Annotated in this window: 83 protein-coding genes, 1 pseudogene and 1 riboswitch (1 of these 85 running past the window's edge); of the genes and pseudogenes, 28 read left to right on the forward strand and 56 right to left on the reverse strand. The window is 72.7% G+C overall.

Annotation, left to right across the window (positions count from 1 at the left end):
• A protein-coding gene (locus ACLQ22_RS20000; protein WP_425693633.1) for a GNAT family N-acetyltransferase crosses the window boundary here: on the forward strand, nucleotides 1-147 show its 3' portion. 354 nt of this gene lie to the left of the window's left edge; only the last 147 of its 501 coding nucleotides appear in the window; the start codon falls outside the window, past its left edge; it ends in the stop codon at nucleotides 145-147.
• On the forward strand, nucleotides 144-1,073 hold the full coding sequence (gene rarD / locus ACLQ22_RS20005; protein WP_425693634.1) for an EamA family transporter RarD: 930 nt from the start codon (nucleotides 144-146) through the stop codon (nucleotides 1,071-1,073). The genes ACLQ22_RS20000 and rarD overlap by 4 nt, the downstream gene beginning before the upstream one ends.
• A gap of 10 nt (nucleotides 1,074-1,083) precedes the next feature.
• Here rarD and ACLQ22_RS20010 read toward each other — a convergent pair whose 3' ends face one another.
• Both ACLQ22_RS20010 and ACLQ22_RS20015 read right to left on the reverse strand, forming a co-directional pair.
• A complete protein-coding gene (locus ACLQ22_RS20010) occupies nucleotides 1,084-1,776 on the reverse strand; it encodes an anti-sigma factor family protein (protein ID WP_425693635.1) in 693 nt (230 codons plus the stop codon).
• Complete coding sequence (locus tag ACLQ22_RS20015; protein ID WP_425693768.1) at nucleotides 1,773-2,267, reverse strand: sigma-70 family RNA polymerase sigma factor; 495 nt, start codon at nucleotides 2,265-2,267, stop codon at nucleotides 1,773-1,775. Before ACLQ22_RS20015 ends, ACLQ22_RS20010 begins: the two co-directional genes overlap by 4 nt.
• A gap of 226 nt (nucleotides 2,268-2,493) precedes the next feature.
• On the opposite strand from ACLQ22_RS20015, the pseudogene ACLQ22_RS20020 reads away from it, so the two are divergent.
• Nucleotides 2,494-2,709: pseudogene (locus ACLQ22_RS20020) on the forward strand (phosphatase); the annotation flags it as partial.
• On the opposite strand, the gene ACLQ22_RS20025 reads toward ACLQ22_RS20020, so the two are convergent.
• Nucleotides 2,685-3,968: a DUF418 domain-containing protein gene (locus ACLQ22_RS20025; RefSeq protein ID WP_425693636.1), complete on the reverse strand. Its 1,284-nt coding sequence runs from the start codon at nucleotides 3,966-3,968 to the stop codon at nucleotides 2,685-2,687. The pseudogene ACLQ22_RS20020 and the gene ACLQ22_RS20025 overlap by 25 nt on opposite strands.
• A gap of 109 nt (nucleotides 3,969-4,077) precedes the next feature.
• Between ACLQ22_RS20025 and ACLQ22_RS20030 the strand changes: the two genes are divergently transcribed.
• Together ACLQ22_RS20030 and ACLQ22_RS20035 are read left to right on the forward strand one after the other, a co-directional pair.
• Complete coding sequence (locus ACLQ22_RS20030; protein WP_425693637.1) at nucleotides 4,078-4,845, forward strand: TetR/AcrR family transcriptional regulator; 768 nt, start codon at nucleotides 4,078-4,080, stop codon at nucleotides 4,843-4,845.
• A 234-nt stretch (nucleotides 4,846-5,079) separates the two neighbouring features.
• Nucleotides 5,080-7,191: a PhoX family protein gene (locus ACLQ22_RS20035; RefSeq protein ID WP_425693638.1), complete on the forward strand. Its 2,112-nt coding sequence runs from the start codon at nucleotides 5,080-5,082 to the stop codon at nucleotides 7,189-7,191.
• 176 nt (nucleotides 7,192-7,367) lie between these two features.
• Here the strand turns inward: ACLQ22_RS20035 and ACLQ22_RS20040 are convergent, their stop codons facing one another.
• On the reverse strand, nucleotides 7,368-8,150 hold the full coding sequence (locus tag ACLQ22_RS20040) for an IclR family transcriptional regulator (protein WP_425693639.1): 783 nt from the start codon (nucleotides 8,148-8,150) through the stop codon (nucleotides 7,368-7,370).
• Nucleotides 8,151-8,304: 154 nt separating this feature from the next.
• On the opposite strand from ACLQ22_RS20040, the gene ACLQ22_RS20045 reads away from it, so the two are divergent.
• Genes ACLQ22_RS20045 through ACLQ22_RS20055 form a run of 3 tightly spaced genes read left to right on the forward strand, consistent with a single transcriptional unit; the run spans nucleotide 8,305 to nucleotide 10,371 of the window.
• Nucleotides 8,305-9,486 carry an MFS transporter gene (locus ACLQ22_RS20045; protein ID WP_425693640.1) on the forward strand — a complete coding sequence of 394 codons (1,182 nt, stop codon included), beginning with the start codon at nucleotides 8,305-8,307 and terminating at the stop codon, nucleotides 9,484-9,486.
• Between the two features lie 46 nt (nucleotides 9,487-9,532).
• The gene (locus ACLQ22_RS20050; RefSeq protein WP_425693641.1) at nucleotides 9,533-9,892 is read left to right on the forward strand and encodes a DUF6915 family protein; all 360 of its coding nucleotides are present in this window, start codon (nucleotides 9,533-9,535) and stop codon (nucleotides 9,890-9,892) included.
• Nucleotides 9,889-10,371 carry a hypothetical protein gene (locus ACLQ22_RS20055; RefSeq protein WP_425693642.1) on the forward strand — a complete coding sequence of 161 codons (483 nt, stop codon included), beginning with the start codon at nucleotides 9,889-9,891 and terminating at the stop codon, nucleotides 10,369-10,371. The genes ACLQ22_RS20050 and ACLQ22_RS20055 overlap by 4 nt, the downstream gene beginning before the upstream one ends.
• 26 nt (nucleotides 10,372-10,397) lie before the next feature.
• On the opposite strand, the gene ACLQ22_RS20060 is transcribed toward ACLQ22_RS20055, so the two are convergent.
• From ACLQ22_RS20060 to ACLQ22_RS20165, 22 genes are all read right to left on the reverse strand, one after another.
• The gene (locus ACLQ22_RS20060; protein ID WP_121397077.1) at nucleotides 10,398-11,483 is read right to left on the reverse strand and encodes a polyprenyl synthetase family protein; all 1,086 of its coding nucleotides are present in this window, start codon (nucleotides 11,481-11,483) and stop codon (nucleotides 10,398-10,400) included.
• Between the two features lie 90 nt (nucleotides 11,484-11,573).
• Complete coding sequence (gene nuoN, locus ACLQ22_RS20065; RefSeq protein ID WP_121397078.1) at nucleotides 11,574-13,127, reverse strand: NADH-quinone oxidoreductase subunit NuoN; 1,554 nt, start codon at nucleotides 13,125-13,127, stop codon at nucleotides 11,574-11,576.
• A 109-nt stretch (nucleotides 13,128-13,236) separates the two neighbouring features.
• Complete coding sequence (locus ACLQ22_RS20070) at nucleotides 13,237-14,772, reverse strand: NADH-quinone oxidoreductase subunit M (RefSeq protein WP_089002423.1); 1,536 nt, start codon at nucleotides 14,770-14,772, stop codon at nucleotides 13,237-13,239.
• Nucleotides 14,773-14,836: 64 nt separating this feature from the next.
• The gene (gene nuoL / locus ACLQ22_RS20075) at nucleotides 14,837-16,795 is read right to left on the reverse strand and encodes an NADH-quinone oxidoreductase subunit L (protein WP_425693643.1); all 1,959 of its coding nucleotides are present in this window, start codon (nucleotides 16,793-16,795) and stop codon (nucleotides 14,837-14,839) included.
• 11 nt (nucleotides 16,796-16,806) lie between these two features.
• Nucleotides 16,807-17,106: an NADH-quinone oxidoreductase subunit NuoK gene (gene nuoK, locus ACLQ22_RS20080; RefSeq protein ID WP_089002424.1), complete on the reverse strand. Its 300-nt coding sequence runs from the start codon at nucleotides 17,104-17,106 to the stop codon at nucleotides 16,807-16,809.
• A 55-nt stretch (nucleotides 17,107-17,161) separates the two neighbouring features.
• Nucleotides 17,162-17,932, reverse strand: coding sequence for an NADH-quinone oxidoreductase subunit J (locus tag ACLQ22_RS20085; protein ID WP_425693644.1), 771 nt, complete (start codon nucleotides 17,930-17,932; stop codon nucleotides 17,162-17,164).
• The gene (gene nuoI, locus ACLQ22_RS20090) at nucleotides 17,929-18,570 is read right to left on the reverse strand and encodes an NADH-quinone oxidoreductase subunit NuoI (RefSeq protein ID WP_121397080.1); all 642 of its coding nucleotides are present in this window, start codon (nucleotides 18,568-18,570) and stop codon (nucleotides 17,929-17,931) included. Before nuoI ends, ACLQ22_RS20085 begins: the two co-directional genes overlap by 4 nt.
• A gap of 1 nt (nucleotide 18,571) precedes the next feature.
• Nucleotides 18,572-19,927 carry an NADH-quinone oxidoreductase subunit NuoH gene (gene nuoH / locus ACLQ22_RS20095; RefSeq protein ID WP_425693645.1) on the reverse strand — a complete coding sequence of 452 codons (1,356 nt, stop codon included), beginning with the start codon at nucleotides 19,925-19,927 and terminating at the stop codon, nucleotides 18,572-18,574.
• Nucleotides 19,924-22,443: an NADH-quinone oxidoreductase subunit G gene (locus tag ACLQ22_RS20100; protein WP_425693646.1), complete on the reverse strand. Its 2,520-nt coding sequence runs from the start codon at nucleotides 22,441-22,443 to the stop codon at nucleotides 19,924-19,926. The genes nuoH and ACLQ22_RS20100 overlap by 4 nt, the downstream gene beginning before the upstream one ends.
• A complete protein-coding gene (gene nuoF / locus ACLQ22_RS20105) occupies nucleotides 22,443-23,759 on the reverse strand; it encodes an NADH-quinone oxidoreductase subunit NuoF (RefSeq protein ID WP_121397083.1) in 1,317 nt (438 codons plus the stop codon). The genes ACLQ22_RS20100 and nuoF overlap by 1 nt, the downstream gene beginning before the upstream one ends.
• Nucleotides 23,756-24,919, reverse strand: coding sequence for an NADH-quinone oxidoreductase subunit NuoE (gene nuoE, locus ACLQ22_RS20110; RefSeq protein WP_425693647.1), 1,164 nt, complete (start codon nucleotides 24,917-24,919; stop codon nucleotides 23,756-23,758). The genes nuoF and nuoE overlap by 4 nt, the downstream gene beginning before the upstream one ends.
• Nucleotides 24,916-26,241, reverse strand: a complete 1,326-nt coding sequence (locus ACLQ22_RS20115) for an NADH-quinone oxidoreductase subunit D (protein ID WP_121397085.1) — start codon at nucleotides 26,239-26,241, stop codon at nucleotides 24,916-24,918. Before ACLQ22_RS20115 ends, nuoE begins: the two co-directional genes overlap by 4 nt.
• Nucleotides 26,238-26,975 carry an NADH-quinone oxidoreductase subunit C gene (locus ACLQ22_RS20120; RefSeq protein WP_121397086.1) on the reverse strand — a complete coding sequence of 246 codons (738 nt, stop codon included), beginning with the start codon at nucleotides 26,973-26,975 and terminating at the stop codon, nucleotides 26,238-26,240. Before ACLQ22_RS20120 ends, ACLQ22_RS20115 begins: the two co-directional genes overlap by 4 nt.
• Nucleotides 26,972-27,652 carry a NuoB/complex I 20 kDa subunit family protein gene (locus ACLQ22_RS20125; RefSeq protein WP_121397087.1) on the reverse strand — a complete coding sequence of 227 codons (681 nt, stop codon included), beginning with the start codon at nucleotides 27,650-27,652 and terminating at the stop codon, nucleotides 26,972-26,974. Before ACLQ22_RS20125 ends, ACLQ22_RS20120 begins: the two co-directional genes overlap by 4 nt.
• Nucleotides 27,653-27,666: 14 nt before the next feature.
• Nucleotides 27,667-28,032, reverse strand: a complete 366-nt coding sequence (locus tag ACLQ22_RS20130; RefSeq protein ID WP_358091022.1) for an NADH-quinone oxidoreductase subunit A — start codon at nucleotides 28,030-28,032, stop codon at nucleotides 27,667-27,669.
• A 192-nt stretch (nucleotides 28,033-28,224) separates the two neighbouring features.
• Nucleotides 28,225-29,502, reverse strand: coding sequence for a geranylgeranyl reductase family protein (locus tag ACLQ22_RS20135; RefSeq protein ID WP_425693648.1), 1,278 nt, complete (start codon nucleotides 29,500-29,502; stop codon nucleotides 28,225-28,227).
• Nucleotides 29,503-29,650: 148 nt separating this feature from the next.
• Nucleotides 29,651-29,881, reverse strand: coding sequence for a hypothetical protein (locus ACLQ22_RS20140; RefSeq protein WP_121397089.1), 231 nt, complete (start codon nucleotides 29,879-29,881; stop codon nucleotides 29,651-29,653).
• A 65-nt stretch (nucleotides 29,882-29,946) separates the two neighbouring features.
• On the reverse strand, nucleotides 29,947-30,657 hold the full coding sequence (locus ACLQ22_RS20145) for a demethylmenaquinone methyltransferase (RefSeq protein WP_366641209.1): 711 nt from the start codon (nucleotides 30,655-30,657) through the stop codon (nucleotides 29,947-29,949).
• Between the two features lie 150 nt (nucleotides 30,658-30,807).
• On the reverse strand, nucleotides 30,808-32,046 hold the full coding sequence (locus tag ACLQ22_RS20150) for a cell wall anchor protein (RefSeq protein WP_425693649.1): 1,239 nt from the start codon (nucleotides 32,044-32,046) through the stop codon (nucleotides 30,808-30,810).
• A gap of 221 nt (nucleotides 32,047-32,267) precedes the next feature.
• Nucleotides 32,268-33,470 (reverse strand): LPXTG cell wall anchor domain-containing protein, encoded by a 1,203-nt coding sequence (locus tag ACLQ22_RS20155; RefSeq protein ID WP_425693650.1) that lies wholly within the window; start codon nucleotides 33,468-33,470, stop codon nucleotides 32,268-32,270.
• Between the two features lie 353 nt (nucleotides 33,471-33,823).
• Entirely contained in the window at nucleotides 33,824-35,014 is a 1,191-nt protein-coding gene (gene mqnC / locus ACLQ22_RS20160) for a cyclic dehypoxanthinyl futalosine synthase (protein ID WP_101413760.1), read from the reverse strand.
• A 144-nt stretch (nucleotides 35,015-35,158) separates the two neighbouring features.
• A complete protein-coding gene (locus tag ACLQ22_RS20165) occupies nucleotides 35,159-37,006 on the reverse strand; it encodes an FG-GAP-like repeat-containing protein (protein WP_425693651.1) in 1,848 nt (615 codons plus the stop codon).
• Nucleotides 37,007-37,217: 211 nt separating this feature from the next.
• On the opposite strand from ACLQ22_RS20165, the gene ACLQ22_RS20170 reads away from it, so the two are divergent.
• The gene (locus ACLQ22_RS20170) at nucleotides 37,218-37,388 is read left to right on the forward strand and encodes a hypothetical protein (RefSeq protein ID WP_425693652.1); all 171 of its coding nucleotides are present in this window, start codon (nucleotides 37,218-37,220) and stop codon (nucleotides 37,386-37,388) included.
• Complete coding sequence (locus ACLQ22_RS20175; RefSeq protein ID WP_425693653.1) at nucleotides 37,388-38,152, forward strand: peptidoglycan recognition protein family protein; 765 nt, start codon at nucleotides 37,388-37,390, stop codon at nucleotides 38,150-38,152. Before ACLQ22_RS20170 ends, ACLQ22_RS20175 begins: the two co-directional genes overlap by 1 nt.
• 87 nt (nucleotides 38,153-38,239) lie before the next feature.
• On the opposite strand, the gene paaE is transcribed toward ACLQ22_RS20175, so the two are convergent.
• The 5 genes from paaE to paaA all read right to left on the reverse strand — a co-directional run bounded on the left by paaE (nucleotide 38,240) and on the right by paaA (nucleotide 42,061).
• Nucleotides 38,240-39,349 (reverse strand): 1,2-phenylacetyl-CoA epoxidase subunit PaaE, encoded by a 1,110-nt coding sequence (paaE, locus tag ACLQ22_RS20180; RefSeq protein ID WP_425693654.1) that lies wholly within the window; start codon nucleotides 39,347-39,349, stop codon nucleotides 38,240-38,242.
• Nucleotides 39,346-39,819, reverse strand: coding sequence for a 1,2-phenylacetyl-CoA epoxidase subunit PaaD (paaD, locus tag ACLQ22_RS20185; RefSeq protein ID WP_425693655.1), 474 nt, complete (start codon nucleotides 39,817-39,819; stop codon nucleotides 39,346-39,348). The genes paaE and paaD overlap by 4 nt, the downstream gene beginning before the upstream one ends.
• Before the next feature lie 55 nt (nucleotides 39,820-39,874).
• Entirely contained in the window at nucleotides 39,875-40,600 is a 726-nt protein-coding gene (paaC, locus tag ACLQ22_RS20190) for a 1,2-phenylacetyl-CoA epoxidase subunit PaaC (RefSeq protein WP_425693656.1), read from the reverse strand.
• Nucleotides 40,601-40,676: 76 nt separating this feature from the next.
• Entirely contained in the window at nucleotides 40,677-40,997 is a 321-nt protein-coding gene (gene paaB / locus ACLQ22_RS20195; RefSeq protein WP_121397098.1) for a 1,2-phenylacetyl-CoA epoxidase subunit PaaB, read from the reverse strand.
• A complete protein-coding gene (gene paaA / locus ACLQ22_RS20200; RefSeq protein ID WP_425693657.1) occupies nucleotides 40,994-42,061 on the reverse strand; it encodes a 1,2-phenylacetyl-CoA epoxidase subunit PaaA in 1,068 nt (355 codons plus the stop codon). The genes paaB and paaA overlap by 4 nt, the downstream gene beginning before the upstream one ends.
• 359 nt (nucleotides 42,062-42,420) lie before the next feature.
• Between paaA and ACLQ22_RS20205 the strand changes: the two genes are divergently transcribed.
• Together ACLQ22_RS20205 and ACLQ22_RS20210 are read left to right on the forward strand one after the other, a co-directional pair.
• A complete protein-coding gene (locus ACLQ22_RS20205) occupies nucleotides 42,421-43,377 on the forward strand; it encodes a hypothetical protein (protein ID WP_425693658.1) in 957 nt (318 codons plus the stop codon).
• On the forward strand, nucleotides 43,377-44,318 hold the full coding sequence (locus tag ACLQ22_RS20210; RefSeq protein ID WP_425693659.1) for a hypothetical protein: 942 nt from the start codon (nucleotides 43,377-43,379) through the stop codon (nucleotides 44,316-44,318). Before ACLQ22_RS20205 ends, ACLQ22_RS20210 begins: the two co-directional genes overlap by 1 nt.
• Before the next feature lie 31 nt (nucleotides 44,319-44,349).
• Here the strand turns inward: ACLQ22_RS20210 and ACLQ22_RS20215 are convergent, their stop codons facing one another.
• From ACLQ22_RS20215 to ACLQ22_RS20225, 3 genes are read right to left on the reverse strand one after another with little or no spacing between them, the layout of a single operon-like run.
• On the reverse strand, nucleotides 44,350-45,201 hold the full coding sequence (locus tag ACLQ22_RS20215; RefSeq protein WP_416608523.1) for a menaquinone biosynthetic enzyme MqnA/MqnD family protein: 852 nt from the start codon (nucleotides 45,199-45,201) through the stop codon (nucleotides 44,350-44,352).
• A 33-nt stretch (nucleotides 45,202-45,234) separates the two neighbouring features.
• The gene (locus ACLQ22_RS20220; protein ID WP_425693660.1) at nucleotides 45,235-46,515 is read right to left on the reverse strand and encodes an MFS transporter; all 1,281 of its coding nucleotides are present in this window, start codon (nucleotides 46,513-46,515) and stop codon (nucleotides 45,235-45,237) included.
• A 40-nt stretch (nucleotides 46,516-46,555) separates the two neighbouring features.
• Nucleotides 46,556-47,140 (reverse strand): ArsR/SmtB family transcription factor, encoded by a 585-nt coding sequence (locus ACLQ22_RS20225; RefSeq protein WP_425693661.1) that lies wholly within the window; start codon nucleotides 47,138-47,140, stop codon nucleotides 46,556-46,558.
• Between the two features lie 212 nt (nucleotides 47,141-47,352).
• On the opposite strand from ACLQ22_RS20225, the gene ACLQ22_RS20230 reads away from it, so the two are divergent.
• The 4 genes from ACLQ22_RS20230 (at nucleotide 47,353) to ACLQ22_RS20245 (ending at nucleotide 52,139) form a co-directional block, all read left to right on the forward strand.
• A complete protein-coding gene (locus ACLQ22_RS20230; protein WP_425693662.1) occupies nucleotides 47,353-49,548 on the forward strand; it encodes a HelD family protein in 2,196 nt (731 codons plus the stop codon).
• 60 nt (nucleotides 49,549-49,608) lie between these two features.
• On the forward strand, nucleotides 49,609-50,529 hold the full coding sequence (locus ACLQ22_RS20235) for an ABC transporter ATP-binding protein (protein WP_425693663.1): 921 nt from the start codon (nucleotides 49,609-49,611) through the stop codon (nucleotides 50,527-50,529).
• Between the two features lie 15 nt (nucleotides 50,530-50,544).
• The gene (locus tag ACLQ22_RS20240; protein ID WP_121397107.1) at nucleotides 50,545-51,282 is read left to right on the forward strand and encodes an ABC transporter permease; all 738 of its coding nucleotides are present in this window, start codon (nucleotides 50,545-50,547) and stop codon (nucleotides 51,280-51,282) included.
• 95 nt (nucleotides 51,283-51,377) lie between these two features.
• Nucleotides 51,378-52,139 (forward strand): VOC family protein, encoded by a 762-nt coding sequence (locus tag ACLQ22_RS20245; RefSeq protein ID WP_425693664.1) that lies wholly within the window; start codon nucleotides 51,378-51,380, stop codon nucleotides 52,137-52,139.
• Nucleotides 52,140-52,160: 21 nt separating this feature from the next.
• Here ACLQ22_RS20245 and ACLQ22_RS20250 read toward each other — a convergent pair whose 3' ends face one another.
• The 4 genes from ACLQ22_RS20250 to ACLQ22_RS20265 form a co-directional block, all read right to left on the reverse strand.
• A complete protein-coding gene (locus ACLQ22_RS20250) occupies nucleotides 52,161-52,961 on the reverse strand; it encodes an ABC transporter ATP-binding protein (RefSeq protein ID WP_425693769.1) in 801 nt (266 codons plus the stop codon).
• 44 nt (nucleotides 52,962-53,005) lie between these two features.
• Nucleotides 53,006-54,109 (reverse strand): FecCD family ABC transporter permease, encoded by a 1,104-nt coding sequence (locus ACLQ22_RS20255; protein ID WP_425693665.1) that lies wholly within the window; start codon nucleotides 54,107-54,109, stop codon nucleotides 53,006-53,008.
• Between the two features lie 13 nt (nucleotides 54,110-54,122).
• The gene (locus tag ACLQ22_RS20260) at nucleotides 54,123-55,061 is read right to left on the reverse strand and encodes an ABC transporter substrate-binding protein (RefSeq protein WP_425693666.1); all 939 of its coding nucleotides are present in this window, start codon (nucleotides 55,059-55,061) and stop codon (nucleotides 54,123-54,125) included.
• 111 nt (nucleotides 55,062-55,172) lie between these two features.
• A riboswitch (cobalamin riboswitch) is annotated at nucleotides 55,173-55,255 on the reverse strand.
• A gap of 165 nt (nucleotides 55,256-55,420) precedes the next feature.
• On the reverse strand, nucleotides 55,421-57,304 hold the full coding sequence (locus ACLQ22_RS20265; RefSeq protein WP_425693667.1) for a M14 family zinc carboxypeptidase: 1,884 nt from the start codon (nucleotides 57,302-57,304) through the stop codon (nucleotides 55,421-55,423).
• A gap of 213 nt (nucleotides 57,305-57,517) precedes the next feature.
• Between ACLQ22_RS20265 and ACLQ22_RS20270 the strand changes: the two genes are divergently transcribed.
• Nucleotides 57,518-58,876: a peptidase C39 family protein gene (locus ACLQ22_RS20270; RefSeq protein ID WP_425693668.1), complete on the forward strand. Its 1,359-nt coding sequence runs from the start codon at nucleotides 57,518-57,520 to the stop codon at nucleotides 58,874-58,876.
• A 156-nt stretch (nucleotides 58,877-59,032) separates the two neighbouring features.
• On the opposite strand, the gene ACLQ22_RS20275 is transcribed toward ACLQ22_RS20270, so the two are convergent.
• Genes ACLQ22_RS20275 through mqnE form a run of 3 tightly spaced genes read right to left on the reverse strand, consistent with a single transcriptional unit; the run spans nucleotide 59,033 to nucleotide 60,986 of the window.
• A complete protein-coding gene (locus ACLQ22_RS20275) occupies nucleotides 59,033-59,326 on the reverse strand; it encodes a DUF4229 domain-containing protein (RefSeq protein ID WP_425693669.1) in 294 nt (97 codons plus the stop codon).
• A gap of 44 nt (nucleotides 59,327-59,370) precedes the next feature.
• The gene (locus ACLQ22_RS20280) at nucleotides 59,371-59,793 is read right to left on the reverse strand and encodes a hypothetical protein (RefSeq protein WP_121397114.1); all 423 of its coding nucleotides are present in this window, start codon (nucleotides 59,791-59,793) and stop codon (nucleotides 59,371-59,373) included.
• A gap of 23 nt (nucleotides 59,794-59,816) precedes the next feature.
• Nucleotides 59,817-60,986, reverse strand: a complete 1,170-nt coding sequence (mqnE, locus tag ACLQ22_RS20285) for an aminofutalosine synthase MqnE (RefSeq protein ID WP_425693670.1) — start codon at nucleotides 60,984-60,986, stop codon at nucleotides 59,817-59,819.
• 241 nt (nucleotides 60,987-61,227) lie between these two features.
• Here mqnE and ACLQ22_RS20290 point away from each other — a divergent pair, with 241 nt between their 5' ends.
• From ACLQ22_RS20290 to ACLQ22_RS20305, 4 genes are all read left to right on the forward strand, one after another.
• On the forward strand, nucleotides 61,228-62,841 hold the full coding sequence (locus ACLQ22_RS20290) for an NlpC/P60 family protein (RefSeq protein ID WP_425693671.1): 1,614 nt from the start codon (nucleotides 61,228-61,230) through the stop codon (nucleotides 62,839-62,841).
• 1,104 nt (nucleotides 62,842-63,945) lie between these two features.
• Nucleotides 63,946-64,413: a hypothetical protein gene (locus ACLQ22_RS20295; protein WP_425693672.1), complete on the forward strand. Its 468-nt coding sequence runs from the start codon at nucleotides 63,946-63,948 to the stop codon at nucleotides 64,411-64,413.
• 196 nt (nucleotides 64,414-64,609) lie between these two features.
• Complete coding sequence (locus tag ACLQ22_RS20300) at nucleotides 64,610-66,430, forward strand: DEAD/DEAH box helicase (protein WP_425693673.1); 1,821 nt, start codon at nucleotides 64,610-64,612, stop codon at nucleotides 66,428-66,430.
• 109 nt (nucleotides 66,431-66,539) lie between these two features.
• Nucleotides 66,540-67,160, forward strand: a complete 621-nt coding sequence (locus tag ACLQ22_RS20305; protein ID WP_425693770.1) for a putative glycolipid-binding domain-containing protein — start codon at nucleotides 66,540-66,542, stop codon at nucleotides 67,158-67,160.
• 100 nt (nucleotides 67,161-67,260) lie between these two features.
• Here the strand turns inward: ACLQ22_RS20305 and ACLQ22_RS20310 are convergent, their stop codons facing one another.
• From ACLQ22_RS20310 to ACLQ22_RS20320, 3 genes are all read right to left on the reverse strand, one after another.
• Nucleotides 67,261-68,352, reverse strand: a complete 1,092-nt coding sequence (locus tag ACLQ22_RS20310) for a PLP-dependent cysteine synthase family protein (RefSeq protein WP_425693674.1) — start codon at nucleotides 68,350-68,352, stop codon at nucleotides 67,261-67,263.
• 22 nt (nucleotides 68,353-68,374) lie between these two features.
• Entirely contained in the window at nucleotides 68,375-69,202 is an 828-nt protein-coding gene (locus ACLQ22_RS20315; RefSeq protein ID WP_425693675.1) for an SDR family NAD(P)-dependent oxidoreductase, read from the reverse strand.
• 108 nt (nucleotides 69,203-69,310) lie between these two features.
• Nucleotides 69,311-69,769: an Lrp/AsnC family transcriptional regulator gene (locus tag ACLQ22_RS20320; protein WP_358114451.1), complete on the reverse strand. Its 459-nt coding sequence runs from the start codon at nucleotides 69,767-69,769 to the stop codon at nucleotides 69,311-69,313.
• A 268-nt stretch (nucleotides 69,770-70,037) separates the two neighbouring features.
• Here ACLQ22_RS20320 and ACLQ22_RS20325 point away from each other — a divergent pair, with 268 nt between their 5' ends.
• The gene (locus ACLQ22_RS20325) at nucleotides 70,038-70,304 is read left to right on the forward strand and encodes a BldC family transcriptional regulator (protein WP_089002465.1); all 267 of its coding nucleotides are present in this window, start codon (nucleotides 70,038-70,040) and stop codon (nucleotides 70,302-70,304) included.
• Between the two features lie 66 nt (nucleotides 70,305-70,370).
• On the opposite strand, the gene ACLQ22_RS20330 is transcribed toward ACLQ22_RS20325, so the two are convergent.
• Complete coding sequence (locus ACLQ22_RS20330; protein ID WP_425693676.1) at nucleotides 70,371-71,000, reverse strand: UbiX family flavin prenyltransferase; 630 nt, start codon at nucleotides 70,998-71,000, stop codon at nucleotides 70,371-70,373.
• 215 nt (nucleotides 71,001-71,215) lie between these two features.
• Between ACLQ22_RS20330 and ACLQ22_RS20335 the strand changes: the two genes are divergently transcribed.
• Entirely contained in the window at nucleotides 71,216-72,220 is a 1,005-nt protein-coding gene (locus ACLQ22_RS20335) for a terpene synthase family protein (RefSeq protein WP_425693677.1), read from the forward strand.
• A 119-nt stretch (nucleotides 72,221-72,339) separates the two neighbouring features.
• On the opposite strand, the gene mqnP is transcribed toward ACLQ22_RS20335, so the two are convergent.
• Both mqnP and ACLQ22_RS20345 read right to left on the reverse strand, forming a co-directional pair.
• Nucleotides 72,340-73,251 carry a menaquinone biosynthesis prenyltransferase MqnP gene (gene mqnP, locus ACLQ22_RS20340; protein ID WP_121397122.1) on the reverse strand — a complete coding sequence of 304 codons (912 nt, stop codon included), beginning with the start codon at nucleotides 73,249-73,251 and terminating at the stop codon, nucleotides 72,340-72,342.
• The gene (locus ACLQ22_RS20345) at nucleotides 73,251-74,711 is read right to left on the reverse strand and encodes a menaquinone biosynthesis decarboxylase (protein ID WP_425693678.1); all 1,461 of its coding nucleotides are present in this window, start codon (nucleotides 74,709-74,711) and stop codon (nucleotides 73,251-73,253) included. Before ACLQ22_RS20345 ends, mqnP begins: the two co-directional genes overlap by 1 nt.
• Before the next feature lie 248 nt (nucleotides 74,712-74,959).
• Between ACLQ22_RS20345 and ACLQ22_RS20350 the strand changes: the two genes are divergently transcribed.
• Nucleotides 74,960-76,309 carry a hypothetical protein gene (locus ACLQ22_RS20350; RefSeq protein ID WP_425693679.1) on the forward strand — a complete coding sequence of 450 codons (1,350 nt, stop codon included), beginning with the start codon at nucleotides 74,960-74,962 and terminating at the stop codon, nucleotides 76,307-76,309.
• Between the two features lie 130 nt (nucleotides 76,310-76,439).
• Here the strand turns inward: ACLQ22_RS20350 and ACLQ22_RS20355 are convergent, their stop codons facing one another.
• Nucleotides 76,440-76,997, reverse strand: a complete 558-nt coding sequence (locus tag ACLQ22_RS20355; RefSeq protein ID WP_425693680.1) for a carboxymuconolactone decarboxylase family protein — start codon at nucleotides 76,995-76,997, stop codon at nucleotides 76,440-76,442.
• Between the two features lie 114 nt (nucleotides 76,998-77,111).
• Here ACLQ22_RS20355 and ACLQ22_RS20360 point away from each other — a divergent pair, with 114 nt between their 5' ends.
• The 3 genes from ACLQ22_RS20360 (at nucleotide 77,112) to ACLQ22_RS20370 (ending at nucleotide 79,708) form a co-directional block, all read left to right on the forward strand.
• Nucleotides 77,112-77,588: a MarR family winged helix-turn-helix transcriptional regulator gene (locus ACLQ22_RS20360; protein ID WP_121397126.1), complete on the forward strand. Its 477-nt coding sequence runs from the start codon at nucleotides 77,112-77,114 to the stop codon at nucleotides 77,586-77,588.
• A gap of 417 nt (nucleotides 77,589-78,005) precedes the next feature.
• On the forward strand, nucleotides 78,006-78,380 hold the full coding sequence (locus tag ACLQ22_RS20365) for a hypothetical protein (RefSeq protein WP_425693681.1): 375 nt from the start codon (nucleotides 78,006-78,008) through the stop codon (nucleotides 78,378-78,380).
• Nucleotides 78,380-79,708, forward strand: a complete 1,329-nt coding sequence (locus ACLQ22_RS20370; protein ID WP_425693682.1) for a hypothetical protein — start codon at nucleotides 78,380-78,382, stop codon at nucleotides 79,706-79,708. The genes ACLQ22_RS20365 and ACLQ22_RS20370 overlap by 1 nt, the downstream gene beginning before the upstream one ends.
• Nucleotides 79,709-79,853: 145 nt before the next feature.
• Here ACLQ22_RS20370 and ccsB read toward each other — a convergent pair whose 3' ends face one another.
• The 6 genes from ccsB to hemL all read right to left on the reverse strand — a co-directional run bounded on the left by ccsB (nucleotide 79,854) and on the right by hemL (nucleotide 86,051).
• On the reverse strand, nucleotides 79,854-80,831 hold the full coding sequence (gene ccsB, locus ACLQ22_RS20375; RefSeq protein WP_425693683.1) for a c-type cytochrome biogenesis protein CcsB: 978 nt from the start codon (nucleotides 80,829-80,831) through the stop codon (nucleotides 79,854-79,856).
• Entirely contained in the window at nucleotides 80,831-82,495 is a 1,665-nt protein-coding gene (gene resB / locus ACLQ22_RS20380; RefSeq protein WP_425693684.1) for a cytochrome c biogenesis protein ResB, read from the reverse strand. The genes ccsB and resB overlap by 1 nt, the downstream gene beginning before the upstream one ends.
• Nucleotides 82,495-83,367: a cytochrome c biogenesis CcdA family protein gene (locus ACLQ22_RS20385; RefSeq protein ID WP_425693685.1), complete on the reverse strand. Its 873-nt coding sequence runs from the start codon at nucleotides 83,365-83,367 to the stop codon at nucleotides 82,495-82,497. The genes resB and ACLQ22_RS20385 overlap by 1 nt, the downstream gene beginning before the upstream one ends.
• Nucleotides 83,367-83,942, reverse strand: coding sequence for a TlpA family protein disulfide reductase (locus ACLQ22_RS20390; RefSeq protein WP_425693686.1), 576 nt, complete (start codon nucleotides 83,940-83,942; stop codon nucleotides 83,367-83,369). The genes ACLQ22_RS20385 and ACLQ22_RS20390 overlap by 1 nt, the downstream gene beginning before the upstream one ends.
• Nucleotides 83,942-84,589: a histidine phosphatase family protein gene (locus ACLQ22_RS20395; protein ID WP_416608466.1), complete on the reverse strand. Its 648-nt coding sequence runs from the start codon at nucleotides 84,587-84,589 to the stop codon at nucleotides 83,942-83,944. Before ACLQ22_RS20395 ends, ACLQ22_RS20390 begins: the two co-directional genes overlap by 1 nt.
• A gap of 124 nt (nucleotides 84,590-84,713) precedes the next feature.
• Nucleotides 84,714-86,051 carry a glutamate-1-semialdehyde 2,1-aminomutase gene (gene hemL, locus ACLQ22_RS20400; RefSeq protein ID WP_425693687.1) on the reverse strand — a complete coding sequence of 446 codons (1,338 nt, stop codon included), beginning with the start codon at nucleotides 86,049-86,051 and terminating at the stop codon, nucleotides 84,714-84,716.
• Between the two features lie 571 nt (nucleotides 86,052-86,622).
• Between hemL and ACLQ22_RS20405 the strand changes: the two genes are divergently transcribed.
• Nucleotides 86,623-86,958, forward strand: coding sequence for an STAS domain-containing protein (locus ACLQ22_RS20405; protein WP_121397135.1), 336 nt, complete (start codon nucleotides 86,623-86,625; stop codon nucleotides 86,956-86,958).
• 376 nt (nucleotides 86,959-87,334) lie between these two features.
• Here ACLQ22_RS20405 and ACLQ22_RS20410 read toward each other — a convergent pair whose 3' ends face one another.
• Both ACLQ22_RS20410 and ACLQ22_RS20415 read right to left on the reverse strand, forming a co-directional pair.
• Complete coding sequence (locus ACLQ22_RS20410; protein WP_121397136.1) at nucleotides 87,335-87,889, reverse strand: response regulator; 555 nt, start codon at nucleotides 87,887-87,889, stop codon at nucleotides 87,335-87,337.
• The coding region (locus ACLQ22_RS20415) for a HAMP domain-containing protein (RefSeq protein WP_425693688.1) at nucleotides 87,886-90,709 on the reverse strand (2,824 nt) is incomplete at its 5' end. The genes ACLQ22_RS20410 and ACLQ22_RS20415, both read right to left, overlap by 4 nt.

Below are 90,709 nucleotides of genomic sequence, written 5' to 3' on the forward strand. Positions count from 1 at the left end.
GACGCCCACGCGGTGTACGCCAAGGTCGGGTTCGCCCCGATGACCGATCCGCACCGCTGGATGCAGCTCGACCAGCGCAACCAGCCGGTGAGCCCGGTCACCGGCAAGGAACCCGGCGGCCACCCGGCCCTTACGGTGGAGGCGTGACGCCACTCCGCCTCGGCTACCTCTACGGCTTCGTCGCGTACCTGCTCTGGGGGTTCTTCCCGCTCTACCTGCGGCTGCTGCGGCCGGCCGGGTCGATCGAGATCCTGGCCCACCGCATCGTCTGGTCGGTGGTGTTCGTCGCCCTGCTGCTGGCGGCGATGCGCAACGTCGGCTTCCTGCGGGCGCTGCTGCGCCGGCCCCGGGCGCTGGCCGGCATCGGCGTCGCCGCCGCGCTGATCGCGGTGAACTGGGGCACCTACATCTACGGCGTGAACTCCGACCGGGTGGTGGAGACGGCCCTCGGCTACTTCATCAACCCGCTGGTGGTGGTGCTGCTGGGCGTCACCGTGCTGCGCGAGCGGCTGCGGCCCACGCAGTGGGTGGCGCTCGGCATCGGCGGGCTGGCGGTGGCCGTGCTGACCGTCGACTACGGCCGGCTGCCGTACCTGGCGCTGGTCCTGGGTTTCAGCTTCGCCGGGTACGGCCTGGCCAAGAAGCAGCTCGGGCTGCCCGCCGCCGAGGGGCTCTTCGTCGAGTCGGCGGTGCTGGCGCTGCCCGCGCTGGCGTACCTGGGTTGGCTCACCGCCGCCGGCGACGGCACGTTCGGGCAGGTGTCGGTCGGGCACACCCTGCTGCTGGTGTCGGCCGGGGCGGCGACCGCGATCCCGCTGCTGCTCTTCGCCGGGGCGGCGAACCGGCTTCCGCTCACCGGTCTCGGCATGATCCAGTACCTCGCCCCGATCCTCCAGCTCGGCTGCGGGGTGCTGATCTTCCACGAGCCGATGCCGCCGGTCCGGCTCGCCGGCTTCGCCCTGGTCTGGGCCGCGCTGATCGTCTTCACCGTCGACGCCGTGCGCCACTCCCGTCGGACCCGCACCGCGACCCTCGCCGCCCGCCGGGCCGAGGCCGCCGCCGCGCCCCGCTGACCGGCGCGGGTCAGCGGACGTCGTAGACGAGGACGGGGGTGCCGTCGGCGCGCAGCAGCTCCAGCCGGACCAGCTCCGCGTCGGTGAACCGGGTCGCGCCGGTGATCCGCAGGTCGTCGCCGGGCGCGGCGAGCCAGGACCCGACCTGCTCCGTCGCGCCGCCCGGGCCGTGCGCCACCAGCCGGAAGGTGTACGCCTTGGCGTAGCCGGCCTTCGCGTCGTACCCGCAGCGCATCTTCACCTCTGTGCCCCATTCGGTGCCGTTGAGGGCGATCTCGGCGTGCACCGGCACCGTCCCGGCGACCGGCTGCATGGCGACCATCCGCACCTCGACCGGGGTCGGGCCGGCCGCCTCCCGGGGCAGCAGGACGGCGGTGCCGGCGCCGACGACCAGGGCCAGCGCGGCGGCCGCGAGCGCGGTGAGGGCGTACCGGCGGCGGGTGGCCGACCGCTCCCGGCGGCGGCGCTCCCGCGCGGCGGCGAGCAGTTCGGGCACCCTGGGGTCCTCCGGCGGCGGCAGGAACTGCTCCAGCCCGGCCGGGTCGAGCCGGCCGAGCAGCCCGGGCAGGACGGCGATCTCGGCGACCGCCTGCCGGCAGGCGGCGCAGCCGGCGAGGTGCCGCTCGTAGGCCACCCGGTCGGCGGGGGCCAGCGCACCCAGCACGTACGCGCCGTCGTCGTGCGCGAACTCGCACCGGGTCATTCCGTCACCCCCATCTCGGCCAGGACCAACCGTAGTGAGCGCAGGGCGTAGTGGGTCCGGGACTTGACCGTGCCGGGCGGTACGCCCAGCCGGGAGGCCGCCTCCGCCACCGACCGTCCCTGGTAGAAGCACTCGACCAGCACCTCCCGGTGGGTGGGGCTGAGCCGGTTCAGCGCCTCGGCGACGGTCCACGCCTCCACCGCGCGTTCCGCCTCGTCCACGGCCTCGGAGGGCTCGGGCAGCTCGTCGGTGTAGACCTCGCCGACCCGGGCGGAGCGGCGCCGCCAGGCGTCGATGGCCAGGTTGCGGGCGGTGGTGAAGAGCCAGGACCGGACCGAGCCGCGCGTCGGGTCGAGCGACTCCGGGTGCCGCCAGGCCCGCAGCAGCGTCTCCTGCACCAGGTCCTCGGCCCGCTGCCGGTCGCCGTTGACCAGCCGCAGGGCGTGCGCGTACAGCGCCTCGGCGTGCTCGTCGTGCAGCGCGCGGAGCAGGTGGGCGTCGTGGTCGCTGATGGCGGGTCTCCTCGCTGTCGGCGCGAGTCCGGCGGTGGCGTTCGCCCGGGAATACGTGCCGCCGCCCCGAACGGTTCAGCCGCAGGTCACCGTGGCACCCCTGGCCGAGGTGTTCACGCCCGGTTCACACCGTCGCCGACGGTCGCTCACCGCGCCGGTGCGGCAACGCGTGCGACCACCCCGTGCCCAACACGTCCGACAACGCTTCACCAACCAGGACGCGCTGAGCGCCGAGCAGCTGCGGATCGCGATGGCCGCGCACGGCATGTCCGTGGTGAAGCTGGAGCGGGTCGACGGCACCGGGCAGTGGCGGCCGGTCACCAAGGGCCGGCGGCCGTACAACCGGCGGGTCACGGCGCTGGCCACGAAGTTCGAGCCGGCCGGCGACAGCGCGGGTCAGCCGTGCTGGCGGAGCACGGCGACGGACGGCTCGTCCGCGCCCGATCCGGCCCCAGTGCCGGCGGGACCGGCGTGCGGCGGTCCGGTCCGGCCGGCCGGCCGCTGGTCGGCGGGCGGGACGAGGAAGGCCGGCCGGCGGGCGTTCGTGAGCCACCGCAGCGCCCACTCGACCGGGCCGTAGCGGAACCGGCGCAGCCAGAGCGCGCTCACGACCAACTGGACCGCGAACACCGCCAGGGCGAAGGCGACGAGCGCCAGCGGGGAGAACGTGCCGGCGAGCCCGAAGCCGATGCCGGTGAAGGCGACCAGGCCGGCCACCGACTGGCCCAGGTAGTTGGTGAGGGCCATCCGGCCGGCCGGTGCGAGCGCGGCCCGGACCGCCGCCGTGCGCGGGTTGTGCATGATCCGCAGTAGCGTCGCCACGTACGCGGCGGCCAGCATCGGCGCCGTCGCGACGCTCGCCGCGACCCCGAGGGAGTTGTCGTTGCCGCCGCTGGCGGTGTACACGACCGAGCCGAGCAGCCCGATCGGGAAACCGACCCACTGGATCCGGCGCAGCACCGGCTCGCCGCCGGTGACCCGGGCCAGCCACTGCCGGCGCCCGGCAACCATGCCGACCAGGAACATGCCCAGCGCGGTCGGGCCCTGCATGGACGCCGCCTGGACGAGCAGCAGCGGCAGGCCGGCGAGGTGCCCCTCGATGACGGCCCCCCAGCCGCCGAGCAACGCCCGCGTCGCCTCCGCACCGTTGGCCAGCGCCTCGGCCTCCCCGGGCAGGAACGCCGAGCGGTCCACGAACAGTGCGCCGGCGACCCCGCTGAGCACCACGAGGGCGTAGAGGGCCACCGCGATCCGGATCGCCGTGCGGTCCCGCACGTCGCGCAGCAGGAGCAGCACCAGGCACGCCACCGCGTACGTGACGAGCACGTCACCGCCGTAGAGGAAGACGGTGTGCAGGGCGCCGATGACGAGGAGCCCGGCGATCCGGCGGAGCATGCGCGCCGAGAAGGCCGCGCCGGCCCGGCTTGCCGCCGCCATCTGGAGCGTGAAGCTGTACCCGAAGAGGAACGAGAAGAGCACGTAGAACTTCATGTCGACGAACACGGCGGAGAGCACGCGCACGGCGTGGTCGAGCCCCGAGTCGAAGTCGGGGTCGGTCACCAGGTTCCCCGGATAGCCGGAGGCCATGAAGGTGACGTTGACGACGAATATCCCGAACAGTGCGAATCCCCGGACCGCGTCGACGTCGAACACCCGCCGCGCCGAACCCTGTGTAGTCACAATCCACCCTCTTCGTGTTCTGCGTATAAGATACAGAGTACGTCATACAGAGTTATCGAGATCTAGAGTGAGCACAAGACCCCCGGGCGGAGGACGAGGAGATTTCGACGTGGCGCAACAGCCGCTGCCCCCCGTGGTGGCCCGCATGTGGGGCCGCGAGGCAATCCCTCGGCACGGCCCTCGACCCAGCCTCGACCTGGGCCGGATCGTCGACGCCGCGATCCGGATCGCCGACCGCGAGGGCCTGGAGGGGGTGAAGATGAGCAGCGTCGCAGGTGAAGTCAGGGTGGCGACGATGTCCCTGTACCGCTACGTCGGCAGCAAGGACGAGCTGTTGATCGTGATGGCGGACGCTGCCGCACCCGAGCCACCCGTCCTCGACGGACAGCCGTGGCGCGACTACCTGACCGACTGGACCCGGGCCCACCGGGACTTCCTGCTCGCCCGGCCCTGGCTGCTGGCGCTCGGCCAGCACACCCCGCCCGCCGGACCACGGGCGCTGCGGTGGCTCGACCGCGCGCTCGCCGCGCTCGCCGGCACCGGGCTCGGTCACGGCGAGCGGCTCAACATCGTGACCACCCTGACCGGCTACGCCACCCGGCAGGCGTCCCTGGCCCACGCTCTCAACAGCGCGGCCGGCGCCGCCGAGGACGGCTCGATCTCCGGGCTAGCCGACTACGGCCACGTCCTCGCCCAGGTCGTCGACCCGGACGGCTACCCGGAGCTGGCCGCCGCCCTGCGCGCGAACGCGTTCGGCGCCGCCGAGCAATGGATCGACGACGCCGACTTCACCTTCGGGCTCGACCTGCTCCTCGACGGCATCCAGGCGCTCGTCGCGCGGCAGGGCCCGGCCGGGGGCGCCCCGGGGATCGGGTAGGTGAGATGGCGGTCTCCTCGCTGTCGGCGCGAGTCCGGCGATGCGTTCGCACGGGAATACATGCCGCCGTCCCGATCGGTTCAGCCGCAGGTCACCGCAGGAGTCCGGCCGAGGTGTTCACGCCCGGTTCATGCCGTCGCCGACGGTCGCTCACCGCGCCCTCCTAGCGTCCGGCGGGTACGCACGCCAGCGGCTGGTCCGGCGTGCACCGACCCCCATCAGGAGGCTCCTTCCATGAGCGACCGTCCCCGGCTGCTCCCGTTGCTGGGCGCCACCCGCCACGGCAGCCGCGACGCCATGACCTGTCTCTACCGGTGCGGCAACGCGTGCGACCACCCCGTGCCCAACACGTCCGACAACGCGTACTTCGGGGACGTGGTGAACGCGGAGGTGTCCCGGCGCGGCGTGGTCCGGGCCGGCGCGGTCGGCGCGCTGGTCCTCGGCTTCGGCGGCGCGGTGGCCGGCGCCGCCCCCGCCGCGGCGGCCCCCGCCACCCCCGTGGTCCCCGGTGCCGCCGGTTTCGACCGTCCCGCTGGCGGCGTCGGCAGCGGCGCGCTGACCTTCAAGCCCGTCCCGCCGAACACCCTCGACAGCCTCGTCGTGCCCAACGGGTATGACCACGCGGTCGTCCTGCGCTGGGGCGACCCGGTCGTGCCGGGCGCCCCCGATTTCGACGTGCGCGCCCAGACCGCCGCCGCCCAGGCGGGGCAGTTCGGCTACAACAACGACTTCGTCGGGGTGCTGCCGCTGGACGGGCGGAAGCGTGCCCTGCTCGTGGTCAACCACGAGTACACCAACGAGGACCTGATGTTCCCCGGCTTCACCAGCCAGGACGCGCTGAGCGTCGAGCAGCTGCGGATCGCGATGGCCGCGCACGGCATGTCCGTGGTGGAGCTGGAGCGGGTCGACGGCACCGGGCAGTGGCGACCGGTCACCAAGGGCCGGCGGCAGTACAACCGGCGGGTCACGGCGCTGGCCACGAAGTTCGAGCTGACCGGGCCGGCCGCCGGCTCGGCGCACCTGCGGACCGCCGCCGACCCGAAGGGCCGTACGGTCGTCGGCACGCTGAACAACTGTGCCGGCGGGGTGACCCCGTGGGGCACCGTGCTCTCCGGCGAGGAGAACTTCAACCAGTACTTCGTCGGCGGCGACGCGGTCGCCGAGGAGGTGAAGCCGAAGCTGGCCCGGTACGGCATCACCACCACCACCCGTTACCCGAGCGGCAGCCGCAAGTGGGAGCGCGCCGACGAGCGGTTCGACCTGGCGAAGCACCCGAACGAGGCCAACCGGCACGGCTGGATCGTGGAGATCGACCCGTACGACCCGGAGAGCCGCCCGCGCAAGCACACCGCGCTGGGCCGGTTCAAGCACGAGGGCGCGAACGTCATCGTCGCGAAGAGCGGGCACGTGGTCGCGTACATGGGCGACGACGAGCGCTTCGACTACCTGTACAAGTTCGTCTCCGACAAGAAGTTCATGAAGGGCAACTCCTGGGTCGCCCGCCGGCACAACCTGACCCTGCTGGAGTCGGGCACCCTCTACGTCGCCGAGCTGAAGCAGAGCAGCGCCGGCGAGATCGACGGCTCCGGCCGGCTGCCCTCCGACGGCGCGTTCAACGGCCGGGGGCGCTGGATCAGGCTGGTCAGCGGCAACCGCTCGTACGTCGACGGGATGACGGCCGCCGACGTGCTCACCTTCACCCGGCTGGCCGGCGACAGGGTCGGGGCGACCAAGATGGACCGCCCGGAGGACGTCGAGCCGAGCCTGCTCACCGGCAAGGTGTACGTGGCGCTGACCAACAACACCGACCGGGGCAAGGCCGGCAAGCCGGCCGCCGACGAGGCCAACCCGCGCAACCTGAACAAGCACGGTCAGGTGCTGGAGCTGGTCGAGGACCGCGGCGACAACGCGGGCGAGACCTTCGCCTGGTCGCTGCCGATCGTCGCCGGTGACCCGGCGGACCCGTCGACCTTCTTCGCCGGGTACGACAAGACGACGGTCTCCCCGATCTCCTGCCCGGACAACGTCGCGTTCGACGCCACCGGGAACCTCTGGATCTCCACGGACGGCAACGCGCTGGGCAGCAACGACGGCCTCTTCGCCACGGCCGTCGAGGGGCCGGAGCGGGGCCACCTGAAGCAGTTCCTCACCGTGCCGGTGGGCGCGGAGGCCTGCGGCCCGTTCATCACCGGGGACAACCGCTCGGTCTTCGTGGCCGTGCAGCACCCGGGCGAGCTGAGCGGGGCGTCGGTCGAGAAGCCGGCCTCGAACTGGCCGGACGGCGACTACGCCAAGCCGGGCGTGGTGGTGGCCTGGCGCCTGGACGGCGGGCCGATCGGCAGCTGACCACTCCTCGGGCGGTCGGCGCCGGACCGCCGTCGGGGCCCTCTCCCAGCCGGGGAGAGGGCCCTCGGTCGTTGCGACCCGAAGCGACCGGCGCCGGGGCAGCGGGGCGGCGGGTGGAACACGGCAGCGCGCCCCGGGGCCGCCGGAGCGGCCCGCCCGGCCGGCGGCGGGCGGAATCAGCTGTCGACGGCCAGGTTGTCGGCGATCGTCCGGGCGACGGTGAGCAGCTTCGCCCGGACCACGCGGGCGGAGGTCATCATCTCGCCGGCCGGCAGCGCGCAGGCCAGCACCACCCGACGCTCCATGTCCTTGTCCGGGCTGACCAGCACGGCGGCGCAGGCCACGCCCTGCCGGAACTGCCCCAGCTCCAGCTGCATGCCCCGCCGGTCGCCGGCGGCCAGGTCGACCTCGAACGCCTCCGTGGTGGTCAGGGTGGCGGAGGTGAACGGGCGCATGCCGTAGTCGCGCAGGTAGCGGGAGCGCTGCTCGGCGGTCAGCGTGGCGAGCAGGGCCTTGCCGAGGGCGGTCGCGTGCGCCCCCTCGTCGAACCCGGGCACCAGGTCCTCCAGGTACGGCGAGCGCGGGCCCTCGGCCACGGCCGTGACCGCCACCTGGCCACCCACGAACCGGCCGAGGCAGTGGCTGTAGCCGGTGTCCAGGGCGGCGCGGCGCAGGCTCTCCCCGACCGCCGGCGGCCCCCGGAAAGCCGTTACCAGCTCGCGGTAGCGGTCGGCCACCTCCAGGCCCACGATGTACGTGCCGTCCTCGCGCCGGATCACGTAGCCCTCGTAGGCCAGGGTGCGGACCAGGTGGTAGGTCGTCGCCACGGTCAGCTCGCAGCGCCGCGCGATCTGCTTGACGGTGAGCCCTTTCGGGGCGCGACCGACCGACTCGAGCACGCGTAGCGCGCGGGACACACTCCGGATGAGATCCGAAGGTTCCGCCAAGGGGTCGCGCACAACCACCTCCGCCGCCGGGGACTTACACCATATGAAAAACAGGCCCGGTGCGAAATGCCTGTTCGGGTGGAGGATGCCAGATCGTCATGAACGCCGCGTTGCTCGACAGGCACGTACCGTGACGCAAACGCCGCTCGCGTAGGTTTGCCGGACCATGACCGACATCGCGTTGCAGCCCGCCCCGGGCGTCACCCCGCCCCGGCCTGCCCGGGCCGTGACCGGGGCCGTCGCCGTCACCATCGCCTGCGTCCTGCCGGTCTTCCTGCTCGGCGGGCTCGCCGTGCAGATGGGCGAGGACCTGGGCTTCTCCCCGGCCGGGCTGGGCCTGGCCGTGTCGGTCTACTTCGGGGTGGGCGCGCTGGCCTCGGTGCCCTCCGGCGTCCTCGCCGAGCGGCACGGGCCGACGGTGGTGGCCCGCGCCGGCATCCTGCTCTCCGCCGCCTGCCTGCTGGCCGTGGCGGGGCTGGCCCGCTCGTACCCGGTCCTGCTCGGGCTGCTCGCGCTTGCCGGCACCGCCAACGCCCTCGGTCAGCTCGCCAGCAACGCCACGCTCACCCGGCACGTGCCGGCCCGCAGACAGGGGCTGTCATTCGGGGTGAAGCAGGCCGCCGTCCCCGTCGCCACCCTGCTAGCAGGGGCGGCGGTGCCGACCGTGGCGCTGACGGCCGGCTGGCGCTGGGCGTTCGTGGCGGCGGCCGGCGCGGCCCTGGCGGCGCTGCCTGCCGTACCCGCGCGGGAGCCACGCCCCGCCCGGACGGCCGCCCCCGCCCGCGCCGGCCGCGCCACCGCGGCCCTGGTGGTGGTCGGGGCGGCCGCGACCTTCGCCGCGGCCGCCGCGAACGCGCTGGGCACCTTCGTGGTGGACTCCTCCGCCGGCCGGGGGCTGTCGCCGGCGCTGGCCGGGCTGACCCTGACCCTGGGCAGCGCGGTCTGCGTGGCGGCCCGGGTCGTCGTCGGCTGGCTCGCGGACCGCCGCCCCACCGGGCACGTCGCCCTCATCGCCGGCATGCTCGTGGTCGGCGCGGCCGGGCTCGGTCTGCTCGCGGCGGCCGGGCCGGTGCCGCTGGTGGCCGGCGTGCTGCTCGGCTTCGGCCTGGGCTGGGCCTGGCCGGGCCTGATGACGTTCGCGGTGGTCCAGCTGCACCCGCAGGCCCCGGCCGCCGCCACCTCGATCACCCAGACCGGGGTGTACGCGGGCGGCTGCCTCGGCCCGCTCGGCCTCGGCGCGGTGGCCGCCCACGCCGGCTACCCGGCGATGTGGGTCGTCGCCGCCGGGTCGATGCTGCTGGCCGCCGCCCTGATGCTCACCGGCAGCCGGATGCTCGCCCGCCGGTGAGCCCGGGCGGGCCGACCTGTCGGCACCGGGGGCTAGTTTGCCTGTCATGAACTCCTGGCATCACGCCCAGTCGGCCGCGCGCAAGTGGGGAGGCACCCCGGAGGACTACCTGCCGATCGAGGAGTTCATCGACTCCTCCAAGCAGATCATCGGCGACGTCCGGCACCGCGCGATGTACCACCACACCGCGGGCATCTACCTCTGCCAGCGGATCTTCGGCGACACGTTGCAAGTCGGCCGCAGGCGCGTACCGGTCCGCCTGATCGCCGAACGACACGTGCTGGAGGACCTCGGCTGGCTGCCCAGCCCCGCCGACTACTTCTCGGGAATGCCGATCCGTCCCTGGATGTCCGGCGCCCAGCGTAAGGACCTGCCCCTCTCCACCCTGCTCGGAGACGACACGTGAGTCACATCAGCTTTCTCGGCATCCCGGTCGAAGGCGACATCACCCCGGCCCGCCGGGTTACGCAGCGCCCCCTGGAGGAACTGCGGCCCCTGCTGTGGGCCCTGCTCGACGACGACGTCGTCACCGAGTTCGGCTGGCGGCAGTACTCGCCCTACTTCAACGACGGGGACACGTGCGACTTCAGCGTCGAGGGGTTCTGGGTGCGCACCACCGGCGACGGGCCTCGGGTCGACCCGAAAGACCTCGAGGTAGGCAAGTACGCGGAACCCCACCCCAGCCTCGGGGGTTCGCGGCGGGTCTCCGGCAGGCGCGGGCCCTACCAGGGCCGCGACGAGGCCCGCCACCAGCGCGCGTACGCCCTCGCCGTGGCGCTCGAGGAGGGCCACTTCGACAACGTCCTGCTGGATGCCTTCGGCGACCACGCCGAGGTGACGGTGCGCCGGGAGGGGATCCAGGTCCGGTACTACGTGCACGAGTGAGCGACCGACGGGCCGCCCCCGGGGCGTCAGCTGGTGCGGTCGGCGATGTAGTCGCAGAGGGATTCGAGGGCGCGGCGGGCCGGGCCCTGCGGGAGCGGCGAGAGCTGCTCCCGGGCGTCCTCGGCGTAGCTGCGGACCGTCTCCCGGGCCCGCTTGAGCGCCGGGCTCTCGCGCAGCAGGCCGAGCGCCTCGGCGTGCAGGTCGTCGTCGGTCAGCGGGCCGGTCGCCAGGATCTCCCGCAACCGCACCGAGGCGGCGTCGGCGTCGTCCGAGCCGAGCGCGTAGAGCACCGGCAGGGTCGGCACGCCCTCGCGCAGGTCGGTGCCGGGCGTCTTGCCCGACTCCACCGACTCCGAGGCGATGTCGAGCAGGTCGTCGGAGAGCTGGAAGGCCACGCCGATGGTCTCGCCGTAGCCGGCCAGCGCCTCGATGTGCTCCGGGGCGGCACCGCCGAACATGCCGCCGAAGCGGGCCGACGTGGCGATCAGCGAGCCGGTCTTGCCCGCGATCACGTCGAGGTAGTGGGCCACCGGGTCGTCGCCGGGGCGGGGGCCGACGGTCTCGGCGATCTGGCCGTGCACCAGCCGGGCGAAGGTGCGCGCCTGGAGGCGTACGGCCTCGATGCCCAGGTCGGCGGCGATGTCGGCGGCGCGGGCGAAGAGGTAGTCGCCGACGAGGATGGCGACCGAGTTGGTCCACCGGGAGTTGGCGCTCGGCGCCCCCCGGCGCACGGCGGCCTCGTCCATCACGTCGTCGTGGTAGAGCGTCGCCAGGTGGGTGAGCTCCATCACCACGGCGGCCGGTACGACCTGCGCCCTGGTCGGGTCGCCGAACTGCGCGCCCAGCGCCACCAGCAGCGGCCGGAACCGCTTGCCGCCGGCCTCCACGAGGTGCCTGGCGGCCTCCGTGACGAACGGGTCGGCGCTGGCCACGCTCGCCCGCAGCTCGGACTCGACGCCCTCCAGCAGACCCAGCACGGACGCCTCGACGCGGGGATCGGCGAGATAGAGGCCGAGCGCGCCGAACTGACTCGTGCTCACCCTGGTCCGACGGCCGCCGGACCCGGAGGCACCTGAACGCTCGCCAGCCGGATTCACCACGCCATCAACCATGCCACACCCCTCCGACCTGCCCGGGACGGGGGATACGGCGCGGGGGCCGGCACGCCGTGGCGTACCGGCCCCCGCGGGCGTGAGCGTCGGTCATCTGACAAATTCGGCGGCGCCGGTGGCCAGGTCGAGCAACGGCGCGGGCGCGACACCGAGCACCAGCGTGGCGAGCACGCCGATCATCAGCGCGGCCGAGGTCAGCCCGCCGGGCACGGCGACGGTCGGCGTCGACTCGCCGGGCTCGGAGAGCCACATCATCACCACGACCCGCAGATACGGGAAGGCCAGCACCATGCTGGTCAGCACGCCGGCGATCACCAGCCACGCCTGCCCGCCGTCGAGCGCCGGGCCGAAGACCGCGAACTTGCTCGTGAAGCCGCTGGTCAGCGGAATTCCGGCGAAGGCCAGCAGGATGAAGGTGAAGATCCCGGCGTAGAACGGCGAGCGCCGCCCCAGCCCGGCCCAACGGGACAGGTGGGTGGCCTCCCCGTCGGCGTCGCGCACCAGGGTCACCACGGCGAACGCGGCGAGCACCGAGAAGCCGTACGCGACCAGGTAGAACATCGTCCCGGAGATCCCGTCGGCCCCAGGCGCCAGCACGCCGACCAGCAGGTAGCCGGCGTTGGCGATGGAGGAGTACGCCAGCAGCCGCTTGATGTCGGTCTGGGTGACCGCCAACACCGCGCCGACCAGCATGGTCAGCACCGCCACCACGCCGAGGACCGGGGTGAAGTCCCACCGGGCCCCGTCGAAGGCGACGTGGAACACCCGCAGCAGGGCGCCGAACGCGGCGACCTTCGTGCAGGCGGCCATGAGACCGGTGACCGGGGTCGGCGCGCCCTGGTAGACGTCCGGGGTCCAGACGTGGAAGGGGGCCGCCGCCGCCTTGAAGAGCAGGCCGATGGCGAGCAGCGCCATGCCGGCGAAGAGCAGCACCGGGCTGGCCGGGGAGTTCGCCACGGCGGCGTCGATGGTGGCGAAGTCGACACCCGCCTGCCGACCCGGGACGCCCGACGTGAAGCCGTAGATCAGGGCCACGCCGAACAGGAAGAAGGCCGAGGCGTACGCGCCGAGCATGAAGTACTTCAGCGCGGCCTCCTGGCTCAGCAGGCGCCGGCGGCGGGCCAGCGCGCAGAGCAGGTACAGCGGCAGCGAGAAGACCTCGAGCGCGATGAACATGGTCAGCAGGTCGTTCGCCGCCACGAAGATCAGCATGCCGCCGATCGCGAACGTGGTCAGCGGGTAGACCTCGGTGAGGCCGTTCTTGCCCTCGGCCTGCCGGCGGTCGTCGGCCGACTCGGCGGTGACCGCGGCCTGGGCGACGAACGCCCCGCCCCGCTCCACCGAGCGCTCGCCGATGAGCAGCAGCGCCATCGCGGCGAGGACCAGGATCGCGCCCTGGAGGAAGAGCGTCGGCCCGTCCACCGCGATCGCCCCGCCGATCGTGATCTTCCGCTCGTCCGCCGCCAGCACCACCATGGTCAGCGCGGCGAGCACCGCCAGCAGGGCCATCGACAGCTGGACCACGTGCCGGAGCCGGCGGGGCACGAACGCCTCGACCAGCACGCCCAGCAGCGCGGCACCCAGCATGATCAGGGTCGGAGCGAGCGCCGCGTAGTCGATCGACGGCAGTTTCAGCTCAGTCACTGCGCAAACCTTTCGTTCGCGACTGCGGGGCTCGCAAGCTCACTCCTCTTGCTCACACCGAGCAGCCTTTCGTTCGCGACTGCGGGGCTCGCAAGCTCACTCCTCGCGCTCACTTTGCCGCCTCCTGGACGGTGCCGCCCGAGGTCGGGGCGGGGTCGGTCCGGCCGACGTCCTGCATGGTCGCCTGCACGGCCGGGTTGATCACGTCGGTGACCGGCTTCGGGTAGAAGCCGAGCAGCACGATCAGCGCGATCAGCGGGGCGACCACGACCTTCTCGCGAAGGTTCAGGTCGCGCTTCATGCCGTCGATCTGGGTCAGCGCCGGGTTGAGCGTGCCCTGGGTGGTGCGCTGCACCATCCACAGCACGTACGCGGCGGCCAGGATGATGCCGAGCGTCGCGATCACCGCGACCGGCTTGTTCACCGTGAACGTGCCGATCAGCACCAGGAACTCGGAGACGAACGGCGCGGTGCCGGGCAGCGCCAGCGAGGCCAGACCGGCGAAGAAGAGCACCCCGGCCAGGAGCGGCACCAGCTTGCCGGCGCCGCCGAAGTCGCTGATCAGCGCCGAGCCGCGCCGGGCGATGAGCATGCCCACCACCAGGAAGAGCAGGCCGGTGGCGAGCCCGTGGTTGACCATGTAGAGCACCGCGCCGGTGCCGGCCTGAGTGGTGAAGGCGAAGATGCCCACCCCGATGAAGCCGAAGTGCGCGATCGAGGTGTACGACACCAGCCGCTTCAGGTCGTTCTGACCGACCGCCAGCAACGCGGCGTAGATGATGCCGATCACGCCCAGCGCCAGCGCCCACGGGGCGAACCACTTGGCCGCGTCCGGGAACAGCGGCAGGCAGTAGCGCAGGATGCCGAAGGTGCCGACCTTGTCGAGCACGCCGACGAGCAGCGCCGCCGCGCCCGCCGGGGCCGCGCCACCGGCGTCCGGCAGCCAGGTGTGGAACGGGAAGAACGGCGCCTTGATCGCGAAGGCGAGGAAGAAGCCGAGGAACAGCCAGCGCTCCGTGCCGGTGGAGATGTCCACCTGGGACAGCGCCTGCCAGTCAAAGGTCTTCCCGCCGACGACCCAGAGGCCGATCACCGCGGCGAGCATGAACAGACCGCCGACCAGCGAGTAGAGGAAGAACTTCACGGCCGCGTACTGCCGCTGGTGACCGCCGTAGCTGCCGATGAGGAAGTACATCGGCACCAGCATGACCTCGAAGAACACGTAGAACAGGAAGACGTCGGCGGCGGCGAAGACGCCGATCATCGTGCACTCGAGGACGAGCAGCAGGGCGAAGTAGACCGGCACCGACCGCTTGGACGACTCGGCGTCGTGCCAGGACGCCAGGATCACCAGCGGCACGAGCACCGCGATCAGCATCAGCATCACCAGCGCGATGCCGTCGGCGGCGAAGGTGAAGTTGACGCCCCAGTTCGGGATCCACGCGTAGGACTCGCGGAACTGGAAGCGGTCACCGCCGACCTTGAAGGTCACCCACATGACCACCGACAGCGCCAGCACCAGCAGCGACCAGCCGAGCGCCACCTGCTTGGCCAGCTCCGGCCGGCTGCGCGGCAGGAAGGCCACCACCAGGGCGCCGACCAGCGGTGCCACGGTGAGCACCGAGAGGAACGGGAAGTCGGACATTATGCGGCCTTACCTCCGTCGTCACTGCGCGGTCCGCCGGTGACGGCCGCCTGGAAGAGGTCGATCACGCCAGCCACCCCGCCTCGACGGCCAGGAACGCCGCCAGGACCAGCAGCGCGCCGGTCAGGATCGAGGTGGCGTACGACCGGACGAAGCCCGTCTGGAGCCGCCGGAGCCGGCCCGAGCCGCCACCGATCCCCGCCGCGAGGCCGTTGACCAGCCCGTCGACGCCCCGGTTGTCCAGGTAGACCAGTGCCCGGGTGAGGAAGATGCCCGGCTTCTCGAAGACCGCCTCGTTGACCGCGTCCGTGTAGAGGTTCTTCCGGGCGGCGGTGACCAGCACCCCGGCCGGCTGCGGCGCGGTGGCCGTGCCGTTGCGGAACAGGAACCAGGCCAGACCCGCGCCGAGGACGGTGACCAGCAGCGAGAGCACGGTGATCACCGTGTGCGAGAGCACCGCGTGGTGCCCCTCCTCCTGGGCGCCCAGCCCGGCGGTGGCCTCCAGCCAGTCCGGCACCGAGGTGGCGAGCAGGAAACCGGCCCCGACCGAACCCGCGCCGAGCAGCACCAGCGGGATGGTCATCAGCTTCGGCGACTCGTGCGGCTGCTCGATGTCCTCCGTCCAGCGCTTCGGCCCGTGGAAGGTGAGCACGAAGAGCCGGGTCATGTAGAACGCGGTGAGCCCGGCGCCGAGCAGCGCTGCCATGCCGAAGAGCCAGGCCGTCCAGTCGTCCCGCTCGAACGCGGCCACGATGATCGGCTCCTTGGAGAAGAAGCCGGAGAACGGGAACATGCCGATGATGGCGAGCCAGCCCATCATGAAGGTGATCCAGGTGATCTTCATGTACTTCGACAGCCCGCCGAAGCGGCGGATGTCGACCTGGTCCTTCATGCCGTGCATGACCGAGCCGGCGCCGAGGAACATGTTGGCCTTGAAGAAGCCGTGCGCCAGCAGGTGCACGATCGCCAGCGCGTACGCCGCGCCGCCGAGGCCCACGCCGAGGAACATGTAGCCGATCTGGCTCACCGTCGACCAGGCCAGCACCCGCTTGATGTCGTCCTTGGCCGCGCCGATGATGCAGCCGATCAGCAGCGTCAGCGCGCCGACGCTCACCACCACCAGCTGGAGGGTGGAGTTGGCCGAGAAGATCGGGTTAGAGCGGGCGATCAGGTAGACGCCGGCGGTGACCATGGTGGCGGCGTGGATGAGCGCCGACACGGGGGTCGGGCCCTCCATCGCGTCCGGCAACCACGCCTGGAGCGGGAACTGGCCGGACTTGCCGGTCGCGCCGAGCAGCAGCAGCAGGCCGAGCACCAGCACCGTGGTCGCGGTCAGCGAACCGACCCCGTTGAAGACCTCGTCGTACTGGGTGGTGCCGAGGGTGGCGAACATGATGAAGATGCCGATCGCCAGGCCGGCGTCGCCGACCCGGTTCATCAGGAACGCCTTCTTGCCGGCGGTGGCGGCGCTGGGCCGCTCGTACCAGAAGGAGATCAGCAGGTACGACGCCAGACCGACGCCCTCCCAGCCGAAGTAGAGCATCACGTAGTTGTTGCCGAGCACCAGCAGCAGCATGGCCGCGACGAACAGGTTGAAGTAGGCGAAGAACCGCCGACGTCCCGCGTCGTGCGACATGTACTCGACCGCGTAGAGGTGGATCAGGAAGCCCACCCCGGTGATCAGCAGCACGAAGACGGCGGCCAGCGGGTCGAAGAGCAGACCGAAGTCCACCCGCAGGTCGCCGACCGTGATGAAGTCCCACAGGCTCAGTTCGACCGACTTGTTCTCCAGGCCACGCAACTGGAGGAAGTAGGTCAGGCCCAGCACGAACGCGGCGCCGATGGCGGCCACCCCGAGCCAGTGCCCCCAGCGGTCCGCCCGCCGGCCGAGCAGCAGCAGGACCGCTGCGCTGACCAGCGGAATCGCCACCAGCAGCCAGACGCTGCCCAGCAGCCCGTCCGCCGTCGCGTAGGCGACGGTGCCCACCGGCTCAGCCGGGGCGTTCGTCAGAATCGTTCCCACCGCAGGACCCCTCAGTACTTCAGCAGGTTGGCGTCGTCGACGCTCGCGGAGCGCCGGGTCCGGAAGATCGCCATGATGATCGCGAGCCCGACCACGACCTCGGCCGCCGCCACCACCATCACGAAGAACGCCATGATCTGGCCGTTGAGGTCACCGTTGATCCGGCTGAAGGTGACCAGGGTCAGGTTGGCCGCGTTGAGCATCAACTCGACGCACATGAACAGCACGATCGCGTTGCGCCGGATGAGCACACCGACGGCGCCGATGGTGAAGAGCACCGCGGCCAGCACCAGGTAGTAGTCCGGCGTCATCGCTGCGCCAACCTTTCGTTCGCGACTGCGAGGCTCGCAAGCTCACTCCTCGCGCTCACTTGTCCGTCCCCTTCAGCGTGGTCTCCCGGTCGGTGAGCTCGCGCACCGGCAGGATGTCCGGGGTGCTCCGCTCGCTCAGCCGGCCGTCGGGCAGGCGGGCCGGGGTGGCCACGGAGGAGGAGGTCGCGAAGACACCCGGGCCGGGCTTCGGGCCCGGGTAGTTGCCCGGGGCGAAGCGCGCCCGCATCGTCTTCGGCTGGTCCATCTTGTCCTCCTTGCGCCGCTCGAGGTGGGCCAGGACCATCGCGCCGATGGCGGCCGTGATGAGCAGCGCCGAGGTGAGCTCGAAGGCGAAGACGTACTTGGTGAAGAGCAGCCGGGCGATGCCCTGCACGTTGCCCTCGGCGTTGGCCTGCTCCAGGCCGACCGCCGTGGTGCCCTCCAGCGCGCGCCACAGCCCGCCGCCGACCAGGCCGGCGAAGCCGAGCCCGAGCACCACCGCCGCGACCCGCTGCCCGCGCAGCGTCTCGATCAACGAGTCCGAGGCGTCGCGGCCCACCAGCATCAGCACGAAGAGGAACAGCATCATGATCGCGCCGGTGTAGACGATGATCTGCACCATGCCGATGAACGGCCCGGCCTGAAGCACGTAGAACACGCCCAGGCAGAGCATCGTCAGCACCAGCCAGAGGGCCGAGTGCACGGCGTTGCGCGCTGCGACCATCCCGATCGCGCCGATCAGCGCCAGCGGGGCCAGGATGTAGAACGTCACCTGCTCCCCACCGGAGACCCCGCCCGCCGCGGCGAGCACCGTCTGCGTGGTCATGCTCCGTCCCCCTTGGCGGCCGCTGCCCGCTGGGCGTGCTGCTCGGCGCCCGGGAAGGTCACACCGGGGTGCTCCTCCACCTGGTACCGGCCCGGGTTGTTGGCCGAGTGCTCCGCGCCGGCCGAGGTGCCCGGGTTGGTCAGCGCGCCGACGTAGTAGTCCTTCTCGCTGTCGCCGAGCCGCATCGGGTGCGGCGGCTGCTCCATGCCCGGCAGCAGCGGCGCGAGCAGCTGCTCCTTCGTGAAGATCAGATCCTGCCGGCTGTCCCGGGCCAGCTCGTACTCGTTGCTCATGGTGAGCGAGCGGGTCGGGCAGGCCTCGATGCAGAGCCCGCAGAAGATGCAGCGGGCGTAGTTGATCTGGTAGATGCTGGCGTACCGCTCACCCGGCGAGAAGCGCTGCTCGTCGGTGTTGTCGCCGCCCTCGACGTAGATCGCGTCCGCCGGGCAGGCCCAGGCGCACAGCTCGCAGCCGATGCACTTCTCCAGCCCGTCCGGGTGCCGGTTGAGGATGTGCCGCCCGTGGTAGCGCGGCGCCGACACCGGCGGCTTGAACGGGTAGTCGGTGGTGACGACCTTCTTGAACATGTGCGAGAAGGTGACACCGAATCCCTTGAACGTTCCGGTGATCGCGCCCACGTCACACCTCCCTGGAGTCCGGGCCGGCGGCGATGTTGGCCGGCTCCCGCTCGGCGACCACGCGCCTCGTGCGCGGGCTCGGTGGTACCTGCAGGTCCATCGGGGGCAGCGGGAAGCTGCCGTACGGCCGGTCGTTGACCTGCTCCTGGACCGTCGGCTTCGGCTGCGGCTTGCGGCTCGGCCAGAGCAGCGTGGCCAGCAGCAGGATGCCGGCGGGGATGCCGACGGCGATCAGCTTGCTGCGCGAGTCCCAGTCCTCGATCGAGCGCAGGCCGGCCAGGACCAGGATCCAGACCAGGTTGATCGGGAGCAGGACCTTCCAGCCGAAGCGCATGAACTGGTCGTAGCGCAGCCGGGGCAGGGTGCCCCGCAGCCAGACGAAGACGAAGACCAGCATGACGACCTTGGCGAAGAACCACAGCATCGGCCACCAGCCGGAGTTGGCGCCGGCCCAGATGGTGGTGATCGGTGCCGGGGCCCGCCATCCACCGAGGAAGAGCGTCGTGGTGACCGCGGACATGGTGACCATCGCGACGTACTCGCTGAGCATGTAGAGCGCGAACTTCAGCGAGCTGTACTCGGTCATATAGCCCGCGACCAGCTCGGACTCCGCCTCGGGCAGGTCGAACGGCGCGCGGTTGGTCTCGCCGACGGTGGCGATGAAGAAGATGATGAAGCTCGGCAGCAGCAGGATCGCGTACCAGCCGGGGGCCGGGACCTCGAGGCCGGCGATGCTCAGCCGGGTGCCGTCCCCCTGGGCGGCGACGATGCCGCTGGTCGACATCGTGCCGGCGGTCATGAAGACCGCCACGATGCTCAGGCCCATGGCGACCTCGTACGAGATCATCTGGGCGCTGGAGCGCAGGCCGCCGAGCAGCGGGTAGGTCGAGCCGGAGGCCCAACCGCCGAGCACGATGCCGTAGATGCCCATCGACGAGCAGGCCAGCAGCACCAGCACCGCCACCGGCACGTCGGTGACCTGCAACGGCGTCCAGTGGCCGAAGATGCTCACCATCGGGCCGAACGGCACCACCGCCAGCGAGGTGACCGCGCAGATCACCGAGATGGTCGGGGCGAAGAAGAAGACGACCTTGTCCGCCGCCTTCGGCAGGATGTCCTCCTTGAAGGCCATCTTGAGACCGTCGGCGAGGGTCTGGAGCAGACCGAACGGGCCGGCCTGGTTGGGGCCGGGCCGCACGGCCATGCGGCCCACGACCCGCCGCTCGAACCAGACGCCGAGCAGCGTGGCGACCAGACCGAAGGCGAAGGCAAAGACGATCTTGATGAGGACCAGCCACCACGGGTCCCGGCCGAAGTCGGCCAGCGTCGGGTCCTGGGCCAGGTAGACCGCGTTCACTGGTGTACACCCCCTGCGTTGAGGAGCGGGCCCGGGCGGTCGGCCGCGTCGGCGGCGACCGCGGCGGCGGAGATCCGCACGACCGCTCCGGACGTCGCGCCGAGGCTGCGTCGCACGGTCGCGCCGGGCGAGTTGGTCGGCAGCCAGACGACGCCGTCCGGCATCTCGGTGATCGCCGCCGGCAGGGTCAGCGCCCCCCGGTCGGTGCCCACCGTCACCGGGTCGCCGTCGGCGACGCCGAGCGCCTCCGCGGTGCCCTTGCCCAGCCGGACCACCGGCGGGCGGGCGGTGCCGGCGAGGTGCTCGTCGCCGTCGGTGAGGCTGCCCAGGTCGATCAGCTGGTGCCAGGTGGCGAGCACCGCCTCACCGGCGCCCGGCTCCCGCACCGCGGCCGGCTCCACCGACGGGGCGGCGGGACGGTCGGTCCGGGTCCGCGGCAGCGCGCCCAGCTCGCGGCGGACGCTGAGCACGTCACCGGTGCCGAGCTGCACGTCGAGCTGCGCGGCGAGCGCGTCCAGCACGCGGCCGTCGGTCATCGCGGCGGTGTGCAGCACCGCCTCGAAGGTGCGCAGCCGACCCTCCCAGTCCAGGAAGCTGCCGGCCTTCTCGGCCACCGGGGCGACGGGGAAGACCACGTCGGCCCGGCGGGCCACCGCGCTCATCCGCAGCTCCAGGCTGACCAGGAACGGCACCTCGTCCAGGGCCGTCTCGGCCAGCCGCGGGTCGGCCAGGTCGGCCGGGTCGACCCCGGCCACCACCAGCGCGCCGAGCTGACCGCCGGCGGCGGCGGCGAGGATCGCGTCGGTGTCCCGGCCGGCCTGGCTCGGGATCACCCCGGCGGGGATGTCCCACGCCTCGCCCAGCTCGGCCCGGGCGGCCGGCTCGTTGACCAGGCGGCCACCGGGCAGCAGGTTGGGCAGGCAGCCCGCGTCGACCGCGCCGCGGTCACCCGCGCGCCGCGGCACCCAGGCCAGCTTCGCGCCGGTACGCCGGGCCACGTCGGCCGCCGCGGAGAGGCCGCCCGGCACGCTGGCCAGCCGCTCGCCGACGATCAGGATCGCGCCCTCGGCGCTGAGCGCCTCGGCGACCGTCGCGTGCTCGGCGAGCACGGTCGCCTCCTCGCCCGGCACCACCCGGGCCAGCTTGGCGCCGAGCTTCTCCAGGCCGCGGGTGGCGAACGGCGCGATCGCGTACACCGTGAGCTTCTTCTTCAGGTACGCCTTGCGCAGCCGCAGGAAGAGGATCGGGCACTCCTCCTCCGGCTCCAGCCCGACCAGCACCACGGCCGGCGCCTTCTCCACGTCGGCGTACGTCACGTCGGTGACCCCGGCGACCGAGCTGGCCAGGAAGTCCGTCTCCTCGCGGGAGACCGGCCGGGCCCGGAAGTCGATGTCGTTGGTGTTCAGCGCGACCCGGGCGAACTTCGCGTACGCGTAGGCGTCCTCGACGGTCAGCCGGCCGCCGGTGAGCACCGCCGTGCCCCGCCCGCCGTCCCGCGCCGCGCGCAGCCCCTCGGCGGCGACGGCCAGCGCCTCGCTCCACGCCGCCTCACGCAGCTCGCCGGTCTGCGGGTCGCGGACCAGCGGGGTGGTGAGCCGGTCGAAGGCGCGGGTGTACTGGAAGCCCCACCGCCCCTTGTCGCAGTTCCACTCCTCGTTCACCGCGGGGTCGTCGCCGGCCAGCCGGCGCAGCACCTTGCCCCGCCGCCAGTCGGTGCGCTGGGCGCACCCGGCCGAGCAGTGCTCGCAGACGCTCGGGGAGGAGACCAGGTCGAACGGCCGGGCCCGGAACCGGTACTGGGTGCCGGTCAGCGCGCCGACCGGGCAGATCTGCACCGTGTTCCCGGAGAAGTACGAGTTGAAGGGCACGTCGCCGGAGTCGGCCGCGGCGTCGGCGTGGCCGGGGCAGCCCGCGTCCGGGCTTACGCCGTAGTCCTCGTCCCGGTAGATGTTGATCTCCTCGGCGGACGACCGGCCCATCAGGTCGATGAACTTGTCGCCGGCGATCTCCTCGGAGAACCGGGTGCAGCGCTGGCAGAGCACGCAGCGCTCGCGGTCGAGCAGCACCTGCGTGCTGATCGGCAGCGGCTTCGGGTACTCCCGCTTGTGCTCGTGGAACCGCGAGTCGGCGCGCCCGGTGGACATCGCCTGGTTCTGCAGCGGGCACTCGCCGCCCTTGTCGCACATCGGGCAGTCGAGCGGGTGGTTGAGCAGCAGCAGCTCCATGACCCCCTCCTGCGCCTTCTTGGCGACCGGGGAGGTGAGCTGGGTGCGCACCACCATGCCGTCGGCGACGGTCTGGGTGCAGGAGGCGACCGGCTTGCGCTGCCCCTCCACCTCGACCAGGCACTGCCGGCACGCGCCGGCCGGGGCCAGCAGCGGGTGGTCGCAGAACCGGGGGATCTCGGTGCCCAACTGCTCGGCGACCCGGATCAGGAGCGCCCCCTTCGGGGCGGTGACCTCGACGCCGTCGATGGTGAGCGTGACGGTCTCGGTCTGCTTCGCTACGTCGGTCATTAGTGGGCTCCCACCAGCTGCTTGTCCGACAGCTTCGGCGCGGTACGTCCCTCGATGTAGTCGAGGTAGTCCTGCTTGAAGTACTTCAGCGACGAGGTCACCGAGCTGGTCGCGCCGTCACCCAGACCGCAGAACGAGCGGCCGAGGATGTTGTCGCAGGTGTCCAGCAGGGTGTCCAGGTCCTCGTGGGTGCCCTGACCGGCGAGGATCCGCCGGTAGACCCGGACCATCCAGTAGTTGCCCTCGCGGCACGGGGTGCACTTGCCGCACGACTCGTGGTGGTAGAACTCCAGCCACCGGTAGGTCGCGTAGACCGGGCAGTCCTGGTCGGAGAAGATCTGGGTGGCCGTGGTGCCGAGGATCGAGCCGGCCGCCGCCACCCCCTCGAAGTCCAGCGGCACGTCCAGGTGCTCGGCGGTGAGCAGCGGCGTCGACGAGCCACCCGGCGTCCAGAACCGCAGGTTGTGGCCGGGCTGCATGCCACCGGCCAGCTCGATCAGCTCCCGCAGGGTGACGCCCATCGTGCACTCGAACTGGCCCGGGTTGGCGATCCGGCCGGAGAGCGAGTAGATCATCGGGCCGGACGACTTCTCCGTGCCCATGGTCTTCCACCAGTCGGCGCCGCCCAGCACGATGTAGGGAACGCTCGCGATGGTGCCGACGTTGTTGACCACCGTCGGGCTCGCGTACAGGCCGTGGGTGGCCGGGAACGGCGGGCGCAGCCGGGGCTGGCCCCGGAAGCCCTCCAGGGAGTCCAGCAGCGCGGTCTCCTCGCCGCAGATGTACGCCCCGGCGCCCGAGTGCACCACCAGCTCCAGGTCGAACCCGGAGCCGAGGATGTTCCGGCCGAGGTAACCCTTGGCGGTCGCCTCCCGCACGGCGTTGCGCAGCCGGCGCGCGGCGTGCACCGCCTCGCCCCGGATGTAGATGTAGGCGCGGTTGGCCCGGATCGCGTACGACGCGATGATCACGCCCTCGACGAGGGCGTGCGGGTCGTGCGTCATCAGCGGGAGGTCCTTGCAGGTGCCCGGCTCCCCCTCGTCGGCGTTGACCACGAGGTAGTGCGGCTTGCCGTCGCCCTGCGGGATGAAACCCCACTTGAGACCGGTCGGGAAGCCGGCGCCGCCGCGACCGCGCAGGCCGGAGTCCTTGATCAACTGGATCAGGTCGTCCGGGTGCGCCTTGAGTGCCTTGCGCAGGGCCGCGTAGCCGTCGAGCTTCTCGTAGGTGCCGATCCGCCAGGCGTCCGGCGACAGCCAGCGCTTGGTGAGTACCGGCGTCAGCTTGGCCAGGGTCTCCGGCCGGGGAGTGGTCACTTCTGGACCCCCGTCTCGCTCGCGACGGCGGAACCGGCGCCACCGGTGCCCGTTCCCGCCTCGGCTTCCTTGAGGTTGCGCTCCTGCGACCCGGCCTCGTCGCCGGCGGGCTTGCCGTCACCCGCAGGCGCGTTGGCCGCCACGCCGGCGGCCTCCGCCTCCTGCGCGTCGCGAGGGGCCGGCGCCGTGGTGTCCACCGGAACCTTGGTGCCCGGCGCGTCCGGCACGGCGGTCGCCGCGTCAGGCTGCCGGGTCTCGGCGGCCCGCACCTCGGGCGACTTGTCGTCCGGCGCCTTCACGTCCCGGGTGGTGCTGCCGGCCGCCTCGGCGGCGGGGGCCGGTGTGCCGGCGCCCGCGTTGCCCGTGGCGGGCCCGGCGCCGTTGCCGCTCGCGGCGGGGGCGGGCCTGGCCGGCTCGGGAGCCGGCTTCGCGGCCTCGCTCCTGGCCTTCGCCTCGGCGGCGGCCTTGTCTGCCTCGGCCTTGCTCCGGATCGGGGTGTTCGGGTCGAAGCCCGGCACCGAGATGCCGTGCTCCTGCGCCAGCCGCAGCCCCCGCAGGGTGGGCTCCCCCGGCCCGCCGTCGGCGACCGCGCCCTCCCGCTCGTCGGCGAAGCCGGCGAGCTGCACCGCCATCTCCTTGAGGGTGCAGAGCCGGGCGCCCCGGGTCGGCATCGGCCGGCCACCGGCGCGCAGCTCGTCGACGACGCCGCGCGCGGTCTGCGGGTCCACCCCGTCGAAGAAGTCGTAGTTCACGGTCATCACCGGGCCGTAGTCGCACGCCGCCAGGCACTCGGCGTGCTCCAGGGTGATCTTCCCGTCGGCGGTGGTCTCGTCGTGCCCGACGCCGAGGTGCTCGGCGAGGGTGTCGTAGACCTCCTGGCCGCCGAGCACGTTGCACATCGTGTTGGTGCAGACGCTCACCAGGTAGTCGCCGGTCGGCCGGCGCTTGTACATGGTGTAGAAGGTGGCGACCGCCCCCACCTGGGCCTTGTTCAGGCCCAGCACCTCGGCGCAGAACGCCACGCCGGCCGGGGACACGTAGCCCTCCTCGGCCTGCACGAGGTGCAGCAGCGGCAGCAGCGCCGACCGGGACCGGTCGGCCGGGTAGCGGGCGATGATCTCCCGTGCCCGTTCGCGGGTCTCGTCAGTGAAAACGCTCATCGGTCACAACCACCCATCACGGGGTCCAGCGAGGCGCCGCCGGCGATCACGTCGGCGATCAGGCCACCCTCGGCCATCGCCGGGAGGGCCTGGAGGTTGACGAAGCTCGGCTCCCGGTAGTGCACCCGGTAGGGCCGGGTGCCACCGTCGGAGACGGCGTGCACGCCCAGCTCGCCGCGGGGCGACTCGATGCCGACGTAGACCTGGCCCGGCGGCACCCGGAAGCCCTCGGTGACGAGCTTGAAGTGGTGGATCAGCGACTCCATCGACTGACCCATGATCTTCGCGACGTGCTCCAGCGAGTTGCCCATGCCGTCGACGCCGATGGCGAGCTGCGCCGGCCAGGCGATCTTCTTGTCGGCCACCATCACCGGGCCCGGCCTGAGCCGGTCCAACGCCTGCTCGACGAGCTTGAGCGACTCCCGGATCTCGGCGAGCCGGACCAGGTAGCGGCCCCACACGTCGCCGTCGGTGTGCGTCGGCACGTCGAACTCGTACGTCTCGTAGCCGCAGTACGGCATGGTCTTGCGCAGGTCCCAGGCGAGGCCGGCGGAGCGCAGCACCGGGCCGGTCACGCCGAGCGCGAGGCAGCCGGTCACGTCGAGCACCGCGACGTTCTTCGTCCGTTCGAGCCAGATGGGCTGCCCGGAGAGGAGGTTCTCGTACTCCTTGAGCCGCTTCGGCATCAGCTTCAGGAACTCGCGGATCTTGACGATCGCCTCGTCCGGCACGTCCTGCGCCACGCCGCCCGGCCGGACGTACGCGTGGTTCATCCGCAGGCCGGTGATGATCTCGAAGATCTCCAGGACGTACTCACGCTCGCGGAAGCCGTAGAGCATCATGTTGATGGCGCCCAGCTCCATGGCGGTGGTGGCCACCCAGACCAGGTGCGAGGAGATCCGGTTCAGCTCCATCATCAGGACCCGGATGGTGTTCGCCCGCTCGGTGATCTGCTCGGAGACCCCGAGCAGCTTCTCCACCGCCAGCGCGTACCCGGTCTCGTTGAAGATCGGGGCGAGGTAGTCCATCCGGGTCACGAAGGTGCTGCCCTGGACCCAGTTGCGGTATTCGAGGTTCTTCTCGATGCCGGTGTGCAGGTAGCCGACGACCGAGCGGGCCTCGCGGACCGTCTCGCCCTCCAGCTCCAGGATCAGCCGGAGCACGCCGTGCGTCGACGGGTGCTGCGGACCCATGTTGACGACGATCCGCTCGTCGTTGATCGGGTCGGTCCCCGAGACGACGCTGTCCCAGTCGCCACCGGTGACGGTGAAGACCTTCCCCTCGGTGGTGTCGCGCTCGGTGGCGTAGTTCGACGTGGTCACTGGTAGGACCTCCTCCGGTCCGGCGGCGGGATCTCAGCGCCCTTGTACTCGACGGGTACGCCGCCGAGCGGGTAGTCCTTGCGCTGCGGGTGCCCCTCCCAGTCGTCCGGCATGAGGATCCGGGTCAGGTTGGGGTGACCGTCGAAGACGATGCCGAACATGTCGTACGCCTCGCGCTCCTGCCAGTCCGCCGTCGGGTAGACCGACGTGACGCTCGGCAGGTGCGGGTCCTCGGCGGAGACCGCGGCCTCCAGCCGCACGGTGCGGCGGTAGGTCATCGAGGTGAGCTGGTAGACGACGTGCAGGCGGCGGGCGTCGGCGCCGAGGTAGTCCACCCCCGAGACCGAGGAGCACAGCTCGAAGCGGAGCGCCATGTCGTCGCGCATCACCTGGCAGACCTCGGCGATCCGCTCGGGGCGGATGTGCAGGGTCAGCTCGCCCCGGTCGACCACGACCTTCTCGACGGCGTCGGCGAAGGCGGGGTACGCCTCCTCCAGCGCGTCGCGGACCTCGTCGAAGTAGCCCCCGTACGGTCGGGGCGCGTCCTCGATGGTCCGGCGCTGGCGGACGAGGCCGCCGAAGCCGGACACGTCCCCGGAGCCCTGGTTGCCGAACATGCCCCGGCCGGCCGGGCTGGCCGGGGGGTACTCGGCGGGTGCGGTGCTGCTGGCACCGGCCGGCGTGACCGGCACCGGCACGCCGCCGTCGTCTTTCCTGTCCTGAGGCGCGGTCACTTCTGGACACCCCCGTGCTGGTGCAGGTGGTTCTGGGCCTTCATCCAGTTCTCGATCCGCAGCTGCTCCTCGCGACCCTCACGGACCGCCTTGGTCCACTCGGCCCGCCGGGCCTTGTCGCTGCGGTACGACGACGGCATCGAGCCGTAGGGGACGACCGGGACGTCGCCGCGCTCCCGACGCGCCTCGAGCATCTTGCGGCCGTTCGGGCCGAGCGGCTCGTGCCCGATCTTCTCGCGCAGCTTGAGGACCGCGTCGATGAGCATCTCGGGCCGGGGCGGGCAGCCGGGCAGGTACATGTCGACCGGCACGATGTGGTCGACGCCCTGCACGATGGCGTAGTTGTTGAACATGCCGCCGCTGCTGGCGCAGACGCCCATCGAGATGACCCAGCGGGGCTCCGCCATCTGGTCGTAGATCTGGCGCAGCACCGGGGCCATCTTCTGGCTCACCCGGCCGGCCACGATCATCAGGTCGGCCTGCCGGGGCGAGGCCCGGAAGACCTCCATGCCCCAGCGGCCCATGTCGTAGTGCGGACCACCGGCGGCCATCATCTCGATCGCGCAGCAGGCCAGACCGAAGGTGGCCCCCCAGACCGACGTCTTCCGCGACCAGTTGACCAGCTTCTCCACCGAGGTGAGCAGGACACCGGCGGGAAGCTTCTCCTCGATACCCATCTGAGGTTCCTCCCTCAGTCCCAGTCCAGGCCGCCGCGCCGCCAGACGTAGGCGTAGGCGACGAAGACCGCGACGATGAACAGGACCATCTCCACGAAGCCGAAGATCGGCAGGGCGTCGAACGAGACCGCCCAGGGGTAGAGGAAGATGATCTCGATGTCGAAGACGATGAAGAGCATCGCCGTCAGGTAGAACTTGATCGGGAACCGGCCGCCGCCGATCGGCTGCGGGCTGGGCTCGATGCCGCACTCGTACGCCTCGAGCTTGGCCTTGTTGTAGCGCCGGGGACCGGCGAAGCGGGCAGCGCCCACGGAGAACAGCGCGAACCCCGCGGCGAGGGCGAACAGCCCGATGATCGGTGCGTAAGGCGAGAGCGACATCGTTTTCTCCTGCTCGTCCTTCCCTGCCCTGGTCCTTGTCAAAAATCACACTATTCACGTCCCTCGCGACGGTCGTCGGCGGGGGTCGATCTCCCTTGTCCGCACCTGCGGTCATCACAGACCGTGGACGGGACCGTCACACGGGGCTGCCTTCGTTCGCGACCGCAGGGGCTCGCAGGCCCATTCCTCGCGTTACACGGCCGGTGCCACCTTCGTCATCGTGTTGATGACGCGGTCCATCGCGTCCCCGTCCCGGGGGTCGGTCAGGTTGGCCAGCAGCTTGAGCACGAAGCGCATCAGCATCGGGTGCGGCATGCCGTGTTTCGTGGCCATCCGCATGATCTCGGGACGGCCGATGAGCTTCACGAAGATGCCGCCGAGCCGGTAGTAGCCGCCGAAGCGGGCCTTCAGCTCCGTCGAGTACGCCGTCAGCGCACGCTCCCGGTCCGCGCCGGCCGGGCGCGCGAGCGCCTGCACGGCGACCTCCGCGGCCAGCTCGCCGGACTCCATCGCGTACGCGATGCCCTCGCCGTTGAACGGGTTGACCATGCCGCCGGAGTCGCCGACCAGCATCACGCCGCGGGTGTAGTGCGGCACCCGGTTGAAGCCCATGGGGAGGGCGGCGCCGAGGATCGGGCCCTCCGCGTTCGCCTCGTCGGTCATGCCCCAGTCGGCGGGCGTGTTGGCCAGCCAGTCGGTGAGCAGCCGACGGTAGTTGGTCTTGCCGAACGCGGACGAGGAGTTGAGCACGCCGAGGCCGACGTTGACCCGGCCGTCGCCCAGCCCGAAGATCCAGCCGTACCCGGGCAGCAGGTTGTCGCCGCTGTCCTTGCTGCGCAGCTCGAGCCAGGACTCCAGGTAGTTGTCGTCGTGCTTGGCGGGCGAGCGGTAGTAGCGCCGGACGGCGACGCCGATCGGCCGGTCCTCGCGCTTGGCCAGCCCGAGGGCGAGCGGGAAGCGGCCGGAGACCCCGTCGGCCGCGACGACCAGCGGCGCGTGGAAGGTGGCGGGCTCCTTGCCCGGGCCGACCTCCGCCTCGACGCCGGTGACCCGGCCGTCCGGGCCCAGCACCGGGCCGGTGACGTTCACGCCGGTGCGCAGCTCCGCGCCGGCGTCGACGGCGCGCCGGGCGAGCAGGTCGTCGAAGTCGAGCCGGGTGCGCACCAGGCCGTAGTTGGGGAAGCTCGCCAGATCGGGCCAGTCCAGCTCCAGCCGGACGCCGCCACCGATGACCCGCAGGCCCCGGTTGTGCAGCCAGCCCGCCTCGGGCGAGGTGTCCACGCCCATCCGGATCAGCTGCCGCACCGCGCGCGGGGTCAGCCCGTCGCCGCAGACCTTCTCCCGGGGGAACTCGGTCTTCTCGAGCAGCAGCACCCGTACGCCGTGCCGAGCCAGGTGGTACGCGGTAGCCGACCCACCGGGACCGGCGCCCACGACGATCACGTCGGCGTCATGTTCCACCGCGGCCATCCCGCGCCTCCTCCCGCATGCTCGTGAAATGCTTCACAAGCCAGACGGTGGGAGTCTATGACCGACGTCATGACCACGCCGGATCAGGGGTACCTAACTTGCCGGGGACACGTCGGCCGAGGTCGGAGGCGGGGTGCCGGGGCGGGCCTCAGTGCCGGGCGGAGGCGGCCGGGTCCAGGCCGGCGTCGTGCCGGATCGTCTCCGGCAGGTGCTCGCGCAGCGCGCCGCCGGCGGCGCGGTCCAGGGCGGCCAGCACCTCGGCCACGACCTGACGGACGTCGGCGGGATCCGCGCCGGCCAGCTCCTTGAGCTGGGCGATGAGTTCGGTCGCGTCGTCGTCGGTGGCCTCCGCGCCGACCGCCTGGTGTCGTCCCGTCATGGGGGCGAGCTTACGGAACAAAGTGGAGCAAAAACGGATATCTGCGAAAAAGGCGCCGGATCGGCCTAGGCGCGGACCGCGCGGTGCAGCGCCGCAATCCCGCCGGTCAGGTTGCGCCAGGCCACCCGGCCCCAGCCCGCCGCGCCGATCCGCGCGGCCAGGGCCGGCTGGTCGGGCCACGCCCGGATCGACTCCGCCAGGTAGACGTACGCGTCGGGGTTACTGGAGACGGCGCGGGCCACGCTCGGCAGCGAGCGCATCAGGTACGACAGGTAGACGGTGCGGAACGCCGGGTTCACCGGGGTGCTGAACTCGCACACCACCAGCCGGCCGCCCGGCCGGGTGACCCGGGCCAGCTCCCGCAGGGCGGCGTCGGTGTCGTTCACGTTGCGCAGCGCGAAGGAGATGGTCACCGCGTCGAAGCTGGCGTCGGCGAAGGGCAGCTTCAACGCGTCCCCGGCCAGCAGCGGCACCTGGGGACGGGTGCGCTTACCGACGCGCAGCATGCCGAGGGACAGGTCGGCGCCCACCGCGTACGCGCCCGACTGGGCCAACTCCTCGGTGGAGACGCCGGTGCCGGCACCCACGTCGAGCACCCGCTCACCCGGTCGCAGGTCGAGCGCCGTCCGGGTGGCCCGGCGCCAGAACCGGTCCTGTCCGAAGGAGAGGACGGTGTTGGTCAGGTCGTAGCGAGCCGCCACGCCGTCGAACATCGCGGCGACCTCGTGCGGCTGCTTGTCCAGGTTGGCGCGCTGGCCCTGCGGGGTACGGCTCACCCCTCCACTCTGCCAGCCCGGCCCACCCGGGCGGTGGGTGGGTCGACCGCCGGTCATGAACGCCACACGCGAGGCGGCGGCGGGGAAAGTCGGGCCGGACAGGCCAGGGGGCGGGATGGTCGCCCATCCCGCCCCCGCTGTGGTCGTACGTCAGTCGGTCGACTTCTCGTCGCCGGGCGCCACCAGGACGACCCTGCGCCGCCGGGAGAGCAGCAGCAGCGCGCCGCCGGCCAGCAGCACGGCCGCGCCGATGCCGCCGATCAGGCCGACCTGCACGCCGGTCACCGGCAGCCCGCCGTCGCCGCCACCGCCACCGCCGCCCGGGGTCGTGGTCGGGACCGCCGTGGGACCGCCGGTCGGGGTGGCCGTCGGCGCCACGGTCGGCGTCGGCGTCGGGCTCGGCTGCGCCGAGAGGTCGACGAAGGCCTCGAAGACCGTGTGGTTGTCTGCCGTGTCGATCTCGGAGAAGGCCTTCCGCTGCGCCTGGCCGGCGACCCGCGGCTCCTCCTCCGGCTCGCCCTCGGCGACGTCCAGCCCGTACGCGAAGAGGTCGCCCTCGCGCAGCACCGGCTCGGTCACGCCGTCGCCGACCTTCACCGTCACGTCGGCGGTGTAGTACTGCCCCCGGCGGACGATCGCCCCGGCGTCCTCGCAGAACGCCTGCTCCTTGCCGAGGAACACCTGCTGGACGCAGCCCTGCGGCAGCGTCACGAAGCTCACACCGGGCGGGAGGGTGATGCCGTAGAAGACGCCGGTCGCGGGCCGGCTGCCGTCGTTGTAGACCGCCCAGTCCAGCGGGACGGTCTCGCCCCGGCGCACCGGCTTCAGGTCCGGCTCGTCGGCCACCGCGCCGTTGACCACGACGCCCGCCTGGACGTCCTGCACCCAGGCGGTGAGGTCGTAGCCGGGCTTCGTGACGGTCACCGGCACGACGACCTTGTCGCGAACCTTGCCTCCGGGCGTCGCGGTGACGACGTGGACGACCAGCTTGCCGCCGTCGCCCCGGCCGCCCGTGCTGAACAGCGGAACGCCGAAGTCCTTGCTGGTGCCGGCGGGCAGGTCGCCGAGGGAGCACTGGTAGAGGTGGGTCTCGATGGCGCGGCACCCCTCGGGCACCAGGAAGCCGACGCGCTTGTCCTTGAGCTGCCGGGTGTTCACCCGGTACGAGACGTCCTCCGCCGTGGCCGTGCCGGCGTTGGTGACGGTGAACTTGAACGGCTTGCTCCGGGCCGCGTCGACACCCTTCGCGAGCTGGGTGCTGATCGGGATCACGGCGAGGTCCGGCCCGTCGGCGGCCTGGGCGGGAACGGCGAAGGTGGTCAGGCCGCCCGCCGCGAGGAGTGCCACGGCACCGGCGCGGGCCAGGGCCGAGCGATGGAACAGGGTCATCGGTCCCCCGGGGGTTAGGGAAAGAACGGATGGTTGCGGAACCCGGGCGGACGCTATCGAAGGTCGATGCGGCGCGCCAGCAGGGAGATCGTGTTTCATCCGTCCGGCCGACCGGGTCGGACGGACGGCCCGACGCACAGCGGGGGCGGGATGGTCATCCATCCCGCCCCCGCTGCCGTGCGTTATGTGAACGACCCTCGCGGGTCGGTGGAGGACGACCGTCAGGCCGTCGGCTTCTCGTCGCCCGGGGTCACCAGGACGACCCGGCGACGCCGCGCCACCATGAACATGGCCGCGCCCGCGACCAGGACCACGGCGCCGATGCCGCCGATCAGGGTGGTCTGCGCGCCGGTGACCGGCAGGCCGCCGTCGTCGTCACCGCCGCCGCCCGCGCCGCCCTTGGCCGCGACGATCACCGCGTAGCCGTCGGAGTTGTCGGTGGCGTCCACATCGGTGGCCTGCAGGCCGGTGACGTTCTGCGGCAGGGCCGCAGTCGCCCGCATCCGGCTGGGCGCGGTGCCGACCGGCTCGACGCTGACCAGGCCACCCTTGAGGGCTCCCGGCTTCACGTCCGCCGCCACGTCGAACAGGTGGTAGAAGCCGTAGGCCGAGTAGAGCTTGTCCCCGCCGTTGGTGTCCTCGTCCTGCGGGATCAGGCCGAAGTTGGCGTAGGTGCAGGTGAAGGTGGACTTGTCGGCCGCGTACTCGCAGCTCGGCTCCACCTCGGTCGGGGTCACGCCCTTCGGCAGCTTGACGCTGATCTTGAGACCGGCGGCGGCCACGTCACCCTGGTTGCTGATGAAGTAGGTCAGCGCCGACCGGCCGCCCGCCTGCAGGTCGCCGGAGTAGACCGGGTTGCCGTCGACGACCTTCACGGCCTGCTTGACGTCCTCGGCGACGACCGAGAGGTCCGGCCCGCTGGCGTCCGAGAGGTCCAGCGTGGCGGTCTTGGTGTTGTTCGCCGCGTTGGTGTCGTCCTTCGAGACGAGCTTGAAGGAGAGGGGCGCCTGGTAGGTGCCCTCGGCCTCGAACTTGAAGAGGACGACCGGCAGGTCGGTGGTCTCGCCCGGGCCCGGCAGGCCCTTCTCCGTCGCGTAGCAGACGAAGGCGGTCGGCTTCTCCTCGGTGCCCTCCATGTCGCAGCCGTCCTCGACGGCCGGCACGGCGACGACCTTGTCGAAGTCGACCTTGGACACGTCCACCCGCACGGCCAGCTCGCTCGGGGTGTTCTTGCCGAGGTTGGTCACCTTGGCGTAGGCCAGCTTGCCCTGCGCGTTGGCGGCGACCCGCGTGCCGGCCACGTCGATCGCGAGGTCCGTCTCCGTGCCCGAGGCGTGGGCCGGGCTACCGAGAGCGGTCAACGCGCCGGAGGCGAGCAGCGCGCCGGCGCCGATACGCGCCAGCGAGCGGTTACGGAAGATCATGGAAAAGTTCCCCCCGTTGGGGTGAAGGAAAGGTACGGCCGCGGACGTTAGCGGTAAGCGATCACGCCCGCCACCCCCGCAGATCGGCGTGTTGAACAGTGCGGCTAAGAATCACTTAAGGAATGCCCGGATTGATATGTCTTGCTGCCCCGGCCACGTCGCAGCCGGCTCCGAATGGCAACCTAATCGAGATCAACGGCCCACGGGAATTCACCCGATCGGTTAGCCGGCGACGCCATTCTCGGTCACGCTCCGTACGTCGATGGTCCACACAGCGGCCCACGTACGACGACACCCCACCGCCGGACGACGGTGGGGTGTCTGGGTCGTGCGGGTGGCTGCGGACGCCCCGCTCAGCGGGCGTCGACCAGCGGCAGGGACTTCCCGGCGCCGCCGCCCGGCATGGCGATCGAGGAGAAGTGCGAGACGACCCGCTCGTCGGTCGGGTCGTCGGCCGGGGTGTGGTGCACGGCCAGTCGGTTGTAGAGGGTGTCGCGCTGGGCGGGGATCCGGTCCGCCGAGCGGATCATGCCGATCAGCTCGTGCAGGTTGGAGCGGTGCCGCGCGCCGGCCGAGGAGATGACGTTCTCCTCCAGCATGATCGACCCGAGGTCGTCCACGCCCATGTGCAGGGCGAGCTGCCCGACGTCCTTGCCGGTGGTCAGCCAGGACGCCTGAAGGTGCGGCACCGTCTCGAAGAAGAGCCGGGCGACCGCGACCAGTCGCAGGTACTCCAGGGTGGTGGCCTGGGTCCGGCCCTTGAGGTGGTTGTTCTCCGGCTGGTACGTCCACGGGATGAACGCCCGGAAGCCCTTCGTGCGGTCCTGCACGTCGCGGATCATCCGCAGGTGCTCGATCCGCTCGGCGGCGGTCTCGCCGGTGCCCATCATCATGGTGGCGGTCGACTCGACACCCTGCCGGTGCGCCAGCTCCATGACCTCCAGCCAGCGCTCGCCCGACTCCTTCAGCGGCGCGATCGCCTTCCGGGGGCGGGCGGGCAGCATCTCCGCGCCGGCGCCGGCGATCGAGTCCAGCCCGGCCGCCTTGATCCGGGCGATGGCCTCGTCGAGGCTGACGCCGGAGACCTTGGCCATGTGCAGGATCTCGCTGGGGCCGATCGAGTGGATCGCCAGCTGCGGGTAGGCCTTCTTGACCGAGGAGAACAGCTCCTCGTAGTACTCCACGCCGTAGTCCGGGTGGTGCCCGCCCTGGAGCATGACCTGGGTGGCGCCCAGCTCGACGGCCTCGCCGCAGCGGCGCAGGATCTCCTCGGTCGGGTGGGTCCAGCCCTCCCGGTGCTTCGGGGCCCGATAGAACGCGCAGAACTTGCACGCCGTCACGCAGACGTTCGTGTAGTTGATGTTGCGGTCGATCAGGTACGTGACGACGTTGTCCGGGTAGCGCCGTCGGCGCACCGCGTCGGCGGCCTCGCCCAGGGCGTGCAACGGCGCCTCGGTGTAGAGCAGCAGGGCCTCCTCGGGCGTGATCCGCCCGCCGTCCGCGCCACGCTGCAGGATGTCGTCGATCTCCCGGCTCACACTCACCCCCCGAGCCTACGTCGCCCGCCCAGGGGGCCGGCCGATGGCCGCCGAACGGCCCGCCCGGCGGCCCGTCGGGTGTGACGGTGTTCACCCTCGCCGGTGGTGCGGCGCCACCCGTCCGACGACGGACGACGCCGCACCCTCCGGTCAGAAGACGCGCGGGATGCTGCTGGGCGTCCAGCCGCTGCCCACGGCACTGGTGCTGGTGGCGTAGAGCTTGAAGTCGGCGCTCAGGTCCCCGGTCGACTGGAAGCCGAGCATGACGCCGGCGGAGTCCTGGCCGATCAGGTCGGTGCGGCCGTCGCCGGTGACGTCCCCGACCAGGATGCGGGGCCGGTTCGTCGTGCCCCAGTTCGTGCCCACGTACGGGTAGGGCCCGGAGAACAGCAGCCCCTCGCCGGTCATCGCCCCAGACGACCGGTACGCCCGCAGCCGTCCGTCCGCGAGCTGGGCGACCAGGTCGGTGGTGCCGTCACCGTCGAAGTCGGCCGGCAGAATCCGAGGAATCGAGGAACTTCGCCAACCGGTGCCGACCACCTTCGCCACGAGAGTCGTCGGGAAGAGCCTCATGTCCATGGAAAGATCCCCGCTGGACGGGTAGCCCTTCATGGTGCCGTCGGCGTGCTGGGCGATCAGATCGGTCCGCCCGTCGCCGTTGAAGTCGCCGGTCAGGATCCGCGGCACCTCCGTGGTGGTGAAACCGGTGCCGACATCTCTCGTCGCCCCGGCGAACAGCGGGGAGCCGGCGGAGAGATCGCCCGTTGACGTCCAGACCCGTAGCGTGCCGTTGAGCAGCTGACCGAGAAGGTCTGTGCGGCCGTCGCCGTTGAAGTCGCCCGGGATCAGGCGCGGGATCGAGCCGCTGGTGAAGGCGGTGCCGACGATCGCGGACGCCCCGGCGAAGAGCCGGTAGTCGGCGGAGAGGTCGCCGGTCGACTCCCAGGCGGTCAGAGTGCCGTCGCCGCTCTGCGCGATGATGTCCGCCCGGCCGTCCCCGGTGAAGTCCCCGGTGAGCGCCCGCGGCCGGTTCGCCCCGCCCCAGTTCGTCCCCACGTAGCGGTAGGGCGACGGGAAGAGCGGGGCGGTGCCCGAGAGGTCGCCGCTCGACCGGTACGCCCGCAGCCGGCCGTCGGCGAGTTGGGCGAGCACGTCGGTGCGGCAGTCGCCGGTCCAGTCACCCAGGATCACCACACCTGCCTGGTCTGCCGGGCCGTGACTCGCGCCACCGGCACTGCAGTTGTTGGGAGTGTTCTGGCGGATCCAACCGGCCAGGTCGTCGGTGCGGGTCTCGGTGGCGTCCCGCCGGGTCTCCGTCTCGGCGAGGCAACCTCCCTGCCAGGAGGTGGCATGTACGGCAACCAGCTCGGGACTTCCGTTCACCACCCGCACCGCCGGCCCTCCGGCGTCACCCTTGCAGGTGGTCGGCCCACCCTGCTCGTTGCTGATCGCGATGGTGGTGGCCGAGACGGTGCCGACCGTGACCGGCACACCGTGCAGCTTGTCGGGCACCCACTCCGTGGCGGTACGGCCGAACCCGAGCGCCTGCAACGTCTCGCCCGGCACGGGTGCCCCGGTAGCGAGCGGGACCGGGGCGACGCCGACCACCGGCAGCGTGAGCCGGAGCAGCGCGAGGTTCCGATCCGGGTGCGACACGACGAGATTGGCACGCTGCACCCGGCCGTCGTTCGTGGTCAGATCCAGCCGGCCCACAGTGACCGTGGTGGGCCACGCGGGCGCGCTCGCCGTCGAGCGCGGGCTTGGGGTGGGGGGAAGGCATGAATGGGCCGTCAACACCCACTGGGGCGCGACCAGCACCCCGGAGCAGGCACCTACCTCACCGAAGGTGACCTTCGCCGCGAAGGCGTACGCGCTGTCTGTGACCGGGCTACCCCCGCTTACCGCCCGGGCCGGCGCACCTGCGACGGCCCCTGCCGTCAACGCGGCAGCGACACCGATGACGAGGGCTCTTCGCCGTCGTCGTACCTGCTGATCCATCGACACTCCATTCCTCGGGCACGGCGGCCGGCCGCCCGCGTTGTGGCGCCGGCCATCTCGACCCGCCGGTCCGCCCGGGGCGCACCGGTCGGCCGCGTCACCTGCCAGTGACGGACTGGAATATAGATGTTGGGCGGTCTCCGCACCGCCCCGCTCGACCGCCGCGATCAGGCCCTCCCCGACGCGCCGATCGAACCATTAACATCCATGGATGATTTTCAGAGCGCCTTCCCCCACCCGTCCTCCCCTACGTCGCCGGGTGCTGCTGGGCCTCGTACCGCTCGGTGGCGCCGCGCTGGCCGTCGCGACGGCGGGCCGACCGGCGCGGGCGGCGACGACGCCCCGGGCGCCGGAGTGCCTCGCCGACCTGACGGCGGCCTGATGGCCACCATCCCCTGGCTCGCCGACGTGCTCCGCGCCGCCGGCGTCACGGTGGTCGAGCACGGCAACTGGCTCGGTCGGGTGGCCGGCAGCTCGTTCAACCCGATCGGCGTGCTCTGGCACCACACCGCCGCCACCTCCAGCGCCGGCAACCCGCACCCCGCCCTGAACATCTGCATCAACGGCCGGTCCGACCTGCCCGGCCCGCTCTGCCAGGCCCTGGTCGACTACCACGGCGTCTTCCACGTCATCTCCGGCGGGCGGGCCAACCACGCCGGCGTCAGCCGCGGCAGCGGCCCCATCCCGGCCGGCGACGGCAACACCCTGATGGTCGGTTGGGAGATCGACTACAACGGGGTCAACCAGGCCATGACCGGCGCCCAGTACAGCGCCTCGGTGCTCGCCACCGCCGCCGTGCTGCGGCGGCTCGGCCGGGACGCCAGCCACGCCCGGGGCCACCGGGAGACCAGCACCAGCGGCAAGATCGACCCGTCGTTCATCGACCTGGACTCGATGCGCGCCGACGTGGCCCGCCAGCTCACCGGCAACCCGCCCCTCGACCTCACGGAGAACGACATGAAGCTGATCCAGTCACCCGGCCGCGGCATCGCCCTCGTCGGCGCTGGCTACTTCCGGCAGCTGCGCGACAACGAGGAGGTGCACGCCGCCGTCGCGCTGGTCGGCCAGCCGCTGGTCGGCAACGACCGCCAGTTCGACCTGTGGCGCAGCATCGCGTACGACGGCCAGGTCAAGGCCCCGAGCTGACCCTCGTGCAAGGGGTCGGCGGGTGCGACGCGGTGCCTGCGCCGACCCGCCGACCCGGCTGCGCCCGCCGAGCGGCGGGCGGACCGGTCAGGCGTCGTAGTCCACCGTAAGCCGGTCGGTGGTCGGGCTGGACTGGCAGGTGAGGACGTAGCCGGCGGCCACCTCGTCCGGCTCCAGCGCGTAGTTGCGGGCCATCGTGACCGCGCCGTCGACCACCTTGGCCTTGCAGGTCGAGCAGACCCCGCCCTTGCAGGCGTAGGGCAGCTCGCCGCGCACCTTCAGCGCCGCGTCCAGCACCCGCTCGTCGCGCCGCATCGTGAAGCGCGACGACCGGCCGTCCAACAGGATGGTCACCTCGGCGCCGCCCCCCGGCTCGTCGGCCGGGCGTCGCGGCGGGGCCGGGGCCTCGGCGACGTGGAACAGCTCCGTGTGCACCGCCGACTCCGCCACGCCGCGCGCGGCGAGCACCTCCCGGGCGTCCACCACCATGTCGTACGGGCCGCAGAGGAACCACTCGTCGACGGTGTCGCCGGGCACGACGGTGTCCAGCAGCCGGCCCAGCCGGTCGGCGTCGATCCGGCCGGAGAGCAGCGGCGACTCGCCCTGTTCCCGGGAGAGCACGTGGACCAGGTGCAGCCGGGTCGGCCACCGGTCCTTCAGGTCGGCCAGCTCCTCGGCGAACATCACCGTGTTGGCCGTGCGGTTGCCGTACACCAGCGTGAACGTGCTGGCCGGCTCGACGGCGAGCGCCGTCGCGACCAGCGCGAGCACCGGGGTGATGCCCGAGCCGGCGACCACCGCGCCGTAGTGGCGGGCCCGCTCCGGCGCGAGGGCCGTGGTGAAGTGCCCGAGCGGCGGCAGCACCTCGATCGTGTCGCCGCCGCGCAGCGCGCCGCAGGCGAAGGCGGAGAACGCGCCGCCGGGGATCTCCCGCACGCCGATCCGCAGCCGGCCGTGCCGGGCCAGGTCGTCGGGCGTGGAGCAGATGGAGTACGACCGCCGCACGTCCTCGCCGGCGGCGCCGGGGCGGCGGACGGTGAGGTGCTGACCGGCGGAGAACGCGAACGTCTCCCGCAGCTCCTCCGGCACCGCGAAGGTGACCGCCACGGCGTCGTCGGTGAGCCGGTCGACGGCGGCGACGGACAGCGGGTGGAAGACCGGCCGGCGACGGACCGGGCGGGTGATGGTGACAGTCACAGCGCCTTCAGGTGGTCGAAGGGTTCACGGCAGGAACGGCAGCGCCAGAGCGCCTTGCACGCGGTCGAGCCGAAGCGGCTGACCTGCTCGGTCTCGGGCGAGCCGCAGCGCGGGCAGCGGACGGCGAGGATCAGCGGCACCACGTTGTCGGCGCGCACGGGCGCCGGCGGGGCGATGCCGGCGGCGGCGAGCTTGGCCCGGCCGGCGTCGGAGATCCAGTCGGTGCTCCACGCCGGGCTGTAGACGGTCCGCACATCGGCGTCGGGACGACCGGCGGCCGCCAGCGCCCGCCGGATGTCGGCGCGGATCACGTCCATCGCCGGGCAGCCGGTGTAGGTGGGGGTGATGGTCACGACCACCCGGCCGGTGGCCGGGTCCTCGTCGACCGCCCGCAGGATGCCGAGGTCGTCGATGGTGACCACCCGGATCTCCGGATCCACCACCGCCGCCACGGCCTCCCGCGGAGTCACCGGTGTGGCCTTCCGTTCGCGACTGCGGGACTCCGCTGCGCTGCACTCCTCGCGCTCACCAGTTGGCTCCGGGGTGGGCGCGGTGCAGCACCTGCATCTCGGCGAGCAGGTAGGACAGGTGCTCCGTGTGCACGCCGTCCCGCCCGCCGGCCGGCGCCCAGCCGGACTCCGGCCGGGACAGCGTGGCCTCGTCGAGGACGGCGGCGACGGTGGCGTCGAAGTCGGCCCGCAGGGTGGCCGGATCGACCGGCGCCGCCGGGTCGGGGGCGAACAGCTCGTGCACGTACGGCCAGACCTGGTCGACGGCCGCCTGCATGCGCCGGTGCGACTCCTCGGTGCCGTCGCCGAGCCGCCGCACCCACAGCGAGGCGTGGTCGAGGTGGTAGGCCGACTCCTTGCGGGCTTTGGCCCCGATCGCGGCCAGCCGCTCGTCGGCGCACCCGACCAGCGCGGTGTAGAGCGGGAGCTGGTAGGCCGCGAGGAAGAGCAGCTTCGCCATGGTGACCGCGAAGTCGCCGTTGGGCAGCTCCACCAGCAGGCAGTTGCGGAACTCGCGGTCGTCGCGGAGGAACGCCAGCGCGTCCTCGTCCCGGCCGGCGCCCTCCAGCTCGCCCGCGTACGACAGCAGGAGCCGGGCCGCGCCGAGCTGGTCGAGGGCGATGTTGGCCAGCGCGATGTCCTCCTCCATCTCCGGCGCGCGGGTGGTCCACTCGGCCAGCCGCTGCGCCGCGACGAGCGCGTCGTCGCCGAGGGCGAGGGCGAAGTCGAAGGGGCCGTTCACGCCACCACCTCGCTCCGCTCGGCGGCGGCGCGACGCGCCCCGGTGCTGAGCCGGATGGTTCGCTCGCTGCGCTCGCTCACAGGTGGGCCACCCCGTCCGGCACGTCGTAGAAGGTGGGATGGCGGTAGACCTTGTCGGCCGCCGGGTCGAAGAAGGCGTCCTTCTCGTCGGGGCTGGACGCGGTGATCGCGCCCGCCGGCACCACCCAGATGGAGACGCCCTCCTGGCGGCGGGTGTAGAGGTCCCGCGCGTTGCGCAGGGCCAGCTCAGCGTCGGGGGCGTGCAGGCTGCCGACGTGGGTGTGCGACAGCCCGCGCCGCGCCCGCACGAAGACCTCCCACAAGGGCGAAGGACCGCTCACGCCGCGCTGGTCCGTTCGCTCGCTACGCTCGCTCACGCCGCTACCTTCTCCTTCTTCTCCACCCGCTTGGCGGCGTACGCCGCCGCGGCCTCACGCACCCAGGCGCCGTCGTCGTGGGCGCGGCGGCGGTGCTCCATCCGCTGCCGGTTGCACGGGCCGTTGCCCTTGATCACCCGCATCAGCTCGTCGTAGTCGGGCTGGGTGAAGTCGTACGACTGCCGGGACTCGTTCCAGCGCAGGTCAGGATCCGGGATGGTCAGGCCGAGGATCTCGGCCTGTTGCACGCACATGTCCACGAAACGCTGGCGCAGCTCGTCGTTGGAGAAGCGCTTGATCTTCCAGGCCATGGACTGCGCCGAGTGGGTGGAGTCGGTGTCCGGCGGGCCGAACATCGCCAGCGACGGGTACCACCAGCGGTCGAGGGCGTCCTGCGCCATCGCCTTCTGCTCGGGCGTGCCGTGCGCGAGGGTGTGCAGGATCTCGTAGCCCTGCCGCTGGTGGAACGACTCCTCCTTGCAGACCCGGATCATCGCCCGGGCGTACGGCCCGTAGGAGCAGCGGCAGAGCGGGACCTGGTTGACGATGGCGGCCCCGTCCACCAGCCAGCCGATCGCGCCCACGTCGGCCCAGGTCAGGGTGGGGTAGTTGAAGATCGAGCTGTACTTCTGCCGACCGTTGAGCAGCAGCTCGACCAGCTCGTCCCGGCTGATCCCGAGGGTCTCAGCGGCGGCGTAGAGGTAGAGGCCGTGGCCGGCCTCGTCCTGGACCTTGGCCAGCAGGATCGCCTTGCGCTTGAGCGAGGGGGCGCGGCTGATCCAGTTGCCCTCCGGCTGCATGCCGATGATCTCGGAGTGGGCGTGCTGCGCGATCTGCCGGATCAGCGTCTTGCGGTACGCCTCGGGCATCCAGTCGCGCGGCTCGATCTTCTGGTCGGCGTCGATGACCTCGGCGAAGTACGCCTCGAGGTCCTCGCCCGGGCCGGGGGCGCCGCCCCGGCGGCCACGTGCGGCGGCCTCCCGCAGGGCCGCCTCCGCTGCCTCGACCTCGCCGAGCAGGCCGCCGCCGGGTGCGTCCTCGGCGGAGAAGTCGTTGCCATACATGGGGTCAAGTGTTACAGCTCGCCTCTCGGGACACCAGAGGGTGTAACAGGTTTCCGGAGACACTTTCGGGACGGGGCGGAGACTCGGGCAGCCGGGCAAACTATGACTTGGGTCACTATGGGAAGGTGAATCCTCTCAACAGCCGCATAGCGGCTCGATATCCCGCCTACATGGCAAGTTGCCAGGTGTCGGGTTCTGGCGCGCCGCCGATCCGCACGTAGACTTCCCCCGTCACACCGATCGGCTGCCGACGATCGCCCGAGAAACACGGAGGGCGGATCCCCCGGCCCCCGGCGAGCCGCCGATCCGTCCGACAACCAGCCGGTCCCCCCGGCCTGACATCTGGAGCTCATCCACTCATGCGATCCCGCGTGACCCTGGTGCTCGCCGTCGTGGCGGTCCTCCTCGGTGGCGGCCTGCTCGTTCCGGCCGCGTACGCCCGACTCGCCGGCGACGACGCCGCGAGCGGCGGAAGCGGCGGCGGAAGCGTCGCGGCCCCCGCGCCCACCCCGCCCCCGCCGCCGACCCTGGCCGCCGGCCCGGTCGCGGTGGACTTCAAGGGCGAGTTCTTCTCGTGGGCCCTGATGGACCGGGAGAGCGGCGAGATCTCCGGGTCGAAGAACCTGGCCTCGACCAGCTCCACCGAGTCGATGATCAAGGCCTGGTTCGCGGCGGACTACCTCCGCCAGCTCGGCGACAAGCCGCTGCCGGCCGAGCGGAAGAAGCAGATCACCACCGCCATCCGGGACAGCAACGACGACGCCGCCAACGCCCTCTACGGCGCGGTGGGCCGGGCCGCCACGATCAAGCGGATGATCAGCACCTGCGAGCTCACCGACACCAAGCCGGGCAACGTGCCCGGCTACGTGGGCTGGTGGAGCTTCACCCGGATGTCCCCGCGCGACGCCGTCCGGCTCGGCGACTGCATCGCCGACGGCACGGCCGCCGGCCCCAAGTGGACGAAGCTCCTGCTGGACGAGATGAGCAAGGTCAGGGGCAGCACGGCCGCCAAGGACCAGAAGGCCCGCTCCGGCGGTGGCCGCTGGGGCATCATCGACGGCCTCCCCCAGTCGATCGTCAGCCAGGGCCCGGTCAGCATGAAGAACGGCTGGACCCCGCTCAACTACGACGGCAACTGGCACGTGAACTGCCTCGCGGTCACCGACAAATGGAGCCTCGCGGTGATGCTCCGCTACCCGCAGAAGAGCGGGCTGAACTACGGCGCGCAGGTCTGTGCCTCGGTCGCCAGCCAGCTCGTCACCCCGCAGCCGGGCGCCGCCCTCAAGGTGCCGCAGCAGCCCGCCGGGAAGCTCTGATGGCGCGACAGCGCAGGGCCGACGAGCCCGCCGACGCCTCCCCCGGCAAGCTGATCGCCATCGCGGTGGTCCTCATCGGCCTGGTGCTCGTCTCGCTACGGCTGCTGCCGGGCTCGCCGTTCGAGTCCCGCGCCGCCGCCGAGTGGGGCGCCCCCGCCGGCCCCGCCGAGCGCGCCACGGGAGCCCCGGGCGACCGCAGCTCGCGACCGTCGCCGACGCCGAGCCCCACGCCGGAGCCGCTGCCGTTCCAGGCGAAGGACCTCGACCTGGACATCGAGGGCTGGTACTCCTGGAGCGTCCTCGACCGCCGCAGCGGCGAGATCGTCGGCTCGGACAACATGGACGAGACCAGCACCACCGCGTCGCTGATCAAGGCCTGGATCGTCGCCGACTACCTGCGCCGGGCCGACGACGCCGGCCAGACCCCGAGCGACGCCAAGCTCGCCGACGCCACGAAGATCATTCGGGACAGCGACAACACCCGGGCCGAGCAGTTCTACAACACCGTCGGCCGGTCCGCCTCGATCAAGCGGCTGATCTCCCTGTGCGACCTGACCGACAGCAAGGTCGCCCCGGACGGCGGCTGGAGCCGTACCGCCCTCTCTCCCCGGGACACCGCCCGGATGGGCGCCTGCATCGCCGACGGCCGCGCCGCCGGACCCGAGTGGACCAAGTGGCTGATCGACGAGATGCGGCTGGTCCGGGGCGCCGGTGACTTCGGCATCCGCAAGGCGTTCCCGGCCGCGGAGCGCAAGACCATCGCCATCAAGAACGGGTGGATCGACCGGACGCGCGAGCAGGAGATGCACATCAACTGCCTCGCCATCGGCGACACCTGGACGATGGGCGTGATGGTCCGCTACCCCATCGGCAAGGGCTACGAGTACGGCATGAAGAACTGCCAGAAGATCACCGAAGCCCTCCTCCGCCCCACCACCTAGACCCGACCGCCACCCCGGGTCGGCCAGGGGTTCAGCCCATGAAGAAGGCCGGGCCGGAGTCGGGCAGGGGCGGGGCGGCGTCGATGGCGGCGGCGCGACGGGCGAACTCGCGCAGACCGGCCACCTGGCGCTCGCCGAGGGAGAAGTCCAGCGCCCGGAAGTACGTCGCCAGGGTCGCCGCGTCGAACGGCTCCCAGCGCGCGGCCGCCTCGGCCACCTGGTCCAGTTCGGCCAGGCAGAGGTCCCGGGAGCGCAGGAACGCCTCGTGCACCTCCTTGACCAGGCCCGGGTGGGCGGCGGCGAAGTCGCGGCGTACCGCCCAGACGGCGAAGACCATCGGCAGGCCCGTCCACTCCCGCCACGCCTGCCCGAGGTCGGTGACCTCCAGCCCACGCTTCGGCGCCTCGTAGAGGGCGCGCAGCGCCACGTCGCCGATCAGCACCCCGGCGTCGGCCTCCAGCAGCATCTGGGTCAGGTCGGGCGGGCAGCGGAAGTACTCGGGGTTCACCCCGTACCGCTCGCCGAGCAGCAACTGGGCCAGCAGCACGCCCGTCCGCGAGGTCGAGCCGAGCGCCACCTTGCCGTGGCCGAGCTCGGCCAGCGGGCGGGTGGAGACGACGTTGACGGAGAGCACCGGGCCGTCGCTGCCGACCGCCAGGTCGGGCAGGAGCAGCAGCTCGTCGGCGTGCCGCAGGTACTCCACCTGCGAGATCGGGCCGATGTCCAGGTCACCGGCGACCAGAGCGGCGCTGAGCCGGTCCGGGGAGTCCTTGTGCAGGTCGACGTCGATCAGGGCACCGGAGCGCATCAGCCCCCAGTAGATCGGCAGGCAGTTCAGGAACTGGATGTGCCCGACCCGGGGGCGTGCGACGTGCTCAGCCATGCCCCGACCGTATCCCCGCCGCCGTCCGGTGGCTCAGTGGGCCGGGCTGGGAGTGGCCAACCCCGCATCCGCCGCCGGCTCAGCGGCGTCGCCGGGGGCGCCGGCCGCTCTGACTCGTCGGACGGACCGGGCGACGGCGGGCACGAACGCCACCACGACCAGCAGGCCGACCGCGCCGGCCGCCGCGATCAGGGGTCGCGGCGCCAGCAGCGCCAGCAGGGCGCCACCGATGAGGTAGCCCCCCATCGAGCCGCCCTGCACCGCCGCGCCGTAGAGGGCGTACGCCCGGCCGCGCGACACCTCCGGCACCCGCCGGGCGGTGAGCAGGTTGGCGAAGACGTTCTCCCCGCCGTTCGCCGCGCCCGCGACCAGCCAGAGCGGGACCAGCAGCGCGGCCGTGGGCACGGCGGCGGCGACCGCCACCGTCAGGCAGATGCCGCCGAGCGTCGCCAGCACCCCGTACACCAGGGCGCCGTCGTCGGTGAGCCGGTGGGCCAGCCGGGCGCAGAGCCAACTGCCGGGCAGCATCCCCGCCATCCAGGCGGCGCCGACCAGTCCGTACACCGTGGGCGAGCCGTCGAGGGTCTCCCGGATGAAGAAGACCTCGACCACGTTGATGCCGCCGACGGCCGTGATGACCGCGGCCGTGCTGAGGACGACGGCCAGCAGCAGCGGGTCGCTGCGCAGCCGCCACGCCGGGGCCCGTTCCGTCCCGGACGCGGGTGCGGCCGTGGCCCGCCGGCCGCCCCTGCGGGTGCGCAGCAGCAGACCCGCGGCCACCAGCGCGAGGTAGCTCACGGCGTCGATGAGCAGGGGTACGCGCGCGCCGAACTGCCCGACCAGCAGCCCGGCGAGCACCGGGCCGCCGAGCGCGCCCAGGCTGCTGGCCGTCTGGCTGATCGCGCTCGCCCGGGGCAGGTCGGCGGGGCGCACCATCGCCGGCAGCAGCGCCGCCAGGCAGGGCTGGGTCACGGCCAGCCCGCAGGCGAGCAGCGCCACGAGCCCGATGATCAGGGCCGGGTGGTCGGCGAAGGCGAGCAGGGCGCAGACGGCGGCCTGCCCCAGGCCGGCGGTGACCAGCAGCGTCCGGCTGTCCACCCGGTCGGCGAGCCGCCCGGTGAGCGGGGCGAGCACCACCAGCGGCAGGGTGGCCGCCAACAGCAGTCCGGACACGGCGAGGCCGCTGGCGCCGGTGGCCTGGAGGGCGAGCGCCAGGGCGGTGGCGGCGAGGAAGTCACCGCACATCGAGGTGCCGCGTGCGGTGGCCGCGAGCCAGACGTCGGACCAGCGCGACCCGTCAGTTGTGAAGGACATACTTCGAAAATAATCCTTCACAACTGATCGGAGCAACCCCCTACGCCAGCGGCACCGCCCGGTACTGCACCGCCACCGTCCGCGCCCCGGCCGGCGGATCCGCCTGCCGGTTCCGCTGCCGGTACGGCTCGAACAGCGCGCTCACCGCCTCGTTCAGCCCGGCCAACTCCTCGGCGGTGAGCAGCAGCACCGTGTCGCTGAACAGCGCGGCGTCGTACCACTCGGGGGCCTCACCGCCGGCGCGGCGCAGCCAGTCCCGGCTCCGCTCCAGGTCCCGGGCCGCGTGCGCCTCCACCAGCGCCTGCTCGGCCGCACGCGCCTCCGGGCCGGCGGAGCGCCCCGCGTCGACCATCAGGCCCTGGCCGACTGTGCGCCACAGTCGCTCGCGCGCGTCGCCCCGGCTCGGCGCCTGCTCCACCAGGCCCGACTTCGCCAGCGCCCGGAGGTGGTAACTCGTCGCGCTCGGCGACAGCCCGGCGACCTCCGCGCACTCGGTGGCGGTCGCCCCGCCCTCCACCATGCTCAGGTGTTCCATGATCGCGATTCGGGCCGGATGGGCCAGCGCCCGCATCACCTGCGGGTCACTGATCGTCATCCGCCGCTGCTCGGGACGCGCCTCCGTCATGGGCCCATGATTCCTGGTCGCCCGCCCGCCGTGGGTCGCCGGTCGACCGGCACCGGAGGCGGCGGCGCCACGGTCGAAATCCGGTGGAGCATGCCGCGCCGGGCGCGTAAGATGTCAGGCCGCTGACGGCCATGGTGAGAGTGACCACCGCATCGGACGTCCCGCGCCGGGGGCCGGCCCATCCGCCCGCCGGACACGCGAGCGACCGGCAGATGACCCCGACGGGATTCAGCGTGACCGACCTCGATCTCGACCTCGACGCCGACCTCGCCGCCGAACGCGAGCACCTCGCCACCTCCCGGGCCGCCCTGGCCCAGATGCGGGAACGCGCCCAGGCCCTCTTCTCCACCGGCGACCAGGTGGCCGGCGACGCGTACGCGGCCGAGACGCTCGGGCGCACCCTGGCCCGCCGGGTCGCCGAACTCGCCGACGACCCCACCACGCCGCTGTTCTTCGGACGCCTCGACTTCGGGCCGGCGACCGGGGCCCCGCCCGCCGGCGACCCGCCCGGCGAACCCGGCGACGGGCCGGACGGGTGGCACGCGGACCACGCCGGGCGGCGCTACCACGTCGGCCGGCGGCACGTCACCGACGACCGGGGCGAACCGCTGGTGCTGGACTGGCGGGCCCCGGTCTCCCGGTCGTTCTACCGGGCCAGCGCACGCGACCCGCAGGGCGTGGCCGTACGGCGCCGCTTCGGGTTCAGCAACGGGGCGCTGACCAGCTTCGAGGACGAGCGCCTCGACCGGGGCGAGGAACTGGGCACGACCAGCCGGATCCTCACCGCCGAGATCGAACGGCCGCGCGTCGGGCCGATGCGCGACATCGTCGCCACCATCCAGCCCGAGCAGGACGAACTGGTCCGGGCCGACCTCGCCGACTCGATCTGCGTGCAGGGCGCCCCGGGCACCGGCAAGACGGCCGTCGGCCTGCACCGGGCCGCGTACCTGCTCTACCTGCACCGGGAACGGCTGCGCCGCTCCGGCGTGCTGATCGTGGGGCCGAACCGGGCCTTCCTGTCGTACATCGCGGCGGTGCTGCCGGCGCTCGGCGAGGTGGAGGTCGAGCAGGCCACCGTGGAGGACCTGGTCGGCCGGGTGCCGGTGCGGGCCGTCGAGGACCCGGCGGTGGCCGCAATCAAGCACGACGCCCGGATGGCCGAGGTGCTGCGCCGGGCGGTCGACGCGCACATCGGCGAGCCGACCGAGCCGATCATGGTGTCGGACGGCTCGTTCCGCTGGCGGATCGGGCTGGACCCGCTGCACCGGGTGGTCCAGGAGACCCGCCGGGAGCGGCTGCCGTACGCCACGGGGCGCGAACGCGTCCGGGCCCGGGTGGTGGCGCTGCTGCAACGGCAGGCCGAGGCGCGGCGCGCCGAGTCCCCGAGCGACGCCTGGCTGCGCCGGATGGGCAAGGCCACGCCGGTCACCGCCTTCCTCGACGCGGTCTGGCCGGCGCTCACCCCGGAGGGGCTGGTGCACGCCCTGCTCACCGACCCGCAGCGGCTCGCGGCGGCGGCGGACGGGCTGCTCGACGCCGAGGAACAGGAGCGGCTGCGCGGGCTCGTCGTCCCGGGCCCCGGGCCCGACCCGACGGCGGCGGCCGGCACCACGCGCGCCCCGGCGCGGCGGCCGGGCCCGGCCGGCACGAAGCTCGGGCGCACGCCGAAGGCCACGAAGTGGACGGCGGCCGACGCGGTGCTGATCGACGAGGCGGCCGGGCTGATCGAACGGCCGGGCGGCTTCGGACACGTCGTCGTCGACGAGGCCCAGGACCTCTCCCCGATGCAGTGCCGGGTGATCGCCCGGCGCAGCGAACACGGGTCGATCACCCTCCTCGGCGACCTGGCCCAGGGCACCGCCCCGTGGGCCGCCGCCGACTGGCGGGAGTCCCTGCGCCACCTCGGCAAGCCGGACGCCGTCGTGGTCCCGCTGACGGTCGGCTTCCGGGTGCCCGCCGCCGTGGTCGCGTTCGCCAACCGGCTGCTGCCGGCGCTCGCCGTCGACGTGCCCCCGGCCGAGTCGCTGCGCCGCGACGGCGCGCTGGACGTGCGTACCGTCGACGACCCGGTCGCCGCGACGGTGGCCGAGGTGCGCGCGGCGCTGGCGTTCGACGGCTCGGTGGCGGTGATCGCCGCCGACGACGCGGTCGGTGGGCTGCGGGCGGCGCTGGACGCCGCCGGCGTCGACACCGCGACCGTCGACGAGCCGGCCGCCGCGGCGCGCGTCACGGTGGTGCCCGCGACCCTGGTCAAGGGCCTGGAGTACGACCACGTCATCGTCGTCGAGCCGGCGGCGATCGTGGCCGCCGAGCCGCGCGGCCTGCACCGGCTCTACGTGGTGCTCACCCGGGCGGTCTCCCGCCTCGCCGTGCTGCACGCCCGACCGCTGCCCGCGCCGCTCGGGTGACCCCGGCGACTTGCGCCGGGAAGGTAGACAGGTGTCCGTGACAGCCACGACGAGCGCCCCGTGATCCTGGCCCGCGCCGAGGCGGTCAGCCGCCGCTACGGCGACGTGCTCGCCCTCGACCGGGTCGACCTGGAGGTCTCCGCCGGCGAGTTGGTCGGCCTGCTCGGCCCCAACGGGGCGGGCAAGAGCACCCTGCTGAACCTGCTCGTCGGGCTGCGCCGGCCCACCGCCGGCCGGGTCGAGCTGTTCGGCGGCGACCCGCGCGACCCGGCGAGCCGGCGGCAGATCGGGGTCACCCCGCAGGAGACGGGCCTGCCCGGCACGCTGCGGGTCGGCGAGGTGGTGGACTTCGTCGCCGCCCACCACCCCGACCCGGTCCCCCGGGGCGAGCTGCTCGACCGCTTCGGCCTGGGCGAGCTGGCCCGGCGGCAGACCGGCGGCCTCTCCGGCGGGCAGCGCCGCCGGCTCGCGGTGGCGCTCGCCTTCGTCGGCCGACCCCGGCTGGTGCTGCTCGACGAGCCGACCACCGGCCTGGACGTCGCGGCGCGGCACACCCTGTGGGAGGCGATCCGGGCGTTCCACGACGACGGCGGCACCGTGCTGCTGAGCAGCCACTACCTGGAGGAGGTCGAGGCGCTGGCCCGGCGGGTGGTGGTCATCGGGCACGGCCGGGTGCTGGCCGACGACACGGTGGAGGCGGTCCGGGGGATCGTCGGCGTACGCCGGGTCAGCCTGGTCGCCGACGGCCTGCCCGCGCTGCCCGGCGTGGTCCGCACCGAGCGGGTCGACGGCCGCACGCACCTGCTCACCACCGACGCCGACGAGTTGGTGCGGGCCCTGGTCACCGCCGGGGTCGCGTTCGCCGACCTGGAGGTCCGCCCCACCTCGCTGGAGGAGGCGTTCCTCGCCATCACGGCTGCGCCGGGCTCGCAAGCCGGCCGTCCGACGGCCGACGTGGCCGGCCCGCCGGCCACCGCCTGAGGGAACGGATCACCCATGCGCCTCGCCCTCGTCCACGCCCGCTACCAGCTCCTGGAGACGGTCCGCATCCCGGTCGCCGTCGTCGGCAGCGCCTTCTTCCCGGCCGTCGCGATGCTCTTCTTCGTGGTGCCGTTCGCCGGGAAGGACCCGGTCGGCGCCACCTACGCCACCGCCGCGATGGTCACCTTCTCGGTGATGAGCGCGAACATCTTCCAGTACGGCGTCGGGGTCGCCGAGGACCGCGACCAGCCCTGGAACCCGTACACGCGGACCCTGCCGGCCGGCCCGGCGCCACGCTTCGCCGGGCGGGTGCTGGCCGGGCTGGCACTCACCTACCTCTCCCTGGTCCCGGTGGTGGCGATCGGGGCGGCGCTCACCGAGGCGCGGATCAGCGCACCGGCGTTCCTGCTGGCCCTGGCGATCGTCACGGTGATCTCGGTGCCGTTCACGTTGCTGGGTCTCGCCATCGGCTACTCGATGCCGAGCAAGGCGGCGATCGTGGTGGCGCAGGTCGTCTTCTTCCCGCTCGCCTTCGGGGGCGGGCTGCTCTCCGCACCGGACCAGGCGCCCGGGTTCGTCGAGGCCGTCGCGCCGTTCCTGCCGACCCGGGGCGCGGTGGAGCTGATGTGGGCGGCGGTCGGCGACTACCCGGTCAACCCGCTGTCGATGGTCATGCTCGGGGTCTGGGTGGTGCTGCTGGCGCTGCTGGCCGGCTGGGCGTACCGGCGCGACGAGGGTCGACGGTTCAGCTGACGTTTCCTCGGATCCGCCCCGGGGCGCGGCGGGTCGGTGCCACGATTCCGGCAGGGGCGTGCCGACGTGGCCGTCCCCCGCCGAGAGGGGTCGACGTGAGCACCGTCCCGCCGGGCACACCCTGCTGGGCCGACCTCGCCACCCCGGGCCTCGCCGAGGCGCGACGGTTCTACCCCGAGCTGTTCGGTTGGACCGGTCGGATCGACCCGCAGCCCGAGGCGGGCGGCTACACGGTCTTCCTGCTCGGCGGGCGGGCGGTGGCGGGCGCGGGTCCGCCGGCCGTCCCCGACCAGGTGCCGATCTGGTCGACGTACCTGGCGACCGACGACGCGGACCTGGTCGCCGGCCGGGTCGAGCGGGCCGGTGGGCAGGTCGTGGTGCCCCCGTTCGAGGTCTTCGACCAGGGGCGGATGGCGGTCTTCGCCGACCCCGCCGGGGCGACGTTCAGCGTCTGGCAGCCGATGTCGATGCCCGGGGCCGAGGTCTTCGACGTCCCGGGTGCGCTGACCTGGACCGAGCTGGTCACCCCCGACCCGGAGGGCGCGAAGGTCTTCTACGAGCTGGTCTTCGGCTGGCACCCGGACGACCAGCGGGCGGGCCCGGTCACCTACACCGGCTGGCGGCTCGGCACCCGGATCGTGGCCGGCATGGTGCCACCGCTCGGCGACGGGTTCCCCGCGGACACGCCCGCGTACTGGTCGGTGTACTTCGCCGTGGCCGACGCCGACGCGGCCGCCGCCCGCGCCGCCGAACTCGGCGGCACCATCCTGGTCCCGCCCCAGACCACCCCGGCGGGCCGCTACGCCGCCCTCCGCGACCCCCACGGCGCCCTCTTCAACATCCTCACCCGCCCCTGAGCCCCTGGAAGGGCGGGGCGGTCAGTGGTGGGGGCGGACCGGGACCACCAGGGGGCCGTGGTCGCCGTCGATGACGCGGACGGTGGCGCGGTACCAGGTGGCGAGGAGTTGCTCGGTGAGCACCTCGCGGGGGGTGCCGGCGGCCACCACCCGGCCGTCGGCCAGCAGCACCATGCGGTCGGCGTACTCGCCGGCGATGGAGAGGTCGTGCATGGTGGCGAGCACCGTCAGGCCGTGCTCGCGGCGCAGCCGGTCGACCAGCTCCAGCACCTCCTGCTGGTGGCCGATGTCCAGGGCGCTGATGGGCTCGTCCAGCAGCAGCAGGGTCGCGCCCTGGGCCAGCGCGCGGGCCAGGAAGACCCGCTGCCGCTCGCCGCCGGAGAGGGTGGCCAGCTCCCGGTCGTGGAACCCGGCCAGGTCCAGCCCGTCGAGCACCTCGTGGGCGGCGGCCAGGTCGGCGGCGGACTCCCGGCCCAGCGGCGCGATGTAGGGGGTGCGGCCCAGCAGCACGTAGTCGAACACCGACATGCCGGCCGGCACGACCGGGGACTGGGCCACGGTGGCGACCACCCGGGCGCGGTCGCGGCGGCGCAGCGCCTCGCTCGGCGTACCGAAGAGGGAGACGGCGCCCGGCGCGGGCAGCAGGCCGCCGACGGCGCGCAGCAGGGTCGACTTCCCGGCGCCGTTCGGGCCGATCACGGTGACCCACTCGCCGGGGGCCACGGTCAGGTCGACGCCGGCCAGGATCGGCGTGCCGTCCAGGCGCACGTGCAGGTCGCGCACCTCGACGGCGGGCACGGTGGCCGCGTCGGGGGCCCGCACGGCCCCACCGTCCGCCGGCCGCGCGGCCGGCACGCGCCGCGCGCTCACCCGAGCACCCGGCGGGAGGTACGCAGCACCAGAACGAAGAACGGGCCGCCGAGCAGCGCGGTGACCACGCCGATCGGGATCTCCGACGGGGCGGCGGCGGTACGGGCCACCACGTCGGTCAGGGCCAGGAAGGCGCCGCCGAAGAGCAGCGACAGCGGCAGGATCACCCGGTAGCTCGACCCGGCGAGCAGCCGGACGGTGTGCGGCACGATGATCCCGACGAAGCCGATGAGGCCGGACGCGGAGACGGCGGCGGCGGTGCCGAGCGAGGCGGCGGCGATGAGCAGGTAGCGGGACCGCTGCGGGTGCAGCCCGAGGCTCGCGGCCTCGTCGTCGCCGACGGAGAGCACGTCGAGCTCCCGCCGGTGCAGCAGCACCACCAGGGCGGTGAGCAGGAAGTACGGGAGCACCAGCCGCACGTCGTGCCAGCCGGCGGTGGCGAGCCGCCCGAGCAGCCAGGAATAGACCTGCTGGATGCTGTCGGAGTTGCGTTGCAGCAGGTAGGTCTGCCCGGCCGAGAGGAACGCGGAGACGGCCACCCCGGCGAGGATCAGCGTGGCCGTGGAGCGGCCGCGCCCGCCGGAGGCGCCCAGCAGGTAGGTCATCGCCACCGCGCCGATCGAGCCGACGAACGCAGCCAGCGGGATGGTGAGCGGCAGCCCGGTCAGCGCGCCGCCCGCCCCGGCGCCGAGGGTGATCACCGCCGTGACCGCGAGCCCGGCCCCGGCCGCCACCCCGAGCAGGTACGGGTCGGCCAGCGGGTTGCGGAACACGCCCTGGTAGCAGCCGCCGGCCAGGGCCAGCAGCCCGCCGACCAGCAGCCCGAGCACCACCCGGGGCAGCCGCAGCTCGGTGACGATGGCGATCTCGCGCTCGGTCAGCCCGCTGTCGAGGCGTACCCCGGGAATGAGGTTGAGCAGCTCGGCCGCGACGCTGCCCGGCGGCAGGCTCACCGGGCCGAGGGACACCCCGGCGACCAGCGCGACGAGGACCGCGGCGACGCCGGCGACGAGCCAGCGGGGCCGCAGCCCGGCGGGCCGGGACGCGGGGAGCGTCCCGGCCCGCCGGGCGGGCGGCGCCTGCACGGGCGGATTGGTCATCGACGGGTGCGGGTCACGCGGGGACCTTGGCGGTCGCGTCGACGATCACGCGGAGCAGCTCCACCACGCGGGGCCCCCAGCGGGAGGCGACGTCGTCGTCGAGGGCGACGATCTGGTTGTTCTTGACGGCGGTGACGCCGGCCCAGCCGCCGCGCGCCTTGACCGTCTCCGCGCTCTGCTTGCAGCACTTGGTGTCGGCGAGGAAGACGAAGTCCGGGTCGGCCTTGACGATGACCTCCTGCGAGAGCTGCGGGTAGCCGCCCTGCTTGCCGTCGGCGTCGGACGCGTCGGCGATGTTCTCCAGGCCCACCATCGTGTAGAGCGAGCCGATGAAGGTCTTGCTGGTGGCCGTGTAGAGCTCCGGGCCCAGCTCGTGGAAGTAGGTCAGCTTCTCGGCGCGCTTCGGCAGGTCGGCGACCAGCTTGGCGATGTCGTCCTTCATCCGCTTGGTCACGTCGGCCGCCTCGCCCGCGTGGCCGGTGAGGGTGCCCAGGTCCGTGATCTGCCGGTAGGTGTCCTCCAGCGTGGTCGCCGCCGGGTTCAGCAGGACGGGGATCTTCAGCGCGGTGAGCTGCTCGACGATCTTGTTGGTGTCATTGGCGAGCACCACCAGGTCGGGGCTCTTGCCGGCGATCGCCTCGGCGTTCGGCTGGTAGCCGGAGAGGTCGCTCTTCGGCACGTCGGCCGGGAAGTTCGACTGGTCGTCGACGGCGGTCACCTGCTTGCCGGCGCCGATGGCGAAGAGCATCTCGGTGGCCGTCGGGCTGAGCGAGACGATCTTCTCGGGCCGCTTCTCCAGGGTCACCGAGCCGACGGTGGCCGGGAAGGCGGCGCCGGCCGAGCTGGCGCCGGCGGCGGGGGTGTCGTCGGAGCTCTTCTCGGCGCAGGCGCCGAGGGCGAGCGCGGCCACCGCGAGGGTCGCGGCGAAGAGCCGGGGGGTACGTCTGAGCACAGGTCCTCCTGTCGGTCGAGGAGCGTGGTGCTTCGCCGACAGGGAGCGGGGGCGCCCGTCCGCGAGGCGCCCTTCCTCGAGAGCGCGAGTCGCGACCACGGACGCAGGCGACCTGGCTCGTCCCCGCCACGCCCCGGCGTACGGCCGGGTGGCGGGACATCACAGTTGCGGGACAGCGCCGGGCTCGCACCGGCTTCGCTGCGCGTGGTCGGTAGAACGGTAGCGCACGCCCCAGACGTGCCTCGTCGATCCAGGGCGCATCGGCGCTCGTTGATCATCAACGGCGGCGATATGCCCTGGATCGACGTCTGCTGGCCGGTGGTGGGGCCCCGCCGGGGGCGGATCGGGGCCCCACCGGGTCAGGAACTGGTGATGGTGACGTTGTCCACAGCCGCCTCGACCAGGCTCGCGCCCGAGGCGTCCGCCGCCTCGACGAGGATCCGCACCGACTGACCGGCGTACGGGGTCAGGTTGGCGTTCGCCACCGCCCAGGCGCCGTTGCGGTTGGTGGCCGCCCCGGACTGGGTGAACAGGGCCGTGGTGCCGCCGTTGTGCACCACGCTCACCCGCAGGTAGTCGGCCGACGAGGCGTTCGAGCCGTGGGCCAGGTACCAGGCGAGAGAGAGCGTCAGCGTGCCGCTCGACGGCAGGGTCACCGCCGGCGACCGGGCGCTGGTCACGCCGCCGTCGAGGTCGTGGTCACCGGCCGCCGTGCCGGCCAGCGGGCCGGTGACGAGGTCGTTGGCGCCGGCGTACGGGGCGAGCTGCTTCGCCCCACTGGAGTTGGTCGCCTGGGCGGCGCCCCGCTCCCACACCCCGAGGGTCGCGGTGTCGGTGCCGTTCGGGTTGATGGTCCAGCCGGTGGCCGTCTCGAAGGTGTCCGACCAGACCGTGGTGCCGCCGCCACCGCCGCAGTACTGCGCCTGCTTGCCGATGACCCGGTACGGGCAGTCGGCGTACTCGCTGATCAGCAGGACCGCCTCCCGGTTGCGCGAGGTCTGGGCGGGGATCACCTCGTCGGGCGGGTAGAAGCCGCCACCGCCGGCCGAGCCGGGGTACATCTCGAAGGTGTACGCCCAGATGCCGTGCTGGCCCCACATCCAGTCGATGCTGTCCCCGTCGGTGATGTAGAGGTCGCTCGACTGCTGCGGGGTGTAGCCGTTGGTGTTCGCCATCTGCTGGCCCAGGGTGGCGAAGGTGTTGTACTGGTCGGCGCTCATCCCGGTGCCGGTGTTGTTGTACGTGTAGCCGAAGGGCCACAGCACCAGTTCCGAGTAGGTGTGGAAGTCGATGTTCGCCTTGATCTGCTGCGTGCCGCCGACGACCCGGCTGTTGACGAAGTTCCGCAGCGCCGCGGTCTCCGGCGCGGAGAACGCCGACGGGCCCCGGTAGGTGTCCGAGGAGGCCGAGCCGGACGAGCCGCCGCAGCAGCCCCACTGGTAGGACCAGTTGCGGTTGAGGTCGGTGCCGACGTACGACGAGCCGCTGTTCGGCTGCCGGTTCTTGCGCCAGGACCGGTAGGAGCCGGTGGCGATGTCGTACTCGCTGCCGTCCGGGTTGACCGTCGGCACGATCCAGATCTCCCGGCTGTTCACGATGCTGGTGATCCGGGAGTCGCTGCCGTAGCTGTCGGTGAAGAGGTTGAGCAGGTAGACCGCCATCTCGACGGTCAGGTGCTCGCGGGCGTGCTGCTGGGAGTTGAACAGGATCTCCGGCTCGTTCTCGTCGCTGGCGACGTTGTCGGAGATCTTCACCGCCATCAGGTCCCGGCCCTCGTACGAGGAGCCGATGCTGATCTTCCGGGCGATCGAGGGGTGGTCCGCGACCACCTTGTTCACCACGGCGGTCAGCTCGGCGTAGTCGTGGTAGTTGGAGTCGGCGGGCGGGAAGGCGGCCGTGCCGACGTCCCCCTCGGCGTGGCTGTGGCCGTGGTCGTCCGCCGACGGGGCGGGGACCGCCTCCAGCCGGAAGCCGAGCCGGGTGATGGCCGCCGCCTCGGCCGGGGTGGCCGAGACGTTCAGCACGCCGTGCTCGACGAAGTCGATGGCGGCGCCGGTGCCTGCGACGGCGGTGCGGTCGTCGACCGTACGCGGGCCGAGCACCCGGTACGACGCCGTCGCGGAGTCGCCCCGGTCCGGGGCCGGCCGGGCTGTGGCCGGCGCGGCGGCGACCGTGAGCAGGGCGAACCCTGCTGCTACGGCGACCGCCAGGCGACGGCGGAGGGTGGTGTTGCGGAAGGCCATGGACAACCTCCTCGGGGGGCGGGAGGAGATCCCGCTCGGTGGAGGACACTTCACCACCGCTCACATGGTCATATCAACATTCATCGTTGCCCAGTTGCATGCCATCCTGATCCTCACATCGGCAAGGACTTTCCAACTGTCGACCTCTGGCGAAAATTCCTTCCGGGCGGGACACTGACCCGCAAACGATCCGTCCGTCCCTGCGGAGGACCCATGGCCCAAACACGCCTGCGCACGGCCGCTCTGGCGGCCGCCACCGCACTCACCCTTCTCGGCACCGCGGCACCCGCCGTCGCCGCCGCACCCGTCGCGGCGCCGTCGACCACCCGCCCGGTCGTCCACGACGAGCAGATCACCTTCCAGGACTGGTCCCGCTACCCCGACTGGCGGGGCGGCACCCACGCCGGCACCCGGGCCGTCCCCGGCCTCCGGCCGGGCGTGACGCTGGGCCAACCGCTCGGCACCACCGACTACACCGACCCGCACACCGGCGTGACCAGGAGCTGGGAGTACGCGACCTGGACCTCCCCGGTCACCCGGATCGGCTTCGACGCCACCGAGCTGATCGCCTCGTGGAACGCGAGCACCCCGGCCGGCACCTGGATCCAGGTGGAGATGCAGGGCACGTACAACACCGGCGTCCAGACCAAGTGGTACGTGATGGGTCGGTGGGCCTCCGGCGACGCCGACATCAAGCGCACCAGCGTCAACCGGCAGGGCGACCCCTGGTCGACCATCTGGACCGACACCTTCAGCATCGACGACGCCTCCGTCGGCGTGCTGCTGCGGGACTACCAGCTGCGGCTCACCCTCTACCGGGCCCCGGGCCAGCACGCCGCGCCGGTCGTGCACACGGTGGGCGCGATGAGCTCGAACGTGCCCGACCGGTTCACCGTCGAGCCGAGCGCCGGCGGCATCGCCTGGGGCAAGGAACTCGCCGTGCCCCGCTACTCGCAGAACATCCACACCGGCCACTACCCCGAGTACGACGGCGGCGGCCAGGCCTGGTGCTCCCCGACCTCCACCACGATGGTGATCGAGTACTGGGGCCGCAAGGCGTCCGAGGAGGACACCTCCTGGGTCGACCCGACCTACCCGGACCCGACGGTCAACCACGCCGCCCGGATGGTCTACGACTACCAGTACGACGGCGCCGGCAACTGGCCCTTCAACACCGCGTACGCGGCCAGCTTCCCCGGCCTGGAGGCGCGGGTCACCCGGCTGCACTCGCTGGACGAGGTGGAGCGCTTCATCGCCGCCGGGATCCCGGTCGTGACCAGCCAGTCCTTCCTCGCCAGCGAGCTGGACGGAGCGGGCTACGGCACCTCCGGCCACCTGTTCGTGGTGGTCGGCTTCACCGCCGACGGCGACGTCATCGTCAACGACCCGGCCTCGTCCAGCAACGAGGCGGTGCGCAACGTCTACCCGCGTGAGCAGTTCGAGCAGATCTGGCTGCGCACCAAGCGGACCAACGCCAGCGGCGGCGTGTCCGGCGGCTCCGGCGGCGTCGTCTACCTGATCAAGCCCACGCTGAAGCCGTGGCCGAAGGTCGCCGGCTCCACCAACTGGTGATCGATTGACGAAGGGCCCGGCACGGTCGACCACGACCGCGCCGGGCCCTTCCGTCGTGGCCCTGCGCCACCCACAGGCGGAGCGACCGGCCAGGACGACGGCGTGATCGTTGACCGTTCAGCAGCAGTCGTCGCGGCGTGTCGGGTCGCTCGGGCGTCAGCGTTCCGCTGACCGGGCGCCACCCTGCTGCTCGTCGCCGTCGGGCTCGTCCTCGCCGGCGAGGGCGGAGCGGAGCCGCTCCTTCTCCGCGCGACGGCGCTCGGCGGCGGTGGCCATCTCCTCGGCCATCTCGTCCCGCCAGCCCTTCAGCAGGAAGAACGACAGGGCGGCCGAGAAGGCCAGCGCCACCATCAGCTTGATGAAGATGTTCAGCTCGACCAGCCAGAGGGCCGCCAGCACGGCGACGAACAGCCCGATCCGGCCCAGCGTGTACTTGACCGCCGCGCTCACGTTTCCGCACTCCGTTCTCCGCCGCCGGGCTCCCGGCGGCAGGTTCAGCCCGTCCGGCGGGCCAGCCAGTGGACGCCGTGGAACCAGACCACCGCGTACCCGAGGGTGAAGGTCGCCGCCCCCAGCCCACCGGAGAGCAGCGGCGGGAGACCGGCGGCGAGGCCGGCCACCACGAGCCCGGCGACCACGCCCACCGCGGCGGCCGCCAGCGCCGACACCACCCGGGCCGCGCCGAACTCCCAGGCACGGAAGTCGTCCCAGAACAGCCAGGCCGGCAGGATGATCGCCAGCCAGCCGTTCGACCGCCCGAACTCGCCGCTGCCGATCAGCGCGAACGCCCAGTCGAACAGCACCACCGCCAGCACGCCGATGACCAGGCCGGCCAGGCTCACCCCGAGCAGGTCGCCCAGGGTGAGGATGCGCCCCTCGGCGTCGCGCCGGGGGAACCCGCTCCGCTGCTCGGTCATGGTCTGGAAGGGTACGTGCCGGCTCAGGCCCAGACCTGCTGCGGCTCGGCGCGGCGCTCGGCCAGGGACGGCGGGGCGTCGTACTCGCGGACCACCTCGTAACGGGTGTTCCGCTCGACGGGACGGAAGCCGGCGTCCCAGATCAGGTGCAGCAGGTCGTCCCGGTGCATCGTGTTCGGGGTGCCGTACGAGTCGGCGTCGTGAGTGATCTTGTATTCGACGACCGAGCCGTCCAGGTCGTCGACGCCGAAGTTGAGCGAGAGCTGGGCGACCGACAGCCCGTGCATGACCCAGAAGCACTTCACGTGCGGGACGTTGTCGAAGAGCAGCCGGGAGACCGCGAAGGTCTTCAGCGACTCGGCCGGCGACGCCATCGTCGTACGGGCCTGGATCCGGTTACGGATCTTGCCGTCCGCCGAGTCGACGAAGTCGTGCTGGTAGCGCAGCGGGATGAAGACCGCGAAGCCGCCGGTCTCGTCCTGGAGCTCGCGCAGCCGCAGCACGTGGTCCACCCGGTGCCGGGGCTCCTCGATGTGGCCGTAGAGCATCGTCGCCGGGGTCTTCATGCCCTTGCTGTGCGCCAGGGCGTGGATCCGCGACCAGTCCTCCCAGTGGCAGGCGTGGTCGACGATGTGCTGGCGGACCTCCCAGTCGAAGATCTCCGCGCCGCCGCCGGTCAGCGACTCCAGGCCGGCGTCCATCAGCTCGTCGAGGATCTCGTCGGCGCTCAGGCCGCTGATCTTCTCGAACCACTGCACCTCGGTGGCGGTGAAGCACTTGAGCTTGACGTTCGGCAGCGCCGCCTTCAGCTCGCGCAGCACCTTCGGGTAGTAGCGCCAGGGCAGGGTCGGGTGCAGGCCGTTGACGATGTGCAGCTCGGTGAGCTGCTCGTCCTCCATCTCCTTGGCCTTGCGGACCGCCTCGTCGATGCGCATCGTGTAGGCGTCCTTCTCCCCCGGCTTGCGCTGGAACGAGCAGTACGCGCACGAGGCGGAGCAGACGTTGGTCAGGTTGAGGTGCCGGTTGACGTTGAACATCACCCGGTCGCCGTTGAGCTCGGTGCGCTGGTGGTGCGCCAGCCGCCCGAGCCATGCGAGGTCGTCGCTGTCGTAGAGGGCGATCCCGTCCTCGCGGGTCAGCCGCTCGCCGGCGTACACCTTCGCTTCGAGCTCACGCTTGAGTCCGGCGTCCATCGAAAGCCACGTCCCTTCCACCTGCGGTAGGAATCGAGCGTACGTCGGCCCGCCGACGCCGCCGCAGCATGGTCGGCCCCCGTGGGCCGGTTCACCGAACTCTCAGGCACCCGTTACCTGTCCACGCATCGACATCGTTGCCTGGGTGCGGTAAGACAGGGTGGGACGTTCGCCACACGCTGGTAGCGTCCCCACCGCCGCGCCCACCCGGCGCGGCGTCGCAGGCCGGACGGGGAGCGGAATGGTCGACAGCAGGCACGGGCGACGGCAGCGACGGCGGAGCCCGGTGATCTCGCCGGTGCTGCGCCCGGCGCTCTGGGCCGCCCTGCTCGGCGCCGTCGCCGCCACGGTCCTCGCCAACCCGGTCCAGGCCGACCCGTCGCTGCCCACCAGCGTCCCCGACACCGGGTCCCGCCCGTCCTACACCGGCCAGCTCCAGCTCCCCGGCGGCACCCCGGTCCCCGGGCTGCCGGGCACGGTCCCGGGTCTGCCGGGCGCTCCCGGGCTGCCGGGCACGGTCCCCGGCGTGCCGGCCGGCAACATCGGCAACGGCCCGCTCGCCGCCCAGATCTACGCCGCCGAGGCCCAGGTCGGGCAGCTCCGTGACCAACTGCTCCTGCTCCAGCAGAAGCGCACCGAGGCCGAGGCGCAGCGCGCCACCGCCGAGCGCGACCTCGCCCTCGCCCGGGACGCGGTGGCGCGCGCCCAGGAGGGTGCCGACGCCGCCGCCGCGGGCGCCTTCAAGGCCGCCGCCGCCCTCCCGCCGGGCGAGTTCGCCAACGACCTGCACGAACTGAGCCGGCTCTCCCGGATCATCCGGGGCGAGAAGGCCGAGGGCGGCACCACCGCCGCCGAGGGCGAGGTGTCCCGGGCCCGCACCGGCGAGCAGGCCGCCAACCAGGCGATGGTCTCGGCCGAGTCCCGCCTCACGGGCGCCAGGACGGAGTACGCCGCCGGCGAGAAGGCCCTACGCGAGGCCGAGAAGAAGCTGGACAAGCTGAAGCGGGACAACGCCGCCCAGCTTGTCGAGATCGAGCGCCAGCAGGAGGCCGCCGAGCAGCGCCTCGGCGCCGGCTACCTCGGCAACGAGACCGCCAACGGCCTGGCCGCCCACCCGACGGCGCTGAAGGCCCTGGCATACGCGAAGGCGCAGCTCGGCGACCCCTACCTGTGGGCGGCCGAAGGGCCGGACCGGTTCGACTGCTCCGGCCTCATCTACGCCGCCTACCGGTCGGCGGGCTACTACGGGCTGCCCCGGGTCTCCCGGGACCAGTACTACGCCACCCGGTCCCGCACCGTGTCCCGCACCGCGCTGCTCCCCGGTGACCTGCTCTTCTTCGCCTCCGGCACCAGTTGGACGACGATCCACCACATGGGCATGTACGTCGGCGGCGGCAAGATGATCCACGCGCCGACCACCGGCGACGTGGTGAAGATCTCCACCGTGCGCTGGTCGCGCCTCTACGCCGCCACCCGCGTCATCGGAGCGGTGCCCGCGCCGGTCAGCACCCCCTCGCCGACGCCGTCGCCGAGCAAGCCGCCCGCGACGAAGCCGCCGACCAGCCCGAAGCCGACCCCGTCGCCCACCTCGCCGTCGCCGAGCCCGTCGACCTCGCCGTCGGCGACGCCCACCGGCACCCCCTCGCCCAATCCCACGCCCGGCACGTCGACCTCGCCGTCGCCGTCCCCGAGCAGGTCGACCTCGCCGTCGCCGTCCCCGAGCAGCTCGGGCGTCTCCTCGCCGAGCCCCTCGACCGGCAGTGTGGCCCCGACCACGGCGCAGAGCAGCTCCGCCCCGACGGGCAGCACGTCGGCCACCGCCTCGGCCAGCGCCTCGGCGAGCACCGGTAGCTGACCACGTCCCCCGGGCCGGCCGACGGGATCGGCCCCGACACCGCCCCGGAACGCGCTCCGGCTGTGCCGCCGGGCCGGAATGTGGCACGGTGACAGACAGGCACGCCCGGTCCGATGTCGCGGATCCGGGCGCGAGCGTGCGCGGAGGGCGAGCATGGCCGAGCAAGAGGTTCCGGCGGAGCCGGTCGACCACGGGTCCACGCCCGACCGGAGCCGTGCCGAGGCACCGCATCCCCTGACGTCCGTCGGCGCACCGTCGCCGGCCGCAGCCGGGCCGTCCGGGTCGTCGCCCGAGCCGCCCGCCGACGACGTACGCCGACAGCCCGCCGCGCCGGCCCGGGGCCGGGTGTCCGTGGCCACCGCGACCGCGCCCGGTCAGGACGACGCGGCACCGCCGACCGGCCCGAGCGCCGGCACCACCTACCGGGCGGCCGGAACGGGCGCCCCGGCCGCCGCCCCGGTCCCCGGACAGCGGGCCACGGCGGGGGCACGGGCCAGCGCCGCCGTACCGGGAATGCGACGGATGTCGGCCGACGAGGCCGGGGCCGTCCGGTCCCGGACGGGCGAGGCCCGGATCTACCGGGCGGCGCCGGTCAACCCGGAGCCCGCCCAGCCGCCGGAGCCGGCGCAGCCGCCGACCCCACCCGTCCCGGAGCCCGAGCCGGCGCCCACGCCGCCGGTGCCGGGCCCGAACCCGCCGTCGCCGGCCCCTCCGGTCCCGACCCCGACGCCGCCGGTCCCCGGTCCCTACCCGCCCGGCCCGGTGCCCCCGGGGCCGGGGCCCAGGCCGCCGGCGCCGGTACCGCCCCTGCCGGGTCCGCCGACGCCGCCACCCGGGCCGCCGGTGCCCGCCCCGCCGCCCCCGCCCGGCCCGACGCCGGCGCCACCGTTCCCGCCGCCGCCCCTCACGGCCGCCGGACCGGTACCGGGCCCCGTCGCGAGCGCACCGCCGTTCTCCGCACCCCCGGCGAGCGCACCGCCGTTCTCCGCACCGCCGTTCTCCGCGCCTCCGGCATCCGCACCGCCGTTCTCTCCGCCGCCGTTCTCCGCGCCCCCGACATCCGCGCCGTCGTTCTCTTCGCCGCCGGCTTCCGGGCCGCCGGCCGTGCCCGCTCCCGCGCTGCCGGGCTGGCCGCCGCCCACCAACCCGGGTGACCGCAGGCCCGGCGGCGCAGAGCCGGCCACCGCGCCCCGGGAGGCGCGGCGGCTGAGCGGTCGCGTCGACGGCCCGTCCACGCGCGTCGGGCAGGCGGAGGGCGCGTCCGCGGGCCGCTACGACGGCGGGCCCGACCTGGGCACCATCTACGGTGCGGGTGCCGGAGCCGGCACCGAGGGCCCGGGCTTCAGCACCGTCGCGTTCCCGAACAACCCGGTGGAGAACTCCGGCTCGTTGACCGGGCACATCCTGGCCCAGGGCTGGACGGAGACCCCCACCGAGCAGCGGTCCAGCACGACCAAGGTGGTGGTCGTCCTGGCCGCCTCGCTGGGCCTGCTCGTGGCGATCAGCGTGCTGGTCGTGCTGCTCGCCAACGACACGGTGGGCGGGCTGGTGGGCGGCGTCCTGAGCAAGTGAGCCGCGTACGCCGACGATGGTGAGCCCGCCCACTACCCGTCCGTGGTCGGGTGGCGGGTTCGTCATGTCCCCGTACACTGGTGAGGATCACTGACCCGGCGCGCCCTGCGCGCCCATGGGCGATCTTGCGGGCGATTCGGCGGCATTCAGCTGCGGCAGGCCATCGCGAAGATGCGCCCCGCTCGAAAGGCATTTCTTGACGACCTTTGCTGAACCCAGCACGTTTCTGCCCGCCCTCGACACCGCCGACGCGCAGACCGCCGTCGAGCGGGACGGCACCGCCCAGGACCCGGCCGCCCCGGTGACGCCCGAGGCCACCGACTTCGCCGCGCTGGGGCTGCCCCAGCCGCTGGTCCAGGCGCTCGCCCGACAGGGCATCACCACCCCGTTCGAGATCCAGCGCGCCACCATGCCGGACGCGCTCGCCGGCCGGGACGTCCTCGGCCGGGGCCAGACCGGCTCCGGCAAGACCCTGGCCTTCGGTCTGCCCCTGCTGGCCTTGGTGGCCGACCGCAACCGGGCCCGGCCGCTGCGCCCCCGGGCACTGGTCCTGGTGCCGACCCGGGAACTCGCGATGCAGGTCAATGACGCGCTGATGCCGCTCGGCAAGGCCGTCGGCGTGTTCCTGAAGACCGCCGTCGGCGGCGTGCCGTACGACCGGCAGATCGACGCCCTGCGGCGCGGGGTGGAGATCATCGTGGCCACCCCCGGCCGGCTGGGCGACCTGATCGCCCGGGGCGTCTGCCACCTGGACGACGTCGAGGTCACCGTCCTCGACGAGGCCGACCAGATGGCCGACATGGGCTTCCTGCCCGAGGTCACCGAGCTGCTGGCGAAGACGCCGGCCGGCACCCAGCGGCTGCTCTTCTCGGCCACGCTGGACGGCGACGTCGACGCGCTGGTCAAGCGGTTCATGACCGACCCGGTGACGCACTCCACCGCCCCGTCCACCGCCTCGGTGTCCACCATGGACCACCACATGCTGCTGATCCCGCCGCACGACAAGTTCCCGGTCGCCGCGTCCATCGCGGCCCGGGACGGGCGGACGATGGTCTTCGCCCGCACCCAGCTCGGCGTCGACCGGCTGGTCGAGCAGCTGGCCGCCGTCGGCGTACGGGCGGGCGGGCTGCACGGCGGCAAGACCCAGCGGATGCGTACCCGCACGCTGGCCGAGTTCCGTGAGGGCCGAGTGAACGTCCTGGTCGCCACGGACGTGGCGGCCCGGGGCATCCACGTCGACGGGGTCTCGCTGGTGCTGCACGTCGACCCGCCGAAGGACCCGAAGGACTACCTGCACCGCGCGGGGCGTACCGCCCGGGCCGGCGAGTCCGGCGCGGTGGCCACGCTGGTGCTGCCGAAGCAGCGGCGGACCACCCTCGCCATGCTGGAGAAGGCCGGTGTGGCACCGGCCGAGACCCGGGTGCGGGTCGGCGATCCGGCGCTCGCCGAGCTGACCGGCGCCCGCGAGCCGAGCGGCGTCCCGGTGCGCGTCGAGGCCGAGGAGCCGCGCCGGCACGGCGACCGGCCGGGCGGTCCGCGCCGCTACGGCGACCGCGACACCCGGGGCGAGCGCCGCTACGGCGATCGGCCCCAGGGCGAACGCCGCTACGGCGACCGCCCCACCGACAGCCGCGGCTACGGCGACCGTCCCCAGGGCGAGCGGCGTTTCGGCGACCGGGACGGGCGCGGTGAGGGCCGTGGCTACGGCGACCGGCCGCAGGGCGAGCGGCGCTACGGCGACCGTCCGACCGACGGTCGTGGCTACGGCGACCGGCCGCAGGGCGAGCGGCGCTACGGCGACCGCCCCACCGACAGCCGCGGCTACGGCGACCGCCCCCAGGGCGAACGCCGCTACGGCGACCGCCCGACCGAGGGTCGCAGCTACGGCGACCGGCCGCAGGGCGAGCGGCGCTTCGGCGACCGGGGCGGCTTCCGGCCCGAGGGCCGGGGGCGCGACGAGCGGCCGCGCGACGACCGGCGGGGCTTCGGCGGGCGTCCGCCCGCGCGTACCCACTGATCACCAGCGTCAGCCACGAACGCCGTCGCGGGGCCCAGGCTCCGCGGCGGCGTTCGCGCATCCGCTGCCGGTGCCGGCCGGGTCGCGTAACGTCCGGCTCATGCCGACCATGCCGAAGTCGCTCTTCTGGACCCGGACGGACACCGCCGGCGCGGAGCACGCGCTGTTCGACGACGGCCGTGGGCTGACGGCGCGGGGCACGCTGACGGCCGTCGACCCGATCCCCTACACCTGCCGCTACCAGCTCGCCACCGACCCGGAGTGGGCCAGCGTCCGCGTCGAGGCGGAGGCGGAGGGCACCGGCTGGATGCGGAGCGTACGCCTGGAGCGGGTGACCGACGGGTGGCGGGTGACCACCGCCGAGCAGGGTGACCTGGACGCGGCGCTGCGGGCGGCCGGCCACCCGCCGGTCGGGCTGCCCGGCACCGACGACCCGGGCCGGCTGGCCGGGGCGGTGGACGTCGACCTCGGCGGAGCGGCGCTGTTCAACGCGCTACCGGTGCGCCGGCTCGGACTGACCCGCGCCGCGGCCGACGTCCCGCACCGGATCGACGTCGCCTGGGTGCTGGTGCCCAGCCTGCTGGTGGTGCCCGCCGAGCAGGTCTACACCCCGCTCGGCCCCGGCCGGGTCCGTTTCACCAGCGACACCTTCACCGCCGACATCGACTTCGACGGCGACGGCTACGTGCTGCGCTACCCCGGGCTGGCCGAGCGCGTCGACCCGCGCTGACCGGGCTGCGGACGCCTCCCCCGGCGACCCCGGGCCGGCCAGGCGCCCCATGCCGGCCACACGGCTCAGGCCGGCCAGGCGGCTCAGCCACCCCGACGGCTCAGGCCGGCCAGGCGCCGGTGGTGAGGAAGCGCTCGACGGTCGCCAGGTGCGGGGTCAGGTCCAGTCCCTGGGCGGCCAGCCAGTCGTCGGAGTAGTAGGTGTCGGCGTAGCGGTCGCCGGCGTCGCAGATCAGGGTGACCACCGAGCCGGTGCGGCCCTCGGCGAGCAGCTCCGCGATCAGCCCGAAGGCCCCCCACAGGTTGGTGCCCGTCGAGCCGCCCACCCGGCGGCCGAGCACCGCCGAGCCGGCGCGCATGGCGGCCAGCGAGGCGGCGTCGGGCACCTGGACCATCCGATCCACCACCGACGGCACGAACGACGCCTCCACGGTCGGCCGGCCGATCCCCTCGATGCGGGAGCCCCGCCCGGTGCGCACCGACCAGTCGGCGGCCTGCCAGGCGGGATAGAACGCGGAGTTCTCCGGGTCGACCACGCACAACTTGGTGGGCAGCCGCTGGTAGCGGGCGTAGCGGCCGATGGTGGCGCTGGTGCCGCCCGTGCCGGCGCCCACCACGACCCACGCCGGCACCGGGTGCCGCTCCAGGGCGAGCTGCGCGTAGATCGACTCGGCGATGTTGTTGTTGCCCCGCCAGTCGGTGGCCCGCTCGGCGTAGGTGAACTGGTCCATGAAGTGCCCGCCGGAGTCCTCCGCCAGCCAGCGGGCCTCCACGACCACCTTGGCCGGGTCGTCGACGAGGTGGCAGCGGCCGCCCTGGAACTCGATCTGGGCGATCTTCTCCGGCGAGGTGGAGGCGGGCATCACCGCGATGAACGGCAGCCCCAGCATCCGCGCGAAGTACGCCTCGGAGACCGCCGTCGAGCCGGAGGACGCCTCCACGATCGTGGTCTCCGGGCCGATCCAGCCGTTGCACAACCCGTAGAGGAAGAGCGAGCGGGCCAGCCGGTGCTTCAGCGAGCCGGTCGGGTGCACCGACTCGTCCTTGAGGTAGAGGTCGATCCCCCACGACCGGGGCAGCGGGAACGGCAGCAGGTGGGTGTCGGCGGAGCGGTTGGCGTCCGCCTCGACGGCGGCGATCGCCTCGGTCACCCAGCGCCGGCTGGCCTCGTCGCACCGGTCGATGTGAGTCACTCTCGAAACCTAGCAAGCCGGCTCACCGCGGATCGGCTCCGGTCCGGCGGCGCTGGCGGCGCTGACCGGCCCTGCCGGCCGCGAGGATCAGCGGGGCGAGCCGCACGGCGGCGCCGGGCAGCGCGTCGAGGAGCCGGACCTGCGCGCCGCGCCAACGGGGGACGCTGACCACCGGGCGGGGCCGCCGGGCCAGCCGCGCGGCCCGCCGGGCCACCCGCTCGGGGGTCAGCAGCGTCCCGGTGAAGGAGGCCGCGGCGCCCGGGTCGTCGAGCCGGTCGTGCAGCATCGGCGTCCAGATCCCGTCCGGGCACAGGCACGACACGTGTACGCCCCGGTGCCCGGCCAGCCGCAGGTCGGCGAGGGTGCCGATGCTGAACGCGACGAGGGCGTGCTTGCTGGCCGCGTAGACGGTCTCGCCGGGCGCGGCCACCAGGCCGGCCAGCGACACGACGTTGACCACGTGCCCGTGCCCCTGTTCCCGCATGACGGCCAGCGCGGCGAGGGTGCCGTTCATCGCGCCGAGGGCGTTGACATCCATCACCCGGCGGCGGGTCGGCGCGTCGTGCTCCCAGGAGGGGCCGGTGACGAGGATCCCGGCGTTGTTCACCCAGAGGCCGAGCCCGCCCCGGCCGGTGGCCTCGGCGGCGACGGCGGCGCAGGCGTCCTCGTCGCGTACGTCCAGCCGGCGCGACCAGCCGCCGAGCGGGGCGGCGGCACGGGCCACCGCCCGGTCGTCGTGGTCGGTGAGGAGCACCGGCCAGCCGTCGGCGTGCAGCGCGGCGGCGATGGCGCGGCCGAGGCCGCCGGCCGCACCGGTGACCACCGCCGTCCCGGGGGCTGGCTTCGTCATCGGCGCACGCTATCGCCGCCCGGCGACCGTGCGCCAGAGCCGGCTGTCCGGCGGCCGGAGGGCCGGAGGTGGCGGGACGCGGCTGTCGGGGGCCGGCGGGCGGGCGGGTCAGGCGGCGGGCGGCACCGGGGCCTGTGGCCGGTTCTCCCACTTCGTGGATAGGGCGATGCCGGTCCGGGTGGAGGCGACCCCCGGGGTCCGGTTCAGCCGCACGATGAGCCGCTCCAGCTCGGCGATGGTGCCGACCCGGGCCTTGAGCAGGAACGACTCGACGCCGGCCATGAAGTAGCAGGATTCGATCTCGGGCATCTGCCGGAACGCCTCCAGCACGTCGTCGGTGTCGCCGCCGGAGTCCTCGACGATCCCGATGAGCGCGGTGACGGCGAAGCCGATCGCCTCGGGCTCGACCTCGGCGCGGTAGGCCCGGATCACGCCGCTGGACTCCAGCTTGCCGACCCGCTCGTGCACGGCGGGCGCGGAGAGGCCGACCTGCCGGGCCAACTCGGCGTAGGACAGGCGGGCGTTGCCGCGTAGCAGCTCCACGAGGCTCAGGTCGATGGCGTCCACGGACTGTGACCCTAGCGGTCCGGGCGTAACGTCGGGCATCCGGCGCGCGTTGGACATGACAGGGTGTAGTCGTCCGAAAACTCGCAGTCAAGGGAGCCGCACGCAGGTAATATTTCCTAACTTCCCACTCAGTGCGTTTTTCGCGTTTGGCGGACAGGCCAGGTCGCTGGTGCTGTAATTGCCATACGTCCCTCATGACGGCTCTGGGCTCGCACCGGCCGGGGGCAGTGTGTTCAGCCGGGGGCTTCGTCGACGCGAGGAGGGGGCTGTGGACACTGGAGATCGCCTGCTGACACCGGGTGAAGTTGCCGCGCTGTTTCGGGTTGACCCGAAGACTGTGACGCGATGGGCAGCGGCGGGCCGGATAGGCAGCATCCGGACTCCAGGCGGGCATCGCCGGTTTCGGGAATCCGAGGTGCGGGCCCTGCTTGAGGGGGAGGGCATGTTGGACGAGGCGGAAGACGTCGGCAAACCGCGTAACGCGGGGCCGGCCGCCTCGACCGGGCCGGGCCCGGCCAACGCCGGCATGTACTGAATGGTGCGGATCGTCACGCGGGCCGGACGCAAGCTCCGGTCCGCGTCCCGGTGAGCCGGGCCCGGGTCACTCCCGCGCCACGCCCAGCTCACCCGACCAACGACGGAACAGCGTGTGCGGTACGCCGAGGGCGTCCAGCACCTTGCCGGCCACGAAGTCGACGAGCTGCGGGGCGGAGGCCGCCGCCCCCGCGCCGTAGAAGCCGGGGCTGGCCGGCAGCACGACCGCTCCGGCGTCGTGCAGCGCGATCAGGTGCTCCAGGTGGCTGCGGGTCACCGGCGTCTCCCGGGGCACCACCACCACCGGCCGGCGCTCCTTGAGGTTGACCTCGGCGGCCCGCTGCAACAGGTCCTTCGAGAGCCCGATCGCGATGCCGGCGCAGGCCGCCGTGCTCGCCGGGACCACCGCCATCCCGCGTACCCGGTAGGAGCCGCTGCTCGGGCCGGCGGCCAGGTCGCCGGCGGGCCAGTGCCGCACGTCGGCTCCCGCGAGGTCGCGACCCAGCCAGGCGGCGAGGTCCTCGGCCCAGTGCGCGTCCCGGAACGGGCGCCCGGTCTCGTCGAGGACGGTCAGCCGGGCGGCCCGGGAGACGATCAGGTCCACCGCCTCGCCGGCGTCGAGCAGCGCCCGCACGACGGCCGCCGCGTACGGCGTGCCGGACGCCCCGGAGACTCCGACCACCCATGGTTCGCGCATGCCCTCCAGCCTGCCTGGTCGCCCCTTCCCGGCGCCGGGCACCCCCGCCCGGAGCGTCCGTGATGTCCCGCTCGGGTGTCGGTTGTGCCCCGACGGGCGCGATGTCGGGTCGGGAGCGCGCCCATCCCGGCGGCCTGACATGCTGCCGATGGCGATACCCACGCTTAGCGGGATCGTCCCACGCGTAGCGGGATCGCACCCGGGAGGAATCGGTGATGACCGGCGAGGTCCTGCGGTCGCTACGGTCCGAGTGCCCCATCCCGCCCCGGCTCTCGCCGTACGCCGACCGGGTGCAGGAGTGGCTGGTCGGCGACCTGCTGCCGGGCCTCGGCCTGGCGGCTGACGACGCGGCGCCGCAACGGCTGGCGCACGCCGGCGTCGCCCGGTACGCCGGCCGGCTCTACCCCGGCTCGGCCGAGGCCGACCTGCGGTCGCTGACGGCGCTGTTCACCTGGTTCTTCCTGGTCGACGACGCGTGTGACCGGCCGGGCCGACTCGACCCCGACCAGATCCGGGCGCTGCGCGCCGGCACGCTGACGCTGCTGCACGCCGGTCCCCGGCTCCGGCACGCCGGCCTGACCGGGCCGCTGAGGCGGCTGCTGGTGCACGGGTGGCGGGAGCCGCGCCGGCGGATGCCGGCCCGCTGGCGGCTGCGCTTCGCCGAGGCCGTCGCCGACCATCTCGACGGCACGTGGCGGGAGGCGGCGAACAAGGCGGCCGGCCGCCGGCCCGGCGTCGCCGAGTACGTCGCGCTGCGGCGCGCCACCTCCGCCGCGTACGTGTCGTATCCGCTGGTGGAGTTCGTCACCGGCCGCCCGCTGCCCGACCCGGTCCACCACCACCCGCTGCTGCGGGAGATCGCCGACACCGGCAACGACCTGCTCTCCTGGTACAACGACCTCGCCTCGCTGGAACGCGACGAGGCCACCGCCGGCGGGCACAACCTGGTGCTCGCGACGGCGGCCGAGCGGCGGGTGCCGGTGGAGACCGCGGTCGGCCTGACGGCCGAGCGCTGGCGGGCCTCGATGCGGCACTTCGTCGAGCTGCGCGCCGCGGTGCCGTCGTTCGGCCCGGCGCTGGACCGGGCGGTCGCCGACCACCTCGACGGGGTGGCGAACGCCGTCCGGGCCACCGTCGACTGGACGCTGGAGAGCACCCGCTACGGCGGCGGGGGAGGGCGCCTCGTCGACGCCTCCGCCGGCGGAGGGACCCCTTCCTGACGGCCGGGCCGGACTGCGGGCCCGGCCGCAATGACGGCGCGCCCACCGACGGCCGGCGCCCGTGGAACCCGCAGCGGGTGGCACCGGTGCGACCGGCACAGCAGGGCCGGCGGCGACGGTCAGGCGCGTAGGCCGAGGCGGACGACCAGGTCGAGCAGGGCGAAGACGAACAGCGCGATGCCGACGAAGCCGTTGGCGGTGAAGAAGGCCCGGTTGACCTTGCTCAGGTCGGTCGGGCTGACCACCAGGTGCTGGTAGCCGAAGGCGAGGGCGGTCAGCCCCAGCCCGATCCACCAGAGCCAGCCGAAGCCGACCAGCGCCCCGAACCAGAGGAACAGCGCGAACGTCACCACGTGCGCCACGGTGGAGGCGTGCAGCGCGAAGCGCAGCCCGTAGCGGGCCGGCACGCTGTGTACGCCGATCTGCCGGTCCACCTCGGCGTCCTGGCAGGCGTAGATGAGGTCGAAGCCGCCGATCCAGAGGCCGACGGCCACGCCGAGCAGCCACGCCGGCCAGGAGCCGTCGAGGGTGCCGGTGACGCCCAGCCAGGCGCCGACCGGGCCGACGGCCTGGGCGACGGCCAGGATCGCGTGCGGCCAGTTGGTGAACCGCTTGCCGTACGGGTAGACGACCAGCGGCACCACGGCGAGCGGCGCGAGCACCAGGCAGAGCGGGTTGAGCAGGGCGGCGGCGGCGAGGAAGACCACGAGCGCGACGGCCGCGCCGGTCCAGGCCGTCCGCACGCTGACCGCCCCGGTGACCAGTTCCCGGCCGGCGGTACGCGGGTTCCGCGCGTCGATCCGGCGGTCCAGGATCCGGTTCGCGGCCATCGCGAACGTCCGCGCGCCGACCATCGCCACGGTGATCAGCAGCAGGTCCAGCCACCGGACCCGCCCCCCGTCGACCTGCATGGCGGTGAGCGCCGACAGGTACGCGAACGGCAGCGCGAACACGGAGTGCTCGATCGCCACCAGCTTGAGGAAGGACTTCACCCGGCCCGGCCGCTGCGCCGGTTCGACGGCGGTCGCCATCAGATGCCGTACTCCTTCCAGCGCTTGTCGACCAGGGAGACGACCTCGGGGGCCATCCGCATCTCCTCCGGCCAGCCCCGCGTGTAGCCCTCCTCGGGCAGCTTGCGGGTCGCGTCGACGCCCGCCTTGCCGCCCCAGAACTGCTGGTAGGAGGCGTGGTCCAGGTGGTCCACCGGCCCCTCGGTGAGCAGCAGGTCCCGGGCGTAGTCGACGTTGCCGAAGGCGCGGAAGGCGACCTCGTTGTAGTCGTGCACGTCGCAGTCCTCGTCGACGATCACGATCAGCTTGGTCAGCGACATCATGTGCGCGCCCCAGATCGCGTTCATCACCTTCTGGGCGTGCTTCGGGTAGCGCTTGCGGATCGACACGATCGCGCAGTTGTGGAAGACCCCGGCGGCGGGCAGGTCGTAGTCGACGATGTCCGGGATCAGGAAGCGCAGCAGCGGCGCGAAGATCCGCTCGGTGGCCTTGCCGAGGCCGTGGTCCTCCTGCGGGGGCTGCGACGTGACGATCGAGTGGTAGACCGGGTCGCGCTGCGTGGTCATGCACTCGATGTGCATCACCGGGAAGGGCTCCACCGGCGTGTAGAAGCCGGTGTGGTCGCCGAAGGGGCCCTCCGGGAGCCGCTCACCCGGCTCGATGTAGCCCTCCAGGACGATCTGCGCATGCGCCGGCACCTGTAGCGGGACCGTCAGGCAGTCCACCATCTCGACCCGCTCACCGCGCAGGTACCCGGCGAACAGGTATTCGTCGATGTCGGCGGGAAGTGGCGCGCTGGCCGAGTAGGCGACCGCCGGGTCGGTACCGATGGCGATCGCCACCGGCAGCCGCTGCCCGAGCCGCTCGGCGACCGCGTGGTGCGCCGTGGAGTTCTTGTGGATCTGCCAGTGCATGCCGATGCTGTTCCGCGAGTGCTGCTGCAACCGGTACAGCCCCAGGTTGCGCTTGCCCGTCTCCGGGTGCTTCGTGTGGGTCAGCCCGAAGTTGTGGAAGATCCCGCCGTCACCCGGCCAGACCTGCAAGCCCGGCAGCCGGTCCAGGTCGACGTCGTCGCCCCGGTAGACCACCTGCTGGCAGGGTGCGGTCCTGACCTTCTTCGGCGGCATCGACGTGAGCTGCCTGACCTTGCCGAGGCCGTCCATCATCCCGGAGAGGCCCATCGGCAGCTCCGGCTTGAGCATGTTGCCGATCCGCTCGCCGATCTCGTCCAGCGACTCGACGCCGAGCGCCATCGCCATCCGCTTCTCGGTGCCGAAGAGGTTGATCGCCACCGGCATCTCGCCCCGGGTGGGCCGCTCGAAGAGCAACGCCGGGCCGCCCGCGCGGACCGTCCGGGTGACGATCTCGCTGATCTCCAGGGTGGGATCGACCGGGGCGCTCACCCGCCGCAACTCGCCCGCGCGCTCCAGCGCCGCGAGGAAGTCCTTGAGATCGGTGTACGGGAAGCCACGAGCCGCCATGCCTGCCAGTCTCCCGCACCGACCTGGGCGGCGACCACGCCGGGTGGTGTGACACCGGCGATCACCGGTCGGGCGGCGCGGGAACGGCCCGGTCGCTCCGGCCGGCGGAAGGGCCGGGCCATCGATCACCGGCGCTCCGACGGGCCGGACCGGACGGCCGGTGATCACTAGGATCGGGTCCGCCGATCGGACCGGTCGTGATGCCCCACCGCGGCCTTCCGGACCGGCCTCACCCACGAAGGAGATCGATGACAACTGTGCGTGTCCCGCGCAGCAGGGCACTGCGCGCCCTGACCGTGCTGGCCGTGGTCGCGACGGCAACCGGCATGGTGGCGGGTCCGGCTGCGGCGGAGACCGACCCCGGCCAGGTCAGCGGCTGGTTCAACGACCTCACCGTCGGCGCGGCCGGTGCGCCCGGCCGGGTGGCGCCGCTGGAGCTGAGCAGCACCGGCGCGACCGCCCCCCGGGTCACCGTCGACCTGACCGGTCTCGCCGGCGTCGCCACGGCCAGCTTCCCCGACTGGTGCGTCACCGAGGGCACCTCGGTCACCTGCCCGATGCCGCCGGGGGCGACCCCGGACGAGTACGGCACCGTCAACGGCACGGTGCCGGTGGTGTTCCGCGCCGCCCCCGGCGCCGTCGACGGCGCGACCGGCACGCTGGACTACACGGTGGGGGCCGACGGACTGGAGCCGTACACCCATCAGGCCACCGTCGGCGTGCGCTCCGGTCCCGACCTGCTCGACCTGGTCGACGAGCGCGTCCAGGGCGTGGACGTCGGCGACGTCCACGCCCTGGCGGTGGCCGTGGTCAACGCCGGTGACCAGCCGGCCGGGGATCTCCGGCTGACCCTCCGCTTTCCGGTGGGCCTGCAACCGGCCAGCTACCGGAACTGCCGGTACGGCACCGACGCCGTGCTCGCCACGGTGGTGGTCTGCACCGTGCGGGGCACCTTCGCGCCCGGGATCCGGCACGAGCTGCGCAACGGCCTCGCCACCACGGTCGGTCCGGCCGCCCTCGGCGACAAGCGCATCACCCAGTTCGTGGAGCCGTTGGCCACCGCGGGGCCGCTGCCCGGCAACGTGCGGTTGACCCGTCGGGAGGCCGACCACGCGCTCCGGCTGCGGCCGGTCGGCGAGCCGATGGATCCGATCACCGCCACCGGCGCCGGCGGCACCACCTACCTGCGCGCCATCCACGGTGCCTTCGACGTCGTCGCCGTGGGCGCCACCGTCACCGGTGCCGTCGGCGACACCGTGCGGGTGAACGTGGGGATACGCAACGACGGTCCGGGGGTCCCGGACGGCACCGTCTCCGGCGGCAACGCCGGCGGGTTCCTCTTCACCCCACCCGCCGGAGTGACCGTGCTGGCCGACCCGGCCGGCTGCGTGCCGACCAACCACGACGAGGGTGGCGCTCCGACTGCGTGGGTCTGCTGGCTGGGGGCGGTGTTCCCCGCTGGGCAGAGCTTCACGGTGCCGTTCGAGCTGCGGATCGACGGTCCCATGGGCGCTCCGGGCGAGATCCGCGTGTACTACGACTACCCGCGTCCGGACGACGATCCGGCCAACGACGCCGCCCCGGTCACCCTCGGCTGACCGGGCCCCGGCGCCCGCCCTGGACCGAGGCGGGATCGACGAGGAAGGCCGGCCACGGGCGTACCGTGGCCGGCCTTCGCGCCCTCGGCCGCCCGGGTGCGGGTCCGAGATCGGTCCCGGGGCAGGTTCGTCAGCGGGCGGTCGGCTCCCAGGCGTACGCGGCCACGGGCGGGTCGAGCGGGGCGCCGGTGAGCCGGTTGGCCAGGGTGGAGATGGTGTACGTGCCGACGCCGAGCACCACGTCCAGGGCGTGCCGGCGCTGGTAGCCGGCCGAGAGGAAGGCGGTGATCCCGTCCTCGGGCACCGCGCCCCGGTGGTCGAGCACGGCGAGGGTGAAGCGGCGCAGGGCCTCCAGCCGGTCGTCGGGCAGGGGCGTGCCGGCGCGCAGCGCGCCGATCAGCCCGGGCGTCGCGCCGTGCCGGGTGAGGGCGGCCGTGTGCATGGCGACGCAGAGGTGGCACTCGTTGCGGGTGGCGACCGTCATGACGACGACCTCCCGCTCGACGGGGTCGAGGGCGCACTTCTCGAAGATGCCGTTGACGGTGAGGAACCCGGTGAGCAGTTCCGGGGACTCGGCCATCAGGCCGACCGCGGCGGGCAGGTGCCCGAGCCGGCGGCGTACGCCCTCGATGACCGGCCGCGCGGCGGCGGGTGCGGTGTCGGCGGTGTGCGCGGTGAACGGGGGCACGGGAAACCTGCTCTCGGGGTCGGAGACGGCCGGCGCGGCCCGACCGGCGACGCGCCGTAGGTGGACGTAGAATCGTCAACGTGGTTGTCGAAATGGTAAACGAGGTTGTCGAACGTGGCAACGGCTGAACCCGACCGGCCCGGATTCCTGCTGCCCCTGCTGCTGCTGGCCGGCTTCCGTACGCTCATCGACGACCTGCACGCGGAGCTGGCCCGGCAGGGACACCCGGAGCTGCGGCCGCTGCACGGCTTCGTCCTCCAGGCGGTCGGCGCCGAGGGCACCACCGCCACCGAGCTGGGCCAGCGGCTCGGCGTCTCCAAGCAGGCCGCCGGCAAGACGGTCGACCGGCTGGTCGCCCTCGGCTACCTGGAGCGCGCCGATGACCCGCGCGACGCGCGACGCAAGCTGGTCCGGGCGACCCCGCACGGCCTGGACGGCCTGCGCCGCTCGGCGGCCGTCTTCGACCAGCTCCGGCAGCGGTGGGCCGCTACCCTCGGCCCCGACCGGGTCGCCGCCCTGGAGGACGACCTGCGCGCGGTCACCCCGGCCAACCCGTTCCGCCTCGACGTGCCCGGCTGGTTCGGCGGCTGACCACCGCACCGTCGCCCGCGCTCCCGTGGCAGCGGGACCCGGGACCGGCGGCGGTGGACGGGCGCCCGGCGGGGCCGACAGCAGCACGGCCGCCCGCCGTCAAGACCCCCGGTCACCGTCGCCCGAACGGTCGAAGCCCGAACGGCGCGCCCCGCGCGGCCCCGCGGACGGGCCCGGACCACCGCCGACAGGCGCCTCTCCCGGGACGCCCGAGTCCGTCATAGGCCTTTCGGCCACCTGCTAACACACCGCGTGCGAACGCGGCCAGCACCGTCCATACGGAATTGCCGGACGTTCAGTCGGGCCGCGCCGGACCCACCCGGAGGCGTAAATCTTCCGACATTGCCCGCAGGCAATTCCAATGGTTCCGTCACCACCATCCGAAACTGTTTCCATCGAAAAAGATGGGGGTGACGGTTGGCGATGGCCACCTTTCATCAGGACCACCAGCATGTGCACCAGGATCAGTTCAACGCCGAAAACATCGATCTGCGGAACAGCACATTCGAACGCCTTCCCGACACCGTCGGCCAGGCGGAGCTCGTCCGTCGCCTGGAGGCCGTCCTGAGGGCGGTGGAGCAGGCCGCCACCGCGGGCGCCCTCGACCCGCAGGCCGGCCGGTCCATCGCCGGCGACCTGCGCGGCGCCACCCGGAGCCTGACCCGCGACGACCGCGCGGACGCCTCGCAGCGGCTGCGGAGGGCCATCGAGGCGTTGCAGGCGGCGGCGCCGCTCGCGGCGATCGGCGGGGCGATGGCGACCATCTGGAACACGTTGGGCGGGGGATCCTGATGACCACCTTCGACCAGCGGCACCAGCGGGTCTTCGGCGCCCAGATCAACGCCGACGCCGTGCACATCAACCCCTCCGACGGTCCGGAGGAGCTGATGAGCTACGGGCGGCGGGCCGTCGCCGAACGGCTGTACAAGAGGGCGGCCGAGTACTTCACGGAGGCGATCGCCAAGGGTGCCCCCGGCTCCGACCCGCACTACTACCTGGCTCTCGCGCTCCTCGGCGGCCGACGCCCCAGCCGGATGGGTCGCGAGGCTCAGCAGGTGATGGCCCGGGTGGAGGAGCACCTGGGCCGGGCGCTCCAGGTCGATCCCGCCGCGGCGCACGTCCGCGCGCTCTGGGTCGCCGTCAAGCACGACCACTACGCCGACCGCCACGACCCGGGCCCGTCCGTCGCCGACCTCGAGGCCGCAGCCGGCGACATCGACCCGGTGCACGCGGCCGAGATCGCCCCCTTCCTCGGCAACCGCGAGAACCGGCTGTGGAAGGCCACCGTCGCCGTGGCGCAGGCCGGCATCGAGGAACGCAAACCGAACGTACGCAAGTACTTCGTCCGCACCCCCGTGGCGCCCGCGACCGGTGGCCCGCAGGCCATGATGGTCGCCGGCGGCATCGGGTTGGCCGTCGCACTGATCCTCATGATCGCGTCGTTGTCGGAGTCGGGTTACCTCTGCCTCGCGGTGCTCGTGGGCACGGGCGGCATCGTCCTGCTGGTCAAGGGGTTCAGCCAGTACAACGCGCTCACGTCGAAGTACGAGCGCGACCTGGCGGCGGCCGAGCCGAAGCCGAGCGACGAGCAGATGGACATGTGGTTGCACTTCGACAAGTTCGGAGTTCTCGACCACGCCCTGCGGCACCTCGACCGGGAACTGGACGACCTGATCTGCGAGCCGCAACTCGTCATCGGCCCCGCCTCGCCCACCGAACAGGCCGTGGGAAAGGACGGCATCCGGCGGTTCTCGCGGTACAAGTTCGTCATCCTGCTCCTCGGACAGACCCGCATCTCGGTCTTCTCCTGCGAGTGGGACTTCGTCAAGTGCATCGTGTCGAACGCCGACGCCTTCGACTTCCGCTACAAGGACATCACCGGCCTGCGGATGCGGCAGTTGCACGAGGCGCCGCAGGGCGGCCGACTGGTCATCACCGATGACCACGGCAAGGAGATGGAGGTACGGTTCGCCAAGGTCTTCGAAATGATCATCGCCGGTACGGACCGGATCGCGGTGACCATCGACGTACAGGCGCAGAACGCCGGCGCCGGGTTGCAGCCGACGGGGGCCACCGCCACCGAACGGCTCGTCCGGCGGCAGTTGGACGACGCGGCCTGACCGGCGACTCGGTGATCTGCGGTGGGTGGCCCGGCAAGGCCGCCCACCGCACGCGTCGACGCGGCCGTCATCCGCCCGTCGTGGGCCGTCCTCGGATTAGCGGGACAGCGGCGGGCGCACGTGCGTCCGGGTCACCCGCGGGTGGTCAGTCCAGGCCGCCGTAGGAGTGCAGTCCCTCGAAGAAGATGTTCACGCCGAACAGGTTCATCAGCATCGTGAGGAAGCCGACGACGGCGAGCCAGGTCGCCACGTTCCGCTTCACGCTCGGGGTGGCCCGGGCGTGCAGGTAGCCGGCGTAGATCACCCAGGAGATGAACGACCAGGTCTCCTTCGGGTCCCAGCCCCACGGCCGTCCCCAGGCCGCCTCGGCCCAGATCGCCCCGGCGATCACCGCGAAGGTGAAGACCGGGAACGCGAAGGCGTGCAGCACGAAGGTCAGCCGCTCCAGCGCCGCCGCCGCCGGCAGCCGCTTCGCCAGCGTGTACGGGAAGCTCCGCCTGCCCTGCTCGTAGCCGGCGCGCATCAGGAACGCCACCGCCGGCACCGCGCCCAGCAGGAAGATGCCGGAGGCGAAGACGATCGTCGAGACGTGGATGACGAACCAGTACGAGTTGAGCGCCGGCACCAGCGGCACGATCGGGGTGTAGAGCACCAGCTCGGCGGTCGCCACCAGCAGCACCATCACCAGCGACAGGAACAGCCCGAGGCGGCGCAGCTGCGGCCGCTTCCAGAGCACCACCAGCCAGCCGGTGACACCGATCCAGGTGCCCGTGAGCACGAACTCGTACATGTTGCCCCAGGGCATCCGGTCGGCGGCGAGACCGCGCGTGACCAGCGCCCCCAGGTGCAGCAGCGCCCCGAGCGCGGTGGCCGCGACGGCGGTCAGGCCCGCCAACCGGGCGCGCCGGGCGGTGCGCTCGGCCGCCGACGCCCCGCTCGCGACGGGTGCGTCCGGGGTGCCGCCCCCGGCCGCGCCGACGCCGGCGCCGACCAGCTCACGGGCGGGCGCCGCGGCCACCCGGGCGCGGGCGTTGCCGAGCGCGTACTCGACGGCGTGGCTGATCATCGCGATCAGGTACGCCAGGATCGCGAACGACACCAACTGGTCGGAGAGTGCGGACATCACTCGGCTCCTTCTCGCGCTCCGGCCCGGTCGCCGCCGTCGCGGTCGACACCGGCCTCCTCGTCCGACCGTCCGTCGCCGCCGATGGCGGCCACGAGCTGCGCGAACTCGTCGGCGAACCCGGGATGGTCGGTGCGCGGCAGGCCACCGGCCTCGACCAAACTACTACCGCTCGTCGGAGATCCACTCGTGGGGGCGGCGGCACCGACCGGCAGCACCCGGAAGAAGACCCGGCGGCGCCGCCCGAACAGCGAGCCCATCAGCCCGACGAGCAGGACGGCGGAGCTGACCAGCAGCAGCGTCGAGCCGGGGTCGTACCGGACCGACAGCGTGATGTACGGCACGGTGCCCAGGAACTCGACAGTGGTGCCGTCGTCCAGCTTCCAGGTCTCGCCCTTGCGGAGCAGCTTCGTGCCGACCTCCTTGACCTTGCCGGCGCGCACCTGCCGCTGGTCCAACTCGTAGACCGAGCCGGGGATGCCGGCGTCCATGCCGAGGTTGCCCCGGTACGCGACGAGGTTCAGCGCGGGGTTCCGCTCGGTGGGGTACTCGGAGCGGGCGAACGGCGCGGCGGCCGGTGCGGTCGGCAGGTAGAGGCCGGAGAAGGCCATCTGGAGGTTCTCGCCCCGCTCGCCCGTCGCGGGGTCGACGTTGATGTCCGGGAAGGCCGCCAGCCCCTCGCTGGTCAGCCCCACGTCGCCCGTGGTCAGGAACGGGAAGTTGCTGGTCTGGCTCTTGCCGAACCGGTCGGTGTAGCGGATCACCGGGGCGTAGCCGTGGCCGAGCAGGTAGACGTTCGCCCCGTCGAGGCGCAGCGGGGAGTTGACCGAGAAGTTGGCCCGCCGCCGCTCGCCGTCGGCCTCGTCGACGGTCACCTCGGCGTCGAAGAACTCCGGCTGGCCGGACTCCAGGAACCGGGCGTGGAAGTCGTCGAGTTGGATGCAGAAGCCCGGCAGGTCGGCGCTGTCGACGCGGGGGCCGAGCTTGCTCTCGGCGTACTGCTGGCGGGTGTTGCAGAACGCGTTGTCCGCGCCGGCCACCAGCAGCTTGTTGCCGCTCCAGCCGTACCAGGAGCCGAGCGCGACGCCGACCAGCACGAGCACCAACGAGCTGTGGAAGAGCAGGTTGCCGGTCTCCTTGAGGTAGCCCTTCTCGGCGGAGACCTCGTCGCCGCGCACCACCACCCGCCAGCGCCGCCGGCGCAGCGCCGCCGCGATCGCCGCCGCGCCCCCCTCGGGCGCGGGCAGGACGGCGTGCTGCGGCAGCCGGTCCAGCCGCTTCGGCGCGGCCGGCGGCTTCGACCGCAGCGCCCGCACGTGGTCGCGCAGCCGAGGCGTGATGCAGCCGATCAGCGAGGTGAAGAGCAGCAGGTAGATCGCGGAGAACCAGACCGAGCCGAACGCCTCGAAGGCCCCGATCCGGTCCAGCACCGGAGCCAGGTCGGGGTGCGCGGTGAAGTAGTCCCGCACGTCCTCCGGGTTGACCCCGCGCTGCGGCAGCACCGAGCCGGGGATGGCGGCCACCGCGAGCAGGAAGAGCAGCACCAGGGCCGTACGCATGCTGGTGAGCTGCCGCCACGAGTTGCGCAGCAGGGCCAGCAGGCGGTTGGGCCGGCGCCGGGGCGCCTCGGCCGGCGGTGCGGGCCGCTCGTCGACGGCGGTCATCAGATGCTCACCTCGCCCACCCCGACGGTGGTCTGCAACCAGATCACGAAGTTCGTCCAGCCGCCGGTGACCAGCGCGAGGCCGATCAGGATCAGCAGCGCCCCGCCCACCCGGGTGACCCAGCGGCTGTTGCGCCGGACCGCCCGGAACACGCCCAGCAGCCGCTCGAAGCCCAGCCCGAACACGACGAACGGAATCCCCAACCCGAGGCAGTACGCCACGGCGAGCACCGCGGCCCGGTCGGTCTGCCCGCCGACGGCGGCCATGCCGATCACCGCGCCGAGGGTCGGGCCGACGCAGGGCACCCAGCTGAGCGCGAAGACCGCCCCGAAGACCGGCGCCCCCAGCAGCCCGGCGGCGGGCAGCCGCTGGAAACGGAACTCCCGTTGCAACCCGGGGACCAGCCCGACGTAGCTCAGCCCGAGCACGACGATCAGCGCGCCGATGACGATCTCCAGCGTCCGCTCGTACTCGAAGAAGACCCGGCCGACGCCGGCGAAGAGGATCGCGGTGGCGGTGAAGACGGCGGTGAAGCCGGCGATGAACAGCAGCGTGCCGGCGAGCACCCGGCCCTTGACCGCGACCTTCGGCGCCCTCGTGCGCTCGCGCACCGCCACCCCGCCGCCGTTCTCCCCGCTCGCGGCGCTGTCGGCGCCGGGCAGGGGCCCGTCCGTCGCCGGCTGGCCCTTCCGCACCGGCGGGCGCCGGGTCTCGAGGTCCGCGCCGGCGAGGCCGGTGACGTACGACAGGTAGCCCGGCACCAGCGGGAGCACGCACGGGGAGAGGAAGCTGACCAGCCCGGCGAGCGCCGCCGCGCCGATGGCGAGCAGCAGCGGGCCCGACTGGGCGAGTTCGGAGAACGTCTCGCCCATCAGCGCGAACCGTTGGGGGCCGGCTGTTCGGCGGCGATCCGCTCGACGATGGGCTGGAGGCCCTCCTGCTTCACCGCCGCCCGGATCACGACGGCGATCCGGCCGTCCCGGTCCAGCACCACGGTGGCCGGGATGGTGTTCGGCGGGATGTCCAGGGCGAGCGCCAGCCGGCTCGGCGGGTCGAAGAGACTCGGGTAGCTGACCTTGAAGCTCTCCTCGAAGGCCCGCGCCTTGTCCCGCTGGTCCTGGATGTTGATGCCCAGGAAGGTCACCCCGGAGCCCTTCGTGGCCTGGTACGTGTTCTCCAGGTCGTCCGCCTCCGCCCGGCACGGCGCGCACCACGAGCCCCAGAAGTTGACCACCACGACCTGGCCGCGGTCCTTCGCCACGTCGTGGCTGCCGCCGGTGAGCAGCTCACCGGCGAGCTTCGGGGCGGCCGAACGCTGGTCGGGGGCGCACTCGATGATGCCGCCGGAGTTGTCGCACGCCTTCTCGCCGTCGCGCGACGAGCAGCCGGCCAGCGCCACCGTCACGACGGCGGCGAGCAGACCCGCGGTCCACCTCCGGGCGTTCATCAGGCCCCCTTGGCCGTCCTGGCGGTCGGCGACATCGCGATCAGGTGGGCGGCCGGCTCGGAGTAGCCGATGCCGACCACCTTGGCGCCGTCGAAGTGGAAGGAGGTGAGGCTGGCCAGCCCGCACTGACGCTTGCGCGGGTCGTGCCAGAGCCGCTTGCGCTCGACGTAGCGGCGCAGCGTCCAGATCGGCAGCTGGTGGGAGACCAGCACGGCCTCGCGCCCCTCGGCGGCCACCCGGGCGGCGTGCAGGGCGCCGAACATCCGCTCCGCGATGGCGCGGTACGCCTCGCCCCAGGACGGGGTGACCGGGTCCCGCAGCACCCACCAGTTGCGCGGGTCGCGGAACGAGCCGTCGCCGGGCGAGACCTTCTTGCCCTCGAACCAGTTGGCGCTCTCGATGAGCCGCTCGTCCACGCCGACCGGCAGCCCGAACTGCCCGGCGATCGGCTCGGCCGTCTGCTGGGCGCGCTCCAGCGGGCTCGCCACCACGTGCACGACCTCCCGCTCGGCCAGCCCCTGCGCGGCGGCCTTGGCCATCTGCACGCCGAGCTCGGAGAGCCGGAAGCCCGGCAGCCGGCCGTAGAGGATGCCGTCCGGGTTGTGCACCTCGCCGTGCCGCAGCACGTGGACCACCGTCTTGCTCACCGCTGCGCCCCCTTCGTTCGCGACTGCGGGGCTCGCAGACCCGGCTCACTCCTCGCGCTCACCGCTACGCCCTTCGTTCGCGGCTGCGGGGCTCGCAAACCCGGCTCACTCCTCGCGCTCACCGCTACCCCCCGTGACCCGCCGCTGCCGCCGCGTTGGCCGCCACCGGCAGTGCGGCGGCGATCTGCTCCAGAGCGGCGTCGTCGAGCGCCGCAGACACGAACCACGCCTCGAAGGCGCTCGGCGGCAGGTAGACGCCGCCGGCGAGCATCGCGTGGAAGAACGCCTTGAACGCCGGCACCTGCTGGGTGCGGGCGCTGTCGTAGTCGACCACGTCGGCGTCGGTGAAGAAGACCGAGAACATGTTTCCCGCGTACGACAGCCGGTGCGGGACCCCGGCGGCGGCGAGCGCGTCGGTCGCGAGCCTGCCCACGACGGCGGCCGTCTCGTCCAGCTTGCGGTAGAGCGCGTCGTCGGCCAGCCGCAGGGTGGCCAGGCCGGCGGCGCAGGCCAGCGGGTTACCGGAGAGGGTGCCGGCCTGGTAGACCGGGCCGGCGGGGGCCAGTCGCTCCATGATCTCCGCGCGCCCGCCGAACGCCGCGGCCGGCAGGCCACCCCCCATGACCTTGCCGTACGTCCACAGGTCGGCGTCGGAGGGGTCGAGGCCGTGCCAACCGGCGCGGGAGACCCGGAACCCGGTCATCACCTCGTCGACGATGAGCAGCGCGCCGTGCGCGTGCGCGATCCGGGCGAGCTGGGAGTTGAAGCCGTCGCGCGGGGCGACCACGCCCATGTTGCCGGCGGCGGCCTCGGTGATGATCGCGGCGATGTGCTGGCCCTCGGCGGCGAACGCCTGCTCCACGGCGGCGACGTCGTTGTACGGCAGCACGATCGTGTCACCCGCCGCCGCGCCGGTCACCCCCGGCGAATCGGGCAGGCCGAGGGTCGCCACCCCCGAGCCGGCGGCGGCCAGCAGGCCGTCGGAGTGCCCGTGGTAGCAGCCGGAGAACTTCACGATCCGAGGGCGGCCGGTGAAGCCGCGCGCCAGCCGGATCGCCGACATGGTGGCCTCGGTGCCGGAGTTGACCAGCCGGACCTGCTCGACCGGGGTGCGATCCACGATCTCGGCGGCCAGCTCGACCTCGCCCGGAGTGGGGGTGCCGAAGCTGGTGCCCCGGGTCGCGGCCGACCTGATCGCGTCCACGACCTCCGGGTGCGCGTGCCCGAGGATCAGCGGGCCCCAGGAGGAGACCAGGTCCACGTAGCGCCGGTCGTCGGCGTCGTAGAGCCAGGGCCCCTCCCCCCGGACCATGAAGCGCGGCGTGCCGCCGACGGCACGGAACGCGCGCACGGGGGAGTTCACCCCGCCGGGCACGATGGCCTTGGCGCGGTCGAACAGGGCCTCGGAGGCCGGTGCGTCGGCCGGGTAGCGGCCGGATCCGGCGGGAAACATATCGGTCACGATGCCGCCATTGTGTCAGCGTCGGGCGGCGAATCGGCAGGCACCCCGCACGGGGGTTACCAGGCTCACCCGGGCCGGCCCTCACCGCCGTCCCGGCGGCGTCGCTCCCGCCGTGCGGGGCGCACCCGTTCCCGACCTCCCGGAGCACGTCCGGTCCCGGCCTTGCGGGGCGCACCCGTTGCCTGCCGTGCCAAGTGTGGCCGCTCCCCTTCGATGCGGGGCGTGCCCGCTCCTGACCGTGCGGACTGTGCCCGTCTCCGGCCGTGCGGCGTGTGCCCGTCGCCAGCCATGCGGACTGACCCCGTCTCCGGCCGTGCGGACTGTGCCCGTCCCCAGCCGTGCGGCGTGTGCCATCCCTGGACATGCGGAGTGTGGCCGTCCCTGGCCGTGCGGCGTGTGACCGTCCCTGGCCGTGCGGGCGGATCCGGTTCGGGCCTGCCGTGCGGGGCGGGCTGCTCTCGCCCTGGTGCGGGGGGCGCTTCGTGCTCGGGAGCGTGGTCGTCGCGCTCGGTCGGCTCGGTCGCCACCCGCTCGACGGGCCGGGTGGTCCGGATCGCGCTAGGCTGACCCGGTGGATCGTGCCGAACTGTCCATCACGCTACACCGGACGGGCGACGAAGCTGTGCTTCGCCTGGCCGGTGAGATCGACATGCTCACGGCCGCCCAGCTGTCGACCGTCGTCAACGAGGTCCTCGCCGATCCGCCACCGCGCATCGTGCTCGACCTCGGCGGGGTCACCTTCTGCGACTCCCAGGGCCTGGGCACCCTCGTCGTACTCAGCCGCAAGGCCAGCCACGCACAGAGCCTGTTGATCCTGACCAACGTCGGTGACTTCCTGCTCCGCGTCCTGGACATCACCGGCCTGCGCAGCGCCCTGATGATTCGCAACGACCAGACCACGGGCTGACTCCCCGCCCACCCCACGCGTCGCCCCCCCGCCCAGCCACGGGCTGACTCCCCGCCGGGCTGGCTCCCCACCCAGACCACGGATTGAGGCGATCTTGGCGGGAAACGGCCCCTCCAGGGGCCGCCAGCTACCAAGATCTCGCTGCCCACACCGCCACCCCCGCCCGGCGCGTCCACACGCCCCGCCCACCGGCGTCGATCATGACGTTAGTCCGGACAATCCGACCATTCCCCCCGGCCAACCTCATGATCAACGAGCGAGGGCGAGGGCGAGGGCGGGAGCCCGGGTCCGGTCCCGGGTGAGGGGCCGGAGGGCCCGGGCCGTGGGTCGGGCGTGTGGGTCAGGGCCTGTCGGTTTGGGCGGGCCGGTGGGTGGGTCAGGGGGTGTTGCCCCAGCGGGCCTGTTCCAGGACCCGCACCGCTCGGTCGCGGGAATCCTGATCGTCCAGGCGCAGCATCGCGGTGGCCTCGTCGACCGCGTCGGTCAGCACCCGCAGCTGCGCGTCCCGGTCCCGCACCAGATCCGACTGGGCCGCGAGCTGCCGGGTCTTCACCCACAGCTCGACGAAGACCGACACCTTGGCGCGCAGCACCCACGGGTCGAACGGCTTGGTCAGGTAGTCGACCGCGCCGACCGCGTAACCGCGCAGCGCGAGCTGGGCGTCCCGGTCGGCGGCGGTGAGGAAGATGATCGGCACGTGCCGCGTACGCTCGCGCCGCTTGATGTGGCTGGCGGTCTCGAAGCCGTCCATGTCCGGCATCTGGGCGTCCAGCAGGATCACCGCGAAGTCGTCGACCAGCAGCTGCTTCAGGGCCGCCTCGCCGCTCTCGACGGCGACGGACTGGACCGGCAGGCCCTGGAGAATCGCCTCCAGTGCCATCAGGTTCTCCCGGCGGTCGTCCACCAGCAGCGCCTTTGCCATCTGGGTCACGAACTCTCCTCGGTTCGGCTGCCGCTGATCCAGGACGACATGAGTTCGATCAACTCGTCCAGGTCGACGGGCTTGGTGATGTAGTCACTTCCCCCGGCCGCCAGCGCCGACTCGCGGTCGCCGGGCATGGCCTTGGCGGTCAGGAAGACGATCGGCAGGTCGGCGAACCGGTGGTTGCGCCTGATCTGTCGGGTCGTCTCGTACCCGTCCTGATCGGGCATCATCGCATCCATCAGGACGATGTCCACCTCCGGATGCTCGGCCAGCAGGCGGACGCCGTCCGCCCCGTTGTCCGAGTACAACACGGTCAGGCCGTGCAGTTCCAACGCGCTGGTCAGCGCGAAGACGTTCCGGACGTCGTCGTCGACGATCAGCACGGTGGTGCCCTCCAGCCGCCGGGTGGCCGGCGTGGAGGCCGGCTCGGGCAGCTCCGGCGGCGGCATGAGCAGCGAGGACGGCAGTCCGGCCCGCGCCGGTGACGGCGGCAGCGGCGCGACCACCGCGTCCGGGGCGAGCACGTCCGGCACGAAGAGGGTGAACGTCGAGCCCTGGCCGGGCGCCGACGCCACCACGATGCTGCCGCCCAGCAGCCTGGCCAGGTCCCGGCTGATCGACAGCCCCAGCCCCGTACCGCCGTAGCGACGGCTGGTGGTGCCGTCGGCCTGCTGGAACGCCTCGAAGATCAGCGACAGCTTGTCGTCGGAGATGCCGATGCCGGTGTCGACCACGGTGAACGCGATGACCTGCCGCGCGTTGGTCAGGGCCGGCACGTCGAAGACGGCGCTGTCGGGCGCCGGCGCGATCCGCAGCGTCACCGCCCCGTTGTCGGTGAACTTGACCGCGTTGGAGAGCAGGTTGCGCAGGATCTGCTGGAGTCGCTGGGCGTCGGTGACCAGCGCCTCCGGCAGGTCCTTGCTGATCCGTACCTGGAAGTCCAGGCCCTTCTCCTCGGCCTGCGGCGCGAACGCCTGCTCCACGTACCCGCGGATCTCGTCGAACCGGACGGCTGTGGGCTCGACGTCCATCCGCCCCGCCTCGATCTTGGACAGGTCCAGGATGTCGTCGATCAGCGACAGCAGGTCGGAGCCGGCGCCGTGGATCGTCCGGGCGAACTCGATCTGCTTCGGCGTGAGGTTCTGCTCCGAGTTCTCGGCCAGCAGCCGGGCCAGCAGCAGCAGCGAGTTCAGCGGCGTACGCAGCTCGTGGCTCATGTTGGCCAGGAACTCCGACTTGTACGCCGACGCCCTCGTGAGCTGCTGGGCCTTCTCCTCCAGGCCGAGCCGGGCCAGCTCGATCTCCCGGTTCTTCGTCTCGATGTTGCCCTTCTGCTCCGAGAGCAGCTGCGCCTTGTCCTCCAGTTCGGCGTTGGTGCGCTGGAGTTCCGCCGACTGCTCCTGCAACTCGTGGGCGAGCCGCTGGGACTGGGCGAGCAGTTCCTCCGTACGCCGGTTGGCCTGGATGGTGTTGACGGCGATGCCGGTGGTGAGCACGAGCCGCTCCAGGAACGACAGGTGCAGCTCGGAGAAGGCCGCCACGCTGGCGAACTCGATGACCCCGAGCAGCTCGCCCTCGAAGAGCACGGGCAGTACGACCAGGTCGGCCGGCGGGGTCTCGGCGAGCCCGGAGCGGAGCATCAGCTTGCCGTCCGGCGCCCCGCCCATCCGGATCGTGCGGCGGGACAGGGCGGTCTGGCCGACCAGCCCCTCGCCGGGGCCGAAGGTGACCTCGTGCCCCCGGGCGACGTAGCCGTAGGAGGCGGCCAACCGCAGCCGCATCACGCCCTCGGACGTGTCCGCCAGGAAGAACGCGCCGAGCTGCGCGTCGACCAGCGGGGTCACCTCCATCATGATCATGCGGCAGACCTCGCCCAGGTCGCGCTGCCCCTGGAGCAGGCCGCCGATCCGGGCCAGGTTCGAGTCGAGCCAGCCCTGCTCGGCGTTCTTCTTGGTCGTCTCCCGGAGGGTGACGATCATCTGGTTGATGTTGTCCTTCAGCTCGGCGACCTCGCCCTGCGCCTTGACCGCGATCCGCTGGGTCAGGTCGCCCCGGGTCACCGAGGTGGAGACCTGCGCGATGGCGCGCAGCTGGGTGGTGAGGGTCGAGGCGAGCTGGTTGACGTTCTCGGTCAGGTCCCGCCACGTGCCGGAGACGCCCTTGACCTGGGCCTGGCCGCCCAGCTTGCCCTCCGAGCCCACCTCGCGGGCGACGCGGGTCACCTCGTCGGCGAACGACGACAGCTGGTCCACCATCGTGTTGACCGTCGACTTCAGCTCCAGGATCTCGCCCTGAGCGTCGACGGTGATCTTCTGCGACAGGTCACCCTTCGCGACCGCCGTGGTGACCGAGGCGATGTTGCGCACCTGCGACGTCAGGTTCGACGCCATCGAGTTCACGTTGTCGGTCAGGTCCCGCCACGTACCCGAGACGCCCTTGACCTGGGCCTGACCGCCCAGCTTGCCCTCCGTGCCCACCTCGCGCGCGACCCGCGTCACCTCGTCGGCGAACGACGACAGCTGGTCCACCATCGTGTTCACCGTCGACTTCAGCTCCAGGATCTCGCCCCGGGCGTCCACGGTGATCTTCTGCGACAGGTCACCCTTCGCCACGGCGGTGGAGACCTGGGCGATGTTGCGAACCTGGGCGGTCAGGTTCGACGCCATCGAGTTCACGTTGTCGGTCAGGTCCCGCCAGGTGCCGGCGACGCCGCGCACCTGCGCCTGGCCGCCGAGCTTGCCCTCCGTACCCACCTCGCGCGCGACCCGCGTCACCTCGTCGGCGAACGACGACAGCTGGTCCACCATCGTGTTCACCGTCGACTTC

The sequence above is a fragment of the Micromonospora sp. DT178 genome (genome assembly GCF_049841695.1).
In the GTDB taxonomy this organism is placed as follows: domain Bacteria; phylum Actinomycetota; class Actinomycetes; order Mycobacteriales; family Micromonosporaceae; genus Micromonospora.

Excerpts from the sequence above, each read along its gene's own strand:
- ACLQ22_RS20010 (WP_425693635.1), bottom strand. The coding sequence starts at position 1,776 with ATGACCCGGTGCGAGTTCGCGCACGACGACGGCGCGTACGTGCTGGGT.
- ACLQ22_RS20035 (WP_425693638.1), top strand. The coding sequence starts at position 5,080 with ATGAGCGACCGTCCCCGGCTGCTCCCGTTGCTGGGCGCCACCCGCCAC.
- ACLQ22_RS20045 (WP_425693640.1), top strand. The coding sequence starts at position 8,305 with ATGACCGACATCGCGTTGCAGCCCGCCCCGGGCGTCACCCCGCCCCGG.
- ACLQ22_RS20050 (WP_425693641.1), top strand. The coding sequence starts at position 9,533 with ATGAACTCCTGGCATCACGCCCAGTCGGCCGCGCGCAAGTGGGGAGGC.
- ACLQ22_RS20060 (WP_121397077.1), bottom strand. The coding sequence starts at position 11,483 with ATGGTTGATGGCGTGGTGAATCCGGCTGGCGAGCGTTCAGGTGCCTCC.
- ACLQ22_RS20070 (WP_089002423.1), bottom strand. The coding sequence starts at position 14,772 with ATGTCCGACTTCCCGTTCCTCTCGGTGCTCACCGTGGCACCGCTGGTC.
- nuoK (WP_089002424.1), bottom strand. The coding sequence starts at position 17,106 with ATGACGCCGGACTACTACCTGGTGCTGGCCGCGGTGCTCTTCACCATC.
- ACLQ22_RS20085 (WP_425693644.1), bottom strand. The coding sequence starts at position 17,932 with ATGACCACGCAGACGGTGCTCGCCGCGGCGGGCGGGGTCTCCGGTGGG.
- ACLQ22_RS20100 (WP_425693646.1), bottom strand. The coding sequence starts at position 22,443 with ATGACCGACGTAGCGAAGCAGACCGAGACCGTCACGCTCACCATCGAC.
- nuoE (WP_425693647.1), bottom strand. The coding sequence starts at position 24,919 with ATGAGCGTTTTCACTGACGAGACCCGCGAACGGGCACGGGAGATCATC.
- ACLQ22_RS20125 (WP_121397087.1), bottom strand. The coding sequence starts at position 27,652 with ATGGGTATCGAGGAGAAGCTTCCCGCCGGTGTCCTGCTCACCTCGGTG.
- ACLQ22_RS20130 (WP_358091022.1), bottom strand. The coding sequence starts at position 28,032 with ATGTCGCTCTCGCCTTACGCACCGATCATCGGGCTGTTCGCCCTCGCC.
- ACLQ22_RS20135 (WP_425693648.1), bottom strand. The coding sequence starts at position 29,502 with ATGGCCGCGGTGGAACATGACGCCGACGTGATCGTCGTGGGCGCCGGT.
- ACLQ22_RS20140 (WP_121397089.1), bottom strand. The coding sequence starts at position 29,881 with ATGACGGGACGACACCAGGCGGTCGGCGCGGAGGCCACCGACGACGAC.
- ACLQ22_RS20150 (WP_425693649.1), bottom strand. The coding sequence starts at position 32,046 with ATGACCCTGTTCCATCGCTCGGCCCTGGCCCGCGCCGGTGCCGTGGCA.
- ACLQ22_RS20155 (WP_425693650.1), bottom strand. The coding sequence starts at position 33,470 with ATGATCTTCCGTAACCGCTCGCTGGCGCGTATCGGCGCCGGCGCGCTG.
- ACLQ22_RS20165 (WP_425693651.1), bottom strand. The coding sequence starts at position 37,006 with ATGGATCAGCAGGTACGACGACGGCGAAGAGCCCTCGTCATCGGTGTC.
- ACLQ22_RS20170 (WP_425693652.1), top strand. The coding sequence starts at position 37,218 with ATGATTTTCAGAGCGCCTTCCCCCACCCGTCCTCCCCTACGTCGCCGG.
- ACLQ22_RS20175 (WP_425693653.1), top strand. The coding sequence starts at position 37,388 with ATGGCCACCATCCCCTGGCTCGCCGACGTGCTCCGCGCCGCCGGCGTC.
- paaA (WP_425693657.1), bottom strand. The coding sequence starts at position 42,061 with ATGTATGGCAACGACTTCTCCGCCGAGGACGCACCCGGCGGCGGCCTG.
- ACLQ22_RS20205 (WP_425693658.1), top strand. The coding sequence starts at position 42,421 with ATGCGATCCCGCGTGACCCTGGTGCTCGCCGTCGTGGCGGTCCTCCTC.
- ACLQ22_RS20210 (WP_425693659.1), top strand. The coding sequence starts at position 43,377 with ATGGCGCGACAGCGCAGGGCCGACGAGCCCGCCGACGCCTCCCCCGGC.
- ACLQ22_RS20215 (WP_416608523.1), bottom strand. The coding sequence starts at position 45,201 with ATGGCTGAGCACGTCGCACGCCCCCGGGTCGGGCACATCCAGTTCCTG.
- ACLQ22_RS20220 (WP_425693660.1), bottom strand. The coding sequence starts at position 46,515 with ATGTCCTTCACAACTGACGGGTCGCGCTGGTCCGACGTCTGGCTCGCG.
- ACLQ22_RS20225 (WP_425693661.1), bottom strand. The coding sequence starts at position 47,140 with ATGACGGAGGCGCGTCCCGAGCAGCGGCGGATGACGATCAGTGACCCG.
- ACLQ22_RS20230 (WP_425693662.1), top strand. The coding sequence starts at position 47,353 with ATGACCCCGACGGGATTCAGCGTGACCGACCTCGATCTCGACCTCGAC.
- ACLQ22_RS20240 (WP_121397107.1), top strand. The coding sequence starts at position 50,545 with ATGCGCCTCGCCCTCGTCCACGCCCGCTACCAGCTCCTGGAGACGGTC.
- ACLQ22_RS20255 (WP_425693665.1), bottom strand. The coding sequence starts at position 54,109 with ATGACCAATCCGCCCGTGCAGGCGCCGCCCGCCCGGCGGGCCGGGACG.
- ACLQ22_RS20265 (WP_425693667.1), bottom strand. The coding sequence starts at position 57,304 with ATGGCCTTCCGCAACACCACCCTCCGCCGTCGCCTGGCGGTCGCCGTA.
- ACLQ22_RS20270 (WP_425693668.1), top strand. The coding sequence starts at position 57,518 with ATGGCCCAAACACGCCTGCGCACGGCCGCTCTGGCGGCCGCCACCGCA.
- ACLQ22_RS20280 (WP_121397114.1), bottom strand. The coding sequence starts at position 59,793 with ATGACCGAGCAGCGGAGCGGGTTCCCCCGGCGCGACGCCGAGGGGCGC.
- mqnE (WP_425693670.1), bottom strand. The coding sequence starts at position 60,986 with ATGGACGCCGGACTCAAGCGTGAGCTCGAAGCGAAGGTGTACGCCGGC.
- ACLQ22_RS20290 (WP_425693671.1), top strand. The coding sequence starts at position 61,228 with ATGGTCGACAGCAGGCACGGGCGACGGCAGCGACGGCGGAGCCCGGTG.
- ACLQ22_RS20305 (WP_425693770.1), top strand. The coding sequence starts at position 66,540 with ATGCCGAAGTCGCTCTTCTGGACCCGGACGGACACCGCCGGCGCGGAG.
- ACLQ22_RS20315 (WP_425693675.1), bottom strand. The coding sequence starts at position 69,202 with ATGACGAAGCCAGCCCCCGGGACGGCGGTGGTCACCGGTGCGGCCGGC.
- ACLQ22_RS20330 (WP_425693676.1), bottom strand. The coding sequence starts at position 71,000 with ATGCGCGAACCATGGGTGGTCGGAGTCTCCGGGGCGTCCGGCACGCCG.
- ACLQ22_RS20335 (WP_425693677.1), top strand. The coding sequence starts at position 71,216 with ATGACCGGCGAGGTCCTGCGGTCGCTACGGTCCGAGTGCCCCATCCCG.
- mqnP (WP_121397122.1), bottom strand. The coding sequence starts at position 73,251 with ATGGCGACCGCCGTCGAACCGGCGCAGCGGCCGGGCCGGGTGAAGTCC.
- ACLQ22_RS20345 (WP_425693678.1), bottom strand. The coding sequence starts at position 74,711 with ATGGCGGCTCGTGGCTTCCCGTACACCGATCTCAAGGACTTCCTCGCG.
- ACLQ22_RS20350 (WP_425693679.1), top strand. The coding sequence starts at position 74,960 with ATGACAACTGTGCGTGTCCCGCGCAGCAGGGCACTGCGCGCCCTGACC.
- ACLQ22_RS20370 (WP_425693682.1), top strand. The coding sequence starts at position 78,380 with ATGACCACCTTCGACCAGCGGCACCAGCGGGTCTTCGGCGCCCAGATC.
- ccsB (WP_425693683.1), bottom strand. The coding sequence starts at position 80,831 with ATGTCCGCACTCTCCGACCAGTTGGTGTCGTTCGCGATCCTGGCGTAC.
- resB (WP_425693684.1), bottom strand. The coding sequence starts at position 82,495 with ATGACCGCCGTCGACGAGCGGCCCGCACCGCCGGCCGAGGCGCCCCGG.
- ACLQ22_RS20385 (WP_425693685.1), bottom strand. The coding sequence starts at position 83,367 with ATGGGCGAGACGTTCTCCGAACTCGCCCAGTCGGGCCCGCTGCTGCTC.
- ACLQ22_RS20390 (WP_425693686.1), bottom strand. The coding sequence starts at position 83,942 with ATGAACGCCCGGAGGTGGACCGCGGGTCTGCTCGCCGCCGTCGTGACG.